Here is a 115,343-nt window from a genome sequence, read left to right on the forward strand (position 1 = left end):
TAAAAGTTAAGAGTGCTTATCCACTCTTAACTTTGTTGTCTAAGGAAAGAAACTATTGTGCAGTAGTAATAACCGTATCAATTAAATGTACCACGCCATTACTTGTGTATATGTCGGTGGTTGTTACATTGCTTCCTGCAACTTGTAATGACGTTGCAGATAAACTCACCTGCCACCAAATGTTGCCAACACCTTGGCCGTTTTCATCACCAGGGGCCGTGTCGCCAGAGTAGGTATACAGTGGACGACCGAGGTACGCTACCTGCATAGTGCTATCTGCGCGAGCAATAAGTGATAAACCTGGTATGTTTTCGATGGAATCAGCGGTGCCTAACACAGGTGGCCACGTTGCTGCACAGGTATCTTCACATACGCTCATCGACTCGCCTAAGTCGTTGTCAAAAACGTAAACTGTTTTACCCGGTGTTGTATCAGCCATGCCTGTTACTAAACGCGCATTGTCTGCATCGTATGCAACACTGTCTGTTTCAGCGTTAGTGGTGTTAGTAAAGTCGACAATATTTACACTTAGCATATTTTCAGCAAGGGTGGTGACCATTTTACCATTAGCTGCAAATGCATCCGTGCTGCCTACTTGAGCGCCTAATACGTGCTGTGTTAATACGCCGGTTAATGCGTCTTTATCGGCTAGTAGCGCGTTTATGGTGTCGGTTGGGATTTTGCTGAATGCGGCGTTGGTTGGAGCAAATACGGTGAACGATTTTGTTGTATCGTTAAACGTATCAACCAAGTCAGCAGCTTGTAGGGCAGTAACTAATGTTGAAAGAGCGTCTGTTTCTGTCGCAACGGTGGCAATTGTTTTAGTAGGTGTACCTACTTCAGTGGGTGGCATAATTACCTTGTTGAGTACATGAATTACACCATTATCAGCTGTTACATTTGCTGTGGTCACTGCGGAGTCGTTGATGAATAATGCGCTATCTACATATGAAAGGGCAGCCATATCGCCATTTGCCATTTCAACTTTATTGTTTTCGCTATTTGCAATGGCGACAGCTGCGTCAGACAAAACACTTGCGTCGGCAACTAAGTGGTAAAGTAAAATATCGCGAAGGGTATCAGTGTCTGCAAGTAGCGCATCAATGGTGTCTTGCCCAAGCGCTGCAAAAGCGTCATCGGTAGGAGCAAATACCGTAAAAGTATTAGTAGGATCTGCGACTAACGTGTCCAAGCCAGTTGCACCGAGCGCAGCAATTAATGTTGTAAAGTTACCATTTTCGCTGGCAACGTCGGCAATTGTACCAAAGCTTTCAGGCAGTGTTACATCAGCTACAATGACCGAATCTATTACATGAATCACTCCGTTGGTTGTAGCAATATCTTTAACCACAATATTGGCACCGCCAAACATAAGCATGTCTGTTTCAGTATTAATTGTAATTGGAAGCGAGTTGCCTAGCAGCGTTTCTGCAGATTGACCATTTAATGACATAGCCGTTACCGAATCAACCGTGCTCGTTAAAACGTGCTGCTTTAAGATGTCGGCTAATACCTCTGGGTTTGCTAAAAGCGTGTTAATCATTTTGCTACCAACAGCATCAAAAGCTGCATCTGTAGGTGCAAAAACGGTGAACTGCGCTGACTCATCGCTCAATGCCGATGTTAAACCCGCAGCGTCTAATGCGGCAAGTAAGGTAGTGAAGTCGCCTGCTTGACTTGCTGTTTCTACAATATTAGCGGTAGGAGCTGATTCAGCAGTGGCAATAGGCATAAGTACTGCGTCTATCACATGGATAATGCCATTGTCTGTTGCAATATCAGTCATGGTTACTGTGCTTGTATTAATTAACAAACTCTCGCCGCTTAATGATAATGCAACTTTTCCGCCATTTACCGTGTCGACGGTTGTTCCTGCAAGGCCTAGAGCTGCTTCTGCGTTTACACTTCCTGATACAACGTGATAGGTTAATATTGAGCTTAGTGTATCTGTGTCGGCTAGTAGGCCATTTATTGTGTCTTCGCCGAGAAGTGCAAAGGCATCATCTGTTGGTGCAAAAACAGTAAATTCTTGACTCGTATCGGCAAGTGTATCGTCTAAACCTGTTGCCTCAAGCGCTGCAACTAAGGTAGTAAAGTTACCCGCATCTCTTGCTACATCAACAATGGTTGAAGATGCTTCGGGTTCAACTTGTACGGGTGTGTTATCGTCATCATCGTCATTACAGCCTTGTGCTAATAACAAGGGAAGTGCAATGAGGCATACCTTCAGTAATTTGTTCATGACCTGATCCTTCTGTGTGAGATGTAATTAACAATCTCGTAACGTTACGGAGTTTTTTTTACAAGAGATCAGATTTATTTGAGTGTTTTTTAAACTTCTGAATTTTGAAATTGAAAGGTATTCGTATTATTTATTACTTTTTACTACGTGGTGCCCCAAATAAAATAAAGATATGACAAGCACATACAGATAAAAATGCACTAATACCTAGAGCTCCACCATAGTTACTTATTTTAGGGACTAAATATTCAAATAGAATCGCAAAAATCACTGCAGCGCAAGTTATTGTATACAGACCAAAACGCTTAGGTGCGCTCATACCAATAAACGTACCACCAAAAAAATGGCACTGTAAAGCTCGGGGTGTAAATTAAAACCATAAAAAATGCAGTAAGCAATTATAGATAAACTCGAAGAGGCACTAATAGCGCTAAAAAGCCTATGTTTGGCGAGTAAAAATGTTAATAAAGCGCCAAAAAATGCAATTGCCGGGTATTCTATTGTCATACAAATACTCCTTTTGCTAGCGCAAATACAGCAACGCTTACAAATGCAATACTCCCTAACTTCCCTCCAAAGCCAGAAAATAAATTTAAAGTAAGTACATACAAACAAGCACCTAAGAGTGAAATAAAACCCAGTTCCCAGTAGCTGCTAATTAAACTCGACGAGCACATACCCGCAAAACTTCCTGCGTAAATAGCAGCGTTTGGATGAATATTAAGAGACTTTGGAAAAGGAATAAAAGAGCCAAAAAGGCCAACCACAGACGCAGCAATAACAGCAGGTAAATTAAATTCAGTGTGCATCACAAAGCACAGCAAACAGCCTGAAAAAAAAGCACTGAATTTTATAAAGAAAAATTTAAGCATAGCTAGTCAGTCTAAAGTAACCGGGGAGTGTTTAACAGCATCGCTTAATATTGCAGGCAAATAGTTAAAAAGATCATATAAAATATATGAAGGCTTAAATATGCTCAAAGTAATGCAGTTTGTGTAATGTAAATTGTAATTTATGTATAATGTAGGAAATTTATTGAATAATAAGAAATAACCTAGGGTAATTTATGTCTAATTGTTTGCATTTGGCAATTCCGGCTGGCGATTTAGAAGTGGCTAAAACATTTTATTGTGACGTACTTGGCTGTAAAACCGGTAATAGTGAAGAGGGGCGCTGGGTAGATATTGACTTTTGGGGAAATGAACTTACATTGCATCAAAGCGTTGAGCGTTTACCGACTGTTCGCCATGATGTAGATATGGGCGCAGTAGCTGTGCCGCATTTTGGTATTCATTTATCTGAAGATGAGTTTAACAATTTAAAAAAACGCATTGAAGATGCAGGTTTAGAATACCTTGATAAGCCTTATCGCCGATTTGTAGGAGATGAGTTTGAACAAGAAACCTTTTTTATCGAAGATACTAATGGCAATGTACTCGAAATGAAAACCATGGTTAATCCTGAGGTTTTATTCAAAAAAGTCTAACTAGTTTTTATGTATTCAAAGCCACTTTTATAGTGGCTTTGTTGAGGTTTAGCTCTGTAATTGAGGTACGACCTCGCTTGGCGTTTTATTAAAGTGGCGCTTAAACTCGCGGCTAAATTGCGAGGGGCTGGTATAGCCTACTTTTAATGCAGCCTCATTCGCTTTACTACCGTTACTTGTAATGAGTTCTTTTGCTTTGGCTAAGCGTACTTTTTTTAAGTATTGGAGTGGCGATTCAAAGGTCACTTGTTTAAAGGCGCGATGAAACGACGACACACTCATGTTTACCTCTTCAGCTAAACCTTCAACCGTAATTTGATCTGCATAGCTTTTATGCATTGTAGACAGTGTTCGTGCTATTCGGGCGTAGTGCCCATCGTGCATGGCAAGGCCAATTAAAGTATGGCCCTGAGGACCACATAGTACTCGGTATACCAATTCTTTAATTATATCTTCACCAAAAATATCGGCTTCTAGCGGGCTATTTAGTGCGCTTAATAAACGATAAGTTACTTGCTCCATATCACCATCTATTTTTGCTGATTGCACACCGCTCATTTGCCTTGAAGTAAACGGCGTATGTTCACCCATTTGGTTTACTAACTTATGTAATGTTGCTGGGTTAATATCAACAACTACGCCCATTACAGGTAGGCCATTATCAGTAAAGGCTTCGCATTCAAGTGGTACGGGTACACCTAAAACCAGGTAGTCGCCAGCACCATATTTTATTTGATGATCAGGGAAATGAATTATTTTATGCCCTTGGCCAACTAAAATAATACCAGAGTTGTAAATGAGTGGCTGACGAGGTGAACTTTTACTCGCACGATGAAAGTAAACCCCGGGAATAATCGTTTTCTTAACGCCCTCAAAATTGAGCAAATCATTGTGCTCGGCGTATTGCTGCAACATGCTGGCTATAGTGGGCATTAAAAAACCTTTTATCGTACAAATTTTGCGTAAAATAACAATGTTGGCAGTATTAGGCAAACTTTAGGCATTTATTAGGCTTTTTTAATGTTTGTTTTGCCACTAATATGCACCTATTGAAATTTAGCTTAGTGAGTAACTAAGCATTCTATTTAAGGCGTGTTGATCTTTTATGGTTGAATTTACAGCAGTATGTTTGGTTTTTAGGCAAGGCAGAGCCTATGAAGTGTGGTTACTCCCCATAAATAGGCGATAACGCAGCATAAATGCCAAACATGCGCTGCCCTTCGGGTTCTGCCTAGGGGCGATAAACTCTTTGTTACTCGGTTTTTACTTAGTCCACTAAGTTACAAACCTCGCGCCGCGATTTAATCGCCCCTAGATTGAACAAATTTCAATCCGCAAAGATCAACACGCCCTAGTATTTAACCGTTACCTAGGAGCAAAATAATGAAATTTAGCTACGTAAACCCAACACTTATTCAGTTCGGCCAACAGCAAATTGCATCAGTAACCGATTTGATCGCAAAAGATCAAAAAGTATTAGTAGTGTACGGCGGCGGTTCTATTAAAAAGAACGGCGTGTACGACCAAGTTGCAGCGGCACTTGAAGGTTTTGATTGGGTAGAGTTCTCAGGTGTTGGTGCCAATCCAACAATTGAAGTGTTAGACCAAGCAGTAAAAATTTGTAAAGAACAAAATATCGACTTTGTATTAGGTGTAGGCGGTGGCTCTGTAATTGACGGCGTTAAATACATTGCAGCGTCGGCAGTTTATGATGGCGAAGGTTGGGATATCCCTACTGGTAAGCATACTATTACTAGCGCATTACCAATCGGTGCAATATTAACATTACCTGCAACGGGTTCTGAGTCTAACCAAAATTCAGTTGTGAGCAAAGAAGCAACGAAGCAAAAACTACCGTTTGCATCACCAAAAGTGCTACCAAAGTTCGCGATTATGGACCCTGATGTAATGAAAACATTACCGCAGCGCCAACTTGTGAATGGTTTAGTAGATGCATGGGTTCATACGTGTGAGCAGTACCTAACATTCCCTGAAACAGCATTGGTTCAAGAAGGTTACGCAGAGGCACTTTTAAGAACGCTTAAAACGCTGGGCGATAACTTTGAAAACCAAGACGATGCATGGCGTGCAAACCTTATGTGGGCAGCAAACCAAGCACTTAATGGTTTAATTGGTTCTGGTGTATCGCAAGATTGGGCAACACACATGATTGGCCATGAGCTTACAGCTGCTTACGGTGTTGATCATGCACGTTCACTGGCTATTGTTCAGCCTTCTTTACTACGTAACCAATTTGCAGTTAAAAAAGCGAAGCTAGAGCAAATGGGTAAAAACGTATTTGGTCTTGCACAATCGGATGATTTAGCAGAGCAAACAATTCAAGCAATTGAAGCGTTTTACCACAGCTTAGATGTAGCCACTGTGCTTATTGAACATGCCGATGACAAAGCAGCTGCAGTAGAAAACGTACTTGCTAAGCTTGAAGCTCACGGCATGGTAGCCCTTGGTGAAAACCAAGCAATTACACTTACACAAAGCCGCGAAATTTTAGAGCAAGCAATTGCTTAAGCGCTTAAAGTAATACAAAACTAAAAGGCGCTAGCGTTTACGTTAGCGGCTTTTTTATGCATAAAATAAATTAAAAACACTGTGTTTATAATTAACCAATAATATTGGTATTAATGTTTTAAAATGATGATAGTAAACTGTGTTCATCGGTTAGCAAAACTAACACCTTATAAATTTACACAGGATAAAAACTCATGACACTACTACAAAAAATATTAAACTCTAAAGCAGGCGCAGCAGCACTTATTTTACGTGTACCAGTCGGTTTAATTTTAGCAGCGCACGGCGCGCAAAAATTATTTGCTTGGTTTGGCGGTTACGGCCTTGAAGGCACAGGGCAGTGGATGGCAAGTATTGGCTTAGAGCCAGGTTACTGGTTAGCTTTAATGGCAGGCAGCGCTGAATTTTTTGGCGGCATTGCATTAGCACTTGGTTTATTAACACGCCCAGCAGCCGTAGTTACTGCGTTTACAATGTTGATTGCAATATTTAGTGTACACATTAACAATGGTTTATTTATGGCTAACAACGGTTACGAGTACGCACTTACGTTATTAGTTGCAACTGCAGCGCTTGCTATTCAAGGTGCAGGTAGCTTTTCTGTTGATAGTATTATTGCTAAAAAACTAGCTGATAAATAACGTTTATAGTTAAAAAAATAGCGGCTAATTTAGCCGCTATTTTTGTATGGATTAAGCATTATTTTACTTAACCGAAAAAGTTAAAGAGTAGTTGTGCTGTGTTTGCTCAAGTAAATATTCTTTATGGGTACTTGGGCTCCACGAATCATCGCCGCCAACCCCCATATGTTGATGATCAATATGGACATGTAAGCAATCATCAGCTACTAGCTCATTGGTGTGCTTTGCTTGCGTTAACATGCTTTGAGAGTATTCACTGGCGGCAAATAAAAACGCACCGGTTACGGTCAAATTATTAATGCTAAGTAATTGGCAATCACTACGCACGCCGTTATCGGTTGGGAATATATACGGTGTATGTAGCTCATTATGTTGCGCGCTGTAATAACCTAAACGCGCAGCCGCTTTGCGATCTGGGTAGTTTTCAAATGGCCCTAAACCAAGCCAATTTACTTGTGTATCGCTTTGTTTATTAAGCGTTGTACTTAACCCTATGCGTGGCATGGGTGGCAAAGTGTCGTTAAGTTGTACATCAACATTTAAGTTAATTTCACCTGTATTATTAAGTGTATAAAGCCATGTTGTTTTTGCTTGTACTACGCCATTAAATTCATAACTAAACACACAGGTAATACGTATATCTTTGTTTGATTGCACGACTTCAAACAAGCGACATGTGCGCTGCCACTTGCCAATACCCGCTCTTAGCCAGCGCGCTTCCCATGCGTTAGGGTCTAGATTGTCTACTTCGCTTACGCCTATGTCGTTATCAAGCGGGGCGCGGTAAAAATTATCAACTAGTGGACTTTTAATAACGTGGGTTTGATTGTGTAGCCATTGCTCAATAAGGCCTGATTGGCTATTAAACACGAGTTTAAAGGTATCGCCTTCAATACTTAGCTGTGTATCGGTCTCACTAATATTTAGTGTGCCGTGTGCTGAAGCAGCTACTAAATTGGGCTTAAATGTATCAGCGCTTAAACTTTGGCTATTTATAAGTTTAAATTGCTCGGTGTTTAATACATGCTCGGCACTTGCAAAGCTGCAGTCGTTAAGCAGTGCTACATCTAAATTAAGGTGATATTGCGCACCGGCTTTAAACACCGTTTCTGTATTAACAGTTAGCGTTTGCGTACTTTGCGGGGCAATATTAATGATTTGCTCGCCTTGCTCTATACATTGGCCATTTTCTATTAACTGCCAAACCAGTTTTTCGTTATCGGTTGCCCTAAATACATAATCACTAAATACATCAACGGTATAGTGGTTTTGAGTTTGCTCGCGCAGCGTAAATTGTAAATGTTGTTGGCTGTATTTAGCTTCAAACAGGCTAGGGTGAGGCGTACGATCTGGAAATAATAAGCCGTTTATACAAAACTGGCGGTCGTTTAGTTCATCACCAAAATCGCCACCGTAAGCCCAATAATGCTTACCGTTTTCATCAGTTTTAGATAAACCTTGGTCTACCCAATCCCAAATAAAGCCACCTTGCAGGCGCGGGTACTCTCTAAATGCTTGCCAGTAATCGTCAAAGCTACCTAGGCTGTTACCCATTGCGTGTGCGTACTCACATAAAATGAGAGGACGGGTTTCGCCTGGTAGGCTTAGCCACTTTTTAATAGAGTATTTAGGTACTGCGTCATCGGCAAGGTGGGTATCTACACGGGCATACATAGGGCAAATAATATCGGTTGCGGTGGTATTTGCGCCGCCACCTTCGTATTGCACTGGACGCGATGGGTCAAAGCTTTTTGACCAACCGTACATAGCATCGTGGTTGGCACCGTGCCCGCATTCGTTCCCCAGTGACCAAATAATAATAGAGGCGTGGTTTTTATCGCGCTCAACCATTTGTGTATAGCGCGACATAAATGCACCAGCCCACTGCGGATCGCTTGCAAGCCTACCCATAGGAAACATACCGTGGGTTTCTATATTGGCCTCGTCCACTACGTATAAACCTAGCTCGTCGCACAGCTCGTAAAAACGCGGGTGGTTAGGGTAGTGAGCAGTACGTACAGCATTAAAGTTATTTTGCTTCATTAGCTTAATATCTTCAATCATGTCGGCGGTGCTCACTGTGTGGCCGTTTTCAGGGTGATGTTCGTGGCGGTTAACACCGCGAATTAGTAGCGGTTTGCCGTTTAAGCAAAGCTGCCCGTTAAGCATTTCTACTTTTCTAAAGCCAATGTTATAGGCTTCGGCGTCTACGGTTCTGCCTTGCTCATCTAACAGGCTTACAACACAGCGATATAAGGTCGGGGTTTCGGCGGTCCACTTTTTAGGGCTTTGTATATCAATTGTTTGAAATACGACATCGCTCCAACCGCCTTTTTCATCAACGCGTTTATTGTTAGTGCTTTGTATTTGTGGCTCACACAATGCTTGTTCACCATCAAAAACCTGTACTGCTACTTGGTAGTTATTTGGCGCATCTATTGCGGTTTTTATATGCAAAGTCGCATCGCGGTAGCATGCGTCTAAATCTGGGGTTATAAATACATCGCGTATTTGGTGTTGCGGTTTGGTAAGTAAGTTAACATCGCGGAATATACCACTTAGCCACCACATGTCTTGATCTTCTAAGTAACTGCCATCGCTCCAGCGAATAACCATAACCGCAATGTGGTTGGTGCCAGCCACTAACAGTTCGCTTAAATCAAATTCGCTTGGTAAGCGGCTATCTTGCGAGTAGCCCACCCATTGACTGTTACACCAAAGATGAAACGCCGAGTTTACGCCTTCAAAAATAATATGGTTTCGCTGAGCTAATTGATCCGCCGTAATAGTAAACTCAGTGCGGTAGCAACCCGTTGGGTTATCGCTAGGAACAAAAGGCGGGTTTACGGCAAAGGGGTATTTAACATTGCAATAAATAGGTTTATCAAAGCCGTGTAATTGCCAGTTAGAAGGCACAGGAATACTTTGCCAGTCGTTGGCGAGTGTTTCACTTAGTAATGACTCATCAACCGCTTCGGGCTTATCAAATAATTTAAAATTCCATTGGCCGTTTAAACTTTGTTTTTGTGATTGCGTGTTTGTACGGGCATGGTCAACGCTTTTAAAACCATTAAGTGGGCTGTGCGCTTTTACTTGATTAACTTGCACCGAAATTGGGTTTTCCCAATCGCGGCGGTTAATTATGTGCTGTAGTAAGTTCATTAGTGTCCTATTGCATGTGTGGCAATTATAGTGGCTTAAATATAGCTAAAATAATACGTTGAGGTTATGCTTAAAGCTCTCTTTTATTTATCCAAAACTATCATTTTAAATTATGCGCAACACCATTAAAGATGTACTCGATATTGGCCCAGAGTGTACAGAGCGGTTTATTGATTTAAACACGCTTTCGCAAATGCCAAGCCTTGAAATAGAGCTGGCAGGTTGCTCAAATTTACTGGGTGATTATTGTGTTGCGCGTACTAACCCGCTTGAACACACTTTGTTTTATACTTTGGGTGGTCAGGGCACGCTTAAAACTATTAATAACCAATACCCATTAATCGAAAATAGCTTAGCTATATTGCCAGCACGGCAAAGTTTTGAGGTTGAAATAGCAAGCGAAAAGTGGGATGTGATTTGGCTAAATCTTGCAAATACCAAGCGTTGGCAGCATTTAAATTTAGCGCACGCGAAGGTATTAACTAATCAGCAGCTAGGGCCATTACATTTAGCAATGGAGCTTTTATACAGCGAAGGAAATGCGACTTTGCGCGAAGGCGTTATGCCTATTTTAAGCCACTACTTAAATACTACGCTTCAAAGCGAGCCGCAAATAGGCGGGCAAAACAGATTAACCAGCTTGTTTTTAGAGGTAGAAGAGCGCCTGCAATTTGATTGGACAATAGAGGCTATGTGCGAACAAGTACATTACTCAGCACCGCATTTACACCGGTTATGTCAGGCACAATTTGGCAAAAGCCCTATGCAGCAGCTTATTTATTTACGTATTAAACGGGCTAAAAACTTGCTTTTAAATACCCGCTGGCCAGTCGCCCATATTGCCGCTTACGTGGGGTACCCTAATATATTTAATTTTTCAAAACGGTTTAAAAAATCAGTGGGCGTGTCACCCACTGAGTTTAGAAAAAAGTTGGTTTAAACATTTTAATTATATTGAAACAGGTTATCCCAGCGCTCATCCAAAATAGTTTTTGCATGGTCTAGGCTTATAGCGCTATACACATCGTTAGTGCAGGTTACTAAACGCATCCGGGTGAGCTTTTCAAGCGCATCGCTAATTTCAAAGTCGAGTTCGCATTTATACTTTGTTTTAAACCACGCCTCTATTTGCTCATCAAGCATTTGAGCGTTTAGGCCACTTTTAGATTTTAATAAAAACGTATAGGCAAGTAGAGCTTCTTTTATGTCTTCTTCTTCGGCGGCGTCTATAAGGGTATGAAAAACACCGGCGTTGTTATCAAGATTTTTAAAGTAAAGGTTATCACTAAGGGCTTTCATAAATTTAATTTTACGGTTTTTAAATTTACTCCACTCTTTAAAAATAAAGCTGCCAAATACCCCCATGCCAATAGTAAAGGTAATAAAGTGTTGTTGGGTCATTTCTACGGCTTCACTTCTAAAGCCACCCCAAAAAGCAAACAAAGCAAATAATAATAAAATTGATGCGCCTAGCTTTGTAATTAAAACCACGGCACCGCCAATTAAAGCCGATGAGCCAATAATCACCTTATCAATAGGGCGCATACGTACTTCGCTATTAGGAAATAGCATTTCAAGGTCGGCTTTAGGTACATTTTGAAACAGCTTAACGATGGTCGAGCTTGGCTCAAACCCTAAAGGCGTTTTATTTTTAGCGTCAAAGTGGGCTTTATCTTTAAAACGAATAAACACCGCAACGCGGTCGTAATTAGTAAAGTGCAGTGGCTTTTTACGAAGCCCCCAAAAGCTGGTTATGGTTTCAGTGAGCTGCGACTCGCCGCGGCGATAAAAAACCACTTCTTCAAAGTCGTCAAATTCCACCTCAAGGCGCACTTTAAAAAGGGATTCTTCGTTGAGTGCATCTTGTAAGTCTTGATTGGTGATCACTTCAAAATTAGCCGCGTTTAAAACTTTAGCAAAATCTTTTGCAAAGTCACGTTGGCACTGCGCTTTTTGAGCATTTGATACCGGCGCTAAAGAGCGTGTATCGCTATTAGGATCAAAGGGCGCGTAGTTATTTTTTAGCGACTCAAGTATGGCGTGGTAATCGAAATGAATAAAGCTAGCAAGTAGGTCACAAAATTGTTTAAACGAGATTTGTTGTGTGTTGTTTTCAAGCTCATTGCTACACATTTCAATAATGTCTTGCTTGCGAAAGGGAATAAAACGCGCATTTTGCATAAATTTTTAACTACTTAAATAGGGCTTAACGTTATTAGCACATAGTAAAATATTCTTATAAATATTGCTATTTTGTTAACCTGTTAAGTGGGTATTGTTTGTATCAAGTTTTAATAGTTTCAGGGTGTATTAACTTAACTGTGTCATTATTAATATGTAAATACAGGATAATTAAGCATAGGGCAGGAGTTAATTGTGGCTTTACAAAAAAAATTAAAACAAAAAACACGTAATTTTATAGAGTCTAAACATATGCTCAGTGGCATTACGGTTGCGTCGTTTTTAGAATCCACAATTGTCCCTATTCCTTTAGAAGCGATTATGGTGCCACTTATGCAGGCACAACGAGAAAAACTATGGTTGATTGCATTAATGGCAACGCTGGGCTGTGTTGTTGGGGCATTATTTGGTTATGCCCTTGGCTACTATTTATTTGATGCAGTTGGGGATTGGGTGATTAGTGCTTTTTCAAGCCCTGAACAGTTCGAAAATGTTAAACAAAAAATGGACAACCAAGGTTTTTGGTTTGTTATTACTTTAGGAATAGTACCTATTCCATTTCAAATAGCGATGCTTGCGGCGGGCGCTACCAAGTATTCACTTGGCCTGTTTTTACTGGCCAGCGCAATTGCTCGTTCAATTCGTTACTTTGGACTTGCTATTGTTGTGTTTTATGCAGGAAACCAAGCTGAACGTATAATTAGTAAGCATAAAGTTAAAGCCATGATTAGTTTAACTATTTTAGTTTTACTGGGATGGGGGATCAGCACCTTACTTTGAGGCTAAATTTGTAAGGTGTGTTATAGTTCTTAAAGATGATTTATAAACTCAAGTGTAATCTATTTATATGATGAATGTTGAAACTGTCAGCCTTAAGTTGACCCGCTTTACTCGTATAACGCGGTTAAATAAATTGCTTATGTTTGCGCTGCTAGTATTTATAGTGGTATTCACCATTTATAACTTCACTTATTTTCCTCTGTTAGGTGCAAAAAAAAGCATCCCTGCCTTTGCCAGTGAACTCATCAATCTTATTGTCATAATGACTGTTTTTTGGGTTGTGCAGTGTTCCAAATTAGCTAAAAAAGCCTACCAGTATGTCACCATTGGTTTAATGTTATGGATAGTGGGAATGACGGTCGATGTGCTTGATGAACTTGTTGTTCAGCCTGCGTGGGTTACCTTGTATATAAAAAATTTATGCATTTCTGTAGGGGTCGTTATTACGGCTTATGGCTTATTTAAAACCATGTTGTTTATGCAAAAAATGCACAATAGGCTAGCCCAAGAGTTTATAATTGATGATCTCACCCAAGTTTACAATCGGCGATGTTTTTACGAATACGTTGAAAACGAAACCGATGAATCTTACGCGGTAATCATCATCGATATTGATCACTTTAAATCTATTAACGATACCTATGGTCATAGCAAGGGCGACAAGGTGCTTAAAGCTTTTGCTAGCAAAGTAGACGCTCTGTTTGAAGATGGCAATATTTTTGCGCGTATTGGAGGTGAGGAGTTTGCAGGCTACTTACCAAATTGCACTCTGGAGCAAATGCAGGCGTTTGCTGAGACGGTATTGGCGAGTGCTCGCACTATTGAGGTTACCGATAAGCTTTATACTAGTGCAAGTGTTGGGGTAGCTAAACGCTTCAAAAATGAATCATTTGATAGCGTAATGAAGCGCGCAGACCAAGCTTTATACAAAGCTAAAAACAATGGCCGGAATCAATTTGAAATCGCAGCGAAGCCGTAAATAGCGGGTCCTTATTGTTTGCACATTTGCTACACTTTTTTACGTTTTCGTAAGTAAATGTCAGCTTAGGTAATACTTTGTAAAGCATGAAATTAAATTAAAATGCAAAGGTCGTAGAGGGGATATTAATAATAAGGAATCCCCTTGATGACCAACTCTCTTTTAAAAGTGGTTTTACCTCTTAGCTTACTTGGTGTTTTATCTGGCTGTGGCTCTGATGATAGCGCAAGCTCTACAGGCTATATTCAAATGTATAATGGCTCGTACAACAGCCCTTATACGCGCTTATTTGTTGAAGAAACAGAACGTTCAGGTGCCGACTTTGCCGACGTAACCACGCGCCATAATTACAGTACTGGCACATTTGATGTTAGCTTTGAATATTTAGACGCTAACGATAGCTACATCACTATTAGCGATCAAGAAATTTCAATTAAAGATGATAAAACGCAATTGGTTGTTATGAGTGGCGATTTTGCAGAACCCACTTTTACTGAATTAAGCGTGCCTATTAGTAGTGACGCCGGCGAGTTTAACCTTGGCTTTTTTAACATCACGGGTGAGGACACCAGCTACGATATTTATCTGGCAACAGACGATGGCGTATTTGAAAGCGCAACATTGTTTGCATCTGCGCAGTACTTAAATGAATTAGATTTACAAAGTGTAGATGAAGGTTATTACACTATTTTTATTACCCCTGCGGGCAGTAGCGATGTGGTTTACGAGTCATCGTCAGTTTATTTGTATGATGAGGCAAGCTACGTAGCCATTATTCGCCCAAGTTATGCCACCGAGTTAAGTGGTATCACGCTTGATGTAGTAACCGACAATAACTACGTTACTGAACTTAAGCATCAATCTGCATTAGGTCAACTGCGTTTTATTAATACTATTGATGACTACTCACCAGTTAGTTTTAGTGTAACGCGTGGCACTACAGCAACCCCAACTAATTCAGTTTCAAGTGACAACTATACCGACTACGTTGAGCTATTACCAAACAGTTATAGCGTGGCGATGTTTGATGAGCAAGGTATCAAGCTGGCCGATAACTTTTTAATGACCCTTGAACGTGAGCAAAGCGCGGTGGGTATTTTTTACAACGATGCAGATAATGGCTTGCGGATGATGAGTGTTGAAGAGCATTTAACACCAAGCAGTTATAGTCATACGGTGTCGGTTATTAACCTTATTGAAAGTTACGCAGGACAGTCGGTAACTGATATTGATGTGTACTTTACCCTTAACGGTGAAACTGTTGAGGACACCAGTAATGTAGTTGATGGCTTAGACCGCTACGATCAAGAAGAGCAAGTAGTCGATAACGAAATTTATACGGTGTATGCTGTTTTTGAGGATAACGGTCAGCAAATTGTACTCATTCAACAAAGCGATATGGACTTTACCCAAGAGGGAAATTACATACTCATTTTAGAGCATGATGACACCACGGCATCGGGTTATAAAATGTCTTTAGAGCGCACAATTACAGACAGTGTTGAATAATAAAATGAGAGTTAAAAGCCTAAATACAGAGTGTATTTAGGCTTTTTATTGAACAAAATTTAACGGCTTAGTAATAATTAGGTACACTCATGGCATAATAAATAATAAGAGTGTGCCATGGATGATTTTATTGGGTTAATAGTGATAGTCATGCTGATTATTGCAACCGGTGCTTTGTGTGGATTAATTGCATTAATACAAGTAAACGGATTAAAGCAAGAAGTTGCAGTATTGAGGGCTAAAGTAACTAAATTACAAGCCTCTAAAGCAGCGTCATTTAATAATGTACAGAGTGAAGTAAAAGCCCCTGACTTTAAACCTCATGCCACTACTATAAATACCGAGCCAACTTTAGCCGTGCAAAGCGCTCCCATTGGCGCGGCAAAACAAAAGCCTGTAGCGCCTAAAAAAGCTAAACCAGCCACGCCTTCATTTATTTCCACATTGTTTGAAACATTACGCACAGGCTTTGAGCAAAACTGGATGACGTGGATAGGTGCAATAGCACTTGCCTTTGGTGGCATATTTTTAGCTAAGTATAGTTTAGAGGCAGGGCTTTTATCACCCGTAATGAGGCTTAGTTTAGGAGGCTTATTTGGTCTTGGCTTAATTAGTGTTGCAGGTTACTTACATTATAAACGTATTGTTTTTGAAGGCTTTAACAATTACATACCTGCAGCACTTGCCAGTGGTGGTTTTATTACCTGCTTTGCGTTAACGCTTTTAGCTTACAGTAGCTATCAAATGCTTAGCCCAACAACCGCGTTTATCTTGTTAGCTATTATTGCCATAAGTGCGAGTGTGATGGCATTAACACTTGGCCCATTGCTGGCAGTGCTCGGAATTATTGGTGCTTACAGTGTGCCTATTTGGGTTAATACCGGCAGTAATAATGTATTTGCGTTATTTATGTATGTGGGCTTTGTTAGTTTGTCTGCCTCGTTGGTTGCTCAAAAAGTGCAGCGAGCTTGGCTTTGGTACTTATTATGGGCAGGGCACATTGGTTGGTATTTAGTCGGTTTTATTATTATGCAGATAAAAAGCGACACACCATGGCTGTTTGGTACTTTTGCGTTACTCAGTATTATAGGGCTGATTGTCATACCGCGTTTGGGCTTTAAATTAAGAAACATTGAACATCGTCCGCACTCTTTAAAACGCCTTGTAAAAGTATTACCCGATCACCTCTTATTATTGGCTTTTATAGTCCCGTTAATTTTTACCATGTGTATAAGCTACTACAATTTAGAATGGCAAACCATTGGTGTTTTAAGCATTGGATTGTTGTTATTTTTAGTACTCAAAAATAGTCGCTGGGATTTATGGCAAGGGCTATCTCTTGTTATTGCTACGCTAATGGTTATAAGTGCAGAGCAAATAAGTTCTTTATCTGCTTTTTTTGATGATGGATTATTTATATTTAAAAGCGAATACGGCCTAGGGTTATTGCTTGGTTTTGGTTTTATGGCCTACGGGCTTTATTTTGGTAAAAAACAGATAAAACGATTAGCCTTTCATATTAGTGCGGCGTTTAGCGTTTTTGTAATGATAAGTACCTTGTATGTACTCATTCCAAATAGCGCATTAAGTACTGCTTACCCTTTTTGGGCTTTTGTATTATTTGTTGTAGCGGCTATTTTAATTAAGTGTGCGCAGCATAATACAACGCTATTTCAGCGCTTTACTTATTGGGTAGGGGCAAATGCTAATATTACCTTAGCTATCACCATGCTATTAAGCGACAGCGGTTTAACCATAGCATTAGCAATTCAAGTATTGTTAATTAGTGTGCTTATAAAACGTTTTAATGTGCCTATGCCACATTGGCCAATTAAGGCGTTAGTGGCTGCGTTATTACTTCGTTTAACGCTCGCGCCATGGACACCAAGTTACGAAGCGCTTACATTATTTGGCTTGCACTGGAGCGTTATTGTATATCCGCTGTGTACTGCATTATTTTTTGCCGCCGCTAAATGCTATAAAACATCACAATCACAAGTGTGGTTAGAAGGGGCCGCTCTTCATTGTTTTGCGTTATTTATTACTACCGAAACCAGTTACCAGCTAGTAGGGCATTACCCACAATTTGACTCGCTTAGTTTTTATGAGCAAGCATTACTTACGTGTAATTGGCTTGCGCTGGGCTGTGTTTATTTGCATCGCGCACGTGTTGCGGGGAGCTTAGCAAAACTGTATCAAATTGCAGGGTGTGTATTAGCAGGCGGGGCGGGTTTTATTTCAGTTAAAACACTACTCGACGATAACCCGTTATTAACCTCTATTTATATTGGTGAACTCCCTGTACTAAATTGGCTGTTTTTGCTTTGGTTAGTACCTGCTGGCTTAACGGTTTGGTTATATTCACTTATAAAACCTATAAACGCTAAGGTAGCGCCGTTTGTACTGGGTGTGGCAGGTTTACTTGGCTTAATTGCTATTAATAGTTTTATTCGCCAATACTGGCAAGGGCCTTATATTTATCTATCAAAAGGGGCCACTAATGAAGAGCTGTATAGCTACTCTATTATTTGGCTAATACTAGGCGCCGGTACGGTTATATTAGGGCACCTTAAAAACCAGTTACTCATTCAAAAAATAGGCTTAGGGTTACTTGCAGCGGTAATTGTAAAAGTGTTTTTAATTGATATGGCTAATTTAACTGGGCTGTTAAAAGCGTTGTCGTTTATTGGTTTAGGGCTCTCTTTAGTGGGGTTGAGTTGGTTATTTCAAAAGCTTAGAAGCCGCTCAAAAGTTATATAATATTGATATTTTATAAAGCAAAGCCCAGTAATTATACTGGGCTTTTTACTTACTCGGCTTAGCAAAATCTGAGTAATACCAATCCGCAATAATACTTAATCATTTTCAGGGGCTAAACGTGTCGCTATCTGCGTTAAAAAATTCTCATTTAGAACAACTAAATAGCGAATTTTTTGCCTTGCTATCAACACGTTTATCCGCCCTCAAAATAGATCACTTAATTATGCGGATTGGTATAGCTAATAAAATTAAGTACTGTGATTAAGTAGTGCTTTTAACTTTCCTGGTTTAATAGGTTTACTTAAGTAATGAATATTAGCCGCTTTGGTTTCTTGTTTTAGCTCGGTGTCGCGCACTGCGGTAATTAAAATAGCCGGAATATCGCCTTGCCATATTTCTCTAAGCGTTTTAATTAAAGTGATGCCATCGCACTCATTGCCTAACTGGTAGTCCATTAAAATAACATCGGGTGCGCTATGTGCTTTAGCATGCGACATTACACTTTCTACATTATCGAACAGGGTATAATTGGCTTGCCACTTTTTAAGTAAACTTGCCATGGCTGCTAGGTTTTCTGGATCGTCGTCAACGGCAATAATATTTATTGCTGTGCGGTTTTCTATTAGGTTACTCGCTGCACTTTTTTGCTGTACAAACTGGGCGTCGCCGTAAGGTACGTCAATACTAAAGCGGCTTCCTTTATTTGGTACAGAATGCACGCTTAGCGGCAAGCTAAGCAGGTCGGCCATACGCTTTACTACCCCAAGGCCTAGCCCAACACCTTTGTTATCGCCCGACTCGACACGGTAAAAATCATTAAATATTTTGGCTTGTTCAACGTCGCTAATACCAGGCCCTGTATCCCAAACTTCAATCCGTAAGCTGTGTTTTCGGTTTCTACATGCAACTAATACACGGCCCGAATCTGTATATTTAACAGCATTAGACACTAAGTTTTGGATAATTCGGCGAAGGTAGGTAATGTCGCTATGTACAACTTGCGCCTTAGATCGCACGGTGAGCTTAAGGCCTTTATCGCTTGATAAAATAGCGTACTCACTTTTTAGCGGCGCTAAAATGTCTTCAATGTAAAAGTGGCGCGGTGTGGGGGTCATTGCGCCTTGTTCTAGTTTGGCTATTTCAAGCAAGGCTGACATTAAATGTACAGTTGAATCGAGGCTGTCGCCAAGCTTGTTAAAGTTATTAGCATTAGTGGCATCAAGCTGTTTTTCGTCAATGGCAGCAAGGTATAAACGTGCAGCATTAAGCGGTTGTAAAATATCGTGGCTAGCGAGTGCTAAAAAACGTGTTTTACTGTCGTTTGCTTGTTCGGCCTCTTTTTTTGCTAAAGTGAGTGCTTCCTCCGTTTGTACTCGGCTATCTATTTGCGCTTGTAAGTCTTTATTTATTGTTTGTACTTCTTGGGTTCGGGCCTCAATACGGTTTTCTAGATCCATATTGATTTCTTCAAGCGCATTTTGCGTGCTTATGTGAGTTGTGATATCGGAAAAGCTCGTTACAAACCCGCCATCAGGTAGCGGATTACCTATCATCTCAAACACTTGGCCATTACGGCGATGACGAATAAAGTGATGAGAGCTGCCGTTTTTTAAATGCTGCACACGTTTTTCTATTTGGCGTTCTATTTCGCCAGGCCCACATTCACCGCGTTTAGCGTTATACCTAATAATATCTTCTATAGGTTGGCCAACTTCTAAAAAACCCTCAGGGTAGTTAAACATGGCACTGTAGCGCTTATTCCATGCCACGAGCTTTAAGTTTTTATCAACAACCGAAATTCCATGGCTTAAGTTTTCTAAAGAGGTAAATAATAGGTTTTGGTTAAATTGCAGCGCTTGTGTGGTTTCATCAAAAAAGTTAACAACCTCTTCAAATGCCATACGTTTTCCCGACGATACCGTATGAATAAGGGCTTGTGCAGATGACGCACCTAAAACACCGGTTAACGCGCGCTCGCAATAGGCAATAAATTCGGGCTCTGGGTGGGCGTTGTTGTCGTTTAAATGATGTGCAAGTGCATAATGTGCCAAAATCTGTTGGCTGCGTTGTATGCCCAAAAAGGTTTGCAGTAATATTTTAAAGTCGTAAACCGTGGCTTTAACATTTTTGTTTAAGCGGCGCGATAAAATGGCCTGATCTTTTGGGTTTACAAATGCTGCGGCCTGAATTTTGTCAATAAGACGCTCTTCAGCTCCCAATGAAAAGCTAATGTAGCAGCCAATATTTGCAAATAATGCTATTAGTGTTCCTCGGGTTATTAATGTTTGCTGTAGTTCACTATTTAACGTATTACCGGCGTCTAAAATGGGGAGCATTAAAAACAGCACCCAGCAAGTTATACCGGCTAAAAGGCCTGCATACACGCCATAGGCATGGCCTTTTCGCCAGTATAACCCCCCCACTATTGAGGGCAATAATTGAGTAACCAACGAAAAGGCAACTAAGCCCATACTGGCCAGTGCGCTGCTATGGCCAAACCATTGCTGATAAAAGTAAGCCAAAATTAAAATACCGGCAATGGTAAAGCGCCTAACTAATAAAATTTGTGCTTTATAGCTGGTGGTAATTAAATTTCGCTTAAACTTTCGGCGCAGTATTAATGGCAGTACAACATCGTTAGAGATCATGGTACTTAGGGTCAGTGTTGCAACCACAATCATGGCCGTTGCAGCCGATAAGCCACCAATAAATACAAAGGTCGTTAAAAAGGCGTTGTCGTTAATTAATGGCAGTGCCAGTACAAAGCTATCTGGGGAATAGCCAATACCAATGCTTGGGTGAATAGCGGCAGTGGCTATAGGTAAAATCATTGCTGCGGTTAGCAATAAATAAAGCGGAAACGCCCAGCGAGCGGTGTTTAAATGGCGCTTATTTTGGTTGTCGACCACGGTTACATGAAATTGGCGTGGTAAACAAATAATAGCCGCCGCTGCCATGAGCGATTGGCCAATAAAGTTAAAACTAAAAAAGTTAAAGTTGCTCCAGTGCGACCAAGTAGATTCAGTCAACTGGGCCGATGTAGCCTCGGGTAGATTAAACAACGTATAAATTGCTAGCCCTGCCACAGCCATTAATGCAAAAAGTTTGATTAAAGATTCGAATGCAACAGCGAGCATTAACCCAGAGCGATATTCGGTTACGTCTACTTTGCGGGTGCCAAAAAATATTGCAAATAATGCCATGATGAGTGTGGCAGAAAGTGCCAGCATATCGCCTGATATTTTATTGCTGTTTTGCAATAGCAAAAAGCTAGTGCTTAGCGCTTTAAGTTGTAACGCAATGTAGGGGATCGTTGCCAGCAGGGCAATAAGAGTAACCATAATAGCGGTGGTTTGGCGTTTGCCATACCGCGCTGAAATGAAGTCAGCAATGGTGGTAATGTTTTGTTTTTTACTAACCAAAACGAGTTTACGCAAAAATCCTTGCCCGAAAAAAAACAATAAGGCCGGTCCTAGTAAAATAGGTAAGTAGCTCCAACTGCTGGTGGCCGCGGTACCTACTGAGCCGTAATAGGTCCAAGAGGTACAGTAAATACCAATTGCAAACGAATACACAAAAGGGTGATGACTAATACGCTTTGCCAAAGGCGTAGTTTTATCACCCCAGTTAGCGAGCCAAAACAGTACCCCTATATACCCTAACGCAACAATTATCAGAACGGCAGTCATGTTGTTATTAACCCTTATTATTTTTAAATGCCCCTCAACCCAAGAGGCCATTACACAATACCAGAACTGAGCTTAAGTGTGAGGGCTGATTTTATATTGTTTAATAAAACTTAAATTTATCTTACTGAATAATAACAATAAAAAATAAAGTCGGCCGCGTATTAGACTAATGTCGCATTTATGAGTTGCTCGGTAACTAGGCAACAAACATAGCAGGTGCTATGAACGTAACATGCTGATATTAAATAAAAATAACAGCTTTCATAAAGAAGGTTAAATACAGTTTACGTAAACGTTAATTAGCTGTTACGACTATGGTCTCAATTCAATATGTGAGCTGCGTTGCTAAATTGATTAGCGAAGATAAAAAACCACCCATCGCGATACTGCGGTGCTTAAAGGGGAAAATAAAAATGGCTTTTAAAGACGAAGAACAAGCAAAAGCTTATTGGGCAGAAAACATTTCACTACTGTTTAAACTACTAGCAGTGTGGTTTGTGGTCTCATTTGGCTTTGGCATATTACTGGTTGATGTACTTAATGAAGTACGTTTTTTTGGGTTTAAACTTGGCTTCTGGTTCTCCCAGCAAGGCGCGATTTACACCTTTGTTGCTTTGATTTTTGTGTACGTTTTCAAAATGAATACGTTAGATAAAAAATACGGCGTAGACGAATAGGAGCTAAGCAATGGATGTTCAAACACTCACATTTATAATCGTCGGTTTAAGCTTTGCGCTTTATATCGGCATTGCAATTTGGGCCCGTGCGGGTTCAACTAACGAATTTTACGTAGCGGGCGGCGGCGTGCCTCCACTTGCTAATGGTATGGCAACCGCAGCCGACTGGATGAGCGCCGCGTCATTTATTTCTATGGCAGGCATTATTTCGTTCGCAGGGTATGATGGCGGCGTTTACTTAATGGGGTGGACAGGCGGCTATGTATTGCTCGCTATGTGTTTAGCGCCTTACTTACGTAAATTTGGCAAATTCACGGTGCCTGACTTTATTGGTGACCGTTACTACTCGCGCACAGCACGTTTAGTCGCAATTTTATGTGCCATATTCATTTGTTTTACTTACATTGCAGGGCAAATGCGCGGCGTAGGCGTTGTGTTTTCTCGCTTTTTAGAAGTAGAAATTGAAACCGGTGTTTACATTGGCATGGTGATTGTATTCTTCTATGCGGTTCTTGGCGGCATGAAGGGCATTACCTACACGCAAGTAGCGCAGTATTGTGTACTTGTATTTGCCTACCTTGTACCGGCTATTTTTATCTCGATGATGATGACAGGTCACTTTTTCCCACAAACAGGCTTTGGTGCCACATTGAGTGACGGTTCGGGTATGTATGTGCTTGATAAGCTTGATGGGTTAAGCGCAGAACTTGGCTTTGCACAATACACCGAAGGCTCTAAAAGCATGATTGATGTATTTGCCATTACAGGTGCATTAATGGTCGGTACTGCAGGTTTACCACATGTAATTGTTCGCTTTTTCACTGTACCACGTGTTAAAGATACGCGTATTTCAGCAGCATGGACGTTAGTATTTATTGCTATTGTTTATACTACCGCACCAGCGGTTGCTTCGTTTGCACGTGTAAACATGATTGACACAATCAATGGTAAAGACGGCAGCGGTACAGCGTACGCAGAAGCACCAGCGTGGATCAAAAACTGGGAACGTACAGGCCTAATCACGTTTAATGATAAAAATGGTGACGGCAAAATGTTCTACACAGCAGGTAAAATAGAAGATCCAAATAGCGCAAATGAAGTAAAAGTAGACCGCGATATTATGGTATTGGCTAATCCTGAGATAGCTAATTTACCAGCGTGGGTTGTTGCACTTGTAGCCGCAGGGGGGATTGCTGCAGCACTGTCGACAACAGCGGGTTTACTACTGGTTATTTCGACTTCTGTTTCGCACGATTTACTCAAACGTACTCTGAAACCCGATATAAGTGATAAACAAGAGCTACTGGCCGCACGATTAGCCGCGATGATTGCCATTGTTATATCTGCTTACTTTGGTATTAATCCGCCTGGCTTTGTAGCGTCGGTGGTGGCCTTTGCCTTTGGTTTAGCCGCGGCGAGTTTCTTCCCGGCTATAATTATGGGGATATTCTCTAAAACAATGAACAGAGAAGGCGCAATTGCTGGCATGGTAACGGGTATTGGCTTTACCGCCGCGTATATTATCTTCTTTAAATTTGTGAGCCCAGAGCTTAACAGCCCTGAGAACTGGTTCTTAGGTATTTCGCCAGAAGGCATAGGCTTAGTTGGTATGGTTATTAACTTTGTTGTTGCTGCCGTAGTACTTAAATTTACTCAACCAACACCTGTTGAGATACAAGAAATGGTAGAAGGTATTCGTAATCCTAAAGGATCGGCAGAAGCGCACGCGCATTAAGCCAACTTATATGTAAAGTACCAAAAGCCCGACTTTAGTCGGGCTTTTTATTTGTATAAATAATGAGTACATTGGTGCTGTGTATACTTTTTAGTGAGTGTAACAATGAGTGTAGAACAACAAGAAGTGGCCCAATATGTTTATCTTCAGGCGCCATTTAGTATGCTTGATAGCAGTGCTTGCGACTATTTTGTAAATCATCTCGATGTTATTTATTTAACGCGAGAAAATCAGGCGCAGTGGCTGCAAAGTGAACACCCAAAGCTATTTTTAATTCGTTCAGGCCTTTACGATTTAGTTGATGCAAAAGGCAATGTGGTGACGCGTTTAGCGCAAGGTGATTATTTTGGTTTTCCTTCGCTTTTAACTGGCGAGGCCATTCAAAATAAATTGGCAGTTCAAAAAGAGGGCATAGTGTATATGCTCAACCAAGAACACTTTGATTTTTTACGCCGAGAGTACAAACCGTTTGAGCAATATTTTGTAAGAGCTCACGCAAATCGTTTACTCTCATCACATTATAAAAGTAAAAACGACAGTTGGTCAGAGCGCAGAATATCTGAACTCATGACCCGCACAGCCATTACACTTTCGCCCGATGCGAGTATTCGCCAAAGCGCTAAAAAAATGAAAGAGCACGGTGTATCGTCAATCATGGTTATTCAACATGCCCATTTAGTTGGCGTGGTCACAGACCGCGATTTGCGTAATCGTGTGCTTGCCGACGATGTAGACCCACAAGATGCAGTTAGTGGCATAATGACCACAAATCCTAAATTTATATTTGAAAACAACCGTGTTTTTTCTGCACTGCATTTAATGCTCAAATATAATATTCACCACTTGCCAGTGCTTGATGAAAGCCATAATCCTATAGGTATGCTTACTAGCACTGATTTACTGCGCCAACAAAAAAGTGACCCTGTGCAACTCATTGGCCGCATTTATAAAGCGCATAACGTGACCGATTTAAAACGTTACGCAAAAGAAGTACCCGATTTACTTAAGAGCTTTTCTCATAATATCGACGATATTTCACTTATTGGTAAACTACTAAGTGGATTAACCGATGCGCTAACATCGCGCTTGATCAGGTTATTTCAAGAAGATCATGGTGCAGCGCCAACCAGTTTTAGCTTTATATGTTTTGGTTCACAGGCACGAGAAGAGCAAACGCTGCACTCGGATCAAGATAACGGCCTACTGCTTCCCAACGATTTAACCCAAGAACAACATGCTTATTTTAAAAAAATGGGAGAGTTTGTTTGTGAGCATTTAGTTGAATGCGGTATTAGGCGTTGCCCTGGTAACATTATGGCAAGTAGTGATTTATGCCGCATGAGCGTAAACGATTGGTCGGAGCGTTTTTTTAAATGGATAAAAAGCCCAACTCCCGAAGCCATGCTTAACTGTAAAATATTTTTTGATTTACGTTTTATAGAAGGATCAAATTCGTTATACACCGCATTTTGTGAGCAATTAGTGCGTATATCGCGAAACGATTTATTTTATGCTGCCATGGCGACCGATATAAATAACAACAGCGTGCCTATAGGGCTGTTTAACAAGTTTAAAACACAAAAAGATGACAACAACCATAAATACATAGACTTGAAAAAACGCGGTGTGGTGATTATTAACGACATTGTGCGTTTATACGCATTAAAAGCCGGTATCAAACGTGCTAACACTCAAGAGCGCCTAGAAGCATTATTAAAGTATAACCTCATCAATAAAGACGATATTTACAACTTAAAAGACTGTTGGCGTTTTTTAACCCAACTGCGCTTAAGTACACAAATAAATGAAGAAGGGCTCCCAAGTAACTGCATAAACCCTAACAAGTTAAACTCATTAGAGCGTCATCAGCTTAAAGAGGCTTTTTATCTGGTAAAACAAGCACAGCAAGGCGCGGCGTTTAAATTTGCGCGAGGCAGTTTGTGAGGCTCACATGGTAAAAACGCTACTTACGCGGTATATAAAACGCCGTCAACTACTGGCACAAAATGCATTATCGCAGCGCTATTTAGTGATTGATTTAGAGCTCACGGGGCTTGACCCAAAACAGCACGAAATAGTGTCGGTTGCATGGGTTGTGATTGATAATCAATGTATAAAAATGAGTGAGTCGCAGCATTTTATTAATAAAGACGTAAAAAGCCTAGAACAAAGCCCTATTTTTCATGGCATTAGTAACGAGGCCATTGCTAATGGGCGTAGCTTAAACAGTATTTTAAAAAGCTTAAGCGCCCATTTTAACGATTGTATTTTAGTGTTCCATAATGCAGCTCTTGATTGGGGGTTTTTAAAAGTTGCTTTAAAACAAGCCAATATAACCACCCGCCCTAAACTAATACTCGATACCCTCCACATAGAAAAAAAGCGGCTACTTAACCAATCAACTGAAATAAAACAAGACGATTTAACCCTAAACGCATGCCGCACTCGCTATGAGTTACCAAGCTATCATTGCCATCATGCGCTTACCGATGCACAAGCGACAGCTGAGCTGCTTTTAGCCCAATGTCATCAAATAAGTTGTGGTAAAAAGCTAAAAGTAGGTGAGCTGACGTAGGTTGGCTGAAGGCGGGGGGATGCCGCGCGAGATAAACTCCCGCTTACAATAAAGAGCAGTTTACTTTTATAGTTATTAGTATGACTATAGGTACAGTTATATCGTCATTATTTAACTGATTACTCCAAGTTACTCCAAGGAACGAATATGAAACTTATTATTACTATTTTTCTACTCTTTTCACCACTTATCACTTTTGCTAATTCAAGCGTGCCTGCTAATCGTCATATTGCAATGCAGGGCACTGCAGAGGTATTAGCAAAGCCCGATATGGCTCAAGTTTCTTTTGAAGTAATAAGCTTTAAAGACAAATCACTTGATGCTAAACGTGATGTTGATAACCGAGTGAATTTGTTACTTAAAGGGTTAAGCAAGTATGGTGTTAAGGAGACTGATGTTTTTGCTTCGAGCCTGTTAACTCATAATGATGACGATATGTTTAATGTTGAGAGTGGTACAGCAATTAATGCAGGGTATGTAGCAACAAGAACACTTAAAGTAACATTAAGAGATATTGAAAAAGTGAACGATTTTATCGATTTTGCACTAAGTGTAAAAATTAATGAAGTGACGAATATTGAGCTTATGTCTTCAAAAGCTGCGCAATTAGAAGCTGAAGCAACACAAGGCGCAATAGAAAACGCTATAGTTAAAGCAAGCGAACTTGCTAAAGCATTTGGGGCAGAACTTGGACAAATTTACAGTATTAATTCAAATTTTAACCGTTCAAGTTATGGTTATGGCGCAGATAGTTTTGAGCGAATAGTTGTGACCGGCTCTAAAGTTACTAGAAATCCATTCGAGCAAGGTAGATACCTGCAAGAAACGATTACATTTAAATCATCTATAAACGTGGTGTTTGATTTAGAGATAAAATAACAATTAGGGTAGGAGGCATTAGAGTAATGGAATTAAATTATTTTTATATTGGGTTTGGTGTCATTGTATTACTGAACGTCATCGTTAGTGTTCTTCTGATAAAGCGCGATGATTTAGAGGTGTTTCAAAAAGTAGTGCAAGTAATATTGGTTTGGTTAATTCCGTTTTTTGCTGCGGTTGGCTTATGGTTATTTTATCGCTCACAGGATAAGCCCAAAAGTCCGCCTAAAAGCTTTGGTGGAGGAACATCTTCTGGTACGAGCACATACAACGGCAGCGGGCTATGAACAAGTTTTAATGTGAGTGATAGGGGGTTATTTTAAACGTTAATTTAAAGTTTCTGATCGCCCCCTCTTATAATCAGGCGCAAGGTCGATTACAATACAACCATCTAAAAGGCACATAGCCTTTATCTGCACGCTAAAAGAGTGGATTTTATATTTCATGGCAATCAAACTTGCAATTAATGGTTTTGGTCGTATTGGTCGAAATATTGTCCGCGCGTTATACGAGTCAGGTTTGAGCAACGAGATTAAAATTGTTGCGATTAACGAACTTGCTGACCCTGAAGCTATTGCTCATTTATTAAAATACGACACGTCCCACGGTCGTTTTTCTTTTCCTGTAAAACTTGGTGAAGACACCATTAGTGTGGCAGGCGATACCATTGCACTTTTTTGTGAAGAAAACCCAGTAGAGTTACCTTGGCAAACCCTTGATGTAGACGTTGTACTTGAATGTACCGGTGTTTATCACTCGCGTGAGCATGCACAATTACACATTACCGCTGGTGCTAAAAAGGTGTTGTTTTCGCATCCGGCTGATAACGACGTAGATGCCACTATTGTTTACGGCATAAACGACGATGAGCTTAAAAGCGAGCACACTATTGTATCTAACGGCTCGTGTACTACTAACTGTGTAGTGCCAGTTATAAAGGTTTTAGATGATGCGTTTGGTATTGAGTCGGGTGCTATTACTACCATTCACGCGTCGATGAACGATCAACAAGTGATTGACGCGTACCATCATGATTTACGCCGTACCCGTGCTGCGAGTCAGTCTATTATTCCGGTAGATACAAAACTTGCGCGTGGTATAGACCGCATATTACCTAAATTTGAAGGCCGCTTTGAAGCCATTGCTGTGCGTGTACCAACAATTAATGTTACGGCGATGGATTTAAGTGTAACGGTTAACGCCGATGTTGATTTAAATGCAGTAAATAATGCACTCAAAGCACAAGCGAAAGACCGCTTAGAAGGTATTTTAAGTTACACCGAAGAGCCGCTTGTATCGGTTGATTTTAATCACGATCCACATTCTTGTATTATTGATGGCACACAGACACGTGTTAGTCACAAACGGCTGATAAAGTTACTTGTTTGGTGTGATAACGAGTGGGGATTTGCAAACCGTATGCTCGACACCGCGCGTGCGATGGTTGCTGTAAGCCACTAATTTTATATTTAGTATAATAATTTAAAACGTATTTTTCAGGTTCAGTATCGTTAACTAAGGAGATATTCATGTCGGTCATAAAAATGGCAGATTTAGATTTAAACGGCAAACGCGTATTAATTCGTGAAGATTTAAATGTACCAGTTAAAGCAGGTAAAGTGACGTCAGATGCGCGTATTCGCGCTGCACTACCTACTATTAAATTAGCGCTTGAGAAAGGTGCTAAAGTAATGGTTATGTCACACCTAGGCCGTCCTACGGAAGGGGAATACGATGAAGAATACTCGCTTGCCCCTGTAGCTGACTATTTAAACGATGCCTTAGAGCAAACAGTACGTCTTGAAAAAGACTACTTAAATGGCGTAGATGTAGCTGATAACGAAGTGGTTGTATTTGAAAACGTGCGCTTTAACAAAGGCGAGAAGAAAAACGACGAAACGTTATCAAAACAACTTGCAGCATTATGTGATGTATACGTAATGGATGCCTTTGGTACAGCTCACCGCGCACAAGCCTCTACTCATGGCGTTGGCTTATTTGCAGATGTAGCCTGTGCAGGCCCATTACTATCGGCTGAACTTGAAGCACTAGGCAAAGCACTTGATAACCCTGCTCGCCCATTAGTGGCTATTGTTGGTGGTTCAAAAGTTTCAACTAAACTAACAGTATTAGACTCGCTTTCTAAAATTGTAGATCAGCTAGTAACAGGCGGCGGGATTGCTAATACGTTTATTGCAGCTGCAGGCAACCCGGTAGGTAAATCACTTTTTGAAGCTGATTTAATGGATGAAGCAAATCGTCTATGTGCAGCAGCTAAAGCAAACGATGGTGAAATTCCAGTTCCTACCGATGTAGTTGTAGGTAATGAGTTTTCAGAGTCAGCAGTTGCTACGCTTAAAGATGTAAGCGAAGTAACTAGTGACGATATGATTTTTGATATTGGCCCAGATACTGCCAGCCAACTTGCTAAAATTATTGCAAATGCTGGCACGGTGGTATGGAATGGTCCTGTAGGTGTATTTGAGTTCGATCAGTTTGGTAACGGCACACGTGCTATTGCTCAAGCAATTGCTAACTCAAACGCATTTTCAATTGCGGGTGGCGGTGATACCTTAGCTGCAATTGATAAATACGGCATTGCCGATAAAGTTTCTTACATTTCTACCGGTGGTGGTGCGTTCTTAGAGTTTTTAGAAGGCAAAAAACTTCCAGCAGTGGAAATGCTAGAGTCGCGTGCTAAATAAATTTATTTAGCCGTGTAAGGTGAGGGGAAACCCTCGCCGACAATTAGTTATTAAATACCTCTCACCCTAATTTAATAACTGATTTTGACGTAATTTTACTGCTGAGCAGTGATTTTTCGTGGTGTTATTCAAACGCCAAACTAACACATCCGTTCAAACTAGATGGCAGTGAAATGCTATCGATAAATTGGAGAATACCCAATGGCTTTAATCAGTATGCGACAACTTTTAGATCATGCAGCTGAGCATGGTTACGGCGTCCCCGCTTTTAACGTGAATAACCAAGAGCAAATGCGCGCAATAATGGAAGCGGCTGACAAAACAAACAGCCCAGTAATCGTTCAAGGATCAGCGGGCGCACGTGCTTACGCCGGTGCACCATTTATTCGCCATATGATTTTAGCAGCTGTTGAAGAGTGGCCACATATCCCCGTGGTAATGCATCAAGATCACGGCACCTCACCGGGTGTTTGTCAGCGTTCAATCCAACTTGGTTTTTCATCAGTAATGATGGATGGCTCGTTAATGAGTGATGGTAAAACGCCTTCAAGCTATGAATACAACGTTGAAGTTACTCGCGAAACCGTTGCTATGGCACATGCCTGTGGCGTATCGGTTGAGGGCGAGTTAGGTGTATTAGGTTCACTTGAAACAGGTGAAGCCGGTGAAGAAGATGGTGTTGGCGCAGAGGGTAAATTAACGACCGACCAAATGCTAACTGACCCTGAAGAAGCAGCAGACTTTGTAAATAAAACCCATGTTGATGCCCTTGCTATTGCATGTGGTACATCGCACGGGGCTTACAAATTTACACGCCCACCAACGGACGATATTTTAGCAATTGATCGTATTAAAGCGATTCACGCTCGAATTCCAAACACGCATTTAGTAATGCATGGATCGTCGTCTGTACCACAAGAATGGTTAGAGATCATAAACCAGTACGGTGGCGAGATTCCTGAAACCTACGGTGTGCCAGTTGAGCAAATTGTTGAAGGTATTAAGCACGGTGTTCGTAAGGTAAATATTGATACCGATTTACGTTTAGCGTCTACAGGTGCTATTCGTCGTCATTTAGCGCTTAACCCATCTAACTTTGATCCACGTAAATATCTAGCAGAAGCCACAAAAGCGATGACAGAGATTTGTGTTGCGCGTTACAACTCGTTTGGAACGGCAGGGCAGGCAGGTAAAATTAAACCAATTTCTCTAGATGACATGCATCTTAAGTACTTAAGCGGCGAGTTAGCACCACAGATCAAATAATCGATCGATTAAACTCATCAATATTTAAAGGCCAGTAATAGTATTACTGGCTTTTTTATTACCAGCCCATAGCAGATCATTCAATTACCAACTGTGTTATTAGGGATCACTCATTTACTAACACAGGCTTTTTTGGATCATTACTTTACTAAGTTAATTAAATTTTTCGTTTTATTTAGCATTAAAAGTAATCAGATCTTTTTTAATTTGCACAAACAATCAACAGCTTAACTTTTTGAGTAGGTAGAGCGTTGATCTCAAAATTGATCACCTTGGTAAAAATCTGATCTTTGAAGTTAAGCTTAGTAAAATCAAGATCTATTCAAATCTGAGTAATTGCAAACATAGGCAGACTTAGTAAAGTAATGATCTCAGTATTCGATCATATTAAAAAGTTAGTTTTGCAAAGTGCTAACACGAGGGTTTATCTAGTTTTTTGTTACCTACATAGATGTAGGTAAGTGGCGTGAGCAGGACGCGGAAGCTTTACCTAGTTTACCTATTCTTATATGTATGTAAGCCACTAGAATAACGCAGAAGCAGTTATCGGGCCCACTAGATTACAAACCTCGCGCCGCGATTAAATAGCCCTAGTTCGAACGAATTTTAATGCGCAAAGAACAACAGACCCTAATAACGTTAATCAATTTTAAAATATATAAATTTGTGACAGGAATGAGGTTTTTATTATTAATTTGGCTTTTTTTTACCCCGATTTTAATTTACACGTTACACTTTCATAAAAATGTAATACTTAGTCATAATAATGAAAACTTATTCGATAGCTTAAGAGATAAATTGGAATGTCACGTAAAGTACTAGTCGTAGACGACGAAGCGCCTATCAGAGAGATGCTTGTTTTTGTATTAGAGCAAAATGGATTTCAGGCAATTGAAGCTGAAGATTATGATTCTGCTATTGCTGCAATGGTTGAGCCTTACCCCGATATGGTATTGCTTGATTGGATGTTGCCTGGCGGAAGCGGTATTCAAATTGCTAAAAAGTTTAAGCAAAACGAGCACACGCGCCAAATACCTATTATTATGCTTACAGCCCGCGGCGAAGAAGAAGATAAAGTACGTGGCTTAGAAGTAGGCGCTGACGATTACGTGACTAAACCGTTTTCGCCAAAAGAATTAATGGCGCGTATTAAAGCGGTTATTCGCCGTGTGTCACCAACGTCTTTAGAAGAAGCTATTGAAGTGCATGGCTTGCGTTTAGACCCAATTTCTCACCGTGTTACCTCTGAAGGTAATGAGCTTGATATGGGGCCAACAGAATTCAGGCTCCTTCACTTTTTTATGACTCATCCTGAACGGGTTTACAGCCGTGAACAATTGTTAGATCATGTGTGGGGAACCAATGTGTATGTTGAAGATCGTACTGTTGATGTTCACATTCGTCGTTTACGCAAAGCAATTGGCCCATTAGGACACGATCGTCTGGTTCAAACCGTTCGTGGTGCAGGGTATCGTTTTTCAAGTAAACTATAACCTACTTCATCACCAGCTTAGTTTTATACGTGTATGACTACTCTAAGGTAAAGTGAGTGTATGTATCGAGTTGTTAATAAACAGGCGTTAATTAAACGCCTGTTTATCTATTTTTTGCCCTTATTATTAATTGGTGTGCTTGTTGGCGCACCTTTTTTGCTTTTATTTTTAGGCTCTTTTTCACTTCTTGTTTGGCATTATCATCAATTATACCGTTTGAGCGATTGGCTTTTAAATCAGCGCAGTTTCAACCCGCCTGAAGGAGAAGGGGCATGGGAGCAGGTGTTTGAAGGTATTTACCATCTGCAACACCGTAACCGTAAAAAACGAAATGAACTGGCCGATTTAATTAGGCGATTTCGTGATGGGGCCGAAGCGGTACCCGATGCCGTTATTGTGCTTCAAAATGATTTAAGCATTGTGTGGTGTAATCAACTGGCGCTTAAAGTGTTAGGACTTCAGTGGCCAACCGATCATGGACAACGTCTTGATAACTTAATACGCGAACCTAAGTTTGCAAAATATATGCACAAGGGGAATTTTGACGAAGCACTAGAGCTTGATAACGGTCATGCTATTGAACAAGTACTTGAGTTTAGGGTAATGCCTTATGCAACCACACAGCTAATGGTTGTGGTGCGCGACGTAACCCGTTTAAAGCAGCTTGAACAAATGCGTAAAGACTTTGTTGCCAATGTGTCGCATGAGTTGCGTACGCCGCTTACGGTGGTTACAGGCTATCTAGAAATGATGGACAGCGATAACTTACCGCCCCCAGCAATGTGGAATAAAGCACAAACGACGATGCTTGAGCAGTGTAAACGCATGGATAGCTTGGTAAGCCAGTTATTATCTCTTTCCCGCATAGAAGGCTCACGCCGACAAGATAACGATAAAGCCATTAATGTGCCCCAGTTACTGGGTTATATTCAAACTGAGGCTCAGTCAATTAACCAAGATAAAGGTCACGAATTAATATTTGATATAGATAGCACACTAGACATTAAAGGCTCTGAAGATGAACTACGCAGTGCGTTTTCTAACCTAGTATTTAATGCTATTCATTACACTAAACCAGGTGGGAAAATACAAGTTAGTTGGCTTCGTAAAAATAATATGGCTTGTTTTACTGTTATTGATAACGGTGATGGTATTGCTGCAGAGCATATTAACCGACTTACTGAGCGCTTTTATCGTGTTGATAAAGCACGAAGCAGAACCACCGGTGGCTCAGGTTTAGGGTTGGCAATTACAAAACATGTATTAACACGACACGATAGTAAATTAAATATTACGAGTGAAGTGGGTAAAGGCTCTTGTTTTTCTTTCTATTTTTCAACAGATAAGATTGTTGATTTGATAAATAAACAACAAGATCCAGTAAAGTCATAAAAGTGTCATTTAAGAGTCATATCATTGTCATGTACTCGCTTTAGAGTGAGCAGCAGTTAGAAAATGGGACGAACAAATCGGAGAACCCACATGAAATTTAAAAACTTAGTTGCCGCAATGGGTGTGGCTGTTACAACTTTCGTATCTGCTCAAGCAGTGGCTTTAGATCAAGACATTCCTGAGTATCAAAAAATCAGCGGCGTATCAGGCAACTTTTCATCAGTAGGTTCTGACACTTTAGCTAACATGATGACTTTTTGGGCTGAAGAGTACAAACGTATTTACCCAAATGTAAACATTCAAATTCAAGCGGCAGGTTCTTCTACAGCACCTCCAGCATTAACCGAAGGTACAGCTAACCTAGGTCCAATGAGCCGTGCAATGAAATCAAAAGAAATCGAAGCGTTTGAAAAACGTTACGGTTACAAACCAACGGCAGTTCGCGTAGCTATTGATGCACTTGCTGTTTACGTACATAAAGATAACCCAATTGAAGGTCTTCGTATTGACCAAGTTGATGCTATTTTCTCATCAACTCGTAAATGTGGTGCGCCAGAGCAAGTTAACCGTTGGAGCGATGTGGGCCTTGAAGGTAGCTGGGCAGCTCGTGATATTCAATTATACGGACGTAACTCTGTATCGGGCACTTACGGTTACTTTAAGAAAAAAGCACTGTGTAAAGGTGACTTCCGCAACAATGTAAACGAGCAACCGGGTTCTGCGTCTGTAGTACAATCAATTTCGTCTTCATTAAATGCAATTGGTTACTCAGGTATTGGTTACAAAACGTCAGGTGTACGTACAGTTCCATTATCTAAAAAAGGTACTAACTTTGTTGATGCAACACTTGATAACGTTGCGCAAGGCAAATACCCACTTTCTCGCTTTTTATACGTATATGTTAATAAGCACCCAAATAAAGCCTTGTCTCCAATGGAAGCTGAATTCTTAAAAATGATTCTTTCAAAAGACGGTCAACAAATTGTAGAAAAAGACGGTTATGTGCCTCTTTCTGCAAAGTTAGTTGAAGTAGAGCTTAAAAAGCTAGGTTTAAAATAATAAATCCAAGCAATAAAAAAACCGCTCATTGAGCGGTTTTTTTGTGTCTAAAATTTTAAGCTTGAGGGAATTAAATACCACCTAACTTTTCAGCGCGTGCTTTACATTGATTGTATGTTTCTACACATTTTGCAGAGCACACTTGTTGCTTAAGACCTTCAGCCGTTGTTTGCTGATCACAGGTGCTTTCACAGCGAAAATTTTGTTGAGCACATTGGTTCATCTCAGCATTTTCAACGTGATTCTGACAACCCGCTAAAACAAAAAAAGTGAGGGCAACTACGCTTGTTTTTATTAATATATGCATTTTTAATCCTTAAAGTGAGCTCAATAAATTAAATATCGACCTGCATGTTGTCAATTAATCTAACAGAGCCTAAAAAGGCTGCGGCTAAAATAACAAAATGGTTATCATCGAGTGTAGCAGTTTTTAAGGTATCTCGTTGAGCTATCTCAAAATAGTCTGGTTTTATGCCAGCTTGCTCTAGGCTTTGTTTAGCGCGAGTTTTAAGCGCGGTGAAATCTTTATTGCCTTGCTTAAGCTGCTCGGCACAATGGGTTAGCGCTTTAAATAAAGCGGTGGCTGTTATTTTTTGCTCGTCTGATAAGTAGCCATTACGTGAACTCATTGCCAAACCAGATATTTCACGCATGGTAGGTACGCCAATAATTTCAACTGGTATAGATAGATCGCGAGTCATCGTTTTAATCACTTGAAGTTGCTGAAAGTCTTTTTCACCAAAGCAAGCGTAGTCAGGTTGCACCAAGTTAAATAGCTTAGTAACAACCGTAGCTACGCCTTTAAAATGCCCAGGGCGCGAACCGCCACAGTACCCAAGTGACACGCCAGGCACGTCAACAAAGCTCTGCTCGCCAAGCCCATTTGGGTAAATTGTGTCTACGCTTGGGGTAAATACTATATCAGTACCTAACTCTGCAAGGCCTTGTTTATCTTCTGATAATGTACGGGGATAATTATCTAAATCTTCGTTAGCACCAAACTGCATCGGGTTTACAAAAATACTAACAACCACTTTATCGGCTACGTTTTTTGCTTTTTCAACGAGTGAAAAGTGTCCTCGATGTAAGTTGCCCATTGTTGGCACAAACGCCACACTTAAGCCTGCTTGTCGCCAGGCTTTAATTTGACTACGTAGTGATTTAATTTCAGTAATTGACTGCATTATTTAAACTCATGTTCAGCGCTTGGAAAAGCGCCACTTTTTACATCGGTACAATATTTCTGAACGGCCGCAGGCATGTTGCCAGTTTCTAATAAAAAGTTTTTTGAAAATTTTGGAATATAACCTGCCGAAATACCGACTAGGTCGTGCATTACTAATATTTGACCGTCGGTCACATTACCCGCACCAATGCCTATGGTTGGAATACTAAGCGCATCAGTGATTCGCTTTGCCAATACACTAGGAATACACTCAAGTACCAATAATTGTGCGCCAGCAGCTTCTAATGCTTTGGCGTCTTCAATCATTTTTTGTGCTTTGTCTTCTTCGCGGCCTTGGATTTTAAAACCGCCAAATACATGCACAGATTGAGGGGTAAGGCCTAAGTGCCCGCACACAGGAATACCTTGTTCAGTAAGCGCTTTAATGCTGTCGTAAAGCCATTCACCACCTTCAAGTTTTACCATGTTTGCACCTGCTCGCATAAGTTCTGCGGCATTTTTACAGGTGTCGTTAACGCTTGAATAAGTCATAAATGGCATATCGGCAATAACAAATAATTCACGGCTTCCTGCACGTACACAGCGAGTATGATAAGCAATATCCTGGTTGGTTACGCCAAGGGTGTCATCACCGCCTTGTAGCACCATACCCAACGAGTCACCGACTAAAATAACGTCAACGCCATTATCATGAAATAACTTTGCAAAGCTCGCATCGTAAGCGGTTAATGCCGTGATTTTGTTATTTTCTGCTTTCATTTTATTTAAAGTAGAAACGGTTATTTTAGACATAATATTCCTCGCAGGCATAAGCCTAGGTTAATTACAGAGGTAATTGTTGTAAGTCGTTGAGCGGTAAATTAGTTGCAATGGTTTTTAGTGCAATTCCGCTAGGTAAAATAAGTTCAGGCGCAAGTTCAAGCAACGGATACACAACAAACTCGCGCTCATTCAAGCCATAATGGGGCACAGTCAAGCGTGCGGTATTAATAATTTTATTGCCAAACAAAAGGGTATCTATGTCTAGCGTTCGTGGACCCCAACGTTCTGCTTTTCTTACACGGCCATGCTTAAGTTCTATTTCTTGAGTTAAATCAAGTAGCTGCTCTGGTTCAAGGTGGGTATTAATACAGGCAACAGCGTTAATATAGTCTGGCTGGTCTTGTGGCCCCATGGGCTTACTTGCGTAATAATGAGACACGCTTACAAGCTCGCTATGCGGCAGATTTTTAAGTGCCGCAACCGCATTATCAAGCTGCTTTTTAGGTGAGTTTAAGTTTGCACCTAATCCTAAATAAACACAGTTCATGTTATTACTCTGCTGGCTTTCTTGGTGCGCGGCGACGAGAACGTTTACGCGGTTTTGGACCACCTTGATGACCTAAGTTTTTAACCATGTCTTTTTGACCGTTAATATCTTGGCTAAGGTATTGAGTCCACCACTGTGCAAGTTCTTCATGCTCAGTTTCACCCGCATCAACGCGCAACAATAAAAAGTCGTAAGCGGCTTTAAAGCGTGGTTGTTGCGTTAACCTGTATGCACGTTGGCCTGCACGTTTATCTAGGCGATGCTGAATGTGCCAAATATCGCGAGCACCCAGTGTAAAGCGTTTTGGTACCGCTATATGTTGGGCGCTTTCGCTGAGTACTTTATTCATTGCTTGTGCAAAGGCATCGTACTCGCTAAGTTTTTCTTCTGCTTGAAGCTTTTTGGTTATTGCTAAAAGCGGGAACCACAGTAGCGCGGCAAAAATAAATGCAGGTGTTACTTTTTTATCAGCGTTTATGCGTTTGTCGGTATTTTGAAACATTTGCTGAACAAAGGTATGCTCTAGCCCATTAGGGTTAGCTTCTAAAATTTTATCAAGCGCAGGAAATAATGCACGGAAAAGTCCGTATTGGCGAAGCATTAAAAAGTTAGCTTCGGCCTTACCGTTTAAAAACAGTTTTAGCACTTCTTCAAACAAACGCGCCGGCGGAATATTATCAAGTAAGCTGGCAAGCTCGCTAATCGGTTTTTCGCTATTAGGCGCAATGCTCATATCAAGCTTTGTTGCAAATCGTACAGCGCGTAACATACGCACTGGATCTTCACGGTATCGTGTTTCGGGATCGCCAATAAGCTCAATTTGTTTTGCTTTAATAGCGGCCAAACCATTGGCGTAATCGTGAATGCTAAAGTCGTTAATTGAGTAATACAAAGCATTAATTGAAAAATCGCGGCGCTCGGCATCTTCTTCAATGCTACCAAATACGTTGTCGCGTAATAATTGCCCTTCAGTACTTGATTGGCTTATTTGGTTTTTAGACTCAGGCGCTTCGTGATGGCCACGCATGGTTGCCACTTCAATAATTTCTCGGCCAAAAACAATGTGCGCTAAACGAAAGCGGCGACCAATTAATCGGCAGTTCCTAAATAGCTTTTTAACTTGGTCGGGTGTTGCGTTAGTGACTACATCAAAGTCTTTAGGTTGTTGGCCTAACAATATATCGCGAATACAACCACCAACCAGGTAGGCATCGTAGCCACCGTCTTTTAATCGGTATAACACTTTGATTGCATTTGGGCTAAATTGTTTACGAGAAATACCATGCTCACCGCGTGTGATTACTAGTGGTTCGCTGCTTACAGAGGCATTTTCAGCACTCGTATTTGGGCCGATTATCTGTCGGCAAAATTGAAAAAGCTTGGAAATAATAATCCGTCTCCTAGAAGGTGTTGATTGGCATGTCATCGCAATCAAAAACAACCGCAAATAGTGGTATTAAACCCCAATACTTACTGTCTTACTTAAATAGCATATATTTAGGCGGCTATCATATACCAGCAGGGTTTAAAAATTAAGTTGATGTGTTGAAATTAAGCTGTTTTTCGCGATTTTATTTACACAGTTTAGTAAATTAGTTGACTTGAGTTGTTTGCTACTGAGAAATTTGTATTTCAGCAACTTTAGGTACTTGCTTTAACTCAAAGGTATTTACACCCCATTCAACTAGCTGCTCGGTGGTTAAATCCATTAAATCAGCATGAGTTGGCAAGCCTAAAAATTCAAAGGTACTTATTAATGTGGGTTTTGGCTCTATTTTACTAATTGCAGGGGCGTAGTTTTGTTTAGATAGTTTAAAGCCCGGCTTGGCAACGGCTAAAGGTAAGTGGGCAAACTCAGGGATAGGATGATTGAGCTGCTTAAATAAACTGATTTGTCGTGCTGTGGGTTCTATTAAATCGGCGCCTCTAACAATGCGATTTATGCCTTGATCAATATCGTCAACAACAACCACTAATTGGTAGGCAAATAAGCCATCACTTCGTTTTATTATGTAATCTTCGTGGGCCAGCTCACTACAAACACTGATATCACCTTGAATCAGATCGTTAAAATATGTGGTTGCATGGCATTGTGTTAAACGAAGTGCGCCTGAATCGGTTGAGTGCCCAAGATTTTTACACTGGCCTTGATAAATTCCACCCAATGCTTTTATTTCTTTTCGGCTACATTGGCAGGCATAAACACATTTTTGATTTTCAAGTGAGCTGACGACGTCTTGGTATAAATCGAGCCGTTTGGTTTGATAAACAACCGGTTCATCCCAGTGGAGGCAATAGGCTTGTAAGGTATTTAGGATATCGGTTTCGGCATCTTTTACCACTCGAGTGGTGTCTATATCTTCGATACGGACGAGCCAAGACCCTTTATTTGATTTTGCATCAAGGTAGCTGCCTACAGCCGCAACAAGTGAGCCAAAATGAAGAGGCCCAGAAGGAGACGGTGCAAAACGACCGCGATAGTTGCGCATAGGCGCAGTAACGGCTGCAGGTGACATGCTAATTAATGAGGTTAATTAGCCGCGTCCAGCTTGTTTTTCTTTAATTTCTGCAAGTGTTTTACAGTCTACGCATAAATCAGCAGTTGGTCGCGCTTCTAAGCGGCGAATACCAATTTCGATTCCACAAGACTCACAAAAGCCAAAATCATCTTCTTTAATTAAAATAATTGTTTTTTCAATTTTTTTAATTAATTTGCGTTCGCGGTCACGAGTGCGAAGTTCTAAAGAGAACTCTTCTTCTTGTGCAGCGCGGTCAACTGGGTCAGGAAAGTTAGCAGCTTCGTCTTGCATATGCGACTTTGTACGATCAACTTCGTTACGTAAATCGTTACGCCAAGTTTCTAAAATCGTTTTGAAATGAGCACGTTGTGCTTCATTCATATACTCTTCGCCTGGTTTTTCTTGGTATGGTTCTAAACCGGCTTGAGCCAATAAACCATGTTTCTTTTGGTCTGGCATAACTCTCTCCTAAATCCTTAATTTAATGCCTCAGCATTAGCCGGCGGTATAAATAACAGAAACTTATACCCTAGGCAAATTTATTTTTAATTATACGAATTAGCTTCAACCATGCTTTGCGAGTAAAAAGTGCGTTAATGATGGTGCTTAATTAACTAACTTACTGGTTTGTAAAACTTGCCTTTACATATGGGCAAAATTTTAAAAAACAAGGCTAACTCTGGAATTGATTTTTATTGCATCAATCATTTTCATCGCGTTGTTTGTTCTAATTACCTGATGTAATTGTTTGGTTATACATTACTGTATAAATGCTATTTTTTTATGAAGCACCACTTCATTCTCACAAATGAGTGCTTTATACACTACTACTTCAACACCGCTAGCAATGGCTTTTTGTAAAAGTTGTGCGTATTTTTCATCGATATGCGCTGCTGCGCTCACTGCATTTATACCTTCATGTAAAACAGCGAACAGTAGTACGGCGCGATGGCCTTGTTCGACCACTTCAATGAGCTCGCGAAGGTGTTTTTGTCCACGTAATGTTTGTGCATCAGGAAAATAGCCTTGGCCGCTATGCGGTTCATCTTGGCTTAGCAAGGTGACTGATTTAACTTCAACGTAGCAGTTTTTAGTATTTGGGCTTGTGAGTAAAAAGTCGATGCGACTGTTTTCACTGCCATATTTAACTTCACTTTGAAGTTGCTCATAGCCAGTTAGTTCATTAATTACATTATGATTAATTGCTTCTTCTACCACCTTATTAGCGACCGCTGTATTAACACATATAAGGTGCCCTAAATCATTTTGGGTCAGCTCTAATGAATGTGGATACTTTCGTTTTACGTTATCGCTTGTTGAATAAAAAGCAGTAAAGCCTGGCTCAGCGCAGCCTGTCATTTTTCCAGTGTTAGCACAATGCGCGGTAAACTTAGCGCCATCACCGAGTTTTAAATCAGCCAAAAACCGCTTGTAGCGTTTAATTAATGTGGCCGATTGCAATGCTGGTGTGTACTTCATGGTATGTCCAATGTGGTTAATAGTGTGATGAGTGTTATTTATCTCAAGCTGTTGGGAACTTAGGCGCACTATAGTAAACTCAACAGCACATTTAAGTGCAAGGATATTCTAACATGAGTGAAAAATTTGTTGTTCAACTAAGCGAACACGCAGCACCGAGTCATTGGGGCGAAAGCGCAACGTTGTCATTTAACGAACGTGGTGCAACCGTTCATTTATCTGAGCAAGAAACATTAAAAAATGTTCAAAAAGCAGCGCGTACTATTGCCAATCAAGGCGTTAAACACGTTGAACTTGCGGGCGATACATGGTGCACAGAAAGCCAATGGGCTTTTTATCAAGGTTTTGTCACACCTAAACTATTAAACGGTGTTGAGTTTGTTGATAACGCACAATCTGATCTGCAAGAACTTGCGCATTTAAAAAGCTCAGCAACGTGGGCGCGTGAAATGGTTAACGGCACTGCAGACGATATTTACCCTGAAAGCCTTGCAGAAAAAGCCGCTGAGTTTATTCAATCACTGGCCCCTGAGCACGTAAGCTACCAAATAATTAAAGGCGATGCGTTATTAGAGCAACAATGGATTGGTATTCATGCTGTTGGTCGTGGGAGTGTTCGCCCACCGGTATTGTTAGAGCTTGATTACAACCCTACAGGCGACGATAACGCACCAGTCAGTGCAGCCCTTGTGGGTAAAGGTATTACGTTTGATTCGGGCGGTTATTCAATTAAGTCAAGCGAAGGCATGCTAGGGATGAAGTGTGATATGGGCGGTGCTGCAACAGTAACAGCTGGTTTAGCACTTGCTATTAATCGTGGTATTGAAAAGCGTATTAAATTATTTTTATGCTGTGCTGAGAACTTAATTTCTGGCCACGCTTACAAATTAGGCGACATTCTTACTTACAAAAATGGCACAACCGTTGAAATTGTAAACACCGATGCAGAAGGGCGTTTAGTGCTTGCCGATGGTCTAATGGCTGCCGGCGAAACGGGCGCACCTTTAATTATTGACGCAGCAACATTAACAGGTGCAGCGTTGGTTGCTGTTGGCCAAGAATACAATGCGCTGTTTGCACTTGATAAAGAGCTGGCACGCGAAGTTGAAGGCTTTGCTTCTCAAGAAATGGAAGCCGCTTGGCCATTACCACTTGAAAAGTGGCACCAACAAAACTGTCCATCACCTTATGCTGACACGGCTAATAGCCGCGCACAAAAAGGTGGCGGCTATGGCGGTGCATCAAATGCTGCTGGCTTCTTATCACGCTTTGTACCAAACGATGGCAAAGGTTGGGTACACATTGACTTAGCGGCTGCATTTAATATGGGTAGCACAAGCCAGTGGGCTGCCGGCGCAACAACACAGGGTATGCGTACAGTTGCTCGTACGTTGCTTGAAAAAGCGTAACGCTAAAAAATACGTTATTCAGAGAAATTAGGCACCGTTTGGTGCCTTTTTTGATCCACAAGCGAGCAATTTTATTTAATTTACGGTAAAATCCCTCGCCAATACCTGTTTGAGTGACTAATTTGGTTTTACTCTAAACTACACTCAAATATTATATCCACCACTGGGGTTTCTAACTATGTCAGATAAGTGCTATATCACAGCTCAACAGTTACTTGAAGATTCATTCCGCGTAGCGGCACAAGTATACAAAGACGGCTTTCGTCCTGATTTTATTATAGGTATTTGGCGAGGTGGTGCACCGATTGGTATTGCGGTTCAAGAATATTACGATTACAAAGGCATTGAAACTGACCATATTGCAGTGCGTACATCGTCTTATTACGGTATTGGCCAACAATCAAAAGAAATTAAAGTACATGGTTTACATTACATTGTAGAAAACGCCAATGCGGGTGATTCACTGCTTATTGTTGACGATGTATTTGACTCAGGACGCAGTATTGTTGCACTAAAAGAAAAGCTTTCAGAGCTAATGCGCTTAAACTTACCGCGCGATATTCGAATTGCTTGTCCATACTACAAACCAAAAAATTCAAAAGTAGATACCGTACCTGACTACTACATTCATGAGTCGGAAGAGTGGTTAGTATTCCCGCATGAGTTATCGGGTTTAACACCGGATGAAATTATTGAAGGTAAATCTGACTTAGTAAAAATTCACGACATTTTACTAGAAGACTAATACACCTAGCACATTAAATATACATTTAGCCTTATGAACTGATTATTCGTTTTTAGGGCAATAAAAAAGGCCTTAATTGGCCTTTTTTATTGCGTGTTTAAAGCTGCGCAAAGCTATCTACATATTCACTAAGCATTGGAATATCGACCGCTTGTAAACCTGTTGTGCTTCTTTGCACTAAGCCCTTTTCGACTAATTCTGTCACAACACGCCTGTAAGCTCGCTCAGTGGTTGCAAAGCGTTCAGCCTCAGCGTTAACAGTTGGGTAGGCTCTAAGCAGTGTAGGGTTGTTGTTCTCGGCTCTCAGTAAGCAGTCTTTGGCTATGTTATAGCTAAGTGGCAGTAATAACTTATCTAAGTTGATTTTTTGGTTTTCTTGAAACTTAGCAGCAATCGTTTGTGCCGTGTATAAGCTAAGCTCTGGTTTTTCGAGCAATAATGCACGCCAGTGTCTTAATTCAATCAGGTTGTAAGTTACATCGCTAAAGCAGGTTACCGTATAAATACACGGATTGTTGTTGAGCGCTTCTATTTCGCCTATCAGGGTATTATTACAATCGAGTTGTCCTAGCAGCAGGCGTCGTCCGTTTCCTACGTCATAACTAAATGACACAGTGCCGCTGCGCACAAGCACAAGCTTGCTTAAAGGCTGATCTTGATGGATCAGCACTTCTTTTTTTGATTGTTGATAACTACTACCGGCAAAGGTGAGTAACTGTTCAACAAGATAACTAGAAAAATGGTATTGAAACATCAATATGCTCTTCGGACATTTGTCCTATTTATTATGTTTTAATGACGGTAGCATTAACACATTAAGAATTTACGCTAACTTGCTACTAATACTTTTAGCTTTGCTATGGGTATTATTTTACCTTCATTTCCCGTGTAATGATTTAAGAATTTGTTGGTTTTTTTGCCGGCAAACTTTTTCAGGTTTTTAAGCAAGTTAGCTTTTTATTTACGTATGTCACTTCGCTTAATTATTAATATAAGAGAGCTACTCTCTTACTAGCCAATTATTTTCAAACTCTAAATAACGCTCATAATTAAGCAAAGTGCTATTACTTTGCAATACTTACAACTGTAATAATGTAGCATTAGTATAATGCTAACCCAAAGGTTAGGAGAGAACAATTGAGTTGGGAATATTTAGGCTATATTGCGTCAGCTTTATTGGTTGCATCACTCACTATGACCGATGTAGTAAAGCTTCGTTGGTACAACATGTTAGGGTGTATTGTGTTTACGGCTTATGGCGTAGCTATTGGTGCTGTTCCTGTTGTTTTTACCAACGCGCTACTGGCATTGGTTAACTTGTATCACATTGTAAAATTATATCGCCAGCCAAAAGTTGATCAGCCAGAGGCACAGCAGCCAAAAAGCTAAATGACATGGTTTGTATTAAAAAAGGGTTAACTTGCGTTAACCCTTTTTTTGTTTATTTAGCTGCGCTCTCTTTGTTATCGAATCGCTTCATACCGGCAATCCATGTTTGTAGTACTTGAGTTTTGTAAATATCTTCAACGGGTACTTTAAAATAATCTTTATCCACTAAAATAAAGTCGGCCCATTTACCTTGTTCTAGGCTTCCTATTTTAAACTCTTGATGCGCCGCATAAGCACCGCCCAGTGTAAATGCACGTAGTGCATCTTCGCGGCTTAATATTTCGCTTGGACGCCAGCCGTTTTCAGGCAGTTTGTTATGATCCATTCGCGTTATTGCTGAATATAAACCATCAAATGGATTTGCAAGCTCTACAGGGTAATCAGAGCCCGCAGCAACCACTGAACCTTGTTGTAAAAATGTTTGCCATGCGTACGCAAAGCTAAGTTGCTTTTCAGTTAGGCGTTGCTCTGCCATATGCATGTCAGATGTTGCATGCACAGGTTGCATAGATGGAATAATTTTTAGTGCTTTAAATCGAGGTATATCGTCTGGCGTTACTATTTGTGCGTGCTCAATTCGGTTGCGCAGCAAAATACCGCCTGTTTTTTTAAACACATTTTCGTAAGCGTCTAAAACCACACGATTGGCTTTGTCACCAATGGCATGGGTGTTGGCGGTAAAGCCATTTTTAAAGCTTTGCGTAAATAAAGCTTCGAGTTTCTCTTGGGTTTCAAGCATTAACCCATGATGGCCAGCACGGTCGGCATAATCTTCAATAAGCGCTGCGCCACGCGAGCCTAATGCACCATCGGCATATACTTTTACACTACGAATTTCCATAAAGTCGTAGTTATCGTGATATGGCCCGGCTTTTAGCATAGCCGGTAAGTCTGGGCTAGCACCGCTTAGCATTGCCACAATACGTAAAGGTAAATTGCCTTGTTCACCGCGCTCTTTGTAAACTTCCCATGTGGCTTTATCTATCCCTGCATCGTGAGTAGAGGTAATACCTAAACTTAATAAATGCTTACCTGCGGCATCGAGTGAGTTGCTAATATCTTGTTTTGAAGGGGCTGGCAAGTGCTGAACAATTAACGATTCAGCTTTATCAACAAAAATACCGGTAGGGTTACCAAATTCATCTTTAACTACCTCACCGCCTTTTGGCGATTTTGTGTCGGCGTTAATGCCTGCAAGTTCAAGCGCTTTTGAGTTAACCCAAATTGCATGGCTATCAACACGAGATAGAACAACCGGACGATCGCTTACCACTTTGTCTAAATCTTTAGCGCTAGGGAAACGTGTATCTGGCCATAACTCTTGGTTCCAGCCACGGCCGATGATCCAACCTTGTTTGCCTTGCGCAAATTGCTTTAATTTATTTGTAACGTCATCAACCGACTTCGCACCGCGTACATCTAACTGCGATAAGTTATCGCCTAGCCCAATAACATGGCCATGGGCATCAATTAAGCCGGGTAGTAATGTGTTGCCTTTCGCGTCTATTAGCTTGGCATCTGGAAAGCTTTCTTTGAGTATGTCGCCGCCTACTTTAACAACCTTGCCATCTTTTATAACCAAAGTGCTAAATTGTTGAAGCTCGCCTTTTTGCATTTTGCCTTTATGAAGCGGAGTATAACCATTGGCATTATAAATAACTTTGGTTTGCGCAATCGCAAAGCTAGATCCTGCACAGAGACTGGCAAGTATAAGTGGTTTAAGTAATTTTTTGAGTAACATAGTGCACTGATTTGTTATTTTTAGTGCAATAACACTAGCAAACTCTTTTTTAGAATACCAATAGGATGCGATAAGCTCGTAAAATAGACAGTTAAAGCTAAGCTAGCTGCTTAGCTATTAAATTAATTGCCTAAAACGTTAGGTTAAAAAGGTTAATTAAATTTGTGCTACTTGCTGGCATATAAATGGTATTCGCTCAGTGTTAGCCGGCCGTCTTTATCTTGGTCGTAACTTACAAATTTAGACCACAAGGCTGGGTCTATTGAGGCTTCAGAGCGAGTTAAAAATCCGTCTTTATTTCTGTCTATTTTTTTAAATTGGTTATTAATGCTGTCACTGATGGCAAAACTTGATGCGCTAAATACCAGTAGAGCGCATAAAATAAAAAAGTGTATGGGATTCATTAAAGTACTCAGTAAAGATTGTTAGTAAGGTAATTTTTAAATTCAATTAATGAAATTTGTTTATCTTGATTTTTATCCCACATTATAAACGTGCTAAGTAACTGGGGCTGGCGTTCTAGTTCGTTATGAGTAAGGTAACCGTTTTTATCAGTATCGAGGTGATCAAAGCGCTGTTTTACATCAAGTGCAGAAGCATTAAAACTTAAAAGCAACGCTATGGTGGTTACAAAGTAACGTATCTTCATGGTAGTCCTTCCAAAAGGTTAATTAAGTTGTATTGAATAATGAGGTATTACGCTTAATTAGATAAAGCACTTGCCATAATTTAACTCCCAACATTAAATCCTTTTACACATTCCCTCAGGGATTATGGCAAATGCTTTAGTACACTTTACAAGTTAAAAGCTTAAGCAAAACTTAATCTGTTATGGCTTAAAGTTTTCAAACTCTGCTTTAGAGATCATCTCGTCGTTGTCTTCGTCTAAATCGGTAAACTGTCTAAGTAGCTCTTTATCTTGCTTAGCTTCAACAAACGAGATACTTCCGTCCATGTTTGTATCTAAGTGTGCAAATCGCACGGCCGAAGGAGAAGCTAATACCGTTGCACTGATAGCTAAAAATAATAATAAAAAAGCAGCAATAAGTTGTTTCATAATTTCATTCCTTTTGAAGTTAATTTATTGAATAAATTTTCTGAATTCATTTAGCGACAACTGACCATTTTGGTCTGTGTCTATTTGTGCAAAGTTTTCCTTAAGCACGGCGTCCATTTTTGCCTCGGCTTCGCTTAACAGGCCGTTGCTGTCCTTATCTAGTTCATTAAACGTAGCGTCAACGTCCATAGCGTATGCGCCTGTATTCACAAAACCCAACGCAAGTAATGTTGAAAAAACCAAAGTGTTAATGTTCATGTGTATTTCCCTATTAAATTTATTTATTACACCCATTACAAAAAGGGTGCCAAATTTTATTTTTATTTACTTTCAATGAGTTGTGTTTTTTAGTTTGGGTTTGTAGGTAAAAATTACACTGACTGTGTGTAATTTTGTGTAAATACAGCAACAGGGTTGAAGGTATTTTTTGTGATCTTAGTTAAATCAATCAGTTGTGCTGTTGCTGTTTAGCAACATTATGGCGATTTAAAATGAATATGGTTCAGCATGTGTATAGGCGGTATTGATAATAATAGGCGAGTTATTTACTTACAGAGTTTACTGCAATGGCTGCAACGTTTGCTAAACATTACAATGCAATGCTTAATTGGCGCCCTAATTTAATAGGGCAGTTTGCTTTAAGCATGCTGCTGTCGTTATTGCCACTCTCTATTGTGGTTATTGTTTTTTTAAATGCGTTAAATAAACAGCTAGCAACCACCCAGCAAATTGTGAGTAACCATTACCAGCTCACAAAATCGTTCGCTAATTTAAAGCAAGACCTTAATAGCCTTGAACGCGCAACAAGGCAAAATTGGGTGTTAAAAAGTGATGCGCTCAACACCCTCATTGTTGATAAATGGCAATCGTCTGTGCAGAGCATAAATGAACTCAAATACATTAATGCAAACCCAGACTACATAAACCAATGGACACAGCTTTTAACTATTTTGCAAACAGCACAACACCAGCTCGTTGAGAAAAAACAGCAAAAAGCAGCGCTCTTTTTACCCATAAGCGAGTCAATTACAGAGCTCACAGTGTGGCTCAAAAATAAAAACGAAGAGCAAATAACCCATAACCAAAACGAGCTAGCCAGCCTACAAGCGTCGTTTATAAATTGGCTAGTGGCACTTATTCCTCTTACTTTATTGGTTGGCGGCGGCTTTTTATGGCGTATAAGTTTGCGCTTAAAAGGGCTTACTAGGGTTATTGATAAGCTCGGGCAGGGGGATTGGCAGCAAAAGATAGCAGTAAAAGGCTCGTCAGAGTTAGTCGAACTCGGAGAAAAACTACAGTGGGTACAAACTCAGCTGTATATGCTTGAGCAACAAAAGGATACGTTTTTACGCCACGTAACACACGAACTTAAAACACCACTTGCCTCTATGGTTGAAGGAACCGATTTACTCACCGATGAAATTGTTGGCCCTATTAATAACGAACAAAAAGCGGTGCTTTCCCTTATAACTCAATCTACGGTGCGCCTTCGCATGATGATAGATAGCCTACTCAGTTATAACGCTATTAGAGCAACAATAAACAGCTCAAGCGAGGTTAATATTAATCATTTAATTAAAAAAATTAATGGTCATTTTGAGCATCGTCTAACGGCTCGAAAGCAACTTATTCAGTGGCAAAACTCTGTTTCAAGCACTGTCCTTGCGCTTCCTAATGAACTAATAGAAATGATGCTAATTCAGTTAATTTCAAATAGCTTAAAATTTTCTGATGATAACCAAGGTGTGATTGTAAATTTAAAATGCGAGCAACATCAGCTGTGTTTGGAGGTGGCCGATAATGGCTGTGGCATTAAAGAGCACGAAATAAAGCATATTTTTAGTGCGTTTTATCAAGGTAAACATGAGCAAAGTATTACCTTACAAGGCAGTGGTTTGGGCCTAACAATAGTAAAAGAGACGGTTGAGCAGCTACAAGGCACATTAAGTGTTGAGAAAAATAAACCACACGGTTGCCGTTTTTTAATAAAAATACCAATCAGTAAAAATTTAGGAGTTAATTAACAATGCGCATACTCACTATTTTATGTGTGCTTGCAGGTAGCCTAATTGTATCGGGTTGTGAGCTTAATGATGGCACGCAAGCGCTGGGCGATACTAAAATATCAAATACTAAAAATGTATCTCCTAGCCCCAAGCCAATGCCTAAATTAGCCCCTGTTTACCCCTCCGCTGAGCGGGTTATAGCGCTGCATGCAAATCAATGCGGCGGTTTTACATTGCCACCAACAAAGCGGTCATTTAAAGGTGAAAATGAGCTAAAAGCATTTTTTAAATTTATGTGCTTAAACGTAAGTACCGACCCAAATACAGTAATGACCAAGTTACTTAAACTCGACCTAGCCTATTTTTGGCCTGATGATATAAAACAGTATTTATGGCTGCAAAAACAGCAAATCACCTTACAAATAAACGCGCAAAAAGAGCAGCAAGCACTTAATAACCAAATGCAGAAAACCCTGTCGTCGCTAGCAGATATAGAGCAGCAGCTATTACTTCGCGAAGACACTAAGGAGCAGTAACCATGACCAGAAATAGCCCGCACCAAGCAAAAGTGTTATTAGTTGATGACGATGCAAGTTTATTAAAGTTACTTGCTATTCGTATTGAATCAAAAGGCTATCAAGTAACAACTTGTGAAAGTGGCTTAGCAGCACTACAAATTTTAAAAAGCCACGTGTTTGATGCCGTCATTACTGACTTACGAATGGATGAAATGGACGGCATGGCGCTGCATCGTCAACTGCAAAGCCGATACCCTGCATTACCAGTAATTATGATGACGGCGCATGGCTCCATTCCTGATGCGGTTGAAGCCACCAAACAAGGTATTTTTGCTTTTATTACTAAACCGGTCGATAAAGACGAGCTATTCGATAGCCTTGCAAATGCAATAGACATTCATGGTGTAAATACCGATGAAGCTCCATCAAAAAGTAATATAGTAACGCGCAGTGGTGCCATGTTGCACTTGCTTGAACAAGTTAAGTTACTTGGGCCTACTCAAGTTAATGTGCTTATTTCGGGGGCCAGTGGAACGGGTAAGGAGTTACTAGCGCAAGCTATTCACCAGCATAGCCAAGTTAGTAACGGGCCCTTTGTGGCTATAAATTGCGGCGCTGTACCAGGGGAACTTTTAGAGTCTGAATTATTTGGCCACAAAAAAGGAGCGTTTACTGGTGCTGTAAAAGATCACCAAGGTTTATTTCAGCAAGCGCAGGGCGGTACATTATTTTTAGATGAAATTGGCGATATGCCCCTTAACTTACAAGTAAAGCTACTGCGTGTGCTACAAGAAAAAACCATTCGCCCAGTGGGTTTTCAAGAAGAGATCCCAATTGATGTGCGTATTGTATCGGCAACTCACAAAAACTTGCCCGAAGCCATTAAAAACCAACAGTTTAGAGAAGATTTATACTACCGCCTAAATGTGGTTAATTTAAAGTTACCACCACTGTGTGAACGCCGTGAAGATATAAGCCTCTTGGCCCAATACTTTAGCGCAAGTATCGCTAAACGCATGAACCAAAATGAAAAACACTTTGCCAATGATGCCATGCACGCATTGGTACGTTATGATTGGCCGGGAAATATTCGTCAGTTACAAAATGTTGTTGAACAAGTGGTAGCCTTAACACCGGGCGAGGTTATTTCAGCGCATTTAGTGTTAGCCGCACTCGATAGTAACGAAAAAAGCGTAGAGCCACTCTCATTAAACGACGCTAAAAAAGAATTTGAACGTGATTACGTTATTAATACGCTAAAAATGGCCGGCGGCAACGTAGCAGAAGGCGCCAAACTTGCTAAGCGTAATCGTTCAGACTTTTATAAACTCATTAAAAAACACAATATTGATGTTGAGAGTTTGGCGTAAAAAACATTAAAGGAATCTTCATGCAGTTATTTATGGTGTATTTAGGCGGGCGAATTCAAGGTTGCCACATAGAAATGCACGACATTCGGTTTGTTGTTGGGCAAAACATAGAGCAAACCTACACCAAATTAAAAAGCCAATGGGTTGGCGATAAAAACAGCGTACACATGGATAGTTTTATGGCTGTTAATAATATTGATGGCTACAAAGTAGAAGTGGTAGACGATTATGTTGAACAAAATAAGCAGCTTTATTTTGTAAATTTAGGCGCTTACAGAAGCGACTCAATGGCGGAGCAACACGACTTTGCATTGTATGTAGCAAGCAGCCGTGAAGAGGCAAAGCAGCGCGCTAAGCACGATTTGCTCGCAGGCCTGAGCCATATTCATAAAGACGACTTACACGACGTAGACGATTGCTTTGCAATTGATTTACTCGACAGTCAATTAACTATAAAGCTTACCCCAAGCGGGCTTTCTCAGCCTATAAAACCGGATTGGTTTGGTTACCATGTTTTATAAGTAAGTAACCTGAACTTTGAATAATAAAGCTATCTCACGCTGCTATTTTTCTTGTTCGTTTTGCTCATCTTCTTCACTGTTCGATGCCAGCTTAAAGGCCACAATAACCAAGCCAAACATAGCGAACGGCAGAGCTGCTAACATGTATTCAACCATGCTGCTGTCTTGAAAATTAGCTTGCAATAAAAAGTGACCCGCTACACACATAACAATAACGACCAACAAAATTGGCAGCAGCATAAGTTCTTTTTTTGATGAATGATTTTTCATTGAATAATTGCTTAAACAAAAAATGATGCGCTATTGTAATGAGCTTACATATGCTTGGCAAACAGCAGCGCTTTTAATGATATGATTGCTATAAATGAAGTTTGTAAATCAGTGTGGAAACAACGTGAAAAGTAGCTTAAAAAACGTTTACCTAGTTGGCGGGGCAGTACGCGACAAACTGCTAAACATTGCATCAAAAGATAACGATTATGTGGTTATTGGCGAAACGCCAAGTACCATGGAATCGCTTGGTTTTTTACCAATAGGTAGCGACTTTCCTGTTTATTTACACCCCAAAACAAAAGAAGAGTACGCATTAGGGCGTACCGAGCGAAAAAGCGGTAAAGGCTATACTGGCTTTGTTGTAGACGCCAGCCCTAGCGTAACACTCGAAGAAGACTTAGCAAGGCGCGACTTAACCATAAACTCTATGGCGCTTGACGAAAACGGTAAAATTATTGACCCCTTTAATGGGCAACACGATTTACAAAATAAAATACTGCGCCACACCACACACGCATTTGTAGAAGATCCGGTACGCGTGTTACGCATTGCGCGATTTTTAGCACGTTATGGCAGTGATTGGCAAATCCACCCAAGTACCTATGCGTTAATGCGAGAGCTTAAAAATAAAGGTGAGCTTAACCATTTAGTGCCCGAACGGGTATGGCTAGAAACCGAAAAAGCGCTTGGCGAAAAGTACCCCGAGCTTTATTTTCAAGCATTAGATGGGCTGGGCATTTTTCCAGAAATTGAACAAATGAAAAATGTACCACAACCTGCCAATCATCACCCTGAAGGCGATGTATTTGTGCATACAATGTTGGTGCTTAGGCGTGCGGCCGACTTAAATTTTAATTTAGAAACCCGCTTTGCTGCGCTTACACACGATTTTGGTAAAGCCCTTAGCTATAAAATACGCGGCAATTTACGCGGTCATGAACGCGAAGGTGTAGCGGTAGTAGAGTCATTTTGTAATCGTTTAAAAGTGCCTAATCGCTTTCGTGATATTGGCATGCTTACCAGCGATAACCACACTTTATGCCATACGATTGATCAGCTTAGGCCGCAAACTATTCATAAATTAATTGTCACTAATTTAAATGGGTTGGTGCACCCTGAGCGCTTTTTAGCCTTTACCCAAGCCTGCCAATGTGATGCGCAAGGGCGCGGGGAAACACTGGTTAATAAGCCTTACCCGCAGGCAATTAAGTTGCGCGCCATTCATAGTAAATTACAGCAAATGGATAAAAAGCACATAGTGCAACAGGCACTTAAAAGTGGCAAAAAAGGCCCAGCAATAGGCGAAGCGGTAAAGCTGGCAGAAATAAACTGTATTAAAGCGTTTTTAAGCGGTGAGCCAAGTACAGCAAATTAATTTGTGTAGATTAAATTAAGTACCGCGATATGCCTTGCACCTCAAGGCGCGGTACTTTTTAAAGGTCGTTTACTTGCGTGTGCTGTGGTTTAGTTGCCTCAGGCTCAGCATTTTTATCTGATTTATATAAACTAAAAATAAAGTCGAGCTCTTCTCGTTCAAGTGATGGGGTCACGGCAAATCCTACTGCTTAATGTGTTAATATAGCCCCAGAGTATGTGAACGCGACTGAATTAAAAGTGAATAGTTACAAAGAAAGGTGACTGTTTATTTCCTCACTGTTTATTAGCGCATTACTTTTTTGTTCAATATTACTGAACTCTACCATTTTAGGGCACTTTTACATTTAGAATATTTAAATGCGATATAACTATTTGTTTACATGCGCTTACTAGCTGGCTACATTAGATTGATTGTAATATTTGGACATGTGCCGGCTTATAAAGCGGCATATGTCGAATACAAAGTTGTTAGGCATATATTCAGTTGAGGTGTTTGGTTCTAGAGGAAGTTCACAATTTTAAATCGTAAAACACTTATTTTCTTTGTCGTTCTGATTACTAGTTTTGCTAGTAAATTGTATGCTGAAACAATCTCTGTATCACACTGTAAATATATTACGGGAAAAGAAGATATACTCTTCTTAAATGTCCCTATTAAAGAAGATATTGATGCAATATTTTACTGTCCTACTTCTGAAAAGAAAAAATTAACTCTTCACAATGTTGCACTAGTCGTATCTGCTCCGATCAAAACCCCACGCGGGAACTGTCAAATTACAAAGTATGCCTTAGGAAAAGAGGATTCAACTGATAAATATCTTTGGTCATCTGTAATTGGTAATGCTTGCCCTCGAATAAATGAAAATGAATATGTGTCACTGTATTACCTTCCTAGTGAATATAATAAAGATCTGTTTTTTGATAATTTAACGAACTTCATATCAAAATTAAACGCCAATGAATTTGAATTAATTAACCGAATTCCATTTTACTCTTTATGGTTTTGTTCGGACTGTAAGGAGTTTATAAATGCAGTTCCTAATTCAAAGTTTGTTGTTAATAGCGTAGGTTCAAGTATTAACGATCCATTTAGTATTTTTGTATCATCTAAAGAAAGCCCACATATCCGTTGGATATTACATCTTTCTGTTGAAAATACGGGTTTATTTATAAACAATATTGTAAAGTATGTTGAGTATTAAATATGCCTAAAAAGCTAATAAATAAGGAAAAAAAACAGTTGGTTGTTTTCGTTCCTGAACATTTTAGCCAACAATTTTTTGCCCATTATTAGGGCGTAAAATTAATAGAGAGTCTATGTCTGTTATCCGTAGTTCAGTTTTTCAAATTATTTTTAAATCGATATTTTTACTACTATTTAACTTTATCGGATTCTTTCTGATTTACGCAGGTGCTCTTTTATTAGTTAGTGAGAACAATATTTCGTTATCGCTAATTGAACAACTCTTGGCGCTAATTCTAGCTTTGTTTACAACATCTACTTTTGCTTGGTGGATGGTAACCAGTTTTCGTCAATACGAAATCAAAATAGACAGTAAATTAATCTTACTCAAAGGGTTATCGGGCTGGAAAAAAATTGATGAAACTATTTTACTTTCCGATATTGATGGTGCTGAGATAGGAACCGACTTAGCTCTATTTAAGGGAGAAAAGCTGGTGGTGAAACTTTCAATGGTTTCTATAGCATTTGAAAAAGATTCTCTTAACAAAAATATAAAAAATTGTCTTTGAATTGAAATAACAAAAATATAAAGAGTAATTTAACAAAGGCTAAATATCAGCGGGCTGTTCGCCTCGCTTCATTTTAGCCAACCATTTTAAGCCAATTTTACATATAAAAATTAGGAAATACTATGGTTCGCCAATCACGTAAATTTAGAATATTTGCTGCAATAATTACCATCCCATTATTTGCGGTGTTTTTATTTGGGTACAGTTTTATTATCTTTATGTATGCTGATGGGTTAAGCAACATTAAGCACTACTTGTTACTTGGTTTAGGTTTTATTGGTATTCTCTTGTGGGCAAAAATGTCCGTGAATATGATTAAAGACATAAGATTGATAAAGGTGTAATAACAAGGAAGGTATGCGTTCAATTCAATTTTTAGGTTTATTGACATCAATAGTGTCATTTTTGTGTTTGTTTTGGGCCTTAGCTCCGCTTTCGCCTGACAGTAGCGCTTCAGCAGAAGGTGCTATTGGCTTGTTTTTAATGTTTTTTGTAGCGCCACTTTTTGGTTTTTCAGCCTTGTTGTTAATTCCTTCATCTATCGCACTATTTAATACCAAGTTAAGAAAGAGTACTTATTTTTATGGTAAGTTTTGGTATGGTGTTTGGGGCCTTAATGGTTTGATATCTGTAGGGTATGTATTTGTAATTTTATATATTGGTTATATTTACTTAACTTTAAAAGTCAGTAACTAGCACTGGTATTAAACTTCAGAGCATAACGTTTATGTTTTTATGCCCGTTTACCCACTATTTTTCTGCTTTGCTAGTCGTTTTACTAATGATTTGTAATCAGCTGGTATTAAGCTCTTTGGTTTAATTGAGTCTTATTAGTTCCCCCTGCTAGAGCAGGTTAAAACTAATGAAGACTAAAAATCATTCAACTAATTTGCTAACGGCAAACTTACTGTAAAAGTGACCCCATTATTTTGTGTATTATTTTGCGCACTTACACTGCCTTTATGGTAATCGCACACTAGCCTTACAATATAAAGTCCTAAGCCTAAATGCGGTTGTTGCTGCATGTGCTGGCTGCGCACTGATACCATAGAATCAAATATATGCTCGCTCAACCCTTCAGGCAATAAAGTACCTGTATTACTTACCGTTAATGTTGCTTTGTTTTCGCTTTGCTTCAGGTTGACTTCAATTGCTGTGTTAGCTTCACTAAATTCCAAAGCGTTATTAATGAGCTTATCAAGCAGCTGCGCTATAAACTCTGGTGCGCCTTGCATAGGTAATGAATTTGGGCATATATCAAGCGTAAATAATTGCTTAGGGTAAGTGAGTAAATACCCTTGCATACAGCCGTTAATAACAGAGCGTAGGTCAAATGGTTCGGGGTCATTGCTTTGAATGCTTTGCTCAAGGCGAGTAGCCTCACTCATGGTGGTAATTATTTTACCTAGGCGCTCTACGCCTTCACTGGCGCGATCGAGGTATTTTTGACTAAGCTCGGTTTGCTCCAAACTTTGTAAGTTTTCAAGAGAAGAACGCACTACCGCAACTGGCGTACGTAGTTCGTGAGATAAACGCGACGACATATTTTCTAAATAGTCGGTATAGCCGCCCAATCGGCTTACAATATTTGCAAAGCTACGCGACAGGTCGCCAATTTCATCATTAGAATCACTGTAACTAATACTGCCTGTAACACGCCCTTGTGCATCTATTGCTTGCTCTGCGGTATCGCGAAGGCGCCTGATGCGGCTCGATATTCGTGATGCAAAAAAGAATAAAGTCACAGTCCCTATTAGCATCACGGCTAAAATAACGTTAAATAACTTTTCGAGCGATTTATTACGAAGCGTGCGCACGCCGTTGGTGGTTTCTTCTGCTATTACTGCACCAATAACGTTGTCTTCAATCCAAATAGGGTAGGCCGCTGATAAAATAACGGCTTTGCTATCGGGGGTGAGCCGCCAAGATGATGCAGGTTGGCCTTTTAGTGCATTGGCTAAATGACTGCCTTGCATAGATGCTACGTCGTGTAGGGTATCTATAAATTCGTTTTCAGGGCGGGTTAAAATTTTATAATAAAGTGGGTGCAAATAGGTTTGCTCAAAACGTTGCCATGCATTTTGAGGCGGCTGATTTTTAAGGCCATCTGCCCATACACCATCAGCGTTTTGAATGGTGCCCGATTGTGCAAGCACGCGGTGGTGATTGTCTACCACCCATATACGGCTGCCGCTGTGGCCCATTCCTTTTAAAATTCGGCTAATTTCTGGTGAAGGCACAAGCACCGAGCCTAAATCGCTTGGGTTATTTAAGTTAGAGGTCGACATAACGTTAGGTAACTCGTTTAAGCTATCGGTATCTACAATAGCAAAGCCCAGTTTATTTCCTAGCATGGCTAACGGAAAGCGCAGTTCAACGGTGTAACCTGTTTGGGTGCGTTTAAAATAGCCCTGAATTTTTGTAAATGGCGCTTTGGTGTTTGCATTAAATGCATTAACCCAGCCGTCTTGCCTAGGGGCTATGATATACGTATTAAACTGGCCATCAGGGGTTTTTAAACCAATTTTTAAATGGTCGTTATTAGTGATGCTTAAGCTGTTTTTAGCACGATAAATAAGTGTGTTGTCGGTCACATTAAAAACGGCGTATAAGTAGTTATCAAATTTACCTACCATGTGGTCGAACGATAAATCGCTGGCTTGGTGGTTTTTATTGGTCTTTTGTAAATAGCGTTTATCGTAATGCCAGAACAACGCTTTGTAGGGTTCCCAGTCGGTTAGTTTGCCATCAAGTTGAATAGGGTTTTTTAGGTTGTAGGCGTATAAATCGCGGCCTTTTATTACTTGGTCTAAAAAGTTGGTTTGCTCGTCAAATAAAGCAGGACGTTCGTGCAGGGCTGTGGCAAGTGCACGCGTTGTGCCTACGAGGGTTTTTTCTTGGCCTTGGCGTAAAAACTTTTCCATTTCCCACACGTATTCGTAACCTAGCCATGGCAGTAAAAATAAAAAACAAGAAAGCACAATAAACTTACTGCGCAGGCCAAATCTAAGCATTAATGTTGCTCCCACCTATAACCCATGCCATACACGGTATCGATACAGTCAAACTGCGAGTCAAGGGCGATAAACTTTTTACGAATGCGTTTTACGTGGGAGGTGATGGTGCTGTCGTCCACATATATTTTTGCATCGCTCATTAAATCGTTACGGCTTTTAACATGGCCCGGGCGCTGCGCCAGTGAATGTAGCATCCAAAACTCGGTCACGGTTAAATCCACTAATTGCTGCTGCCAAAACACTTGCATGCGTTGCGTGTCGAGCACCAGCTGCCCGCGGGTTATAAGTGCATTGGCATCGGCGGGTTGTTCAAGAGCTTCCATTCTGCGAAACAATGCGCCTATTCGGGCAGCTAAATGAGCCAAGCTAATGTCTTTTGTTAGGTAGTCGTCGGCGCCCATACGCAGGCCGCAAACTGTGTCTATTTCGCTATCGCGTGCGGTTAAAAAAATAATAGGGAGCGTTTTAGATAAAGTACGCAGGGTTTGGCATAGTAAAAAACCGCCATCAATTTCGTGGCCAAGGCCTATATCAACAATGGCTAAATCGGGGAGTGCGTCTTTAAATGCATTTTCTGCTGTTATGCGGTCGCTGTAACCACTTACCTGATAGCCCTGTGCGCCTAACATTTCCATGTAGTTTTCGCGGATTGCGGTTTCATCTTCAATGATGGCTATTTTTTTCATTTTACACACCCCTATTTATTATAAAGCGCACTATATCGAAGTTTTTTAGCTATGTACGGTTAAAAAGGCAATTGCCATTTTTTTGCCACAATTGCTCAGCGGTTTGCCATTTTTGATCCCCTTTGTTGCCACTTGAGGTTGTTTTAATACATCTATCGAAACAAAACATCACAAAGTTAACATCAATTTTAAGGATCATATTATGAAGAAGGCATTAATCGCGCTAACGCTTGTTGCTAGTTTTTCTGCACCGGCATTGTCAGCAACTTCTAAGCACTCGCCCTCAAAAGAAGCAACCCAAGAAACTGGAATAGGTTTAGGTGCAGGCGCGATTGTTGGGGGTGTGGTTGGTGGACCAATTGGCGCATTTATAGGCGCATTTGCTGGTGGATTAATAGGGGATGCAAAGGTTGCTGACAACAAAATTAACGAGCAGCAACGCGCCTTGGCAGTAATGAAACAAAAAACTAAAGATTACCAACATGTGCTTAATCATAACAATCTGTTAGAGCAGCAGTTAGAGGTCCTTGCACAGCAAAATGAGCAGTTAACACAATCTCAAATTAATAACCTGCTCGCGATGACCGTTCAATTTAAAACGGGTTCAAGCGCTATAGCCCCCCACTTTGCTAAACAGCTTGACCAGTTAATTGTAATTTTAAACAACCAGCCGCAATTAGCCCTTGATTTAAGTGGCTTTGCCGACCAACGAGGCGATGAGCAAGACAACCTTCTGCTCTCTAAAAAGCGTGTAAATGCAGTGCAAAGTTATTTAATAAAACACGGCGTTAGCCACACACGTTTAAGCGCGCAAGCCTTTGGTGAGCAACACACACTGGCAAACAGTAATACCCTAGAAGATAACTTTTTTGACCGTCGAGTAACGCTGACTACCCGTTCACTAACATCTGTAAATGGCCAAACGGCGAGTAACTAACTTTAGCGTTCGATGGAGTGATTTTATGTTGAGTAACCCAACCAAAATGCTTGTTAAGGCAAGCATTTTTATATTCACGGCAATGGCGCTATTAGCAAGCAAAAGTAGCTATGCGCAATCGCCAAAGCTTGAACTAACCGACACCTTAGGTAAGCCCGTTAGCCCAGCTATTATATTAAAAAGCGACGCCCAAATGACTGTAACAGGGTTAATTAACCATGTTGTTGTTAAGCAAACTTATCAAAACGAAAACCTGTTTGCGGTGAATGCGCGTTATGTATTTCCCTTACCCGACGAAAGTGCAGTACATGCCATGACAATGCGTATAGGTGAGCGAGTCATTAAAGGCCAAATTGATAAAAAAATAGAGGCTGAAAAAAAATACGCACACGCACAAAAGGCAGGGAAACAGGCCGCACTTGTGCGTCAACAACGGGCAAATATGTTTGTCACTAATGTGTCAAATATTGGTCCTGGTGAGCAGGTGGTTATTGAGCTTGAGTATCAAGAAATTATTAGTTACCGCAGTGGCACTTTTGCCATTCGTTTTCCTACCACAATTACGCCACGTTACCACGCAATTAGCGGTGAAGTTGAGTTTAATGAGCAAAACCAAGCTCCCGTCAATACGGCACCAAGCGGCTGGTTAAGCCCTGTTTACAGTATACAAAGCGCGGCGTATAACGATGACGACGCACCGAGTAGTAAATTTAGTTTAAATATAGATATAGACGTTGGGTTAGAGTTGGTGGATATAAACTCTAAATTTCATAACGTAGATATTCATAATCCTGCATTTGGCCAATACACCGTTGCATTAAACGAGCAAAATGCCATAAACCGCGACTTTGTTCTTGAGTTTAAGCCGCTTCAAAAAGAAATCGCGCAAGCTGCCTTTTTTACCCAGCAGTTTGACAATGGCGACCGATACGGACTTGCTATGCTAATGCCGCCTGCTGATCACTTTACGCAAACTCAACGCTTACCCCGAGAAATGGTATTTGTAGTAGATACCTCAGGCTCAATGCATGGGCAGTCTATTGAGCAGGCAAAAAAAGCGTTATTTTATGCGCTGTCGTTACTTGAAAGCGACGACAGCTTTAACATTATTGGTTTTGATAATAATGTCACAGCCATGAGTGATAGGCCTCTTATAGCCAGTGATTTTAACTTACGCCGAGCTGAGCGTTTTATTTACAGCCTAGAGGCCGATGGCGGCACAGAAATACAAGGCGCGCTTGATGCGGTACTTGATGGCAGTTCGTTTGATGGTTTTGTACGCCAAGTGGTGTTTTTAACCGACGGCAGTGTAAGTAACGAAGCTACTTTATTTAAAAATATTCAGGCTAAATTAGGTGATAGCCGTTTATTTACAGTAGGAATTGGTAGCGCCCCTAATAGCTTTTTTATGCGCCGTGCAGCAGATATAGGAAAAGGCACATTTACTTTTATTGGCAGCACACAAGAAGTACAGCCTAAAATGCAGCAGTTATTTGATAAGCTCGCCCACCCAGCCATTACTGAGCTAGCTTTAAGCGATGAAAACGGTAACCCTTTAGATTTTTGGCCATCATCCTTACCTGATTTATATTTTGGCGAGCCTATCATGGTCGCTATAAAACTTAATGATGCTAAAAGTGTGATACTTACAGGGCAAACAGCACAAGGGCCTTTAAGTATTAAATTAAGCACACAAAATAGCTCAAGTGCTCAAGGCATAGCGAAACTGTGGGCGCGTCAAAAAATTAAGTCACTACTTTTATATAACGAGCAAAGTAGTGTTAAAGACAAGGTGCAAAAATTAGCATTAACGCATCAACTATTAAGTCCATTTACTGCGTTTATTGCCATTGAACATGCTCAAATTAAAGACGTTGCAGATCAAACTGCTCAAGTCGCTAACCAAGTGCCGCAAGGGATGAAAATGCGTTTGCCGCAAACCGATGGTCAAAGTAGGCTGCATATAATGTTAGGTAGTATGTTACTTATAACACTTGGTGTACTTAAATTAAAAAGACGCGTTAAAACATGAAAAAGTGGTTAAGTGCAGGGCTATTAATTATAGGGCTCAGCTTGTTTGGCCACGGAGCTTATATGCAAACAAAGGCATGGTTTGCACAAGTGCTTATTGAGCGTGCGTGGCAGCAAGCCCTAAGCCGGCCCAGTGAAAAAGTAAAACCGTGGTTTTATGCTGACAGTTTTGTAACCGCGCAGCTTCATTTTCCATCGCATAATAAAACATTAAGTGTGCTCGGTGGTGCGAGTGGTCGAAATTTAGCATTTGCACCAAGCCATTTTTTGCCCGCTGGTGAATTGGGTGATCGCCAAAAGGGAGCGTTAATAGCAGGCCATAACGACACCCACTTTGCGTTTTTGCAGCACGCTAAAGTGGGTGAACAGTTTACTATGCAGTTACAAAGCGGGAAATTACAGCAGTATACAGTCACGGCGGTTGATATAATTCATCAATCGCAGCATGATTTTTTACGCACACCGGGGCTTTATTTACTTACCTGTTATCCCTTTGATGCATTAGCGTCGGGCACCGATTTGAGGTTATTGGTATCGGCAGAAATATCTTCACCGGATTCACTAAGTGGTATATCAACAACAAGCTCTTGATGGCGCTGGCTAACCATAACGCCAATAAAGACTACAAAAATACTAAGCCACTGCCAAAGTGTAAGTACCTCTCCCAAAATAATAGCCGATAAAATAAGTGTAAATATGGGGATTAAATTTGAATACGCCGCCGCTGTAAGCACCGATACCTTGCTAATGGCATAGTTATACATACCGTAGCCGCCTAGGGTAACGCAAGAGCCTAAATATAAAATACTCATAAGTGCTGTTAGGTCGTGTTGATTTTCGCTGGGTAGGTCAATAAAAAATAGAAAGGGGGCAAAAAACAAACTTCCGCTAATGCCTTGTAATGCAATTAAAGTCAGTGGTGAATACCGGTTTGCTAAGTGTTTAATGCTAACGGTATAAAAAGCAGCGCACACCATAGCCATTAGCTCTAAAAAGTTACCTAATATAGGGTTAGGCGCTTGTTCTGAGCTAGGAGAGAGAAGCGTAAGTAAAATACTGCCGCCAATACATAGCGTAAAGCCCACCACAATGGCTTTACTTATGTATTCTTTGAGCATAAAAAATGCTAAAAATGCGACTATTATTGGCAAGCACGACACAATAACACCCGCCTGAGATGCCGATGTATATTCCATTGCGTGGCCTTCAAATAAAAAGTACAAGCAAGGCTCAGCAAGCGACATGCCCACTAAATACTTCCAATCACCTTTTTGATATTCAAAGCGAATAACATAACGCCATAAACACAATGAAATAACGAGCGTAGTAAGCATACGTAAAAATATCACTAATGCCGGATCGTAAATGGCAATGGCGTATTTAAGCGCTATGAACGAACTGCCCCATAAAAAAGTGGCAATAATTAAACATAAACTAGCAGGCATAAGACTCATTTAAACGATAAAATATAGCGCGATCCTAGCATGAAAATTTTTAACTTGTTCAAAAATACCGAGCTGGTATAAATTAAACCATATTAAAATCTTAATAGTTAAAAACAATGCAAAGGGAACAGGTAATAGTTGTAAAGTTAGGTACGAGCGTACTAACTGGTGGCACCGATAAACTAGTTAAAGCCCATATGGTTGAGTTAGTTCGCCAATGTTGTGAGCTTAAAAAACAAGGGCATCGGGTTATTGTAGTATCAAGTGGGGCTGTAGCTGCAGGCCGCGAACAATTATTAAAACCCTGTGGTACGAGCTTAGTTGATAAACAAATGTTAGCCGCAATAGGGCAGGGCCAACTTATTCATATATGGCAAATTTTATTTGCCTTGTATGGCGTAAACGTAGGGCAAATGCTGTTAACACGCGCTGATGTTGATGACAGAGAGCGCTACTTAAACGCACGCGATACATTAACGGCCTTACTAAGCTACGATGTAGTGCCTATTATTAATGAAAATGACGCCGTTGCCACAAGCGAAATTAAAGTAGGTGACAACGATAACCTATCAGCCTTGGTGGCAATATTAGCCAACGCAGACAAATTGCTATTATTAACCGACCAAGACGGCTTGTTTACCAGCGATCCGCGCATCAATGCCGATGCAAAGCTTATTGACGAAGTAGCTCACATAAACGATGAACTTCGCCTACTTGCTGGTGGCAGCGGAACACATTTAGGTACCGGCGGTATGGCAACAAAGCTGCAAGCGGCCGATGTGGCCAGGCGTGCAGGCGTTGAAGTCATTATTGCCAAAGGCGCTGGCAGCAACGTTATTTTAAAATGCATGAGCGAGAAATTACCGGGTACGCGCTTTTTAAAGTTAACAGCGCCTAAAGATGGTCGCAAAAAATGGTTATTAGCCGGGCCTAAAAGTAATGGGCAAATAGCAATAGACGCAGGCGCTATTAGTGCGCTGCAAAATAATGGGGCAAGTTTATTGGCCAAAGGGGTCACCAATGCCTTTGGGGATTTTGAACGTGGGGACTTAATAGATTTGATTGATACAAATAACCAAGTAATTGCGCGCGGTTTAACCCGCTTTAGTCGCTCGGAGGTTAATAAAATTAAAGGCGCACATTCAAATAATATTGCTCAGTTGCTTAGTTATGACGCTGGTTCAGAAGTATTGCATAGAGACGACTTGGTACTACTTTAATGCTTAACTAAAAAGAATGAATTTTAATTAACTGTCTAATTATTTAGTAAAGTTATAGATTACGTCTACACTGGTTAAAAATTATTCAAGACAGGGTGTGGCAATGCAAGCCAATTCATGTGGCCACGAGTGGGTAGTCGAACTCACTTGTCAGGAAGACGAAAGCCATTTAGATTCGGCTTTAATAGACGTGTTAGGTGACTTACTAAGCGAAAATAATTTTGCGATTTACATAAATAAGCACGTTACTTTGAAAGCCCCACCTCTGCTTTTAAACACTCAAAGCAACTTAACATACTTAGAGCCCAGTCAAGCCCAATTAATACTCAATAAAGCAACGCCTAGTAAAACAAGAGTTATTCATACGACTGATGATGTAACAACATACATCCCAGTTAATCATAGCGATACTATTCTGGGTGTTTTAATTATTAAAACCAAGCAGTTAATAACCGATAGAATAAGTGCATTAGCTATGTACATTTTAAATGTATACGCGAATCAATTATGGATTTTGCATAAGTCGCGCTTAGACCCTTTAACGGGGCTTTTAAATCGTCAAACCTTTGACAAAAAAGTAATGGAAATTGTCACCGGCAATGGTTTTTTATTACCCCGAGAGCAAGTACATAAAAAACGCTGTTGGTATTTAGCCATTGTTGACATTGATTTATTTAAAAATGTTAACGATACATTTGGCCATGTAGTTGGCGACGGTGTTATTGCACAAGTTGCTAAACTCATAAAAAATAATTTTAGAATTGAAGATTATGCTTTTAGATACGGAGGGGAAGAGTTTGCAATCGTATTTCAGTCGCAAACAAATACGGATGCACTTAATGCGCTAACTCGTTTACAACAGCGGGTGGCCAGCCATGATTTTGAGCACATACAGCAGTTAACAATTAGTATTGGCTTTTTAAAGCTGCAGAGCGCTGATACCGTTTCAAGCATAGTAAACCAAGCCGACATGGCGTTATATCACTCAAAAAAAACAGGACGGAATAAGGTGACATCATGTTACGAGCTTACGCTCAGCGAACAAGTCAGGGTTTCTCATTAGTATTGAGCTTTTTTGATTGTAAATTTGTGCTAAAATCTGGCTCCTTAAATTGTTGTAGTCAGAGTATTAAGCATGAAATTCGTTCGTTGGTTTTTAGGTTGTATAATTTTATTCTTTAATTTTATATTTACTCCTCGTAGTAAAAAGCGTGCAAGCGACGAGCAAGCCAAGCTTGATCTGCAAACCTCTCATTTTAAACTTTATCAATTTAAAGCATGCCCGTTTTGTGTGAAAGTACGCCGTGCTATTAAGCGCGAAGGCTTGAACATAGAAACACGCGATGCAAAAGACAATGAGCAATATCGACAAGAGTTATTAGAGCAAGGTGGCAAAGTTAAAGTGCCTTGCTTACGTATAGAGCAAAATGGCCAAACTCAATGGCTTTACGAATCTAACGATATTATTGCGTACTTAAATAAAGTAGCTGCTTAAACGTAACCATATAATTTTTATCTCACTTATTTAAAGAGACATTACCATGACAATCCGTACTCGTGTTGCCCCGTCGCCAACAGGTGATCCGCATCTTGGCACAGCTTACATTGCTTTATTTAACTACTGTTTTGCTAAACAGCAAGGCGGCGAGTTTGTGCTTCGTATAGAAGACACCGACCAAGTGCGCAGCACACCAGAATCAGAGCAAGCTATTATGGATAGCCTGCGTTGGTTAGGCCTTGAGTGGGATCATGGCCCTGATGTAGGTGGTGATTTTGGCCCGTACCGTCAGTCTGAACGTAGCGGTTTATATAAAAAATACGCGCATCAGTTAGTTGAGCAAGGTAAAGCATTTTACTGTTTTGCAACCAGTGAAGAGCTTGACCAAATGCGCGAAGAGCAAATGGCCGAAGGTCTGCGCCCTAAGTACGATGGTCGTGGTTTGAACCACACCGAAGACGAAATTAAAGCAAACTTAGCTGCAGGTAAGCCTTACGTTATACGTATGAAAATACCAAGCGAAGGCACCTTTAAATTTAACGACTACCTACGCGACGAAATTGAGATCCCGTGGGAAAACGTAGACATGCAAGTGCTATTAAAAGCCGATGGTTTTCCAACGTACTTTTTAGCTAATGTGGTAGACGATCATCACATGCAAATTAGCCATATTTTTCGTGGCGAAGAGTGGATTAACTCAGCACCTAAACTATTAAAACTTTACGAAGATTTTGGTTGGGAAGCGCCGGTACTTGGCCACCTACCATTATTACGTAACCCAGATAAATCAAAGCTTTCTAAGCGTAAAAACCCAACGAGTATTAATTACTATAAAGAAATGGGTTACCTACCAGAAGCCGTGCTCAACTACTTAGGCCGCATGGGGTGGTCAATGCCAGACGAGCGTGAAAAATTCACACTTGATGAAATGATTGAACACTTTGACATGAAGCGCGTATCGCTTGGCGGCCCAGTATTTGACGTAGATAAATTAAGCTGGCTAAATGGTACGTGGATCCGCGAAAACCTAACTGACGAAGAGCTTGTTAAACGCTTTGTTGATTGGAAGTTTAACGGTGACATGCTAGCTAAAGTATTACCAGAAGCTAAAACGCGTATTAACACGCTGTCGGATATGGTTGATTTAGCCGGTCACTTTGTAGGCGGTATTCCAACTTACGACCCTGCACTGTTAACAGCGGGCAAAGCTGACGAAAACGTAATACGCCAAGCGCTACAATTTTTTGTATGGCAACTAGAAGGCTTACGTAGCTTTGAAAAGCCAGCTATTTTTGCCATTGCAAAAGAGGTTGCTACATTCCACGAGCTTAAAATTAAAGACTTTTTAGAGCCGATATTTGTAGCAATTACCGGTAAAACGTCATCGACGTCGGTACTTGATGCAATGGAAATTTTGGGCTCTGACCTATCACGTGCGCGTTTACGTGTAGCGCTTGCTCATTTAGGTATTTCTAAAAAGCAGGCTAAAAATATTGAGCGTGCGTACCGCACATACCCAAGTGCATAATGACTAAATGATGCATTTTTAAAAGCCGAGCTTAGTAAATAAGTTCGGCTTTTTTGTTTTTGGTAGCCAGTGTTAAATAGTTCCGGTATTACTGCATTTATTCCAAATCGTAAGCTTGACCCGTACAAGTAACCGAAATGTCGCAATAAGATTGAGGAGTTTCACTACAAGAATTAATAGTAAAGGCATTACCGCCTCTGCGCATTGCATCCGCTTTAAGTGAATCTATGGCACTTGATTTTGCGCGATTATAACTAACGTTACTGCTTTCACCTCGGCCATCTCCATTACAGCTCTCGCCTTCAATTCGACCTAACAATGAAGCACCGCTTTCGTGGGCTTGTTGGTCACTATAAAATTGATGCAGATCTCTTTTATTTACATAAGTACCAATTTCATCAGCTAAAACATCGTTGTTTATATTGGTATGGTAGGTAACGCCAGAACACCCTGTTAATGTTGTTATTACACAGGTTAAAGCAAAAATACGCAGCATAATGATCAATCCCTTAGTTATTATTTGTAGGCCCATCAACAAATTATCAATAAAAACAAAAGCAAGCAAAGCAAAAATAAAAGTAAGTTGTTTCATTTTGTAAGTGATTCGACCTCTCTTTAATTTTTTTCTGGTAGTATGGGTAAGTTATAAGCAGTTTAAGCAGTGAACAAACTATGTTAAGTCCTTACTTTCAGCAGCACGCTGATTATGTTTCTATTTCTCGTGAGCAAGGGTGTCGTTTCGCAAAATGCGTTGCCGATGATTACAATCCACTTCATGATAAAGATGCCAAAAAGTTTTGCGCGCCAGGAGACTTGCTTTTTTCTTTAGTGTTAGACCGCTACGGTATAAGTGAGCGAATGGAATTTACCTTTGCTGGTATGGTTGACGAAAACACCAAACTTAACTTCCCAGTAGGGGGAGACGAGTTTGATGTAACCAATGGCGATAAAGTTATATTAAAGGTAAAACGCGAAGGTAAAACCAGCAAATGCCCAACACTTACTAATAGCTTAATAAAAAACTATGTTGAGTTTTCTGGTACGGCTTTCCCACATGTCATTATTCCACTAATGGGCAAGCAAGAGGTGATGATTAACCCTGCGCGGCCTATGGTTATTTACGAGTCAATGATTATTAACCTCGATAACATTGAGATTAAAGCACCAACGCTTGAATTTGCTGAGCCAAGTTTTGAATACACAGGCAAGCGCGGCAAAATTACCTTACGCTTTAATTTACTAGAAAACGGCGAAAAAGTCGGTTTTGGTGAAAAGCACATGGTGGTGTCGGGTATTCGTGAATACTGCCAAGCAACGGTTGATGATTTAATTGCATTTTATAACGAGCGAAAAGCGACCTTAAAACCGGTTTAACATTAGCATTTAAATGGGGCGCTATTGATAGCGCCTTTTTTATTGCTAAAGCTCAGGTATAATGGCGCTCTTTGTTATTTTAAAGCTAAGCCTATGTCTGCCACATCATTTTCATCACTTAATCTCGATTCGTTATTACTAACAGCGATTGAGCAAAATAATTACACCACGCCTACCGCAATTCAGATTAAAACTATTCCGCCTATTTTAGCGGGCAACGATGTAATGGGCAGCGCGCAAACAGGCACAGGTAAAACAGCAGCCTTTGTATTACCGCTTCTTCATAAACTTTTAAATACACCAAAAAAAGATGAGCCAGGTATTGCTCGAGTGGTTATTTTAACGCCAACGCGTGAGCTTGCTCAGCAAGTGTTTGCAAGTTTTGAAAAATACGCCCAAGGCAGCAATATTCAGGGCGCTTTAGCGTATGGCGGTGCAAGTATTGGCCCGCAAATTAAAGCACTTAAAACGGCGCAAGTGATAGTTGCAACGCCAGGGCGTTTACTTGATCATATCGTTAAAGGCAGTGTGGTGCTTTCAAGTGTTGATTCATTGGTATTTGATGAAGCCGACCGCATGCTCGACATGGGCTTTATTGATGAAATAAAACGTATTTTGCGCCACATTCCAGGCGATCGCCAAACCTTATTATTCTCAGCTACCTTTGATGACGGCGTGTTTGAGCTAAGTAAAAAGCTACTTAAAAACCCTGAGTTGATTGAAGTAGATAAACGTAACTCGGCTGCCGTTGAAGTCGAACAGGTTATTTACGCTGTTGATGAAGACAGAAAACGCGAGCTGGTATCGCACATGATTGGCATGAAAAATTGGCGCCAAGTACTTATATTCACGCGCACCAAGCAAATGGCCGATAAGCTTGCCAAAGAAATGTGTAAAGACGGTTTAAAAACAGAATCTATTCATGGCGATAAATCGCAAGGCGCGCGCGACCGTGCACTACAAAACTTTAAAGAGGGCACTACACGCGTATTAGTTGCCACTGATGTAGCAGCGCGCGGGCTTGATATTCCTGCGCTTAAATACGTAATAAACTTTGAGCTGCCATACATAGCAGAAGACTACGTACACCGCATAGGCCGCACTGGTCGTGCAGGTGAGCAAGGGCTTGCTATGTCATTAGTTAGTATTGATGAGCAATGGCTACTTGAAGAAATTGAAGTACTGCTTGATACCCGCTTAACACCACAATGGCTTGAAGGTTATGAACCTGATTTAAATAAGCCACCTAAAGATAACCGCAAAAACACCAACAAAGCGCGTAAAGATCGCGATAAAAAACGTATTACAGGAAAAAGGGCTCCAAGCAGGCGCCGTAAATAATAGCCAATAGTATGGGGCTGTTAATGCCCCATTTAGTGATGAAAAATTAGTTTTTAAATAGTATTTAGCAATTTTATACACATCAGCTGCGCTTATTTTAATAGTCACTTTTACATAAAGCGGCTAAATAAGTAAAACCCCCTTTAAATAGGAATACATTGTAAGTGTTTTTTCTTCTTACAAATGTGCATTACTACAGTTTAAATCTATACTTAATCTACGACTAATAAGTTGCTAGAGCGATGAAAGGCATTATTTTTACTGAATTTTTAGAAATGGTCGAGATCAGATTTTCACCAGCCGTTGCCGATCAAATTATTGAGCAAAACGAGCTGGATTCTAATGGGGTTTATACCAGTGTCGGTAACTATAACAAGCAGGAGCTTTTAAAGTTAGTAACTTCACTGAGTGGCATTGTTAATATTCCGATTGATGTACTTGTTAAAGAGTACGGGAAATATTTGTTAAAGCGTTTTTTAGTCTACTATCCACAATTTTTTGAAGAGCTCACTACCACATTTGACTTTTTAGGTACCATAGATAGGCACGTGCATGTAGAAGTTGAAAAACTATATACCGACGTTGAGTTACCTAGCTTTCAAACCAAACGATTAAGTGATACCCAAATGCGGATGATTTACCATTCGAGTAACCCTTTGCTGTACTTGCTGAAGGGTTAATAGAAGGTGCAGCCGAACATTTTAAGGAAAATATAAGCATAAGCAGCGAGATCAGTGACGATCATCAAGTGGCTACGTTTAACTTAACACTGGTAGGTTAAATATGGATGTAGCCCTTTTACAGCGGAGGTTAGAGCGAGAGCGCTTGGCGCGAAAAGAAGCCGAAAAGCTGCTTGAAGCCAAATCATTACAGCTTTACGAAGCCAATGAGGTGCTTAAAGGTGCGGCTGAAAACTTGGAGCAAGAAGTTGCCAATAGGACCCACGATCTTAAACTTGCTAAACAAGATGCAGAAGCTGCTAATGAGGCTAAATCAGACTTTTTAGCAAACATGAGCCATGAGATTCGCACCCCGATGAATGCCATAATAGGTATGGCTTATTTGGTTTTAGATACTGAACTTTCGGATAAACAGAGAGACTATGTTGAAAAAATTTATTATTCGGCAGAGTCTTTATTAGGGATAATTAATGATATTTTAGACTTTTCAAAGGTCGAAGCGGGTAAAATAGAGCTTGAACAAAAAGAATTTAATTTTAATACCTTCCTAGAAAATCTTGTAAATATTATTAGTACGTTAGCATCACAAAGAAAAATTGAAGTGGTGTTTGATATTGACCCTCTGCTGCCTGATTTCTTTATTGGCGATGCATTAAGGCTTAACCAAGTGCTGTTAAACCTACTTAATAACGCGCTTAAATTTTCGACCCGCGGTAAGGTTATTCTAGCTGTTAAATTAGTTCAAAAAGTAGATAGCTGTTGCAGCGTCGCTTTTTCTATTTCAGATAACGGCATTGGGATGACCCAAGCACAAGTTGACTCACTGTTTAAACCTTTTACTCAGGCTGATGTATCGACAACCCGAAAGTTTGGTGGAACGGGGCTTGGTTTGGTAATAAGCAAAACATTGGTTGAACTAATGCAGGGAGATATTGCAGTAAATAGCAAGTTAAATAAGGGGAGCTGCTTTAGTTTTACTATTCCACTTAATTATTCGACTAAGCAAAGTGAGTTTGATATATCACATATTAGAGCCAAGCGGGCACTTGTTATTGAAAGTTCAGATAGTCAGTTAACATCATTACAAACGCTGCTTTTAGGTTTTGAAGTGAAATTTGATATTGTAAATAACATCAATCAAGTACTAGACCGGTTAAGCGGACTGCAAAATTACGATTTTATATTTATAGATTGGCGAACGTTAAATTTAAATCATGACAGTGCTGCACAGTCTCTTCGTAATGAGCTTAAGTTAAATGCAAAAAACTTATTGTAGTAGCGCCTTGTGAAAATAAAGCACTTAACGAAAGCCTATTAGGGTTTGGTGAAAACACTTATAAAGTACTTATAAAACCAATAATTAAAAGCACATTGCATAACGTGCTTTTACAAATTATGCATATAAAAACACTAAAAAACCAGAATTATTAGAGAGCTCAAATACACAAAATACACTACAAAAACTGCAATGTTTTCATATTTTATTGGTTGAAGATAACCTACTTAATCAACAAGTAGCAACACAAATACTTCGTAAGAATGGCCTAATTGTTGATATTGCCAATGATGGCTTTGAGGCGTTAGACGCGCTAAAACAAAAAACTTACGATGGGGTGATGATGGATTGCCAAATGCCTAGAATGGATGGCTATACGGCAGCCATAGAAATAAAAAAACAAGCTAAGTTTAAAAACTTACCCATTATTGCAATGACTGCTAATACTAGAGAAACCGATTTATTAAAGGCGCAAGATTGCGGTATGAATGGCTATATTTCAAAACCCATTAAAGTTGAAAGTATGTTTGAGGTAATAGCAAAGTGGGTGTGTATTTAATTTTTGTTTTTAAGTTTTTTTAAGGTTGGTGAGATAATAAAAGCAAGCCTGTAGCTTGCCAAGAAGGGGGTAAATTAGTTTAACTATTAAGCAATTTGTTTTTCAGCTAGGTTGAGTTCCATTGTTGCTTTTAATAAACGGTATAAGTTTATTGATGCGTCAATTTCTTCTTTTCGGTTTGTTAAGCTTTCAATGTTTAAACCTAGTGGCACGTCTAAGTGTGCACAGCTTTTTAAAATTGAATCGAGATTTTCGCGGCAAATACGCACCGATTCACTCAAGGTGTTGTCGGCGTCAAGCATGCGCCATTTAGTCGCCTCTGGTACTGAAATACCTAGCCACTGCATGAACTCTAGGGTTTTTTCACCGCCACATGGTGTAAACGTGAGTATAATACGTTTTGGTGCAACGCCTTGTGCCTTGCAGGTACGCGCGTAACTTGTTATTAAATCAATAGTGGCTTGTGCGTTATAAACTGCTTGCGATATAAAAAACTGACAACCTTGCGTTGTTTTTTCTATTAAGCGTTCGTGTTCATTACGTTTACTTGCATGTCGCTCTGCAATGGTTACGCCTCCTAAAAAGAAGTCATCACTTTGCTTCGCTAATGTTTTATAAGCGTCGGGTAGGCTTAGTTTTATATCACCTACTGACGATGGGCTGCCTACTAAAACAACGTTTTTTAAATCAAATTCATTTTTAGTTTCATTTAGCCAATCTTTAAATTCTGCTACACCGCGCTGAGCTACACTTTTATATGTAATTACATCTAGGCGTGATAAATCTTTTAACAACTTACTGTATTCACGCGGATCAACAGTTTGCTTAAATGGAAACGGACGAGCCTGATTAGTACGGCTACTCTCATCTTGAATATCGTAAATAACAACACCGTCGTATTCAATTTCGTGTAAGCGGCCTAATAGTTTTTCTGCAATGGTTTTTAATTGCGCTTCATCAGTGCCTATTTTAGGGGGCGTTGTACCAATAAGATAAACACCTTGATTAGTGTCCTCAATTTTCTCTTGCAGTGATAAAGCCATAATCCTCATTCCAGCTCAATGGTTGATAGAATTAATATAGCAGCCATTTAGACGTCTAGATAGATTTTTTAAGTGAAAGTTTTTCAAGCATCGTGAGGATTATTCATACAAAGATGTTCCTAAATTAAGTGCATGACACAGTTGTTTACATAATAAAGTCGCTGAGGGCTCTTATATTTATTGGCTTTGGGGCATAATTAGCAGTGAAATTGTAAATATTTTGACAACAACTTTGCTCAATTTACTAAAGGACAATTATGAAATTTAAATTATTAGCAACAAGCCTTGCGGTATCACTCGCTTTAACTGGCTGTGCAATGCAAAAAAATGAAATAACGCAAACAGCAAAACAAGAACAAATAAAAAAAGCTGATGACCGTGTTTTTTCACAAGATTACCTTATTAAAGAGCTTGATAATGGCCTTCGAGTCATGGTTGTTAAAACGGATTACCCTGATGTAGTTTCGCTGCAAATACCGGTTTCTGTTGGATCTCGCAACGAAGTTGAGGCGGGCAAGACCGGCTTTGCTCACTTTTTTGAGCATATGGTATTTAAAGGATCTAAAAAATTTCCGCAAGACGAATACACCGCCATATTCAAAAATGCAGGGGTTGATAACCGTGCATACACCACCAACGATTACACTAACTACCATTTAAACTTCTCAAAGCAGCACCTTGATAAAGTACTTGAGATTGAAGCTGATATTTTCCAAAACTTAACCTACACCGAAGAGCAATTTAGAACCGAAGCATTGACGGTAAAAGGTGAGTACTTAAAAAATAACGCCAGCCCGATTCGCAAGTTATTAAGTGCTGTGCGTGCAGAGGCTTTTGAAAAGCATACTTACAAACACACCACAATGGGCTTTTTTGAAGACATAGAAGCCATGCCAGACCAAATGGCTTACGGTAAAGAATTTTTTGATAAATTTTATAAGCCAGAATATGTATCGCTAGTTATTGTGGGTGATGTTGACCCTAAAGCCACTATGGCAATGGTTAAAAAGCACTGGGGTGGTTGGGAAAAAGGCGATTACGTTGCCGATATTAAAGCTGAGCCAAAACAGCAAGCACCTAAATATTTACATGAGCAAAATAAAGCCTTACCAGGGCATTGGTTACTGGTATCGTACAAAGGTGCGCCGTGGGAGCCTGCTAAAAAAGACCGAGCTGCGCTTGATTTAATCTCACAGCTTTATTTTTCAAACAACTCAGATTTATACCAAGAGCTGGTTGTTGATAAACAAATTGCTAGCCAAATGTTTACCTATAATCCAGAAACCAAAGATCCGGGCCTACTGCATGTATTTGTAAAAGTAGAAAACGAAGAAGATTTAGCTAAAGCACGCGATGCAATTAATCGCACTTACGCAAAAGCACGTACAGAATTGGTTGATGCACAAAAATTAAGTGACTTAAAATCTAATCTTAAATATAGCTTTATTAATGGTTTAGATTCGTCGCAAGCAATAGCATCAACGCTTGCGAGTTACATGCATTTTGAGCGCGACCCTGAGGTTATTAACCAGCTTTATAAATCAGCCGACAGCATCACCGCTGAGGATATTAAAGCGGTTGCTAATAAATACTTTGTAGATAACACCCGCACTACAGTGACAATGTCGGCACTTGAGAAAGCACCGGGGTTTGAGCAAGAGGCGAGTTTAAGCGAGGTGGTTGCAAAGCTTGAGCAAGCGCCAGAGGCACCGGCATTTAAAGTGCTTGATAAAACTAATAGCTCGGTGCTGGTTGATGTAAACTTTTTATTCAATACAGGTGCAGCCGCCGATCCGAAGGGTAAAAAAGGTGTAGCCGCACTTACCGCCGCTATGCTTGCTCGAGGTGGTTCGCAAAGTACCAGCTACAAGGAAATCCAAAAAGCGCTTTATCCGCTTGCGGGTAGCTTTGGTTACCAAATAGATAAAGAAATGCTGTCGTTCCAGGGGCGTATTCATAAAGATAACGCTGAAACTTGGTATGCACTTATAAGCGAGCAACTACTTAACCCAGGTTTTAGAGACGATGACTTTAAACGCCTTAAAAAAGAAATGATCGACGGTATTAAGTCTGGCTTAAAAGCCTCTAATGATGAAGAGCTAGGTAAAGAAGTACTTTACAGTACGCTTTATAAAGGCCACCCATACGAGAGCTACAACTATGGTGATATTTCAGACTTAGAAGCACTTACTCTTGATGATGTAAAAGCATTTTACAACACAGAGCTTACCCAATCTAAACTAACATTGGGTTTAATTGGCGCTGTGCCTAACGCGCTTAAAGCCGAAATGATGAGCGATTTAGCAACCCTACCTAAAGGCGAGCAAAGCCGTTTAAGTATCCCTGATGCACCAGAACTTAAAGGTCATCATGCTACTATTGTTGAAAAATCGGCGCAATCTACTGCGGTATCGTTTGGTTTCCCTATTGATACTATTCGTAGCAGCGAAGATTGGACAGCACTTTGGCTTGTGCGCTCATACTTTGGTGAGCATCGTAGTTCTAACTCATACTTGTATGAGCGAATTCGTCAAACACGCGGTATGAATTACGGTGATTATTCGTACATAGAATACTTCCCACGTGGTATGTTTCAAACTAAACCAGATGCAAATTTAGGACGCTCTGAGCAAATATTCCAAATTTGGTTGCGCCCGCTGCGCTCTAATAACGATGCACACTTTGCAACGCGTACCGCATTATTTGAGCTAGATAGATTAATTAAAAATGGCATGACCGAAAAAGACTTTGAGGCAACACGTAACTTTTTAATTAACTTCGTGCCGCAGCTTGTAGCAAGTCAAAACCGTCAGTTAGGTTATGCATTGGATAGCGAATTTTATAACACAGAATCGTTTGTAAAATACGTGACAAGTAAGCTTGAAAAGCTAACGCTTGGTGATGTGAATCGCGTAATTAAAGATAATCTGCAAACTGATAACGTGCAGTATGTGTTTATTACCGGTGACGGCGAAGACATGAAAAAACGTTTAGCGTCAGAGCAAACCTCGCCAATGGTTTACAACACAGAAAAACCAGCAGAGCTTGTTGCAGAAGATAAAATCATTGCCGATTATAAATTAGCCATTGAGGCTAACAACATCGAAGTAGTAAAAGTGGACAGTGTTTTTAAATAAAACATTAAACGAAAACTACTTGTAGATAATGAAAAGCCCCACGTTTGGGGCTTTTTTATAGCATTGAGCCAACCTTTATCCCTAACCCTAAAAGTATTATTGCGCTTGCTATGGCTATTAAAGTAATGTGGCCTCGTCGTTCTTTTGCTTTATATTTCGACATTTTTTGCTACCTTAACTCATTATAAAAAATACAGTGATCATTCCTAATATAAAGCTGATGACTGACGACAATGCTAAAATTGAGGTTATATTTTGTGTGCTTAAAGCTGGATTAACAGTAGAAGAGTTAGTGTCATCTTCAAGTTTAATTAATTCACCTTGACGTACTTCTAATACTGCACATAAAGCCATCGTTGTTTCTTTTGATGCTGCACCTTCTTTCTCTACCCGTTGAATTGTTCGTAAACTAACATCGCAAGCGTCAGCAAGTTGCTGCTGAGTCCAATTTAACTGGCCTCTGAGTGATTTAACAGTTGTAGGATTTAATTGCACGTTAAAGCTTCCCCACAAATAGTTCAATAATGGTTGCAATTGCATAGCCAAACACCGCACCGCCTAGTGCGCAACCAGCAATAAAAAAGAAAGCCTTTTTAGGATCGTCAGGAAGACTGCATTGAATTTGTTTGGCAACGACTTTTGTATCTTTATAAAGTGTGCACTCCATTCGCCCTGTGAGTATGTTGAGCATGTCAAACTTTACTTGGTACTGTGAGCTCTCAAAATCAAAAAAGTGGGTGCTTGTACAATTTATATTGCGCTCTTTACTAAATAAATCATCATTTATAAACACTTCTTCTTTACCGGTAAAGTAACTTCCAAAGCAGGCTATCTGATTATCACCATCTTGAAAGTAAAATTTATAGCCGAGTTTTTTAGTATTTAATATGTCGTTTTTCATCATCGTTATCCTTGTTGAGTTGATGATGCTAATTTAGCGTTTGTTTTTATTTTTTACGCCGTCAGGAGTATGCCAGCAAACAGTTTGGCATATGACACTGTGTATGTCATGTATGTTTAATTACTGATTTTAATATGTTTTATTTACTTTTTGATCTGATTGAAAATTAGTGTTGCTGTCATGTCATTTTTAACTATTGGTTAGGTAAATAAAAAAATTAAAGAAAAGTGCGGATTTATTTTTGTCAAAAAAACGCTAAGTACATATACTTTCTGACAATTATTCTAATAAATCTGAAGGTAAGCGTGCTAGATGATAAATTATTTTTAAAGTTGGTATTGGATACCATGCCAGAACAGGTTGTCGTAATTAATAAAGAAGGAGAAATAGTTTTTATAAATAAGGGATGGCAAAACTTTGGTGAAGAAAATGACTGCTCATGCGGTGCTTGGGAAAAAGAAAATTATTTATTTACCTGTAAAAAAGCAGCAGACAATGGTGACGAAATAGGCTTAAGGGCATTGGAAGGAATTAATGCTGTCATTAACGAGCAGCAAGGCGATTTATATTTAGAATACCCATGTCATAGTGATGATGAAAAACGCTGGTTTATGATGCGTGTTGTACCATTTAAACTTAATACCGATTTTTACTATGTAATTACGCATCAAAATATTACAGAGCGAAAACTCGCTGAAGAAGAAGTTCAGCAACTGGCAAATATTGATGGATTAACCGATATATTTAATCGAGGTTATTTTGATAGCTTTTTAGAGCAAGAGTGGAATAGGTGCAAGCGTTTAAATATGCCCCTTTCATTAGCAATCATTGACTTAGACGATTTTAAATTACTAAACGACACTTATGGTCATCAACAAGGTGATGAGTGTTTAAAGCAAGTTGCGGCAATTCTTGAGCAATATACAAAAAGACCTAGCGATATTTGTGCTCGTTTTGGCGGGGAGGAGTTTGCACTTGTTTATGGCAACACAAGCTCTGAACAAGCAACCACGGTTATTAACGCTATTGTAGAGCAGCTAAAACAGCTTAACATTTGTAACGAACTGTCTTTACCCAGTAAAACACTTACAGTCAGTATTGGTTTGGCAAGTGTTGTTCCCTGTAGTGATTACACGATAGAAAGTATGATTAAAGAGGCTGATGACTTATTGTACAAAGCAAAAGCCACAGGTAAAAACTTATTATGTGTGGCCGATTTAACCGTGGTTGACTAAATGATAAGTTGTTATGAGTTATGCTTTGTTATACCTAATAACCAGAACAAATAACTAAGGCGTTAACACTTAGGCCTTTAAATCCGTTAGACTTGACCAAAGGCTCTTTTTTATATCAATTTAAGGCAGTTCAGTATTATGCGTCATGAAATTTGGCAACAGCTTCGAAGTGAAGCAAATGAAGTCGTCACTCGCGAACCTCTTTTGGCAAGTCACGTGTATTCATGTATTTTGAATCATGAGTGCTTGGGTTCGGCGTTAAGCTTTATTGTTGCTAATAAATTGGCGGATGCAGTTGTATCGGCATTCACTATTCGCGAATTATTCGATCAATCATTTGTAAAATGCGACCGTATGCTGTCTTTTGTTGCAGAAGACATAAAAGCTGTGAAAGATAGAGACCCTGCCGCTGAAACCTACCTCACTGTTATTTTAAACTTAAAGGGTTTTCATGCTATTCAGGCTCACCGATTAGCTAATTGCCTATGGCAACAGAATCGTAAAGAACTAGCGCGCTTTATCCAAAGTCGAACTTCTGAAGTGTTTGGCGTAGATATTCATCCAGCCTGTAAAGTTGGTAAAGGCATCATGTTTGACCACGCAACGGGTATTGTCATCGGTGAAACGGCAGTTATTGAAGATAATGTATCAATACTGCAATCGGTAACGCTTGGTGGTACTGGTAACGAGCAAGGCGACCGTCATCCTAAAATTAGAGCTGGTGTGCTTATTGGTGCAGGTGCTAAGGTGCTGGGTAATATTGAGGTAGGCGAGGGCGCGCGTATTGGCGCAGGATCAGTCGTTTTAACCGCGGTGCCGCCACATACCACCGCTGTCGGCGTACCGGCTAAAATTATTGGCAGACCGGATTGTCCGTGTCCTGCACAAAGTATGAACCAAAACTTTTTAGCGACACCAGAGCCTGAAAACGAATCCCATACCAGCGCTATGCTTTAACATGTAAGTAAAATAAAACTTAAAGGGAATTAAAATGAACAAGAATAGCTTATTAACTTTAGGGGTTGGGTTTATTGCTGGTGTAGGTTTGACTTGGGGCTATTTTAACTTAGTCCCAAATGATTTAGAGGCAGCTCAGACACAGCAAATTAATACTCTTTTGCAAAAAAAACATGCCCAGCAATCTAAAAGCAATGAAGAAACACCAAATAAAGTGATACCAGCTGTTACTGAAGAGGTCGTTAGTTTAGAACAAAATGAAAATACCACCTCCACCGCTTTAGTACCTCAAGAAATTGATGAGCTCCCCCTAGAAGAACAAGTTACACAACTTAAGCTGCAATTAGCTAAGCAAAAGTCGTTAATGGAAAATGTGGTGAAGCAGTTGCGTGCCCCAAATGATGTTGAAGCCGCTTTACAGGCTCAGTTTGATGAACAACAACGTAATGAAGAATGGGCTTATCAAACTGAAACCGCATTGCAGGATTTTTTACTTACCGCAGATTTAACCTCAATGCCTGATATTGTGAGCGCAGAATGTAAGTCATCGGTTTGTAAATTTAAACTAGCAGCGCCAACGGGTAACGATATATTCGATCATACCCATTGGCGAGAGCTTAACGATAAGTTAATGAAGCAAGAGTTTTGGTTACAGTTTAAAAGAACAACCTCCACCTCGAGCGACAGTGAATTAACTCTATTAATGACAACAGAGCTTTAACTGAAAGCGTATTTTATGATGCTGTTGATTTTATTATGCCATCGCCAAGCTCTGTAATTAACACATCGCCTGTTTTAATTTGACCCACCGATTTAACTACTTTCCCCTGTGGCGTTTTAGTGATGCTGTAGCCACGCGCTAGAACATTAAGGGGGCTTACTGAGTCGAGCTTACTTGCTTGTAATGCTAGGCTATTATTGGCTTGCTGTAATTGCTGTTGAATAGCCTGTTTTAACCTTGCTTGTAACTGCGACAGTTGATGCGAAGCCTGCGCTAGCTTTTTATCCGGTGATTGGCGCATTAAGCGCGATGTTAAACTGTTTAGATTACGTTCTTGTTGGTACAAACGCTGCAGCATTGCTTGTTGTAAAGCAATGCTTAGCTCGTCTAATCGTTGCGCTTTTTGATTGAGCTGATTGCGCGGATGGCACAAGTTAAGACGATGCTGTAATTGCGTAGCAAGCGCGCGCTTATCAGCAATATCGTGTTTAAAGGCATTGCTTAAACGGTTAATGAGTTGCGTTACTTTGTTATGTAGCTCTTGCGTGTTAGGGCTTACAAGCTCAGCAGCCGCTGATGGAGTCGCAGCGCGAACATCGGCAACGTAATCGCTAATGGTTGTGTCTATCTCGTGGCCTACCGCACTGACTATGGGTAATTCACTTTGATAAATAGCACGCGCAAGTTGTTCGTGGTTAAAACACCATAAATCTTCAAGTGAACCGCCGCCGCGTCCTAAAATAAGTACGTCTACTTCATTACGTGCATTAGCTAATTCTATTTGATTAATTAAATGCACATGAGCTTCTTTGCCCTGCACCATAGCAGGATAAATGATAACTTCTAATTGCGGCGCACGGCGTTTAAGTACGGTTAAAATATCTTTTATGGCTGCGCCTGTTGCAGAGGTGATTACACCAATACGGTTTATATTTAGCGGTAAAGGCTTTTTATGCGCAGAGCTAAACAGCCCTTCAGCAGCAAGACGCATTTTTAGCGCGTCAAACTCTTGCTTGAGTTGGCCTTCGCCAGCGGGTTCCATATGCTCAACAATAAGCTGGTAATCGCCACGAGGCTCATAAAGTGAGACGCGTGCTCTTACTGTTACTTGTGCGCCGTTTTCTGGGCGGTAACTTTGGCTTCGGTTGTTACCTCGCCACATAGCGGCTTTAATTTGTGCTTTGTCATCTTTTAACGAAAAATACCAATGTCCAGATGCTGGCGCAATAAAATTAGAAATTTCGCCAGTCAGCACTAATGAAGCAAAGCCTTGCTCTAATACTGTTCTGATCTCTCTATTAAGGCGCGAAACGGTATAAACCGTCTGCGAAGGCTTCGAAAACATAAAAAACAACCTAAAACTATTTATGAAGCAAGTTTATCATAAATATTTGCGAAATATTATTTACGAATGCCAACAACGCTGTTAAAATTTGGCCGCAATTCCTTATCTTAGATCCACATGTGAGAAGTTGCCAAAATGCTTAGAATTGCTAAAGAAGCTCTTACCTTTGATGACGTACTTTTAGTACCTGGTCATTCTACTGTTTTGCCACACACGGCAAATATTTCAACTCGCTTAACGCGTGGTATCAAACTTAACTTGCCGCTTATTTCAGCATCTATGGATACTGTTACAGAAGCTCGTTTAGCTATTGCCCTTGCGCAAGAAGGTGGTCTTGGTTTTATTCATAAAAACATGACTATTGAAGAACAAGCGAAAAACGTACGTAAAGTTAAAACCTACGAAGCGGGTATAGTGTCTTACCCGGTAACAGTGACTGCTGATTTAACAATTGCAGATGCTATGGACCTTGCCGAAGAAAAAGGGTTTTCAGGCTTTCCAGTTACCGACCCAGAAAACACCTTAGTAGGCATTGTTACGAGTCGCGATATGCGTTTTGAAACAAAACTTGAACAGCCAATTTCGACTGTTATGACTAAAAAAGAAAAGCTTGTTACCGTTAAGGAAGGCGCAGCTCGCGAAGAAATTTTAGGCTTAATGCATGAGCATCGTATTGAGAAGATTTTAGTGGTTGATGATGCGTTTAAACTTAAAGGCATGATCACAGTAAAAGATTACCAAAAAGCGCAAGATAAACCACATGCATGTAAAGACGAGTTAGGTCGTTTACGCGTAGGTGCTGCTGTAGGTGTTGGCGCCGGTACTGATGAGCGTATTGCTGCATTAGTTGAAGCGGGTGTTGATGTATTACTTATTGATACTTCTCATGGCCACTCTCAAGGCGTAATTGACCGTGTATCGCAAACTCGTCAAGCTTATCCAGATCTTCAAATTGTAGCGGGTAATGTTGCAACTGCTGAAGGAGCAATAGCGCTTGCTGATGCAGGTGTTGATGCAGTAAAAGTAGGTATCGGCCCAGGTTCAATTTGTACAACGCGTATTGTTACTGGTTGTGGTGTACCACAAATTACGGCTATTTCTGATGCAGTTGATGGTTTAAAAGGTCGCGACATTCCAGTAATTGCTGATGGCGGTATTCGTTTCTCAGGTGACATCGTAAAAGCGCTTGTTGCAGGTGCTTCGTGTGTGATGGTGGGCTCAATGCTTGCTGGTACTGAAGAGGCGCCTGGTGAAGTAGAACTATACCAAGGGCGTTACTACAAATCATACCGTGGTATGGGGAGCTTAGGCGCGATGGACCAAAAAGAAGGTTCATCGGATCGTTACTTCCAAAAATCAAATGAAGCAGACAAGTTGGTACCTGAAGGTATTGAAGGTCGCGTAGCTTATAAAGGGCCAATTGCGACTATTATTCACCAGCAGGTAGGCGGTCTTCGTAGTGCAATGGGCTTAACGGGTTGTGCAACTATTGAAGAGCTTAATACAAAACCTCAGTTTGTACGTGTTACATCTGCAGGTATGGGTGAGTCGCACGTACATGATGTGCAAATTACCAAAGAAGCACCAAATTACCGCTTAGGTTAAGCGCGTAATTAATAATTTATTGGGCTTGCTTTGCAAGCCCTCTTTTTAGTCGTTTATATAAATACCAATTGCATTAATAAAGTGGTCAATTATTGCGACAGATAAATGGCTCAATAACGAGGCAAAAATTTCGATTTTTAGTTTCTTCTAAATAAGAAGTTTTTAACGTGGTTAGTGAGTTATTTAGCCTGCAAGAATTAGTAATGTTTAATAAAATTGGTATTCAAAGCGGCATTTAGCATTAGCATCTACTTTACGAGATACTCCATGAGCAAAGATATTCACGATTCACGAATTCTCATTTTAGACTTTGGTTCACAATACACGCAATTAATCGCGCGCCGTATACGCGAAATTGGTGTTTACTGTGAGCTGTGGGCATGGGATGTGACTGAAGAGCAAATCCGCGAGTTTAACCCACAAGGTATCATTCTTTCTGGTGGCCCAGAATCAACAACACTTGAAAACAGCCCGCGCGCTCCTGAGTATGTGTTTAATGCAGGCGTTCCTGTATTAGGCATTTGTTACGGTATGCAAACAATGGCAACTCAACTTGGTGGCAGCGTTCACAGCTCTGACAAAAAAGAATTTGGTTACGCGCAAGTTGAAAAGGTCGGCAATTGTGCATTGTTTGATGCAATTGAAGATCATATTACCGATGGCGGCAACGGCGTTTTAGACGTATGGATGAGCCACGGCGATAAAGTTATGGAAGTACCAGCAAGCTTTAGCACAACAGCTAAAACACCAACGTGTCCGCATGCTGCTATGTCTAATGAAGAAAAACGTTTTTACGGCGTACAGTTTCACCCAGAAGTAACGCACACTCATCAAGGGCAACGTTTACTAGAGCGCTTTGCAATTGATATTTGTGGTTGTGAAAAACTGTGGACTCCAGCAAAAATTATTGATGATGCCATTGAGCGTATCAAAGACACTGTTGGCGATGATGAAGTTATTTTAGGCTTATCAGGTGGTGTTGATTCATCGGTTGTGGCTATGCTTATTCATCGTGCTATTGGTGAGCGACTAACCTGTGTATTTGTTGATAACGGGCTGCTTCGTTTAAACGAAGGTCAGCAAGTAATGGATATGTTTGGCAATAAATTTGGCTTAAACATTGTAAAAGTAGATGCTGAAGATCAGTTTTTAAATGATTTAGCTGGTAAATCAGATCCAGAAGATAAACGTAAGGCTATTGGCCACACGTTTATTAATGTATTTGATGAGCAAGCTAAAAAGCTTAAAAACGCAAAATGGTTAGGTCAAGGTACTATTTACCCTGACGTAATTGAATCAGCAGCTTCAGCGACTGGTAAAGCGCACGTTATTAAATCTCACCACAATGTGGGAGGATTACCAGATGACATGAAAATGGGCCTAGTTGAGCCACTTCGTGAGTTATTTAAAGATGAAGTACGTAAAATTGGTTTAGAGCTAGGTTTACCGTACGACATGCTTTACCGCCACCCGTTCCCTGGACCAGGTTTAGGTGTACGTGTACTAGGTGAAATTAAAAAAGAGTACTGTGATTTATTACGTCGTGCTGATGCTATCTTCATTGAAGAGCTACACAAAGCCGAGCTTTACCATAAAGTTAGCCAAGCGTTTACCGTGTTCTTACCGGTTAAATCGGTAGGGGTTATGGGTGATGCACGTAAATACGATTGGGTTGTTTCACTTCGTTGTGTTGAAACTATCGACTTTATGACTGCGCGTTGGTCACATTTACCCTATGAGTTTTTAGGTGTGGTTTCTAATCGTATCATTAACGAGATAGATGGTATTTCACGTGTAGTTTACGATATTTCAGGTAAGCCACCTGCAACTATTGAATGGGAATAACTTACCCTGCATTAAGTTTGGTAAATTAAACTGATAAAAAACGGTGAATTAGCATGCTAATTCACCGTTTTGCTTATTAAAAAAGCAGTTGAACTAAATGTGTGATTTTTCTCTTTACCTTTAGCGAAACTTCTCTATAATTCGTCGTCATTGCAGGGGCGTAGTTCCAATTGGTAGAACAGCGGTCTCCAAAACCGACGGTTGGGAGTTCGAATCTCTCCGCCCCTGCCATTTCTTCTTTACATCGTATTTATTAATTCTTATATTATCTTACTTACTAATTTCATCGAGTCGTTATGCATTCAAGGTACGCAGCTGTTTTTGGTATTGAAAACCTCGAACTAAATACTCATTTTTTACCTGCCAGCTCTGAAAATCCTATAAGTAATGTGGAAAATGAATTAACACCTGTTTTATTTGAATCCCTTGAGCTTTCTAGCTCATTACTTGCAGATATTCATCGTGCAGCAGTGCCTGTAGCTATAAATAGCGTGGTTAAAGGTGAGCACATGCAATTAACGGGTGATCAGCTCGAATTACCATCCTCACAACTTAACGCAACCCAAAAACGGGCTTTGTGGGCTTTAATAAGTGAACACCTTGATAAACTTTAAACCTGTAAATAACGATGCTGTAGAGATGCTGATGGCTATCGAAAAGGCATGCCACAGTCATCCTTGGACTTTAAAAACAATGAGTTCATGTATTGGTGGACGTTATTTTAATTTAGCCGCCTTTGATGGTGATGTACTCGTTGGTTTTTACATTGGTGAAAAAGCGGGGCCTGATTTTACGCTTATGGATATATGCGTGACGCCCGAGCATCAGGGTAAGGGGATTGCTAAGCAGCTATTGAGTAAATTTATAGAGCACGGTGAACAGCAAAATGCAGAGAATTTATTTTTAGAAGTACGCGAGTCAAATACACGCGCAATTAAGCTTTATGAGCAGGCCGGATTTATAGAGATGTCGGTACGAAAGAATTATTACCCAAGTGACGATGCAACTAAAAACGGCTTTGAAGATGCCATTTTAATGGGTATGGCATTAAGCTTAGGGTTTATGTGATATTTAGTTGCGGGCAGCTAACGGTTTTATTTTGAGTTAATTGCCTGCTGTATTGCCACTATTACTGAGTTTATAATTTCATCTCTTTGTGATTTATCGTTACTTTTTAGGTTTTCTTCAAGGTCGCCTGCGCTTTTGTAAATAGCATCAAAGTTAAAACATCCTGCGCTGCCTTTAACACTATGTGCTACTGCTTTTAGGCTTTCCCAATCTTGCGTGTGATGCAACGTTTTTATTTGCTTCAAATAATCAGGTAAATTAGCTAAGTAATTATTAGATATTTGCTGAAATTTTTCACTTTTCAACAAATCATCCCACTTATTTTGATTATCTTTTTCAAGATGCAAGTAGCTAACAAGTACGTTTTCGAGCGCATCTTTGTCTATTGGTTTTCCTAGAGCTTTGTCGCAGCCAGCCTCAATATAGGTGCCAATATCGTGATTCATTACGTTTGCGGTAAGCGCAATAATAGGACCGTCGTACGCAGCATGTCGCAGCATTTTAGTGGCTTCAAGCCCACCCATAACAGGCATTTGCATATCCATAATAATTAGCTGATAGTCGTTTACTAGTGCCATTTCTACGGCTTGTGCACCATTATTTGCTATATCAGGCTCAAGCCCCCAAGTTTGCAAAAGCAACTTAATGAGTAACTGATTATCTGGGTTATCTTCGGCTACCAAAATATTTGCGTCAAAGCTGTTAGTAGCAAATGATAAAAGAGGGTCTTTTTCAGGAGTTAATTGTGAATGCTCTTCAAGGAGCTCAAGCGCTGGTGTTTTGCCTGTTAAGTGGCAAGCAGCACTAATAGTAAATTTACTTCCTTCGCCGACTTCGCTTTCTAGTTTTATGTTGCCGCCAAGTAATTGTGCAAGGTTTTTAGATATGCATAATCCTAATCCTGTACCACCAAAGCGTCGCGTGGTTGTCGCATCTGCTTGTTCAAATGGCTTAAATACACGAGAAATTTGATGCTCAGACATACCAATACCGGTATCGGTGATTACAAATTCAATAAGGTTGCTTTTAGCATGATAATGTACACAAATAGTGACATGCCCTTGCTCTGTAAATTTAACAGCGTTGTTTGCTACATTGATTAAAATTTGCTTTAAGCGTGTTACATCCGTGTATATAGTTTGCGGTATTGGTAAGTCAAAAATAATATTAAGTTCTAAACGCTTTTCTTGAGCCAACGGCGTTATGATTGATTCAATATCATGAATTAACTGTACAACGCTCACTGAGGTTTGCTCGACAGCTAACTTTTCAGCCTCAATTTTAGATAAATCCAAAATATTGTTAATTAGTTCAAGTAAGTGCTTTGAATTTCGTAAAATAGTACTTAAATGTTGTTTGTCGTTTACTATTTTATCGTTATGTAGCAACTGCTCCGTAAAGCCCATAATAGCGGTGAGAGGGGTTCGAATTTCATGGCTCATGTTTGCTAAAAAACGGCTTTTAAGTTGGTTAGCTTGCTCTGCTTGAGTAATGGCGAGTTCAAGTTGGCTATTCATTGACTCAAGCGCTTGAGTTCGGCTTTCTACCTTGTCTTCTAGATGGTGTTTGTATTCTTCGAGCTGTTGCTGATAATGCCTAATTTGATTAACCATGTGATTAAAGTCGTTAAACAATATGCCCACTTCGTCATCGGTATGAGCAGGTAAGCTTACCGCTAAGTCTCCGTCACCGACTCTGTGGCTGGCTGCACCTAACAGTTCTATTGGGTTTAACAATAAGTTACGTACAACAACAAATATTAAAATGGGTAACGAGATCACTGAAATAATAACAATCAGACCTGTAATTAAGCTAATTGCCTTGCCCGACTGGTGAAGCACCGCTTTGGGGATCGTTGATACGTAATAGTAACCACCGCTCATTTGTACGGCAAAAATCATACGTTCTATTTTATCTATACTCGACAGCTCAATAGTAGAGAGTGTGCCGATGTCAGCTAAATCATGAACCTTATTAAGTTCGTATTCGCTAATATATTGGCCACGTAAATTATAGTTAGAGCTAAATAATATTTTACCGTCTTTGGTCAGTAACAAATTAAGCGTGTTGTTATAGGGCGCTTCTAAAATACTGGTATTTAAAATTGAAGGTTCAACATTTACAACAATAAAGCCAAGTTGTTGAGGACGCTTTAGGTAATAACCCACGCTGTCGATTCGCTGAACAAAATATAAGCTAGTGGTGCCGTCGGGTTTTTGAACCATAAACTGCTGTTGGCTTAAATTACTTTGTATAACCTGATTAAAAAAGGGGTAGTTTTTAGGCGCTATCGTTAAATTATTTGAATGATAGGCGTCACTCTTACCGCTAGCCGACACTAAATTTATGCTAATAATATCAGGGTAGGCTTCATTATAACTGGCAAATACATCCATTAGAGCGCCAAGCCTACGTGTATAATTTCCGTCTGAAAGAGCGTCATTAGCTAAAAAGTCGTTAAGTACCGGAGAACGAGATAGTAACTTAGTCGTAGAGTGAAAAGAGTCTATGTAGTTAAACGCTTTTTGTTGCTGCTGCTCAACAAAGCGGCTCATGATCAAATCAGCTTGTTTTTGAGTTGAGTTCGTTACATTAGTTAACGTAAAGCCACCTAAAAATAGCAGGGGCAATATAACAAGCGGAGTTATATACCATAATAATCTAATGCTTAACTTACTGGTTTTCATTAACTAACTAATATCCTTTACGCAATCTTTTTATAGTATGCGTTACAAGTTTATTAAACAAGCCTGCGATTTGCTCATCGTTAAAATATACACTTTAGTTAGAGATATACGCTCCAATATACAGAGGTTTTAATTACTTAATTAGTCGATAGTTTATATTTAGGCAGCGTCTTATTACAAACAAAATGGCTTAAGCTCAAATATTAATAAAAAAGATCAGTTAATAACTAACCATTGATTGTTTAAAGGGTCAAGATCAGCGAAAATAGTCTTTAATTACGATTAACATAACGGATCGCAAACGAGGTGCTAATTTGCTCTTTGTTTTGGTGTGTTGAGGTTTCGAGGTTTAGTTATTTTAGCCTTTAAACGTCTGCACACTTCATAGTGACATTATCCGTATTTAAACTATAAGAACTTTTTAATGGCAGACCAAAATCTCCTTAGCGAAATAAGTAAACGACGTACCTTCGCAATCATCTCGCATCCGGATGCGGGTAAAACCACCATCACCGAAAAAGTACTATTGTTCGGACAAGCGATTCAAAAAGCCGGCACTGTAAAAGGCCGTGGCTCTAATCAGCATGCAAAGTCTGACTGGATGGAAATGGAAAAAGAGCGTGGTATATCGGTTACGACCTCTGTAATGCAATTTCCGTATAACAATGCGCTGGTTAATTTACTTGATACTCCTGGACACGAAGACTTCTCAGAAGATACTTACCGCACGCTGACTGCGGTAGATTCGTGCTTAATGGTTATTGATGCCGCAAAAGGTGTAGAAGAACGTACTCGTAAACTGATGGAAGTTACGCGCCTACGTACTACCCCTATTGTTACCTTTATGAATAAGTGTGACCGTGATATTCGTGACCCAATGGAGCTACTTGATGAAGTAGAAACAGAGCTAAACATTGCCTGTGCGCCTATTACGTGGCCAATTGGTTGTGGTAAAGAGTTTAAAGGTGTTTACCATATTCATAACGACGAAGCGGTTTTATATAAAACAGGCCAAGGCCATACTATTCAAGAAGTACGTACAGTAAAAGGCCTTGATAACCCAGAGCTTGATACTGCTATTGGTGAAGAACTCGCAGAGCAACTACGTGAAGAGTTAGAGCTTGTAATTGGTGCTTCAAACGAATTTGATCTTGAACTATTTTTAGCGGGTGAACTTTCGCCAGTGTACTTTGGTACAGCCCTAGGTAACTTTGGTGTTGACCACGTGCTTGATGGTTTAACGCAGTGGGCGCCTACGCCATTACCGCGTGAAACAGAAGACCGCCAAGTCGTTGCATCAGAAGAAAACTTTACTGGTTTTGTATTTAAAATACAGGCCAACATGGACCCTAAACACCGTGACCGTATTGCCTTTATGCGTATTGTGTCGGGTAAATACAGCCAAGGCATGAAAATGAACCATGTACGCCTTGGTAAACAAGTCAGTATTTCTGATGCGGTAACGTTTATGGCGGGCGATCGTGAGCGTGCAGCAGATGCATTCGCGGGCGACATTATAGGCCTACATAACCACGGTACAATTCAAATTGGCGATACCTTTACGCAAGGCGAAAAGCTTAAATTTAGCGGTATTCCTAACTTTGCGCCTGAACTGTTTCGTCGCATTCGTTTGCGCGATCCGCTTAAGCAAAAGCAGCTATTAAAAGGCCTAGTACAGCTTTCTGAAGAAGGTGCAGTACAAGTATTTAGACCGCTTATTAATAACGACTTAATTGTAGGCGCGGTAGGTGTACTACAGTTTGACGTAGTTGTAGCGCGCTTAAAAGCTGAGTACAACGTAGATGCTATTTACGAAGGTGTAAACGTAAATACAGCGCGCTGGGTAAGCTCAACTGACGTTAAAAAGTTTGAAGAGTTTAAACGCAAGTGCGAAAGCAACTTAGCGCTTGATGGTGGCGATAACCTAACTTACATAGCACCGAGCCGAGTAAACCTTAATTTATCAACAGAGCGTTACCCAGAAGTAACCTTTAACCATACGCGCGAAAACTAGAATCAACTGACTACAGTCAACTGAAAGCCTGCTTAGGCGGGCTTACAAAGGTAAATAATATAATGAACATTCGTACTATTTTAGTAGAAAAAGCCATTGCCGCCATGACCGCAGCTGGCCTACCTGAAGATACAAACCCAGCGGTTACACAAAGCACACGCCCACAGTTTGGTGATTACCAAATTAATGGTGCAATGGGCGCCGCTAAAAAAATGAAAAGCAACCCACGTGAGCTTGCGAAAAAAATTATTGATAACCTAGATGTAAGCGACATTGCTGAAAAAACAGAAATTGCTGGCCCTGGTTTTATAAATATTCATTTAAAGCCTGAGTTTTTAGCCAAAAGCGTAGAAGCGGCTAACAGAGATGCAAAGCTTGCCGTAAACGAGCACGCTAACCCGCAAACTGTTGTGGTAGATTACTCATCGCCAAACCTTGCAAAAGAAATGCACGTAGGCCATTTACGTTCAACCATTATTGGTGATGCCATTGTACGCGCACTAGAATTTAGAGGCGATAAAGTCATTCGTCAAAACCACATGGGCGATTGGGGCACACAATTTGGTATGCTGATTGCGCATTTAGAAGATCAAATTAGCCAAGGCGTAGACTTAGAGTCGGTAGCGCTTGCTGATTTAGAAACGTTTTACCGCGACGCTAAAAAACGCTTTGACGATGAAGAAGGCTTTGCAGATAAAGCCCGTGATTACGTCGTTAAACTACAAGGCGGCGATGCGCACTGTGAAAAGCTATGGAAGCTATTTATAGCAACCTCTGTTAAGCACTCTGAAGAAGTTTACAAACGTCTAAATGTAACGCTTACTCAAGCTGATATTATGGCTGAAAGTGCTTACAACGCAGAGCTTAACGATATTATTAGCTTATTAAAAGATAAAAACATTGCTGTAGAGTCGCAAGGCGCACAAGTGGTGTTTTTAGATGAGCTTGCAAATAAAGATGGCGAGCCATCTGCGTTTATCGTGCAAAAATCAGGCGGTGGCTTTTTATATGCAACCACCGATTTAGCCGCGTGTGATTACCGCTCAAATAAATTGGGTGCTGAACGTATTTTAATATTTGTTGATGCACGCCAGAGCCTTCACTTTAATCAGGTAGAGCTTACAGCACGTAAAGCTGCCCTTTTACGTGATGAAACAAGCTACGAGTTTTGCCCGTTTGGCACCATGATGGGCGCCGATGGTAAACCCTTTAAAACCCGTACTGGTGGCACTGTTAAACTTGCTGATTTACTTGAAGAGTCAATCAGCCGTGCAGCAACAAAACTAGCAGAGCGTGAATCTGACTTATCGGATCATGATCGCAGCGAAATTGCGCGTAAAGTAGGTATTGGCGCAGTTAAATATGCTGATCTTTCTAAGCACCGTACCAGCGATTACATATTCAACTGGGACAGCATGCTAAGCTTTGAAGGCGCTACAGCACCTTACTTACAATATGCTTATACTCGCGTGCGTAGTATTTTCCGTAAATCTGGTGTCGATGCCGCTACGCTAAATGCTGATGTAGCCATCGCTGAGCCGCAAGAAAAAGCGCTAGCGCTTAAACTACTTCAGCTTGAAGAAGTGCTTGATTTAATGATCAATGAGGCCACTCCGCACGTATTATGTGGTTACTTATACGAGCTAGCTAGCTTATACATGACATTCTACGAAGCCTGCCCAGTACTTAAAGAAGGCGTAGAGCCAAACGTACGTGACAGCCGTTTAGTGTTGTGTAATTTAGTGGCAGATACGTTAAAAATAGGATTGGATTTGTTAGGCATTGAAGTTATGGAGCAAATGTAATCACCGTCGTATTTTAACCTAATACTGCGTTATCCACCCCGACTTACCCTAATTACATACAAACCGTATGCTCATAGGGATAAGTAGGGTTGGATGCCTTGTCTTAGGCTAAACTACTTAGGTGAACGTCTGCTGTGTGAAGTTCACTTTATCAGCACTTCTACACTTGCAGGTGATTTTAGGCTTTACTTGACGAGCTCTTGTAAGTTAATCAATTTTGTAGCTGATAGCTGATAGCTGATAGCTGATAGCTGATAGCTGATAGCTGATAGCTGATAGCACCGTAGGTTGGGTAGAGTGAAACGAAACCCATCACTAAACTAACATTAAACAAAACACTTTTATTTTTGTTCTTATAACGATTAATTGCCTGACCTTACTTACCCACATACGCTTTAATAAACAGAGAAGGATTTGTTTATGAAACTCGAAGATATCCGCCGTGAATACCTGCAAGACGCGCTAAGCGAAGATACGTTGCAAGATGACCCATTCAAACAATTTGAAACGTGGCTTGAGCATGCTGTGGGCAGTAATATTCCAGACCCAACGGCCATGGTTGTGGCAACGGTTGATGAAACCGGGCAGCCTTCGCAACGTATTGTGCTGTTAAAGCACCTTGATGATAACGGGTTTGTATTTTTTACTAATACAGGCTCTCGAAAAGCACAAGAGCTAAAAGGTAATAACAAAATATCGTTGCATTTTCCATGGCACCATATGGAGCGCCAAGTAATTGTGTACGGCGAGGCTAAACCGTTACCTACATCTGCCGTGGCAAAATACTTTTTATCGCGCCCTAAAGAAAGCCAATTAGCGGCCTGGGCTTCAGCACAAAGCAGGCCCGTGTCGTCGCGAAAAGTACTTATGGAAACCTTTGCGAATATGAAAAGCAAGTTTGCCAAAGGTGAAATTCCATTGCCAGATTTTTGGGGGGGGTACTGTGTAGTGCCTACTAAAATTGAGTTTTGGCAAGGCGGCGCTCACCGACTACACGACCGCTTTATGTACCAGCGCCAAGATGATAATAGCTGGCAAATAACACGCTTAAACCCTTAAGCGGTTAACGCTATGAAATTTATAGACTCCCACTGCCACCTTGATTTTACTGAGTTTGACGCAGAGCGTGAATCACTTATAAAAGCGTGTGTGGCAAAGGGCGTTGAGCGCTTTATTGTGCCGGGTATTAGTTTGGCGCAATCTAAACAGTTAATTGAGTTTAAAAGTAAATACTCACACGTGCATATGGCAGCAGGGCTTCATCCTTACTTTTTAGCTGATCATAAAGAGACTCATCTTGCTCAGCTGTTTGATTTTGCAAATGCAAATATTAACCAGCTGGTTGCAATAGGTGAGTGTGGGCTTGATAGAAGTATTGAAGACCTTACAAAGCAAACGTGGTTATTTGAGCAGCAAATAACTTTGGCTAATGAGCTAAATTTGCCACTTATTATCCACCATAGGCAAAGCCATGATTTAATTGCGCAATCGTTTAAACGTTGTAAGCCAAAATATGGTGGGGTGATACATGCGTTTTCGGGGTCACTACAGCAAGCGCACTATTATATTAAACAGGGCTTTAAACTAGGTGTAGGTGGGATTATAACTTACGAGCGCGCATTAAAAACCCGTAATGTCATTGCTCAAATTGAGCCACAACATTTAGTGCTCGAAACCGACTCGCCCTCAATGCCACTGAGCGGGCATCAAGGTGAAATTAATACGCCGCTACAGATTCCAAATGTGTTCAACGTACTATGTAGTTTAAAACAAATTAGTGATAAAAAGGCGCTTGCTAAAGCGCTTTATAAATCTTGCTCAGAGGTTTTTTGCATATAGCGGTTTACCTGCCAACGTTTTAAACCACGCCCTAATTGCCAAGTAAAAATACACGCAATAACCAGCATTAATAAAACTTGCCTACCTAAATCGTGAAAATGACTGTGGCTGTTCGATATAGCTGCACGCGTTAGATACGTTACAGACACAAAGCCAATAGGACGGTCATCATCACTTATAACGGGCTCTACAAAAGGGGTTTTTAGTTTACTTATTCCTGGAGTCGACTCTGGAAGTTGACCTAAAATGTGGTGCGACTGCCAATTATCGCTACTGGCAACTAAAATGCCCTGATGATCATAAATGGTAGCCGAAAGTACAAATTCGTCTTTAGCTATATCGTTACATATCGCATTTAGTTCGGGTTTGTTTTTTTCTATCAGTGGCGTTTTAACATTTAATGCCATAAATTGGGTTAAACTTTTTGCCGTGTTATCGGCGCTATCGTACAACAATTGATGACTTTGAAAGCTACTATTTACACCAACCCAGCTAAGCAATACAAAACAGCCCGCAGCTAGCAATAACCGCAAGAGTCGCTTTTTTTGTGATGCTGATATTGGATTTTTTAGATGGTTATTTTTCATAGTCACCGTATATGCTGCTGACAGAATTTTGATTTGATGTTACAACTACTACTATAACCTTAAACTGACCCTGATGGCGAATTTAGCACTATTTTCATCAACTTTTTTAAATCAGGTAAATAAAAATAAACACGGAGATCCCATGTCGCAAATCAGCATGGCACAGCTTATTTCACAGCAATCATTATCAATGTTAACGCTTAACCAGTGGTTTGCTCATAAAAATGGGGTTTTTACGCTGTTTGACGGTGTACCAAATACACAAGACGGGTTATTTAGCATTGCGTTTGCAGGTGATTTTAATGCAACGAGTATAGATACATTCATTCAGTTTTTAGCTCACCATGGGCAAACGGTTACTGCGCTTTGCCAATACCAACCTGACTTAGGGTTATCACCAGCACTGTGCTTTTATACCCAAAATACAATGCAATCTATCAACCCACTAACGCTTAAAGCGTTTTCAGAAACACTAGAATGTCAACTAGTACAAATTAATACCCCGCCTAACCTATACGAGCCAGGCTTGCTAGTGATGGATATGGATTCAACAGCGATTACTATTGAATGCATCGATGAAATAGCGCGCTTAGCAAATGTTTATGATGATGTAGCATCCGTAACTGCACTTGCCATGGCGGGTAAACTTGATTTTAGTGAAAGCTTAAATCAACGAGTCGCTAAGCTTAAAGGTATTGAAAAAAGCCTTATAGATGAGTTAAAAAGTACCTTACCACTTATGCCAGGCATAAAAGCTTTATGCCAAGTATTAAAACATCACAATTGGTATTTAGCTATTGCCTCTGGTGGTTTTGTACCATTTGCAGAGCGTGTTCAGCAGCTTATTAATTTAGACGAAGTACATGCAAATGTGCTTGAATTCGAAGACGATAAGCTAACAGGTAAAGTGTTAGGTACTATTGTAGATGCACAGCAAAAGGCAATTATTTTAGAGTCCTTGCAGGCTAAGTTAGGTCTCAAAACAACACAAACCGTGGCGATTGGCGATGGCGCTAACGACCTTGTTATGATGGCAAAAGCTGGCCTTGGTGTTGCAGTACATGGTAAACCTAAGGTTGTTGAACAAGCGCAAGCCGCTATTTGTAAAGGCTCGTTATTACAGTTACTTTATATGTTAGCTATTCCGCTAGGTAAAAAGTAATAGTGACTGTTAAACCGCTTAGCGAGAGCGGTTTAACCAAATCAGTTTCCTGCGTCCCATTTGGTCAACCTTTTGTTGATCGAACTCAAAATGGCTCAACGCTTCTTCGGTAATATCAACCACATCACCTACACCTGTTACAGACCATAAAGCTTCTTCTAACTCTTTGGCTTTATGCAGAGCGTATTGGCTAACATAGCTAAGCTCGTTAGAGAGGTAGTCTGTATCTGGGCGACCGGTACGTGAAATATATAAACGCATAACAAATATAATTTCGGATTTAATCCCTTTGCTAATTTGTTCGTTAAAACTGCTGTAATCTTCACCAAGTATGCACTGACTTTGGATTGCATCGGTGGCTTTATCTTTACGGGGATCAAAATTGATTGCGAGAGTAAACGCAAGCGGTGGGTCTTGCCTGCTGCGATCTTTTATATTTGGCGTGATAACATTTAAAATTTGCTCGTCTGTTAATATACTCGATACATCTGTTTTATTACTAAGTAAGCCAAAGTTTTGCAAAAGTACATGCAGCGGGTTTGAATAAAGACCGAAGCCAATTGCGCCCACTTTAAAATGTGCCGCTTCTTTATGTAAATACAGCGGGAATTGGCAAACACTTTTAGTGACCATGTTTCTTAATGCGGTTGAAAGCCCTTCTATTTTAGGCGCTTCTTCGCTTACTTTTAATTTATTTTTGTTATTTTCAATTAACTGCGTAAAAAAGCTAACGCCTGCATGAGGTAAATCAGCCACTCTATTTGCTTTTAAATTAACGGTGGTCAGTGATTTACTAATGGCCATAACTTCATACTTGAGCTCGCCCAATTTATGTTTTTTAGTTATTTTTTGTAACTCAGGAAATGTTAAAAGGACGATATCGCCTTTTTTAAAGTTAACAGGCTGATCGCACTCTAGCTGCAGTCCCATAACTGAAAAGTCACGAGTATGCCCGTTAAGCACCGTATCATTTATATGCAATTTGACGTCGGTTTTATATAAATAACGCTTATGAGAACGTAAATTTACATACTCGAGCGCAACAATGTCTAAATAGGGAGCTGTTTTATGCTTTGCATGACCAAAAAGCTTGAGCTGATTAACAAGTGCCTTATCGTAAGTTCGCGCTTTATAATGAGCTTGCTCAACACTGTTACCTATACTGGTTAGCACCACAATATATTTTACGTCTTTTACTAGTCCTTCAACACGTGGGGAGGGCGGCTTATTGAGTTTTTCAATATTACTGCCCGCAGAGTTAGGCAGTGAAAGCGGTATGTATGCATCATCAGGATGACTTGGCATTATTTGAATTTTAAAACACTGCCAGCTTTCTTTTTGGCTACCAAACCCTAAGAATAAATCACGAAGTTTTGGATTTTTATTAAGTTCGGTTCGTGTTGCAGAGTAAAAATAAACTTTACCTGATGAAACATGAGTAAATGTATACAGGTAATCTTCTTTTACTGCGGTTGTTTGTGTTAATAGTTCCGACACACGTTTGTGGTTAAGTATGTTATGTAAACAAGGTACATTTTTTTCATCGGTAAAATAACGTTGAATAAAAATATTGTTTTCGGTGGTTAAGCTTAAGCTAGGATAATACAGGTCATCTTTTTTACTTAAAAACACATACAACGAAGTAACGCGAGGTATGTAATATTGCTCATACCCCTTAGATACAACGGCATCAAGCGTGTTATCTAAATTAACTTTGTAGCGGCGTTTATTTCCGTGGATAAAGCTTTCTAAAAAGTTATCAAAGGCTGCATTATTCTCAACATAAGTTCGCTTTAAGCGAATATGGTTGAATTCACGTGAAATATTCTCAACGGCAACCACTTCATATTGAATACCATTTTTTAAACCTAGTTCAAAGTCTTGTTCTAAGCCCACCAAACGCATTGCTATTAGTTGGCCTTTTCTAATTATATTTCGCTTTGCAAGCTTAATTTTACAGCCACTCAAAGAGATATCAGAGGTACTTGCCTTAATATTTTTGTTATCGTTATATTCAATTGTTACTTTAATTGAATAATTCATTCTTTCTTCTGCGCGGCTTTCGTAAGATGCAAACTTTATTACATTGGTATTTAGTAAATCTTCTTGCTCTTGCTTATTCCCTTTTTCGGCGGCTTCTTTTTGCATTACACGGTGATTATTTTCCGTATTCATAACCGCTTCATAGACAGCAAGCGTGTATTCGCCATGCTGTTTTAGAGCATTTTCAAACACTTCAATAGCCGTTTCATCCATAAAGTGCTGTTTACCGTTGTGTTCGTAAGGTTTTACTTGCCCTGTAACTAAACCACGTAGATCGATAAAGCGCGCAACAGGCTGAGAAAGGCGCGACATTTCCATTTTAATCAAAAACTGCTCAGGCTTTGTAAGCTCTGCTGTTTTTGATTTAAAAATTAGGTCAAACTTAGCGTTGCCTAAATATTGTTTTAGCTCATTCACGAGGGACTCGTGTTTGAGCATGATGTCATCAGCCATTTATAAAACCATCACCGTCTCTTTGAAAAGTAGGTATACTATTAAATCCATTTATTAGAAATTCAATAAACGTAAATCATGCTATGTTATTAATATAGGTACGATTTTTTGAGTAACTACAATTTAGTCTTTGTTATTATGTGTTATGCGCCATTTTATTGGCAAGTTACTTTTATTCAATTTTAAAGCAAAAACTGTGCCCTAAGATATATAAAAGCAAAACAGTTAATTAGGTAATGATTGTGGCTTAAGAAATTTCCACAGGCAAGCTATGTTGCTATGTAAATAGGTGAAATGGCAAAATAACAACAAAACAATACGTATTTTTAAATTCAATGATTAATAAATAAGGTTATTAATGGCTAAAGCGGCAAAAGTAGAGTTTGTTTGTACAGAGTGTGGCATGAATTACCAACGTTGGCAGGGACAATGTCGCTGCGGTGCTTGGAACACATTAGCTGAATTTAAACCCTCAGCAGGGCAAAGCAAAAAAACTGCAGCAAGAGCAAGTGTTGGCGGCTATGCCGGCGGAGTTGGTGGTGGTTCTAAAAAAATTAATGATATTGCGACCGTTGAAGCCGAAAAACAACTCACTGATATAGGTGAGCTGGATCGTGTGTTAAGTGGTGGTGTTACTACGGGCTCGGTAAATATTATTTCGGGCGATCCGGGTGCGGGTAAAACAACGCTTTTATCTGACTTAGTCGCAAGAATGTCAAAGCGTATGCCATCTCTATACTGTACAGCAGAAGAATCTTTGTCGCAGTTTAAAAATCGCGTTAACCGCTTAAAGCTAGACTATGACGCCGACGAGCTTTATTTACTCTCAGAAACTAGCGTTGAAACCATTATTGAAGAGCTCGATAAAAATAAAATTAAGTTTGCAGTTATTGACTCTATTCAGGCTGTTGTTACCGATACAGCAAATGGTAGTCCGGGCTCACCTTCACAAGTTAAAAGCGCAGCTCAAGCGCTTACCCAGTATTGTAAGCAAAATGACGTGACTATGTTTATTATTGCTCATGTGAATAAAAACAATGAAATAGCAGGCCCGCAAACCTTAGTACACATTGTTGACGCGCTATTACACATAGACACTAATGATGGACAAATTCGTACCTTACGTGCCAATAAAAACCGTTTTGGTGATATTGATACGGTCGGTATTTTTAAAATGTGTGAACGCGGAATGTTAAGTGTAGACAACCCAAGTGAGATATTTTTGTCGGGGTCGACAACTGACTCTCCGGGTTCGTCTATTACCTGTATCCGTAAAGGTAATCGTAATTTATTACTAGAAATACAATGCTTAACAACAGAAACCGAAGCTGAATTTCCACAGCGCGTCTGTGTGGGTTTAAATATGAACCGAATAAAAATGCTTACCGGTATTTTACGCAAGCATACAAAAACTAAAATATTTCATGACACCTTTTTTAATATTGTAGGTGGTTTAAAAATTGATGAGTCAGAAACTTGCATAGATTTAGCGCTCGTTACCGCACTGCTTAGTAGCTTGAATGAATTTGTTGTACCACGCACAACGTGTATTATGGGCGAGCTTAGCTTAAATGGCGATGTCCGCCCAATAGACAGCGGTGTACCTCGAGTCAAAGAAGCTGCGCAGCATGGCTTTACAGAAATATTTATCCCGTTTCGTAATTACCATAAATCAATGGAAGGCTTAGGCGCTAAAATAACTCCAGTAAAAACGGTACATGAGTTATTGAGCCTAATTAATTAACGCTTACAGCGGTTGCTATGCAATGTTACTCTTAAGCAAGTACAATTTTTATAAAAAATAAAATAAGGAAATAACATGAAAAAATTAATAATAGCAGCAGCGATTATTGCCACAGGTGTTGGCGGCGTTAGCTATGCTAACTATGTTGCAACCCAAGAGGTTCGTGCTGAAGTAGACAAGCAGCTGGCCATGGTGAGTGAGCAAACGGGTGCAACATTTAAATATGCTGGCTTATCAGCAAGTGTTATTTCAAAAAGTGTTGAAATTACAAACATGGAAGTAATAAGCCCTGAGGGCGAGAGTGTTGCCAACGTTCAAAGTATTGAAGTTAAAGGCTACGAAACTGATAAAATTTCACCGCATACATCGCTTGATGTAAAAAACCTGACACTGAGTAAAGACTTTATTGCCACACTGCCAGCTGACACAAACGCAATATTAGCGTCAGCAAGTTACAACCTGCATTCATCCTTAGATTATAATGAAGAGTCGGGTGAGAGCGATATGGTTGTTAAGCTCAATGCTAAAGATGTGATTAGTTTTAATATGGATATAGGATTAGCTAATTCTAAACCGCTTATGGATACGTCGCTTGCTATGAGCAAAGAGCAAAAGCAAGCGGGCGATACCCCTCTAACTTATGAGCAGCAGCTGCAACAACAAACACGTATGATGCAAGCAATGAGCAAACTTGAACCCCGTAACGCAAGCTTTGTCATAAATAACCAAGGGAAACTTAAAGAGTTATTTGAAAGTGAGCTTTCAAAGCAAGGTATGACTATTGAGCAAATGCAAACAATGCTAGCCCAGCAGTTAGAGCAAGCACCTATTACGGAAGAAATTGCTAGTGCGTTAACAAGCTTTGCAAGCGGTTTAAATTCGTTAACTGTTTCAGCAAAGCTACCTGAAGGCCAAACTATGATGGAAGTTAACCAGCAATTAATGATGCTAGCTGGTAAGCCAGAAGAACTGGTTAAGTTTATAAATTTAGAAGTTAAGGGCGACTAATCACGATAAGTTGTTAAATCATAATTTAAAAAGCCGCACTTGTTTAATCAAATGCGGCTTTTATTATAGATAATGTTTAGTGAAGAATACGCGCTCTAATTGTTCCCTCAACCGCACTTAGCTCTTTTAGTGCTACTTCAGAGTGGTCGGTATCAACGTCAATAACCACATAGCCAATTGCTTCATCAGTTTGTAAGTACTGAGCCGCTATATTGATACCGTGCTGCGCAAACGCTTGGTTAATTTGCGTAAGTACACCAGGGCGGTTGTGATGAACGTGTAATAAGCGGCTGCGGTTAGCAAGCTCTGGCAGAGATACCTCAGGGAAGTTAACAGCCGTAATTGTTGAGCCGTTATCTGAATATTTAGCTAATTTACCTGCCACTTCAATACCAATATTTTCTTGAGCTTCTTGAGTTGAACCACCAATATGCGGGGTTAAAATAACGTTATCGAAGTCGCGTAGTGGCGAGATAAATTCTTCATCGTTAGATTTAGGTTCAACAGGGAAAACATCGATTGCTGCACCGCTTAGCTTTTTCTCAGTAAGTGCTTCTGCAAGGGCGTCAATATCAACTACCGTGCCGCGCGAGGCGTTAATTAAAATAGCGCCTTGTTTCATTACAGCAAGTTCAGCTGAACCAATTAAGTTTTTAGTTTGCGGTGTTTCTGGCACATGCAAACTAATTACATCAGATCGCTGAAGTAGCTGAGTCAAGTTATGCACTTGTTTTGCATTACCGAGTGTTAGCTTATCTTCAATGTCGTAAAACTCGACGTTCATACCAATGTTTTCAGCCATGATACCGAGTTGCGTTCCAATGTGGCCATAGCCAATAATACCCAAGGTTTTACCACGAGCTTCAAACGAGCCTGTTGCTGTTTTTAACCACTCACCACGGTGGGCAGCAGCATTGCGCTCAGGGATCCCGCGTAGTAAAAGCAAAATTTCGCCAAGTACTAGCTCTGCAACAGAGCGAGTATTAGAAAATGGGGCGTTAAATACTGCAATACCACGCTGGCGAGCACTATTTAAGTCAACTTGGTTAGTACCAATACAAAAACAGCCTATAGCAATTAGCTTTTCCGCTGCATTTAAAACAGCTTCATTAATATGAGTACGAGAACGCAGACCTACAAAGTGCGCATCTTTTATACGCTCTTTTAGCTCGTCTTCAGGCAACGATGTTTTAACGTAGTCTATATTGCTGTAACCATTTCGTTTTAGCGTTTCAACTGCGCTTTGGTGCACACCTTCAAGCAAGAGAATTTTAATTTTGTCTTTTGCTAACGATACCTTACTCATAACCTCATCCTATTTAATTTGAGGCCCATTTTTAGTGCCGATAATTACTTTATCAGCACCACGCATCGCAAATAGGCCATTGGTAACTACGCCAACAATTTGATTTATATCTGTTTCAAGTTGTTTAGCATTGGTAATATTTAAATTATATACGTCTAAAATAACGTTACCGTTATCGGTAACTACACCTTGGCGATAGACTGGATCGCCGCCTAATTTCAATAATTCACGTGCTACGTAGCTGCGCGCCATTGGAATAACTTCAACTGGAAGCGGAAATTTCCCCAATGTGTCTACTAGTTTTGTGTCGTCAACAATACACACAAACTGCTTAGCAACTGCAGCCACAATTTTTTCACGGGTAAGTGCTGCGCCACCGCCTTTGATCATTTCGTTTAGGGCGTTAATTTCATCCGCGCCATCGACGTAAACATCGAGTGCATCTACCTCGTTTAGCTCAAATACTTCAATGCCGAGTTCTTTTAAACGTGCAGTTGAGGCTTCAGAGCTTGATACAGCGCCGACCAAGGTATCTTTAACGGTGCCAAGGGCATCAATAAAGTGATTAACGGTTGAGCCTGTGCCTACACCTACTATGGTGTTTTCTTTTACAAACTCGAGTGCAGCCCATGCGGCTGCTTTTTTTAATTCATCTTGTGTCATTATTTTGTGCTCTTGTATGTCAAACGTGTGCTGCAAGCATGTGAATAATCACATCACCAGCAGTGATTTTTGCTCGGTGTTATTATAGTTTTAAGTGGTACGTCCCAAGATTCTACTGGTAATAAATCAACTTTTTGGCACTCATGTGCAAGGCCTATAAGTTGCGGTTTTTGCCAGTTTTCATTGTGTAAACGAGCCAACGTTCTATCGTAAAACCCACCTCCCATTCCTAAGCGATTACCTTGATTATCGAATGCAACTAACGGCATAAGTAAGTAGTCAAGCTTGGGTAAAGGACATATTTGACTGCAATTTAGCTTAGGTTCAAAGATACCATAGCGATTTGCCCTCATGGGTGAGTTTTTCTCATAGCGCTGAAACAATAAGGTGGCGCCATTAAATGGGTGTATTACTGGTAGGTAAATAACATGATTTAAGTTCCATAATTCTTTAATTAACAAGGAAGTATCAAGTTCTCCGTCATTGCTTAAATAAATGGCGATATGCTGACTTTCAGCTGTTTTTTTTGATTTTAAGTATTGAATAAAATTCATACTTAATGATTGAGATGCTAAATTTTGCTGTTCACTAGACAGATTATTACGTAATTCGCGAATAGATTTTCTTATTTGGGCGCGTGATTCGCTCATTTTGTAAACTTACCACTTAGTTAAAAAGAAACCAGATCAGGAAACGCCAAGTACACCGCAAGTATAATAAGCAACGTAACAACCGTAGCAATTAACGAATAAAGCAATGCATTACTGCGTTTTTTAGGCTGAGTTATTAGCTCATCTTCAAGCAATAGCTCTTCATCTTTCCATTCGTCTTCATCTACTTCAGGGTTTTTTGTTTGGTTTTCGGGTAGGCGCTGTTCTAAGTCTTCGAGTTTTTCTTCTAACCTAATTAAGCTGCTAGTTATGTAGTCTAACGCATCAAAAATACGTTCATCTCGCTGGCTATCACTTACCGTTTGAGTGGCTTTTTCTGTACTTGTTGATACCGCTTGAAGTTTACTTTTAATGCCCAAACCCACAAGTAGCTTAGCTTGTTTTAACGCTTTGTTTTTATCGCTAGGCGCAAATAAAGGCTTACCATTAAAAAATAAGGCTACTTTTTCTTCTGAGATCTTTAGTTTTGCCGCTAGGTTTGTACACGCTGTTTTTGTGTCAACGTTATCAGCGAGTCCAGCAAACATAACGCGAAAATTATCGGTCATTTAAATATCCCTAAAGCTTTATAATTTAATGAGTATATACCTAAAGTATAAAAAAGTTCGAGGACCAATTAATAGTTATTTGTATAACCATAAATTAGCAGTGTTAAACAAAATAAGAAGCTATAAAAAACGGCCCTTAAAAGGACCGTTTTTTTATTGCTTTGCTCTTAAAGACCTGAAGCTGCGCGAAGTGCTTCAGCTTTATCTGTGCGTTCCCACGGGAATTCGTCACGGCCAAAATGGCCGTAAGCTGCAGTAGGAAGGTAGATAGGGCGCTCTAAATCAAGCATTTGAATTAAGCCGTATGGGCGTAAGTCAAAGTGCTCGCGAATTAGTTCGATTAAACGTGCTTCTTCTAACTTACCAGTTCCAAACGTTTCAACACTGATTGAAGTAGGCTCTGCAACACCAATAGCGTAAGACACTTGTAATTCACACTTATCAGCAAGGCCAGCAGCTACTACGTTTTTAGCCACGTAACGTGCAGCGTATGCAGCTGAGCGGTCAACTTTTGATGGATCTTTACCAGAGAAAGCACCACCACCATGACGGGCCATACCGCCGTATGTATCAACGATGATTTTACGACCAGTTAAACCACAATCACCCATTGGGCCACCAATTACAAAGCGACCTGTTGGGTTAATGAAAAATTTAGTTGCGCTTGTGATTAGTTCAGCAGGAAGTACTGGCTTGATGATTGTTTCCATCACTGCTTCAACTAAGTCATTTTGTGAGATATCTTCGCTGTGCTGAGTTGACAGAACAACTGCGTCAATACCAACTGGCTTGCCATTTTCGTATGCAAAAGTAACTTGAGATTTTGCATCTGGACGTAACCAGTTAAGCTCGCCGCTTTTACGTACTTGCGCTTGACGTTGAACTAAACGGTGAGAATACGTGATAGGTGCAGGCATTAATACTTCTGTTTCGTTACATGCGTAACCAAACATTAAACCTTGGTCACCAGCGCCTTGTTCTTCTGGGCTAGTGCGGTCAACGCCTTGGTTAATATCAGGAGACTGTTTACCAATTGTGTTTAAAATTGCACACGAGTCTGCATCAAAACCCATGTCTGAATGCGTGTAGCCAATTTCACGTACTGTTTTACGTGTAATCTCTTCTATATCAACCCATGCGCTAGTCGTGATTTCACCACCAACCATAACCATACCAGTTTTCACGTATGTTTCGCACGCAACGCGGGCATGAGAGTCTTGCTCTAGGATAGCATCAAGAACCGCATCAGAGATTTGGTCGGCGATTTTATCCGGATGACCTTCAGAAACAGATTCAGAAGTAAATAAATGTTTTGCCATTGTATTTCTGCTCACAAATATTGCGCTTCACAAACGTCGGTATTAGCGCTAAAAAATTAAGGGTCGTATTTTATCTAAAACAAAACACCTTGCATAGTGTTTTTACGCCTAGACGTCTAAATAAAATTAGTTATGACATTATGGTCTTAAAAAATATTCATAATACCTCATTTTTATAGGGTTTTTAATTGCACACAGCCCCCACAATAAGTAAGAATGGTCGCTATAACAGTGCTCATATAATTTGAGTACATAAACGAACACATAAATACCCGCGCAAATACATATATAAGGTAGGAGAATTCATGCCATCTCGCAAAGAACTTGCAAATGCTATTCGCGTCTTGTCAATGGACGCAGTACAAAAGGCCAAATCTGGTCACCCTGGAGCCCCTATGGGCATGGCTGATATCGCAGAAGTATTATGGCGCGATTATCTAAAACATAATCCATCAAATCCAGAGTGGGCAGACCGAGATCGATTTATTCTTTCAAACGGCCACGGTTCAATGCTTATCTATTCTTTATTGCACTTAAGTGGTTATGATTTACCGCTGGACGAAATTAAAAACTTCCGTCAAATGCACTCTAAAACACCAGGTCACCCAGAATATGGTTATGCGCCAGGTATCGAGACTACTACGGGCCCATTAGGTCAAGGGATCACAAATGCGGTAGGTATGGCAATTGCTGAAAAAGCGCTTGCGGCACAATTTAACCGTGAAGGGCACGACATTGTCGATCACCATACCTACGCATTTATGGGCGACGGTTGTTTAATGGAAGGTATTTCGCATGAAGCCTGTTCACTTGCCGGCACATTAGGCCTAGGTAAGCTAGTTGCTTTTTGGGACGACAACGGTATTTCAATCGACGGTGAAGTTGAAGGTTGGTTTAGCGATGACACACCAGCACGTTTTAAAGCGTACGGTTGGCACGTAATAAGCGGCGTTGATGGCCACGATAGCGATGCGGTAAGTGCTGCGATAGCAGAAGCAAAAAGCGTTACTGATAAACCAACGCTAATTTGTTGTAAAACAATTATTGGTTACGGTTCGCCTAATAAATCAGGTAGCCACGACTGTCACGGTGCACCACTTGGCGATGACGAAATTAAAGCGTCTCGTGAGTTTTTAGGTTGGACGGGCGATGCCTTTGAAATCCCTGAAGACATTTACGCACAGTGGGATGGAAAAGCTAAAGGCCAAGAGCTTGAATCAAGCTGGGACAAAAAGTTTGCAGCCTATGCAAAAGCATTCCCAGAGCTTGCCGCTGAATACAAACGCCGTACAAATTCAGATTTACCTGCGGATTGGGCTGAAAAGTCTCAAGCGTATATTGAAGAGTTACAAGCAAACCCAGCGAACCCGGCGTCACGTAAAGCGTCACAAAATGCATTAAATGCATTTGGTCCATTATTACCAGAATTTATGGGTGGCTCTGCCGATTTAGCAGGATCAAACTTAACAATTTGGGAAGGCTCTAAAGGCCTAACTGCTGACGATGCAAGCGGAAACTACGTTTACTACGGTGTGCGTGAGTTTGGTATGTCGGCAATTATGAATGGTATTGCGCTTCATAAAGGGTTTATTCCATATGGTGCAACGTTCTTAATGTTTATGGAGTACGCACGCAACGCAGTGCGTATGGCTGCATTAATGAAGCAACCAAGCATTTTTGTATACACGCACGATTCAATCGGTTTGGGTGAAGATGGTCCAACTCACCAACCAGTAGAGCAAATTGCCAGCATGCGTTTAACGCCTAACTTATATAACTGGCGCCCGTGTGACCAAGTTGAGTCGGCAATTGCATGGCAACAAGCTATTGAACGTAAAGATGGTCCTACATCGTTAATATTTACACGCCAAGGCTTAGAGCAACAAGCGCGTGACGCACAACAATTAAGCGATGTTAAAAAGGGTGGTTACATTCTAAGCTGTGATGGCAACCCTGAGCTAATTATTATTGCAACAGGCTCTGAGGTGCAATTGGCACAAGATTCAGCTACTGAATTACGCAGCCAAGGTAAAAAGGTACGTGTTGTATCTATGCCATGTACTGATGCGTTTGAAGATCAATCGCCTGAGTACAAAGAAAGCGTATTACCAGCAAGCGTTTCACGCCGCGTAGCGGTAGAAGCGGGTATTGCAGATTACTGGTATAAATACGTAGGCTTAAATGGCGCAGTAGTTGGTATGACTACTTTTGGTGAGTCTGCACCAGCTAACGAGCTATTTGAGCACTTTGGTTTCACAGTAGAAAACATTGTAAGCAAAGCAAACGCACTTTTTTAATCGTTTTGATTAAGTAAGTTAAGCAATTTAAGAACCCGCATATATTTGCGGGTTTTTTTATGCCTTATATGAAACAACTTCACCTTACCCCGTATCGCTTTTCTTGCAAGAAAGTGAGCTATCAGGCAAGGTAGTGCGATAAAATTTATGAATCATAATATTTAAATTAATAGCAGGAGCTAAAATGTCTCAGTTTGAAAATGTAAGTGTAGTTAAAAAAGCAAACGTGTATTTTGACGGTAAAGTATCGAGCCGTACGGTTGTGTTTAGCGATGGAACAACTAAAACATTAGGCTTTATGCAGCCGGGTGAATTTGTATTTGATACCAGTAAAAAAGAACTCATGGATTTGTTAGGTGGTCAGTGGGATATTTTATTACCAGGCGAGAGTGAGTGGAAAACATTTAACGCGGGCGAATCGTTTAATGTAGATGCTAACGTAAGCTTTAAAGTAAAAGTAACAGACTTTGCCGATTACTGCTGTTCTTACACAGACTAAACGCTAGACGTCTGAAAGCCCATACCTTATGGGCTTTGCATAAAGTTTGCGCAACCTATGATTTAAATCAGATAAACGAGTAAATAAACCTCAAAAATCTCTCTTTTTTCCTTGTGTTAATCTAAATAGCCCCCAATACTATTTATGAGGTAACAAATAAAAGGATACCCTATGAAAATTAATCTTTCTGGTCACCATGTTGAAGTTACTGACTCTATTAGAGAGCACATCAACGAAAAATTTTCTAAAATTGAGAGCCATTTTCCATCACTTATTTCTCTCGATATGATCTTGTCTAAAGAGCATCATAAAATCCAAGCAGAAATTAGCACTAATTACGAAGGTGCGCGAATATCAGTAAAAGGGGAAAACGAAGTAATGTACCCAGCTATTGCAAGCGCAGCTAAAAAACTCGATGCAGCACTAAAACATCGAAAAGGCCAAATAAAAGCAAACTTACACGAAAAGCCTGTTAGTACAACACCAGAAATAGCACATGAGATCATCCAAGAGATGGATCTTAAATAAACGGTCAAAATGTTACATAAAAAAGAGCCTTTAGGCTCTTTTTTATTGCCTGTAATTTAGGTAAGTTATTCGCTCTTGCAGATTATTAATTGAATAAATTAGTAAAAAGAGCGCATAACACACACAATTTGAGAAATTAATGCAACAAACACAAGCAATATGGAAATCTCGTATAGGCGCTCTTGGCCCGGGTATTTTAATGGCCACCGCCGCAATTGGAGGCTCACACTTAGTTGCATCAACTCAAGCAGGCGCATTATTTGGTTGGCAACTTTTTTGGCTTATATTGGCGGTAAACGTATTAAAATATCCTTTTTTTCGTTTTGGTATGGAATACACCTTAACCACTAAGAATAGCTTAGTAGAAGGCTATAAAAACAAAGGGCCCGTTTATTTTTATAGCTTTATAGGGCTTAACATACTTGCAGCCATAGTAAATACCGCTGGTGTATTACTGCTCACAGCAAGTTTACTGCATTATGCGTTGCCAATAGTGATAGAAGTAACGCTGCTATGTTGGATATTGCTCGGTGTATGCTTAGCAATATTATTGTTAGGGCACTTTAAAGCGCTAGACAGCGTTGCTAAAGGCATAATGGGGCTATTAACGTTAGCTACAGTTATTGCACTGGTTATTGCGTTTAGTAATGGCCCAATGGCGCCAGCTGATTATGTTGGCCCATCACCTTACGAGCTGGCTATGCTAAGCTTTATGGTCGCGTTAATGGGATGGATGCCAGCACCAATAGAAATATCAGCCCTTAGCTCGCTTTGGCTAAAAGAAAAACAAGCCCAGCAAACAGTCACTAAAAGCCAAGGCTTGTTTGATTTTAACGTAGGGTATTGGTTAACAGCGTGCTTAGCATTAGTATTTTTTAGTTTAGGCGTGCTGGTGCAATACGGGCAAAGCAGCAATATAGGGCTTGGCGGTGTTGCTTTTGCTAAACAACTTATCGATATGTACGCACTCACAATAGGCGAGTGGGCAAGGCCGCTAGTATCAGCCATTGCTTTTTTATGTATGTTTGGCACTACACTTACCGTGCTTGACGGCTACGCACGCACACTTAACGAATCACACAAATTACTTGGTTTTAAGCAATCAAAACACAGCTTAAATAGTTGGCTTGTACTACAAGCACTAGCTGGCATGGCCGTTATTTTATTTTTTAAATCAGCCCTTGGCCCCATGCTTACCTTTGCCATGACACTTGCTTTTGTAACCACCCCCGTTTTTGCATGGCTTAACTTTAGCCTTGTACGCTCAGAGCCCGCCATTAAACACAGCGTGCTATTACGCAGCTTAACGTGGTTAGGGCTAGTGTATTTAGTCGGTTTTGCTGCTGCCTTTGTTGTGTGGAAACTAGCAGCTTAAATTTTGCTATTTACTTAAGGGCTTTACTTAAGTGCATTAGTTAAAGCCCTAAAGCATAAAATTTAAATGAGGCATAAATGGATATAAGAACAGGCGAGCTTTCAAACCCACACGTTATAAAGTTACTACAAGCACATCATAACGATATGCTAAAACACTCACCTGCTGAGAGCGTACATGCACTGGATGTAACTAAACTCACTCAGCCCAATATAATCTTTTATAGCTTATGGATTGATAATAATTTGGCGGGTGTTGGCGCATTAAAAGCCTTCGATGCTACACATGACGAAATTAAATCAATGCGCACCTCACGCAACTATTTACGCCAAGGTATAGCGGCTAAGGTACTTACGCACATTATTGAGCAAGCAACACTGCGAGATTACAAAAAGTTAAGCTTAGAAACTGGAACAGCAAAGGCATTTTTGCCCGCGCAAAAGCTCTATACTCAATTTGGTTTTAAAGAGTGCGAACCATTTGGTGATTATGAGCTAGACCCATATAGCTTGTTTATGAGTAACGTGCTTTAGCTAAAGCAAGAGATACCTGCCGCACTCGTTTAAAATCTTTAATTGAATTTGTACGCTATCTGCGTATACTTCAATGTATGAAAAGCCTATTTGTTGAATCAAACATATTTGAAAAGTACCGAGAGTTGTACTTGAGTGATGACGAGTATCGTTTATTTCAAGCAGATCTAATGGTTAACCCAAAACAGGGCGATGTGATTCAAGGTACAGGCGGCTTACGTAAAGTACGAGTTGCGAGCAAAGGAAAGGGTAAGCGTGGTGGTTCAAGAGTTATATATTATTACTTGGACGATAAAAGACGTTTTTATCTACTCACTATTTACAGTAAAAACGAAGTAACCGATTTAACAATAGATCAGAAAAAGCAATTAAAAGAATTCTTAGAGGTGTGGCGCAATGAGCAAACGTGATTTATTTTCAGAATTAACTACAGCACTTGTGGACGCCAAAGCGCATTCACAAGGAAAACTTACGTTACGTACTCATACGGTAAATGATATTAACGATCTTGCTATCTCACCTGATGAAATAGTAAATATTAGAGAAACATTTAATATGTCGCGCGGTGTATTCGCAAACATTTTACATACTTCAGCAAGAACGCTCGAAAACTGGGAACAAGGACGGAGTGCACCGAATGGGCAAGCGATAACTTTATTAAAGCTTGTGCAGCGACATCCTGAGATGCTTAATCATATAGCTGAGTTGTAGGGTTTTATGGAATACAACGCCATTGAAATTGAAACTATTCAGCTGAAAGTTATAACAGAAGCAATAGATGAAATGGTCAATCATGAGGCCATGAATTTCCCGAAACGAAATACTGATGTAATCGTAGGTTTTTCGTCAAGCACTCACAAAAAAGTTTTTAACATCTTACTTGTAGATTTCCTATCAAATCTTGATAAAGGTTTATTTAATAACTCTTCGTCTTGCCTCAAGGCATTAAGAGAAGTATGTAATAGCCCATCCTTTAATGCTAGCAACTCAATAGCCTGTCTTGAAAAAAATGTTTTTATTTTTAAAGAATGGCTTGAGGAAGAAGTTAGCATAGATACGTGGTTTCCTTCTATTGAGCTGAATATAGACTTAAAAATTCGACGTTTTGATTTTATAAAAATCTGCGGTAATACCTGCAAGCACAGTCTTGGCAGACTTACTAAAACAGCAAATGATCTGCGCAAAATATTTCAAAATAATGGTAAAAACATATCAGAAGAAGAATCATTCCTAGCGCTTGAAGACTTCCATGAAAGGTTTCATACAGACATATTAAGCTACCACGCTAGCTACCTTTGTGAAATGATAAATAATATTCGCTGGGGGATACATTTATATTTGCTTCCAGAGTTTCAGCGTAGTCATACATGGATAAATAGGGATGAAGGTAGTTATAAGTACTTGATTCCTTGTAATATAAAAACCCAGTTTACGAAAAACTGTTACTGGGAGTTAATGAATGAAGTTAGGAGGAAGCCTCATGTTCAACCGTTCTCCGCTGATAAACATCTTAAAATTGAGTATTAAGTAGCTTTCGGGGTACAATAATTTTGTTGTTTTCGATGGCGCAATTTATGCGAGTGTTATTTGCAACTCGGTAAGTGGGTTGTTTCTAGTTAATTCATCATTTTTGGCGGATGCCGCGGCTTCGTCACTTATCCCACTTACGCCTAAAGTAACTTTGAAAAGGTTGGTTAGGCCGAAGTCGCCACCCAACAATGTTATAGGCTCACGCCTGAAGTTCAGCTGCTAGCGCTGAGCCGAGGTAAATTAATATCTAGCTCAGCTCTTTTATCGCGCTACTTATCCCATCTAAACTCAACGGGTACATGCGGTTATCCATTAGCTGCTTGATAAAATAAATTGATTGATAGTACGGCCAGTGTTCAACCGGTTGTGGGTTGAGCCACGCGACTTTATCAAAGTGGTTGGTGATTCGTGATAACCATGCGCTGCCGGGCTCTTCGTTGTAATGCTCTACCGAGCCGCCCGGGTAGGCAATTTCGTATGGGCCCATAGTGGCATCACCCACAAATATTACTTTATAGTCGCTGGTAAATTTATTAATCAGCGTCATGGTGTCTATTACGTTTGAATGGCGGCGCGCATTGTCTTGCCAAACGTGTTCGTATAAACAGTTATGAAAGTAGTAAAACTCTAGGTGTTTAAATTCACCGTGGGCGGCGCTAAATAGCTCTTCGCAGGTATGAATGTAGTCATCCATTGAGCCGCCAATATCAAATAGCATCAATACTTTTACGGCATTATGGCGTTCGGGTGCCATTTTTACATCTAGCATGCCGCCTTGCTTTGCTGTCGCGCGAATGGTCTCGTTTAAATCTAGGGTGTCGCTTGCGCCAGTACGGGCAAATTTACGTAGTTTTTTAAGGGCGAGTTTAATAGTGCGCGAGCCAATTTCTCTG

General features: G+C 40.2%; 105 protein-coding genes, 1 tRNA gene and 1 pseudogene (2 of these 107 running past the window's edge). 68 read left to right on the forward strand and 39 right to left on the reverse strand.

Annotated features, from left to right (window positions below; all coding sequences use genetic code 11):
• Positions 1-10, forward strand: partial view of a sterol desaturase family protein gene (locus KZZ04_RS00835; RefSeq protein WP_219421431.1) — the end only. Its footprint begins 836 nt before the window's first position; only the last 10 of its 846 coding nucleotides appear in the window; the start codon falls outside the window, past its left edge; the stop codon is at positions 8-10.
• Positions 11-52: 42 nt separating this feature from the next.
• Here the strand turns inward: KZZ04_RS00835 and KZZ04_RS00840 are convergent, their stop codons facing one another.
• The 3 genes and pseudogenes from KZZ04_RS00840 to KZZ04_RS00850 form a co-directional block, all read right to left on the reverse strand.
• Positions 53-2,242, reverse strand: coding sequence for a fasciclin domain-containing protein (locus KZZ04_RS00840; RefSeq protein ID WP_219421433.1), 2,190 nt, complete (start codon positions 2,240-2,242; stop codon positions 53-55).
• Between the two features lie 133 nt (positions 2,243-2,375).
• Positions 2,376-2,749 (reverse strand): annotated as a pseudogene (locus KZZ04_RS00845) (hypothetical protein).
• Positions 2,746-3,114 carry a hypothetical protein gene (locus tag KZZ04_RS00850; RefSeq protein WP_219421435.1) on the reverse strand — a complete coding sequence of 123 codons (369 nt, stop codon included), beginning with the start codon at positions 3,112-3,114 and terminating at the stop codon, positions 2,746-2,748. Before KZZ04_RS00850 ends, KZZ04_RS00845 begins: the two are co-directional and overlap by 4 nt.
• A gap of 194 nt (positions 3,115-3,308) precedes the next feature.
• Between KZZ04_RS00850 and KZZ04_RS00855 the strand changes: the two genes are divergently transcribed.
• On the forward strand, positions 3,309-3,728 hold the full coding sequence (locus KZZ04_RS00855) for a VOC family protein (protein WP_058403118.1): 420 nt from the start codon (positions 3,309-3,311) through the stop codon (positions 3,726-3,728).
• A gap of 48 nt (positions 3,729-3,776) precedes the next feature.
• On the opposite strand, the gene KZZ04_RS00860 is transcribed toward KZZ04_RS00855, so the two are convergent.
• Entirely contained in the window at positions 3,777-4,661 is an 885-nt protein-coding gene (locus KZZ04_RS00860; protein WP_219421437.1) for an AraC family transcriptional regulator, read from the reverse strand.
• A 450-nt stretch (positions 4,662-5,111) separates the two neighbouring features.
• Here KZZ04_RS00860 and KZZ04_RS00865 point away from each other — a divergent pair, with 450 nt between their 5' ends.
• On the forward strand, positions 5,112-6,257 hold the full coding sequence (locus tag KZZ04_RS00865; RefSeq protein WP_219421439.1) for an iron-containing alcohol dehydrogenase: 1,146 nt from the start codon (positions 5,112-5,114) through the stop codon (positions 6,255-6,257).
• Between the two features lie 194 nt (positions 6,258-6,451).
• Positions 6,452-6,898: a DoxX family protein gene (locus KZZ04_RS00870; protein WP_219421441.1), complete on the forward strand. Its 447-nt coding sequence runs from the start codon at positions 6,452-6,454 to the stop codon at positions 6,896-6,898.
• 63 nt (positions 6,899-6,961) lie between these two features.
• Here KZZ04_RS00870 and KZZ04_RS00875 read toward each other — a convergent pair whose 3' ends face one another.
• Complete coding sequence (locus KZZ04_RS00875) at positions 6,962-10,060, reverse strand: beta-galactosidase (RefSeq protein ID WP_219421443.1); 3,099 nt, start codon at positions 10,058-10,060, stop codon at positions 6,962-6,964.
• Between the two features lie 112 nt (positions 10,061-10,172).
• On the opposite strand from KZZ04_RS00875, the gene KZZ04_RS00880 reads away from it, so the two are divergent.
• On the forward strand, positions 10,173-11,000 hold the full coding sequence (locus tag KZZ04_RS00880) for an AraC family transcriptional regulator (protein WP_219421445.1): 828 nt from the start codon (positions 10,173-10,175) through the stop codon (positions 10,998-11,000).
• Positions 11,001-11,005: 5 nt separating this feature from the next.
• On the opposite strand, the gene KZZ04_RS00885 is transcribed toward KZZ04_RS00880, so the two are convergent.
• Positions 11,006-12,241 (reverse strand): TMEM143 family protein, encoded by a 1,236-nt coding sequence (locus tag KZZ04_RS00885; RefSeq protein WP_219421447.1) that lies wholly within the window; start codon positions 12,239-12,241, stop codon positions 11,006-11,008.
• A gap of 195 nt (positions 12,242-12,436) precedes the next feature.
• Between KZZ04_RS00885 and KZZ04_RS00890 the strand changes: the two genes are divergently transcribed.
• The 4 genes from KZZ04_RS00890 (at position 12,437) to KZZ04_RS00905 (ending at position 18,269) form a co-directional block, all read left to right on the forward strand.
• A complete protein-coding gene (locus tag KZZ04_RS00890) occupies positions 12,437-13,021 on the forward strand; it encodes a YqaA family protein (protein WP_058403112.1) in 585 nt (194 codons plus the stop codon).
• 70 nt (positions 13,022-13,091) lie between these two features.
• Entirely contained in the window at positions 13,092-14,000 is a 909-nt protein-coding gene (locus KZZ04_RS00895) for a GGDEF domain-containing protein (RefSeq protein WP_058403111.1), read from the forward strand.
• A 147-nt stretch (positions 14,001-14,147) separates the two neighbouring features.
• Positions 14,148-15,509, forward strand: a complete 1,362-nt coding sequence (locus KZZ04_RS00900; protein ID WP_219421449.1) for a hypothetical protein — start codon at positions 14,148-14,150, stop codon at positions 15,507-15,509.
• A 117-nt stretch (positions 15,510-15,626) separates the two neighbouring features.
• Entirely contained in the window at positions 15,627-18,269 is a 2,643-nt protein-coding gene (locus tag KZZ04_RS00905; protein WP_219421451.1) for a DUF2339 domain-containing protein, read from the forward strand.
• A 248-nt stretch (positions 18,270-18,517) separates the two neighbouring features.
• On the opposite strand, the gene KZZ04_RS00910 is transcribed toward KZZ04_RS00905, so the two are convergent.
• Complete coding sequence (locus tag KZZ04_RS00910; protein WP_219421453.1) at positions 18,518-21,958, reverse strand: PAS-domain containing protein; 3,441 nt, start codon at positions 21,956-21,958, stop codon at positions 18,518-18,520.
• A 413-nt stretch (positions 21,959-22,371) separates the two neighbouring features.
• Between KZZ04_RS00910 and KZZ04_RS00915 the strand changes: the two genes are divergently transcribed.
• The 12 genes from KZZ04_RS00915 (at position 22,372) to KZZ04_RS00970 (ending at position 35,739) form a co-directional block, all read left to right on the forward strand.
• Positions 22,372-22,635 (forward strand): DUF4212 domain-containing protein, encoded by a 264-nt coding sequence (locus KZZ04_RS00915; RefSeq protein ID WP_004586074.1) that lies wholly within the window; start codon positions 22,372-22,374, stop codon positions 22,633-22,635.
• Between the two features lie 10 nt (positions 22,636-22,645).
• Positions 22,646-24,370: a sodium:solute symporter family protein gene (locus tag KZZ04_RS00920; protein ID WP_219421455.1), complete on the forward strand. Its 1,725-nt coding sequence runs from the start codon at positions 22,646-22,648 to the stop codon at positions 24,368-24,370.
• A gap of 105 nt (positions 24,371-24,475) precedes the next feature.
• Complete coding sequence (locus tag KZZ04_RS00925; RefSeq protein WP_219421457.1) at positions 24,476-26,314, forward strand: DUF294 nucleotidyltransferase-like domain-containing protein; 1,839 nt, start codon at positions 24,476-24,478, stop codon at positions 26,312-26,314.
• A gap of 7 nt (positions 26,315-26,321) precedes the next feature.
• Positions 26,322-26,945, forward strand: coding sequence for a 3'-5' exonuclease (locus tag KZZ04_RS00930; RefSeq protein WP_219421459.1), 624 nt, complete (start codon positions 26,322-26,324; stop codon positions 26,943-26,945).
• A gap of 147 nt (positions 26,946-27,092) precedes the next feature.
• On the forward strand, positions 27,093-27,824 hold the full coding sequence (locus tag KZZ04_RS00935) for an SIMPL domain-containing protein (protein ID WP_219421461.1): 732 nt from the start codon (positions 27,093-27,095) through the stop codon (positions 27,822-27,824).
• Positions 27,825-27,850: 26 nt separating this feature from the next.
• Positions 27,851-28,111, forward strand: coding sequence for a hypothetical protein (locus KZZ04_RS00940; RefSeq protein WP_058403104.1), 261 nt, complete (start codon positions 27,851-27,853; stop codon positions 28,109-28,111).
• A gap of 157 nt (positions 28,112-28,268) precedes the next feature.
• Positions 28,269-29,285 (forward strand): erythrose-4-phosphate dehydrogenase, encoded by a 1,017-nt coding sequence (epd, locus tag KZZ04_RS00945; RefSeq protein WP_058550807.1) that lies wholly within the window; start codon positions 28,269-28,271, stop codon positions 29,283-29,285.
• A gap of 68 nt (positions 29,286-29,353) precedes the next feature.
• Positions 29,354-30,529, forward strand: coding sequence for a phosphoglycerate kinase (locus KZZ04_RS00950; protein WP_058403102.1), 1,176 nt, complete (start codon positions 29,354-29,356; stop codon positions 30,527-30,529).
• Between the two features lie 201 nt (positions 30,530-30,730).
• Positions 30,731-31,795, forward strand: a complete 1,065-nt coding sequence (fba, locus tag KZZ04_RS00955) for a class II fructose-bisphosphate aldolase (RefSeq protein WP_058403101.1) — start codon at positions 30,731-30,733, stop codon at positions 31,793-31,795.
• An 803-nt stretch (positions 31,796-32,598) separates the two neighbouring features.
• Complete coding sequence (gene phoB / locus KZZ04_RS00960) at positions 32,599-33,288, forward strand: phosphate regulon transcriptional regulator PhoB (protein WP_006791869.1); 690 nt, start codon at positions 32,599-32,601, stop codon at positions 33,286-33,288.
• 60 nt (positions 33,289-33,348) lie between these two features.
• Entirely contained in the window at positions 33,349-34,680 is a 1,332-nt protein-coding gene (phoR, locus tag KZZ04_RS00965) for a phosphate regulon sensor histidine kinase PhoR (protein WP_058403100.1), read from the forward strand.
• 90 nt (positions 34,681-34,770) lie between these two features.
• Positions 34,771-35,739 (forward strand): PstS family phosphate ABC transporter substrate-binding protein, encoded by a 969-nt coding sequence (locus KZZ04_RS00970; protein ID WP_058403099.1) that lies wholly within the window; start codon positions 34,771-34,773, stop codon positions 35,737-35,739.
• A 70-nt stretch (positions 35,740-35,809) separates the two neighbouring features.
• Here the strand turns inward: KZZ04_RS00970 and KZZ04_RS00975 are convergent, their stop codons facing one another.
• The 8 genes from KZZ04_RS00975 to sfsA form a co-directional block, all read right to left on the reverse strand.
• A complete protein-coding gene (locus KZZ04_RS00975) occupies positions 35,810-36,046 on the reverse strand; it encodes a hypothetical protein (RefSeq protein WP_058403098.1) in 237 nt (78 codons plus the stop codon).
• Between the two features lie 28 nt (positions 36,047-36,074).
• A complete protein-coding gene (panC, locus tag KZZ04_RS00980) occupies positions 36,075-36,923 on the reverse strand; it encodes a pantoate--beta-alanine ligase (RefSeq protein WP_219421463.1) in 849 nt (282 codons plus the stop codon).
• Positions 36,923-37,717: a 3-methyl-2-oxobutanoate hydroxymethyltransferase gene (panB, locus tag KZZ04_RS00985; RefSeq protein WP_058403096.1), complete on the reverse strand. Its 795-nt coding sequence runs from the start codon at positions 37,715-37,717 to the stop codon at positions 36,923-36,925. The genes panC and panB overlap by 1 nt, the downstream gene beginning before the upstream one ends.
• A gap of 31 nt (positions 37,718-37,748) precedes the next feature.
• Entirely contained in the window at positions 37,749-38,234 is a 486-nt protein-coding gene (folK, locus tag KZZ04_RS00990) for a 2-amino-4-hydroxy-6-hydroxymethyldihydropteridine diphosphokinase (RefSeq protein WP_058403095.1), read from the reverse strand.
• Positions 38,235-38,238: 4 nt separating this feature from the next.
• Positions 38,239-39,660 (reverse strand): polynucleotide adenylyltransferase PcnB, encoded by a 1,422-nt coding sequence (pcnB, locus tag KZZ04_RS00995; protein ID WP_201020852.1) that lies wholly within the window; start codon positions 39,658-39,660, stop codon positions 38,239-38,241.
• Between the two features lie 187 nt (positions 39,661-39,847).
• A complete protein-coding gene (gene gluQRS, locus KZZ04_RS01000) occupies positions 39,848-40,750 on the reverse strand; it encodes a tRNA glutamyl-Q(34) synthetase GluQRS (RefSeq protein ID WP_219421465.1) in 903 nt (300 codons plus the stop codon).
• A gap of 18 nt (positions 40,751-40,768) precedes the next feature.
• Positions 40,769-41,212 (reverse strand): RNA polymerase-binding protein DksA, encoded by a 444-nt coding sequence (gene dksA / locus KZZ04_RS01005; RefSeq protein WP_006791878.1) that lies wholly within the window; start codon positions 41,210-41,212, stop codon positions 40,769-40,771.
• A 300-nt stretch (positions 41,213-41,512) separates the two neighbouring features.
• Complete coding sequence (gene sfsA / locus KZZ04_RS01010; RefSeq protein WP_219421467.1) at positions 41,513-42,232, reverse strand: DNA/RNA nuclease SfsA; 720 nt, start codon at positions 42,230-42,232, stop codon at positions 41,513-41,515.
• A 113-nt stretch (positions 42,233-42,345) separates the two neighbouring features.
• On the opposite strand from sfsA, the gene pepB reads away from it, so the two are divergent.
• Complete coding sequence (pepB, locus tag KZZ04_RS01015) at positions 42,346-43,641, forward strand: aminopeptidase PepB (protein WP_138527772.1); 1,296 nt, start codon at positions 42,346-42,348, stop codon at positions 43,639-43,641.
• Between the two features lie 178 nt (positions 43,642-43,819).
• Positions 43,820-44,386, forward strand: coding sequence for a phosphoribosyltransferase (locus tag KZZ04_RS01020; RefSeq protein WP_006791881.1), 567 nt, complete (start codon positions 43,820-43,822; stop codon positions 44,384-44,386).
• A 97-nt stretch (positions 44,387-44,483) separates the two neighbouring features.
• Here the strand turns inward: KZZ04_RS01020 and KZZ04_RS01025 are convergent, their stop codons facing one another.
• Positions 44,484-45,140 carry a Crp/Fnr family transcriptional regulator gene (locus KZZ04_RS01025; protein WP_008130963.1) on the reverse strand — a complete coding sequence of 219 codons (657 nt, stop codon included), beginning with the start codon at positions 45,138-45,140 and terminating at the stop codon, positions 44,484-44,486.
• A gap of 383 nt (positions 45,141-45,523) precedes the next feature.
• On the opposite strand from KZZ04_RS01025, the gene KZZ04_RS01030 reads away from it, so the two are divergent.
• Positions 45,524-45,775, forward strand: coding sequence for a YgjV family protein (locus tag KZZ04_RS01030; protein ID WP_058403091.1), 252 nt, complete (start codon positions 45,524-45,526; stop codon positions 45,773-45,775).
• Positions 45,776-45,827: 52 nt separating this feature from the next.
• Here KZZ04_RS01030 and KZZ04_RS01035 read toward each other — a convergent pair whose 3' ends face one another.
• From KZZ04_RS01035 to KZZ04_RS01055, 5 genes are all read right to left on the reverse strand, one after another.
• Complete coding sequence (locus KZZ04_RS01035; protein ID WP_219421469.1) at positions 45,828-47,516, reverse strand: amidohydrolase; 1,689 nt, start codon at positions 47,514-47,516, stop codon at positions 45,828-45,830.
• A 167-nt stretch (positions 47,517-47,683) separates the two neighbouring features.
• Positions 47,684-47,920: a calcium-binding protein gene (locus tag KZZ04_RS01040; RefSeq protein WP_058403089.1), complete on the reverse strand. Its 237-nt coding sequence runs from the start codon at positions 47,918-47,920 to the stop codon at positions 47,684-47,686.
• A gap of 8 nt (positions 47,921-47,928) precedes the next feature.
• Positions 47,929-48,165, reverse strand: a complete 237-nt coding sequence (locus tag KZZ04_RS01045) for an EF-hand domain-containing protein (RefSeq protein WP_058403088.1) — start codon at positions 48,163-48,165, stop codon at positions 47,929-47,931.
• Between the two features lie 180 nt (positions 48,166-48,345).
• On the reverse strand, positions 48,346-48,573 hold the full coding sequence (locus tag KZZ04_RS01050; RefSeq protein ID WP_008130972.1) for a hypothetical protein: 228 nt from the start codon (positions 48,571-48,573) through the stop codon (positions 48,346-48,348).
• A 24-nt stretch (positions 48,574-48,597) separates the two neighbouring features.
• Positions 48,598-48,831, reverse strand: a complete 234-nt coding sequence (locus KZZ04_RS01055) for an EF-hand domain-containing protein (protein ID WP_219421471.1) — start codon at positions 48,829-48,831, stop codon at positions 48,598-48,600.
• Between the two features lie 308 nt (positions 48,832-49,139).
• On the opposite strand from KZZ04_RS01055, the gene KZZ04_RS01060 reads away from it, so the two are divergent.
• From KZZ04_RS01060 to KZZ04_RS01075, 4 genes are read left to right on the forward strand one after another with little or no spacing between them, the layout of a single operon-like run.
• Complete coding sequence (locus tag KZZ04_RS01060; RefSeq protein WP_138527768.1) at positions 49,140-50,597, forward strand: sensor histidine kinase KdpD; 1,458 nt, start codon at positions 49,140-49,142, stop codon at positions 50,595-50,597.
• A gap of 2 nt (positions 50,598-50,599) precedes the next feature.
• Positions 50,600-51,115, forward strand: a complete 516-nt coding sequence (locus KZZ04_RS01065) for a hypothetical protein (protein WP_058403084.1) — start codon at positions 50,600-50,602, stop codon at positions 51,113-51,115.
• A 2-nt stretch (positions 51,116-51,117) separates the two neighbouring features.
• A complete protein-coding gene (locus KZZ04_RS01070; protein ID WP_058403083.1) occupies positions 51,118-52,467 on the forward strand; it encodes a sigma 54-interacting transcriptional regulator in 1,350 nt (449 codons plus the stop codon).
• 20 nt (positions 52,468-52,487) lie between these two features.
• On the forward strand, positions 52,488-52,988 hold the full coding sequence (locus tag KZZ04_RS01075; protein WP_219421473.1) for a DUF1543 domain-containing protein: 501 nt from the start codon (positions 52,488-52,490) through the stop codon (positions 52,986-52,988).
• A 42-nt stretch (positions 52,989-53,030) separates the two neighbouring features.
• Here the strand turns inward: KZZ04_RS01075 and KZZ04_RS01080 are convergent, their stop codons facing one another.
• Positions 53,031-53,258, reverse strand: coding sequence for a hypothetical protein (locus tag KZZ04_RS01080; protein ID WP_219421475.1), 228 nt, complete (start codon positions 53,256-53,258; stop codon positions 53,031-53,033).
• Between the two features lie 124 nt (positions 53,259-53,382).
• On the opposite strand from KZZ04_RS01080, the gene KZZ04_RS01085 reads away from it, so the two are divergent.
• From KZZ04_RS01085 to KZZ04_RS01100, 4 genes are all read left to right on the forward strand, one after another.
• A complete protein-coding gene (locus KZZ04_RS01085) occupies positions 53,383-54,636 on the forward strand; it encodes a multifunctional CCA addition/repair protein (protein ID WP_058403080.1) in 1,254 nt (417 codons plus the stop codon).
• Positions 54,637-55,213: 577 nt separating this feature from the next.
• Entirely contained in the window at positions 55,214-55,840 is a 627-nt protein-coding gene (locus KZZ04_RS01090; RefSeq protein ID WP_058403079.1) for a hypothetical protein, read from the forward strand.
• Positions 55,841-55,955: 115 nt separating this feature from the next.
• Entirely contained in the window at positions 55,956-56,390 is a 435-nt protein-coding gene (locus KZZ04_RS01095; protein ID WP_219421477.1) for a hypothetical protein, read from the forward strand.
• A 357-nt stretch (positions 56,391-56,747) separates the two neighbouring features.
• Entirely contained in the window at positions 56,748-57,086 is a 339-nt protein-coding gene (locus KZZ04_RS01100) for a hypothetical protein (RefSeq protein WP_058403076.1), read from the forward strand.
• A 188-nt stretch (positions 57,087-57,274) separates the two neighbouring features.
• Here KZZ04_RS01100 and pdsS read toward each other — a convergent pair whose 3' ends face one another.
• Together pdsS and pdsR are read right to left on the reverse strand one after the other, a co-directional pair.
• Positions 57,275-59,404 (reverse strand): proteobacterial dedicated sortase system histidine kinase, encoded by a 2,130-nt coding sequence (gene pdsS, locus KZZ04_RS01105; protein ID WP_219421478.1) that lies wholly within the window; start codon positions 59,402-59,404, stop codon positions 57,275-57,277.
• A complete protein-coding gene (gene pdsR, locus KZZ04_RS01110; RefSeq protein ID WP_058403074.1) occupies positions 59,404-60,093 on the reverse strand; it encodes a proteobacterial dedicated sortase system response regulator in 690 nt (229 codons plus the stop codon). Before pdsR ends, pdsS begins: the two co-directional genes overlap by 1 nt.
• Before the next feature lie 202 nt (positions 60,094-60,295).
• Between pdsR and pdsO the strand changes: the two genes are divergently transcribed.
• From pdsO to KZZ04_RS01125, 3 genes are read left to right on the forward strand one after another with little or no spacing between them, the layout of a single operon-like run.
• A complete protein-coding gene (gene pdsO, locus KZZ04_RS01115) occupies positions 60,296-61,030 on the forward strand; it encodes a sortase-associated OmpA-like protein PdsO (protein ID WP_219421480.1) in 735 nt (244 codons plus the stop codon).
• Between the two features lie 25 nt (positions 61,031-61,055).
• Positions 61,056-63,062 carry a marine proteobacterial sortase target protein gene (locus KZZ04_RS01120; RefSeq protein ID WP_219421481.1) on the forward strand — a complete coding sequence of 669 codons (2,007 nt, stop codon included), beginning with the start codon at positions 61,056-61,058 and terminating at the stop codon, positions 63,060-63,062.
• Positions 63,059-63,652 carry a class GN sortase gene (locus tag KZZ04_RS01125; RefSeq protein WP_219421483.1) on the forward strand — a complete coding sequence of 198 codons (594 nt, stop codon included), beginning with the start codon at positions 63,059-63,061 and terminating at the stop codon, positions 63,650-63,652. Before KZZ04_RS01120 ends, KZZ04_RS01125 begins: the two co-directional genes overlap by 4 nt.
• Here the strand turns inward: KZZ04_RS01125 and KZZ04_RS01130 are convergent.
• Positions 63,547-64,506: a DMT family transporter gene (locus KZZ04_RS01130; protein ID WP_008130411.1), complete on the reverse strand. Its 960-nt coding sequence runs from the start codon at positions 64,504-64,506 to the stop codon at positions 63,547-63,549. The two genes, KZZ04_RS01125 and KZZ04_RS01130, sit on opposite strands and share 106 nt — an antisense overlap.
• A gap of 116 nt (positions 64,507-64,622) precedes the next feature.
• Between KZZ04_RS01130 and proB the strand changes: the two genes are divergently transcribed.
• From proB to gltX, 4 genes are all read left to right on the forward strand, one after another.
• On the forward strand, positions 64,623-65,726 hold the full coding sequence (gene proB / locus KZZ04_RS01135; protein WP_219421485.1) for a glutamate 5-kinase: 1,104 nt from the start codon (positions 64,623-64,625) through the stop codon (positions 65,724-65,726).
• Between the two features lie 103 nt (positions 65,727-65,829).
• Positions 65,830-66,789 (forward strand): GGDEF domain-containing protein, encoded by a 960-nt coding sequence (locus tag KZZ04_RS01140; RefSeq protein ID WP_058403068.1) that lies wholly within the window; start codon positions 65,830-65,832, stop codon positions 66,787-66,789.
• 72 nt (positions 66,790-66,861) lie between these two features.
• The gene (locus KZZ04_RS01145; RefSeq protein ID WP_058403067.1) at positions 66,862-67,221 is read left to right on the forward strand and encodes a glutaredoxin domain-containing protein; all 360 of its coding nucleotides are present in this window, start codon (positions 66,862-66,864) and stop codon (positions 67,219-67,221) included.
• A gap of 46 nt (positions 67,222-67,267) precedes the next feature.
• Entirely contained in the window at positions 67,268-68,752 is a 1,485-nt protein-coding gene (gltX, locus tag KZZ04_RS01150) for a glutamate--tRNA ligase (protein WP_219421487.1), read from the forward strand.
• A gap of 97 nt (positions 68,753-68,849) precedes the next feature.
• Here gltX and KZZ04_RS01155 read toward each other — a convergent pair whose 3' ends face one another.
• Positions 68,850-69,248, reverse strand: coding sequence for a hypothetical protein (locus KZZ04_RS01155; RefSeq protein ID WP_138527750.1), 399 nt, complete (start codon positions 69,246-69,248; stop codon positions 68,850-68,852).
• A 176-nt stretch (positions 69,249-69,424) separates the two neighbouring features.
• On the opposite strand from KZZ04_RS01155, the gene KZZ04_RS01160 reads away from it, so the two are divergent.
• The 5 genes from KZZ04_RS01160 to KZZ04_RS21145 all read left to right on the forward strand — a co-directional run bounded on the left by KZZ04_RS01160 (position 69,425) and on the right by KZZ04_RS21145 (position 73,982).
• Positions 69,425-70,126: a DUF3581 domain-containing protein gene (locus KZZ04_RS01160; RefSeq protein WP_219421489.1), complete on the forward strand. Its 702-nt coding sequence runs from the start codon at positions 69,425-69,427 to the stop codon at positions 70,124-70,126.
• A 93-nt stretch (positions 70,127-70,219) separates the two neighbouring features.
• Complete coding sequence (locus KZZ04_RS01165) at positions 70,220-71,467, forward strand: DEAD/DEAH box helicase (protein WP_058403064.1); 1,248 nt, start codon at positions 70,220-70,222, stop codon at positions 71,465-71,467.
• 242 nt (positions 71,468-71,709) lie between these two features.
• On the forward strand, positions 71,710-72,147 hold the full coding sequence (locus KZZ04_RS01170) for a heme NO-binding domain-containing protein (protein ID WP_257903500.1): 438 nt from the start codon (positions 71,710-71,712) through the stop codon (positions 72,145-72,147).
• A gap of 103 nt (positions 72,148-72,250) precedes the next feature.
• Positions 72,251-73,423, forward strand: coding sequence for an ATP-binding protein (locus KZZ04_RS01175; RefSeq protein ID WP_257903501.1), 1,173 nt, complete (start codon positions 72,251-72,253; stop codon positions 73,421-73,423).
• A 208-nt stretch (positions 73,424-73,631) separates the two neighbouring features.
• Positions 73,632-73,982, forward strand: coding sequence for a response regulator (locus tag KZZ04_RS21145; protein ID WP_257903502.1), 351 nt, complete (start codon positions 73,632-73,634; stop codon positions 73,980-73,982).
• Between the two features lie 86 nt (positions 73,983-74,068).
• On the opposite strand, the gene KZZ04_RS01180 is transcribed toward KZZ04_RS21145, so the two are convergent.
• Positions 74,069-75,025, reverse strand: a complete 957-nt coding sequence (locus KZZ04_RS01180) for a methylenetetrahydrofolate reductase (protein ID WP_058403063.1) — start codon at positions 75,023-75,025, stop codon at positions 74,069-74,071.
• Between the two features lie 257 nt (positions 75,026-75,282).
• Between KZZ04_RS01180 and KZZ04_RS01185 the strand changes: the two genes are divergently transcribed.
• Complete coding sequence (locus KZZ04_RS01185) at positions 75,283-78,162, forward strand: pitrilysin family protein (RefSeq protein ID WP_219421491.1); 2,880 nt, start codon at positions 75,283-75,285, stop codon at positions 78,160-78,162.
• A gap of 174 nt (positions 78,163-78,336) precedes the next feature.
• On the opposite strand, the gene KZZ04_RS01190 is transcribed toward KZZ04_RS01185, so the two are convergent.
• Positions 78,337-78,657, reverse strand: a complete 321-nt coding sequence (locus tag KZZ04_RS01190) for a helix-turn-helix domain-containing protein (RefSeq protein ID WP_058403062.1) — start codon at positions 78,655-78,657, stop codon at positions 78,337-78,339.
• Position 78,658: 1 nt separating this feature from the next.
• Entirely contained in the window at positions 78,659-79,066 is a 408-nt protein-coding gene (locus tag KZZ04_RS01195) for a hypothetical protein (RefSeq protein WP_219421493.1), read from the reverse strand.
• Between the two features lie 302 nt (positions 79,067-79,368).
• Here KZZ04_RS01195 and KZZ04_RS01200 point away from each other — a divergent pair, with 302 nt between their 5' ends.
• The 3 genes from KZZ04_RS01200 to KZZ04_RS01210 all read left to right on the forward strand — a co-directional run bounded on the left by KZZ04_RS01200 (position 79,369) and on the right by KZZ04_RS01210 (position 81,976).
• Positions 79,369-80,298: a sensor domain-containing diguanylate cyclase gene (locus KZZ04_RS01200; protein WP_058403060.1), complete on the forward strand. Its 930-nt coding sequence runs from the start codon at positions 79,369-79,371 to the stop codon at positions 80,296-80,298.
• A 138-nt stretch (positions 80,299-80,436) separates the two neighbouring features.
• Positions 80,437-81,255, forward strand: coding sequence for a serine O-acetyltransferase (cysE, locus tag KZZ04_RS01205; RefSeq protein ID WP_058403059.1), 819 nt, complete (start codon positions 80,437-80,439; stop codon positions 81,253-81,255).
• Positions 81,256-81,289: 34 nt separating this feature from the next.
• Positions 81,290-81,976, forward strand: a complete 687-nt coding sequence (locus tag KZZ04_RS01210; RefSeq protein ID WP_219421495.1) for a hypothetical protein — start codon at positions 81,290-81,292, stop codon at positions 81,974-81,976.
• Positions 81,977-81,989: 13 nt separating this feature from the next.
• On the opposite strand, the gene xseA is transcribed toward KZZ04_RS01210, so the two are convergent.
• On the reverse strand, positions 81,990-83,321 hold the full coding sequence (xseA, locus tag KZZ04_RS01215) for an exodeoxyribonuclease VII large subunit (RefSeq protein WP_058403057.1): 1,332 nt from the start codon (positions 83,319-83,321) through the stop codon (positions 81,990-81,992).
• 135 nt (positions 83,322-83,456) lie between these two features.
• Here xseA and guaB point away from each other — a divergent pair, with 135 nt between their 5' ends.
• From guaB to rimI, 5 genes are all read left to right on the forward strand, one after another.
• Positions 83,457-84,926: an IMP dehydrogenase gene (gene guaB, locus KZZ04_RS01220; RefSeq protein WP_058550849.1), complete on the forward strand. Its 1,470-nt coding sequence runs from the start codon at positions 83,457-83,459 to the stop codon at positions 84,924-84,926.
• Positions 84,927-85,193: 267 nt separating this feature from the next.
• The gene (guaA, locus tag KZZ04_RS01225) at positions 85,194-86,771 is read left to right on the forward strand and encodes a glutamine-hydrolyzing GMP synthase (protein ID WP_058403056.1); all 1,578 of its coding nucleotides are present in this window, start codon (positions 85,194-85,196) and stop codon (positions 86,769-86,771) included.
• 154 nt (positions 86,772-86,925) lie between these two features.
• Positions 86,926-87,002 (forward strand) — tRNA-Trp (locus KZZ04_RS01230).
• Positions 87,003-87,067: 65 nt separating this feature from the next.
• The gene (locus tag KZZ04_RS01235) at positions 87,068-87,385 is read left to right on the forward strand and encodes a hypothetical protein (protein WP_058403055.1); all 318 of its coding nucleotides are present in this window, start codon (positions 87,068-87,070) and stop codon (positions 87,383-87,385) included.
• The gene (gene rimI, locus KZZ04_RS01240) at positions 87,372-87,839 is read left to right on the forward strand and encodes a ribosomal protein S18-alanine N-acetyltransferase (protein ID WP_058403054.1); all 468 of its coding nucleotides are present in this window, start codon (positions 87,372-87,374) and stop codon (positions 87,837-87,839) included. Before KZZ04_RS01235 ends, rimI begins: the two co-directional genes overlap by 14 nt.
• Positions 87,840-87,865: 26 nt before the next feature.
• On the opposite strand, the gene KZZ04_RS01245 is transcribed toward rimI, so the two are convergent.
• The gene (locus tag KZZ04_RS01245; protein WP_219421497.1) at positions 87,866-90,526 is read right to left on the reverse strand and encodes an ATP-binding protein; all 2,661 of its coding nucleotides are present in this window, start codon (positions 90,524-90,526) and stop codon (positions 87,866-87,868) included.
• 424 nt (positions 90,527-90,950) lie between these two features.
• Between KZZ04_RS01245 and prfC the strand changes: the two genes are divergently transcribed.
• The 4 genes from prfC (at position 90,951) to KZZ04_RS01265 (ending at position 96,184) form a co-directional block, all read left to right on the forward strand.
• Complete coding sequence (gene prfC, locus KZZ04_RS01250) at positions 90,951-92,540, forward strand: peptide chain release factor 3 (RefSeq protein WP_058403052.1); 1,590 nt, start codon at positions 90,951-90,953, stop codon at positions 92,538-92,540.
• Positions 92,541-92,602: 62 nt separating this feature from the next.
• Complete coding sequence (argS, locus tag KZZ04_RS01255; protein WP_219421499.1) at positions 92,603-94,345, forward strand: arginine--tRNA ligase; 1,743 nt, start codon at positions 92,603-92,605, stop codon at positions 94,343-94,345.
• A gap of 420 nt (positions 94,346-94,765) precedes the next feature.
• Positions 94,766-95,404, forward strand: a complete 639-nt coding sequence (gene pdxH / locus KZZ04_RS01260) for a pyridoxamine 5'-phosphate oxidase (protein ID WP_219421501.1) — start codon at positions 94,766-94,768, stop codon at positions 95,402-95,404.
• A 12-nt stretch (positions 95,405-95,416) separates the two neighbouring features.
• Entirely contained in the window at positions 95,417-96,184 is a 768-nt protein-coding gene (locus KZZ04_RS01265) for a TatD family hydrolase (RefSeq protein WP_219421503.1), read from the forward strand.
• Here the strand turns inward: KZZ04_RS01265 and KZZ04_RS01270 are convergent.
• On the reverse strand, positions 96,151-96,771 hold the full coding sequence (locus KZZ04_RS01270; protein WP_058403049.1) for an AhpA/YtjB family protein: 621 nt from the start codon (positions 96,769-96,771) through the stop codon (positions 96,151-96,153). The genes KZZ04_RS01265 and KZZ04_RS01270 overlap by 34 nt on opposite strands.
• 142 nt (positions 96,772-96,913) lie before the next feature.
• Between KZZ04_RS01270 and serB the strand changes: the two genes are divergently transcribed.
• On the forward strand, positions 96,914-97,933 hold the full coding sequence (gene serB, locus KZZ04_RS01275) for a phosphoserine phosphatase SerB (RefSeq protein WP_219421505.1): 1,020 nt from the start codon (positions 96,914-96,916) through the stop codon (positions 97,931-97,933).
• 18 nt (positions 97,934-97,951) lie between these two features.
• Here the strand turns inward: serB and KZZ04_RS01280 are convergent, their stop codons facing one another.
• Positions 97,952-100,429 (reverse strand): PilZ domain-containing protein, encoded by a 2,478-nt coding sequence (locus KZZ04_RS01280; RefSeq protein WP_219421507.1) that lies wholly within the window; start codon positions 100,427-100,429, stop codon positions 97,952-97,954.
• 358 nt (positions 100,430-100,787) lie between these two features.
• Here KZZ04_RS01280 and radA point away from each other — a divergent pair, with 358 nt between their 5' ends.
• Together radA and KZZ04_RS01290 are read left to right on the forward strand one after the other, a co-directional pair.
• Positions 100,788-102,173 (forward strand): DNA repair protein RadA, encoded by a 1,386-nt coding sequence (gene radA / locus KZZ04_RS01285; protein ID WP_058403046.1) that lies wholly within the window; start codon positions 100,788-100,790, stop codon positions 102,171-102,173.
• 75 nt (positions 102,174-102,248) lie between these two features.
• On the forward strand, positions 102,249-103,181 hold the full coding sequence (locus KZZ04_RS01290) for a hypothetical protein (protein WP_219421509.1): 933 nt from the start codon (positions 102,249-102,251) through the stop codon (positions 103,179-103,181).
• A 76-nt stretch (positions 103,182-103,257) separates the two neighbouring features.
• Here KZZ04_RS01290 and serA read toward each other — a convergent pair whose 3' ends face one another.
• The 5 genes from serA to metK all read right to left on the reverse strand — a co-directional run bounded on the left by serA (position 103,258) and on the right by metK (position 107,688).
• A complete protein-coding gene (gene serA, locus KZZ04_RS01295) occupies positions 103,258-104,487 on the reverse strand; it encodes a phosphoglycerate dehydrogenase (RefSeq protein ID WP_058403044.1) in 1,230 nt (409 codons plus the stop codon).
• 9 nt (positions 104,488-104,496) lie between these two features.
• The gene (gene rpiA, locus KZZ04_RS01300) at positions 104,497-105,150 is read right to left on the reverse strand and encodes a ribose-5-phosphate isomerase RpiA (protein ID WP_219421511.1); all 654 of its coding nucleotides are present in this window, start codon (positions 105,148-105,150) and stop codon (positions 104,497-104,499) included.
• 53 nt (positions 105,151-105,203) lie between these two features.
• On the reverse strand, positions 105,204-105,800 hold the full coding sequence (locus KZZ04_RS01305; RefSeq protein ID WP_219421513.1) for a 5-formyltetrahydrofolate cyclo-ligase: 597 nt from the start codon (positions 105,798-105,800) through the stop codon (positions 105,204-105,206).
• 20 nt (positions 105,801-105,820) lie between these two features.
• Positions 105,821-106,369: a hypothetical protein gene (locus KZZ04_RS01310; protein ID WP_219421514.1), complete on the reverse strand. Its 549-nt coding sequence runs from the start codon at positions 106,367-106,369 to the stop codon at positions 105,821-105,823.
• Between the two features lie 167 nt (positions 106,370-106,536).
• The gene (gene metK / locus KZZ04_RS01315; protein ID WP_058403040.1) at positions 106,537-107,688 is read right to left on the reverse strand and encodes a methionine adenosyltransferase; all 1,152 of its coding nucleotides are present in this window, start codon (positions 107,686-107,688) and stop codon (positions 106,537-106,539) included.
• 305 nt (positions 107,689-107,993) lie between these two features.
• On the opposite strand from metK, the gene tkt reads away from it, so the two are divergent.
• From tkt to KZZ04_RS01355, 8 genes are all read left to right on the forward strand, one after another.
• Positions 107,994-109,985 (forward strand): transketolase, encoded by a 1,992-nt coding sequence (tkt, locus tag KZZ04_RS01320; RefSeq protein WP_219421516.1) that lies wholly within the window; start codon positions 107,994-107,996, stop codon positions 109,983-109,985.
• Between the two features lie 184 nt (positions 109,986-110,169).
• A complete protein-coding gene (locus KZZ04_RS01325) occupies positions 110,170-110,484 on the forward strand; it encodes a pyrimidine/purine nucleoside phosphorylase (RefSeq protein WP_219421518.1) in 315 nt (104 codons plus the stop codon).
• Between the two features lie 171 nt (positions 110,485-110,655).
• The gene (gene raiA, locus KZZ04_RS01330) at positions 110,656-111,012 is read left to right on the forward strand and encodes a ribosome-associated translation inhibitor RaiA (RefSeq protein WP_058403037.1); all 357 of its coding nucleotides are present in this window, start codon (positions 110,656-110,658) and stop codon (positions 111,010-111,012) included.
• A 139-nt stretch (positions 111,013-111,151) separates the two neighbouring features.
• Positions 111,152-112,387: an NRAMP family divalent metal transporter gene (locus tag KZZ04_RS01335; RefSeq protein ID WP_219421519.1), complete on the forward strand. Its 1,236-nt coding sequence runs from the start codon at positions 111,152-111,154 to the stop codon at positions 112,385-112,387.
• 77 nt (positions 112,388-112,464) lie between these two features.
• A complete protein-coding gene (locus KZZ04_RS01340) occupies positions 112,465-112,920 on the forward strand; it encodes a GNAT family N-acetyltransferase (RefSeq protein WP_219421521.1) in 456 nt (151 codons plus the stop codon).
• A gap of 77 nt (positions 112,921-112,997) precedes the next feature.
• The gene (locus tag KZZ04_RS01345; protein ID WP_219421523.1) at positions 112,998-113,330 is read left to right on the forward strand and encodes a type II toxin-antitoxin system RelE/ParE family toxin; all 333 of its coding nucleotides are present in this window, start codon (positions 112,998-113,000) and stop codon (positions 113,328-113,330) included.
• A complete protein-coding gene (locus KZZ04_RS01350; RefSeq protein WP_219421525.1) occupies positions 113,317-113,631 on the forward strand; it encodes a DNA-binding transcriptional regulator in 315 nt (104 codons plus the stop codon). Before KZZ04_RS01345 ends, KZZ04_RS01350 begins: the two co-directional genes overlap by 14 nt.
• Positions 113,632-113,637: 6 nt before the next feature.
• Positions 113,638-114,447 (forward strand): hypothetical protein, encoded by an 810-nt coding sequence (locus KZZ04_RS01355; RefSeq protein WP_219421528.1) that lies wholly within the window; start codon positions 113,638-113,640, stop codon positions 114,445-114,447.
• A gap of 250 nt (positions 114,448-114,697) precedes the next feature.
• Here the strand turns inward: KZZ04_RS01355 and KZZ04_RS01360 are convergent, their stop codons facing one another.
• A protein-coding gene (locus KZZ04_RS01360) for a VWA domain-containing protein (protein ID WP_219421530.1) crosses the window boundary here: on the reverse strand, positions 114,698-115,343 show its 3' portion. It continues 542 nt past the right edge of the window; only the last 646 of its 1,188 coding nucleotides appear in the window; the start codon falls outside the window, past its right edge — the gene reads right to left on this strand; the stop codon is at positions 114,698-114,700.

It is taken from the genome of Pseudoalteromonas sp. CR1 (assembly GCF_019392235.1).
Lineage (GTDB): Bacteria > Pseudomonadota > Gammaproteobacteria > Enterobacterales > Alteromonadaceae > Pseudoalteromonas.

Coding starts and splice junctions, on each gene's coding strand:
- KZZ04_RS00840 (WP_219421433.1), bottom strand. CDS start 2,242: ATGAACAAATTACTGAAGGTATGCCTCATTGCACTTCCCTTGTTATTA.
- KZZ04_RS00850 (WP_219421435.1), bottom strand. CDS start 3,114: ATGCTTAAATTTTTCTTTATAAAATTCAGTGCTTTTTTTTCAGGCTGT.
- KZZ04_RS00855 (WP_058403118.1), top strand. CDS start 3,309: ATGTCTAATTGTTTGCATTTGGCAATTCCGGCTGGCGATTTAGAAGTG.
- KZZ04_RS00860 (WP_219421437.1), bottom strand. CDS start 4,661: ATGCCCACTATAGCCAGCATGTTGCAGCAATACGCCGAGCACAATGAT.
- KZZ04_RS00865 (WP_219421439.1), top strand. CDS start 5,112: ATGAAATTTAGCTACGTAAACCCAACACTTATTCAGTTCGGCCAACAG.
- KZZ04_RS00870 (WP_219421441.1), top strand. CDS start 6,452: ATGACACTACTACAAAAAATATTAAACTCTAAAGCAGGCGCAGCAGCA.
- KZZ04_RS00875 (WP_219421443.1), bottom strand. CDS start 10,060: ATGAACTTACTACAGCACATAATTAACCGCCGCGATTGGGAAAACCCA.
- KZZ04_RS00880 (WP_219421445.1), top strand. CDS start 10,173: ATGCGCAACACCATTAAAGATGTACTCGATATTGGCCCAGAGTGTACA.
- KZZ04_RS00885 (WP_219421447.1), bottom strand. CDS start 12,241: ATGCAAAATGCGCGTTTTATTCCCTTTCGCAAGCAAGACATTATTGAA.
- KZZ04_RS00895 (WP_058403111.1), top strand. CDS start 13,092: ATGAATGTTGAAACTGTCAGCCTTAAGTTGACCCGCTTTACTCGTATA.
- KZZ04_RS00900 (WP_219421449.1), top strand. CDS start 14,148: ATGACCAACTCTCTTTTAAAAGTGGTTTTACCTCTTAGCTTACTTGGT.
- KZZ04_RS00905 (WP_219421451.1), top strand. CDS start 15,627: ATGGATGATTTTATTGGGTTAATAGTGATAGTCATGCTGATTATTGCA.
- KZZ04_RS00910 (WP_219421453.1), bottom strand. CDS start 21,958: ATGACTGCCGTTCTGATAATTGTTGCGTTAGGGTATATAGGGGTACTG.
- KZZ04_RS00915 (WP_004586074.1), top strand. CDS start 22,372: ATGGCTTTTAAAGACGAAGAACAAGCAAAAGCTTATTGGGCAGAAAAC.
- KZZ04_RS00920 (WP_219421455.1), top strand. CDS start 22,646: ATGGATGTTCAAACACTCACATTTATAATCGTCGGTTTAAGCTTTGCG.
- KZZ04_RS00925 (WP_219421457.1), top strand. CDS start 24,476: ATGAGTGTAGAACAACAAGAAGTGGCCCAATATGTTTATCTTCAGGCG.
- KZZ04_RS00930 (WP_219421459.1), top strand. CDS start 26,322: ATGGTAAAAACGCTACTTACGCGGTATATAAAACGCCGTCAACTACTG.
- KZZ04_RS00935 (WP_219421461.1), top strand. CDS start 27,093: ATGAAACTTATTATTACTATTTTTCTACTCTTTTCACCACTTATCACT.
- KZZ04_RS00940 (WP_058403104.1), top strand. CDS start 27,851: ATGGAATTAAATTATTTTTATATTGGGTTTGGTGTCATTGTATTACTG.
- epd (WP_058550807.1), top strand. CDS start 28,269: ATGGCAATCAAACTTGCAATTAATGGTTTTGGTCGTATTGGTCGAAAT.
- KZZ04_RS00950 (WP_058403102.1), top strand. CDS start 29,354: ATGTCGGTCATAAAAATGGCAGATTTAGATTTAAACGGCAAACGCGTA.
- fba (WP_058403101.1), top strand. CDS start 30,731: ATGGCTTTAATCAGTATGCGACAACTTTTAGATCATGCAGCTGAGCAT.
- phoB (WP_006791869.1), top strand. CDS start 32,599: ATGTCACGTAAAGTACTAGTCGTAGACGACGAAGCGCCTATCAGAGAG.
- phoR (WP_058403100.1), top strand. CDS start 33,349: ATGTATCGAGTTGTTAATAAACAGGCGTTAATTAAACGCCTGTTTATC.
- KZZ04_RS00970 (WP_058403099.1), top strand. CDS start 34,771: ATGAAATTTAAAAACTTAGTTGCCGCAATGGGTGTGGCTGTTACAACT.
- KZZ04_RS00975 (WP_058403098.1), bottom strand. CDS start 36,046: ATGCATATATTAATAAAAACAAGCGTAGTTGCCCTCACTTTTTTTGTT.
- panC (WP_219421463.1), bottom strand. CDS start 36,923: ATGCAGTCAATTACTGAAATTAAATCACTACGTAGTCAAATTAAAGCC.
- panB (WP_058403096.1), bottom strand. CDS start 37,717: ATGTCTAAAATAACCGTTTCTACTTTAAATAAAATGAAAGCAGAAAAT.
- folK (WP_058403095.1), bottom strand. CDS start 38,234: ATGAACTGTGTTTATTTAGGATTAGGTGCAAACTTAAACTCACCTAAA.
- pcnB (WP_201020852.1), bottom strand. CDS start 39,660: ATGACATGCCAATCAACACCTTCTAGGAGACGGATTATTATTTCCAAG.
- gluQRS (WP_219421465.1), bottom strand. CDS start 40,750: ATGTCACCTGCAGCCGTTACTGCGCCTATGCGCAACTATCGCGGTCGT.
- dksA (WP_006791878.1), bottom strand. CDS start 41,212: ATGCCAGACCAAAAGAAACATGGTTTATTGGCTCAAGCCGGTTTAGAA.
- sfsA (WP_219421467.1), bottom strand. CDS start 42,232: ATGAAGTACACACCAGCATTGCAATCGGCCACATTAATTAAACGCTAC.
- pepB (WP_138527772.1), top strand. CDS start 42,346: ATGAGTGAAAAATTTGTTGTTCAACTAAGCGAACACGCAGCACCGAGT.
- KZZ04_RS01020 (WP_006791881.1), top strand. CDS start 43,820: ATGTCAGATAAGTGCTATATCACAGCTCAACAGTTACTTGAAGATTCA.
- KZZ04_RS01025 (WP_008130963.1), bottom strand. CDS start 45,140: ATGTTTCAATACCATTTTTCTAGTTATCTTGTTGAACAGTTACTCACC.
- KZZ04_RS01035 (WP_219421469.1), bottom strand. CDS start 47,516: ATGTTACTCAAAAAATTACTTAAACCACTTATACTTGCCAGTCTCTGT.
- KZZ04_RS01040 (WP_058403089.1), bottom strand. CDS start 47,920: ATGAATCCCATACACTTTTTTATTTTATGCGCTCTACTGGTATTTAGC.
- KZZ04_RS01045 (WP_058403088.1), bottom strand. CDS start 48,165: ATGAAGATACGTTACTTTGTAACCACCATAGCGTTGCTTTTAAGTTTT.
- KZZ04_RS01050 (WP_008130972.1), bottom strand. CDS start 48,573: ATGAAACAACTTATTGCTGCTTTTTTATTATTATTTTTAGCTATCAGT.
- KZZ04_RS01055 (WP_219421471.1), bottom strand. CDS start 48,831: ATGAACATTAACACTTTGGTTTTTTCAACATTACTTGCGTTGGGTTTT.
- KZZ04_RS01060 (WP_138527768.1), top strand. CDS start 49,140: ATGGCTGCAACGTTTGCTAAACATTACAATGCAATGCTTAATTGGCGC.
- KZZ04_RS01065 (WP_058403084.1), top strand. CDS start 50,600: ATGCGCATACTCACTATTTTATGTGTGCTTGCAGGTAGCCTAATTGTA.
- KZZ04_RS01070 (WP_058403083.1), top strand. CDS start 51,118: ATGACCAGAAATAGCCCGCACCAAGCAAAAGTGTTATTAGTTGATGAC.
- KZZ04_RS01075 (WP_219421473.1), top strand. CDS start 52,488: ATGCAGTTATTTATGGTGTATTTAGGCGGGCGAATTCAAGGTTGCCAC.
- KZZ04_RS01080 (WP_219421475.1), bottom strand. CDS start 53,258: ATGAAAAATCATTCATCAAAAAAAGAACTTATGCTGCTGCCAATTTTG.
- KZZ04_RS01095 (WP_219421477.1), top strand. CDS start 55,956: ATGTCTGTTATCCGTAGTTCAGTTTTTCAAATTATTTTTAAATCGATA.
- KZZ04_RS01100 (WP_058403076.1), top strand. CDS start 56,748: ATGCGTTCAATTCAATTTTTAGGTTTATTGACATCAATAGTGTCATTT.
- pdsS (WP_219421478.1), bottom strand. CDS start 59,404: ATGCTTAGATTTGGCCTGCGCAGTAAGTTTATTGTGCTTTCTTGTTTT.
- pdsR (WP_058403074.1), bottom strand. CDS start 60,093: ATGAAAAAAATAGCCATCATTGAAGATGAAACCGCAATCCGCGAAAAC.
- pdsO (WP_219421480.1), top strand. CDS start 60,296: ATGAAGAAGGCATTAATCGCGCTAACGCTTGTTGCTAGTTTTTCTGCA.
- KZZ04_RS01120 (WP_219421481.1), top strand. CDS start 61,056: ATGTTGAGTAACCCAACCAAAATGCTTGTTAAGGCAAGCATTTTTATA.
- KZZ04_RS01125 (WP_219421483.1), top strand. CDS start 63,059: ATGAAAAAGTGGTTAAGTGCAGGGCTATTAATTATAGGGCTCAGCTTG.
- KZZ04_RS01130 (WP_008130411.1), bottom strand. CDS start 64,506: ATGCCTGCTAGTTTATGTTTAATTATTGCCACTTTTTTATGGGGCAGT.
- proB (WP_219421485.1), top strand. CDS start 64,623: ATGCAAAGGGAACAGGTAATAGTTGTAAAGTTAGGTACGAGCGTACTA.
- KZZ04_RS01140 (WP_058403068.1), top strand. CDS start 65,830: ATGCAAGCCAATTCATGTGGCCACGAGTGGGTAGTCGAACTCACTTGT.
- KZZ04_RS01145 (WP_058403067.1), top strand. CDS start 66,862: ATGAAATTCGTTCGTTGGTTTTTAGGTTGTATAATTTTATTCTTTAAT.
- gltX (WP_219421487.1), top strand. CDS start 67,268: ATGACAATCCGTACTCGTGTTGCCCCGTCGCCAACAGGTGATCCGCAT.
- KZZ04_RS01155 (WP_138527750.1), bottom strand. CDS start 69,248: ATGCTGCGTATTTTTGCTTTAACCTGTGTAATAACAACATTAACAGGG.
- KZZ04_RS01160 (WP_219421489.1), top strand. CDS start 69,425: ATGTTAAGTCCTTACTTTCAGCAGCACGCTGATTATGTTTCTATTTCT.
- KZZ04_RS01165 (WP_058403064.1), top strand. CDS start 70,220: ATGTCTGCCACATCATTTTCATCACTTAATCTCGATTCGTTATTACTA.
- KZZ04_RS01170 (WP_257903500.1), top strand. CDS start 71,710: ATGAAAGGCATTATTTTTACTGAATTTTTAGAAATGGTCGAGATCAGA.
- KZZ04_RS01175 (WP_257903501.1), top strand. CDS start 72,251: ATGGATGTAGCCCTTTTACAGCGGAGGTTAGAGCGAGAGCGCTTGGCG.
- KZZ04_RS01180 (WP_058403063.1), bottom strand. CDS start 75,025: ATGGCTTTATCACTGCAAGAGAAAATTGAGGACACTAATCAAGGTGTT.
- KZZ04_RS01185 (WP_219421491.1), top strand. CDS start 75,283: ATGAAATTTAAATTATTAGCAACAAGCCTTGCGGTATCACTCGCTTTA.
- KZZ04_RS01195 (WP_219421493.1), bottom strand. CDS start 79,066: ATGATGAAAAACGACATATTAAATACTAAAAAACTCGGCTATAAATTT.
- cysE (WP_058403059.1), top strand. CDS start 80,437: ATGCGTCATGAAATTTGGCAACAGCTTCGAAGTGAAGCAAATGAAGTC.
- KZZ04_RS01210 (WP_219421495.1), top strand. CDS start 81,290: ATGAACAAGAATAGCTTATTAACTTTAGGGGTTGGGTTTATTGCTGGT.
- xseA (WP_058403057.1), bottom strand. CDS start 83,321: ATGTTTTCGAAGCCTTCGCAGACGGTTTATACCGTTTCGCGCCTTAAT.
- guaB (WP_058550849.1), top strand. CDS start 83,457: ATGCTTAGAATTGCTAAAGAAGCTCTTACCTTTGATGACGTACTTTTA.
- guaA (WP_058403056.1), top strand. CDS start 85,194: ATGAGCAAAGATATTCACGATTCACGAATTCTCATTTTAGACTTTGGT.
- KZZ04_RS01235 (WP_058403055.1), top strand. CDS start 87,068: ATGCATTCAAGGTACGCAGCTGTTTTTGGTATTGAAAACCTCGAACTA.
- KZZ04_RS01245 (WP_219421497.1), bottom strand. CDS start 90,526: ATGAAAACCAGTAAGTTAAGCATTAGATTATTATGGTATATAACTCCG.
- prfC (WP_058403052.1), top strand. CDS start 90,951: ATGGCAGACCAAAATCTCCTTAGCGAAATAAGTAAACGACGTACCTTC.
- argS (WP_219421499.1), top strand. CDS start 92,603: ATGAACATTCGTACTATTTTAGTAGAAAAAGCCATTGCCGCCATGACC.
- pdxH (WP_219421501.1), top strand. CDS start 94,766: ATGAAACTCGAAGATATCCGCCGTGAATACCTGCAAGACGCGCTAAGC.
- KZZ04_RS01265 (WP_219421503.1), top strand. CDS start 95,417: ATGAAATTTATAGACTCCCACTGCCACCTTGATTTTACTGAGTTTGAC.
- KZZ04_RS01270 (WP_058403049.1), bottom strand. CDS start 96,771: ATGAAAAATAACCATCTAAAAAATCCAATATCAGCATCACAAAAAAAG.
- serB (WP_219421505.1), top strand. CDS start 96,914: ATGTCGCAAATCAGCATGGCACAGCTTATTTCACAGCAATCATTATCA.
- KZZ04_RS01280 (WP_219421507.1), bottom strand. CDS start 100,429: ATGGCTGATGACATCATGCTCAAACACGAGTCCCTCGTGAATGAGCTA.
- radA (WP_058403046.1), top strand. CDS start 100,788: ATGGCTAAAGCGGCAAAAGTAGAGTTTGTTTGTACAGAGTGTGGCATG.
- KZZ04_RS01290 (WP_219421509.1), top strand. CDS start 102,249: ATGAAAAAATTAATAATAGCAGCAGCGATTATTGCCACAGGTGTTGGC.
- serA (WP_058403044.1), bottom strand. CDS start 104,487: ATGAGTAAGGTATCGTTAGCAAAAGACAAAATTAAAATTCTCTTGCTT.
- rpiA (WP_219421511.1), bottom strand. CDS start 105,150: ATGACACAAGATGAATTAAAAAAAGCAGCCGCATGGGCTGCACTCGAG.
- KZZ04_RS01305 (WP_219421513.1), bottom strand. CDS start 105,800: ATGAGCGAATCACGCGCCCAAATAAGAAAATCTATTCGCGAATTACGT.
- KZZ04_RS01310 (WP_219421514.1), bottom strand. CDS start 106,369: ATGACCGATAATTTTCGCGTTATGTTTGCTGGACTCGCTGATAACGTT.
- metK (WP_058403040.1), bottom strand. CDS start 107,688: ATGGCAAAACATTTATTTACTTCTGAATCTGTTTCTGAAGGTCATCCG.
- tkt (WP_219421516.1), top strand. CDS start 107,994: ATGCCATCTCGCAAAGAACTTGCAAATGCTATTCGCGTCTTGTCAATG.
- KZZ04_RS01325 (WP_219421518.1), top strand. CDS start 110,170: ATGTCTCAGTTTGAAAATGTAAGTGTAGTTAAAAAAGCAAACGTGTAT.
- raiA (WP_058403037.1), top strand. CDS start 110,656: ATGAAAATTAATCTTTCTGGTCACCATGTTGAAGTTACTGACTCTATT.
- KZZ04_RS01335 (WP_219421519.1), top strand. CDS start 111,152: ATGCAACAAACACAAGCAATATGGAAATCTCGTATAGGCGCTCTTGGC.
- KZZ04_RS01340 (WP_219421521.1), top strand. CDS start 112,465: ATGGATATAAGAACAGGCGAGCTTTCAAACCCACACGTTATAAAGTTA.
- KZZ04_RS01345 (WP_219421523.1), top strand. CDS start 112,998: ATGAAAAGCCTATTTGTTGAATCAAACATATTTGAAAAGTACCGAGAG.
- KZZ04_RS01350 (WP_219421525.1), top strand. CDS start 113,317: ATGAGCAAACGTGATTTATTTTCAGAATTAACTACAGCACTTGTGGAC.
- KZZ04_RS01355 (WP_219421528.1), top strand. CDS start 113,638: ATGGAATACAACGCCATTGAAATTGAAACTATTCAGCTGAAAGTTATA.